The sequence below is a fragment of the Candidatus Jidaibacter acanthamoeba genome, from assembly GCF_000815465.1.
Lineage (GTDB): Bacteria > Pseudomonadota > Alphaproteobacteria > Rickettsiales > Midichloriaceae > Jidaibacter > Jidaibacter acanthamoebae.
Genome location: NZ_JSWE01000124.1, coordinates 173,014 through 260,737 on the forward strand (window position 1 = coordinate 173,014; position 87,724 = coordinate 260,737).

The 87,724-nt window shown below is 33.6% G+C and carries 85 protein-coding genes, 2 tRNA genes, 1 other RNA gene and 1 pseudogene (1 of these 89 cut by a window edge); 37 read left to right on the forward strand and 52 right to left on the reverse strand.

From position 1 onward, the window contains the following. A protein-coding gene (gene nuoG, locus NF27_RS06365) for an NADH-quinone oxidoreductase subunit NuoG (RefSeq protein ID WP_039457163.1) crosses the window boundary here: on the forward strand, window positions 1–270 show its 3' end. The gene continues 1,782 nt to the left of window position 1, outside the view; 270 of the gene's 2,052 nt are visible here — the last part of the coding sequence; its start codon lies off the left edge, out of view; its stop codon occupies window positions 268–270. A 139-nt stretch (window positions 271–409) separates the two neighbouring features. Further along, window positions 410–1,006, forward strand: a complete 597-nt coding sequence (gene wrbA / locus NF27_RS06370) for an NAD(P)H:quinone oxidoreductase (RefSeq protein WP_039457166.1) — start codon at window positions 410–412, stop codon at window positions 1,004–1,006. Window positions 1,007–1,211: 205 nt separating this feature from the next. On the opposite strand, the gene NF27_RS06375 is transcribed toward wrbA, so the two are convergent. The 5 genes from NF27_RS06375 to NF27_RS06395 form a co-directional block, all read right to left on the reverse strand. Further along, on the reverse strand, window positions 1,212–2,396 hold the full coding sequence (locus NF27_RS06375; RefSeq protein WP_039457169.1) for a multidrug effflux MFS transporter: 1,185 nt from the start codon (window positions 2,394–2,396) through the stop codon (window positions 1,212–1,214). 4 nt (window positions 2,397–2,400) lie between these two features. After that, window positions 2,401–3,738 carry a glutamate--tRNA ligase gene (gltX, locus tag NF27_RS06380; RefSeq protein ID WP_039457173.1) on the reverse strand — a complete coding sequence of 446 codons (1,338 nt, stop codon included), beginning with the start codon at window positions 3,736–3,738 and terminating at the stop codon, window positions 2,401–2,403. Between the two features lie 63 nt (window positions 3,739–3,801). Continuing rightward, complete coding sequence (locus NF27_RS06385) at window positions 3,802–4,083, reverse strand: hypothetical protein (protein WP_039457176.1); 282 nt, start codon at window positions 4,081–4,083, stop codon at window positions 3,802–3,804. Between the two features lie 89 nt (window positions 4,084–4,172). Beyond that, window positions 4,173–5,024 (reverse strand): peptide chain release factor N(5)-glutamine methyltransferase, encoded by an 852-nt coding sequence (prmC, locus tag NF27_RS06390; RefSeq protein ID WP_068982015.1) that lies wholly within the window; start codon window positions 5,022–5,024, stop codon window positions 4,173–4,175. 103 nt (window positions 5,025–5,127) lie between these two features. Beyond that, complete coding sequence (locus tag NF27_RS06395) at window positions 5,128–5,568, reverse strand: 5-formyltetrahydrofolate cyclo-ligase (protein WP_053332641.1); 441 nt, start codon at window positions 5,566–5,568, stop codon at window positions 5,128–5,130. Between the two features lie 80 nt (window positions 5,569–5,648). Between NF27_RS06395 and NF27_RS06400 the strand changes: the two genes are divergently transcribed. Next, entirely contained in the window at window positions 5,649–6,380 is a 732-nt protein-coding gene (locus tag NF27_RS06400) for a response regulator transcription factor (protein ID WP_039457179.1), read from the forward strand. A gap of 6 nt (window positions 6,381–6,386) precedes the next feature. Here the strand turns inward: NF27_RS06400 and NF27_RS06405 are convergent, their stop codons facing one another. From NF27_RS06405 to NF27_RS06420, 4 genes are all read right to left on the reverse strand, one after another. Further along, window positions 6,387–6,851, reverse strand: a complete 465-nt coding sequence (locus NF27_RS06405; RefSeq protein ID WP_039457181.1) for a helix-turn-helix domain-containing protein — start codon at window positions 6,849–6,851, stop codon at window positions 6,387–6,389. Between the two features lie 88 nt (window positions 6,852–6,939). Beyond that, window positions 6,940–8,496: an apolipoprotein N-acyltransferase gene (gene lnt, locus NF27_RS06410; RefSeq protein WP_039457184.1), complete on the reverse strand. Its 1,557-nt coding sequence runs from the start codon at window positions 8,494–8,496 to the stop codon at window positions 6,940–6,942. Then, window positions 8,474–9,613 carry a divergent polysaccharide deacetylase family protein gene (locus NF27_RS06415; protein ID WP_204367872.1) on the reverse strand — a complete coding sequence of 380 codons (1,140 nt, stop codon included), beginning with the start codon at window positions 9,611–9,613 and terminating at the stop codon, window positions 8,474–8,476. The genes lnt and NF27_RS06415 overlap by 23 nt, the downstream gene beginning before the upstream one ends. Window positions 9,614–9,867: 254 nt before the next feature. Next, window positions 9,868–9,942, reverse strand: a tRNA-Thr gene (locus NF27_RS06420). Between the two features lie 156 nt (window positions 9,943–10,098). On the opposite strand from NF27_RS06420, the gene NF27_RS06425 reads away from it, so the two are divergent. After that, the gene (locus tag NF27_RS06425; RefSeq protein WP_039457188.1) at window positions 10,099–11,217 is read left to right on the forward strand and encodes a DUF2336 domain-containing protein; all 1,119 of its coding nucleotides are present in this window, start codon (window positions 10,099–10,101) and stop codon (window positions 11,215–11,217) included. Window positions 11,218–11,249: 32 nt separating this feature from the next. Here NF27_RS06425 and NF27_RS11235 read toward each other — a convergent pair whose 3' ends face one another. Continuing rightward, window positions 11,250–11,567, reverse strand: coding sequence for an accessory factor UbiK family protein (locus NF27_RS11235; protein ID WP_053332642.1), 318 nt, complete (start codon window positions 11,565–11,567; stop codon window positions 11,250–11,252). Window positions 11,568–11,634: 67 nt separating this feature from the next. On the opposite strand from NF27_RS11235, the gene lgt reads away from it, so the two are divergent. Continuing rightward, window positions 11,635–12,417: a prolipoprotein diacylglyceryl transferase gene (gene lgt / locus NF27_RS06435; RefSeq protein WP_039457380.1), complete on the forward strand. Its 783-nt coding sequence runs from the start codon at window positions 11,635–11,637 to the stop codon at window positions 12,415–12,417. A 55-nt stretch (window positions 12,418–12,472) separates the two neighbouring features. Here lgt and NF27_RS06440 read toward each other — a convergent pair whose 3' ends face one another. The 5 genes from NF27_RS06440 to NF27_RS06460 form a co-directional block, all read right to left on the reverse strand. Continuing rightward, window positions 12,473–13,003: a hypothetical protein gene (locus NF27_RS06440; protein WP_039457190.1), complete on the reverse strand. Its 531-nt coding sequence runs from the start codon at window positions 13,001–13,003 to the stop codon at window positions 12,473–12,475. 82 nt (window positions 13,004–13,085) lie between these two features. Then, window positions 13,086–13,706 carry an RDD family protein gene (locus NF27_RS11240; RefSeq protein ID WP_053332643.1) on the reverse strand — a complete coding sequence of 207 codons (621 nt, stop codon included), beginning with the start codon at window positions 13,704–13,706 and terminating at the stop codon, window positions 13,086–13,088. A 5-nt stretch (window positions 13,707–13,711) separates the two neighbouring features. Continuing rightward, a complete protein-coding gene (serS, locus tag NF27_RS06450) occupies window positions 13,712–14,983 on the reverse strand; it encodes a serine--tRNA ligase (RefSeq protein ID WP_039457193.1) in 1,272 nt (423 codons plus the stop codon). A gap of 9 nt (window positions 14,984–14,992) precedes the next feature. After that, the gene (tatC, locus tag NF27_RS06455) at window positions 14,993–15,760 is read right to left on the reverse strand and encodes a twin-arginine translocase subunit TatC (RefSeq protein WP_053332644.1); all 768 of its coding nucleotides are present in this window, start codon (window positions 15,758–15,760) and stop codon (window positions 14,993–14,995) included. Further along, complete coding sequence (locus NF27_RS06460) at window positions 15,753–16,085, reverse strand: hypothetical protein (protein ID WP_039457195.1); 333 nt, start codon at window positions 16,083–16,085, stop codon at window positions 15,753–15,755. Before NF27_RS06460 ends, tatC begins: the two co-directional genes overlap by 8 nt. A 67-nt stretch (window positions 16,086–16,152) precedes the next feature. On the opposite strand from NF27_RS06460, the gene NF27_RS06465 reads away from it, so the two are divergent. From NF27_RS06465 to ssrS, 3 genes are all read left to right on the forward strand, one after another. Continuing rightward, window positions 16,153–16,527, forward strand: a complete 375-nt coding sequence (locus tag NF27_RS06465; protein WP_039457198.1) for a hypothetical protein — start codon at window positions 16,153–16,155, stop codon at window positions 16,525–16,527. Beyond that, window positions 16,518–16,826, forward strand: coding sequence for a cell division protein ZapA (zapA, locus tag NF27_RS06470; protein WP_039457201.1), 309 nt, complete (start codon window positions 16,518–16,520; stop codon window positions 16,824–16,826). The genes NF27_RS06465 and zapA overlap by 10 nt, the downstream gene beginning before the upstream one ends. Before the next feature lie 24 nt (window positions 16,827–16,850). Continuing rightward, a non-coding RNA gene (ssrS, locus tag NF27_RS11610) (6S RNA) lies at window positions 16,851–17,018 on the forward strand. A 46-nt stretch (window positions 17,019–17,064) separates the two neighbouring features. On the opposite strand, the gene NF27_RS06475 is transcribed toward ssrS, so the two are convergent. From NF27_RS06475 to NF27_RS06490, 4 genes are all read right to left on the reverse strand, one after another. Further along, on the reverse strand, window positions 17,065–18,225 hold the full coding sequence (locus NF27_RS06475; protein ID WP_039457204.1) for a hypothetical protein: 1,161 nt from the start codon (window positions 18,223–18,225) through the stop codon (window positions 17,065–17,067). A 226-nt stretch (window positions 18,226–18,451) separates the two neighbouring features. Continuing rightward, window positions 18,452–18,688 (reverse strand): NUDIX domain-containing protein, encoded by a 237-nt coding sequence (locus NF27_RS11845; RefSeq protein WP_053332645.1) that lies wholly within the window; start codon window positions 18,686–18,688, stop codon window positions 18,452–18,454. Between the two features lie 235 nt (window positions 18,689–18,923). Further along, the gene (locus tag NF27_RS06485) at window positions 18,924–20,624 is read right to left on the reverse strand and encodes a hypothetical protein (protein WP_039457206.1); all 1,701 of its coding nucleotides are present in this window, start codon (window positions 20,622–20,624) and stop codon (window positions 18,924–18,926) included. Window positions 20,625–20,740: 116 nt separating this feature from the next. Further along, window positions 20,741–21,040 (reverse strand): hypothetical protein, encoded by a 300-nt coding sequence (locus tag NF27_RS06490; protein ID WP_039457208.1) that lies wholly within the window; start codon window positions 21,038–21,040, stop codon window positions 20,741–20,743. Between the two features lie 89 nt (window positions 21,041–21,129). Between NF27_RS06490 and uvrC the strand changes: the two genes are divergently transcribed. Together uvrC and pgsA are read left to right on the forward strand one after the other, a co-directional pair. Next, window positions 21,130–22,974 (forward strand): excinuclease ABC subunit UvrC, encoded by a 1,845-nt coding sequence (uvrC, locus tag NF27_RS06495; RefSeq protein ID WP_039457209.1) that lies wholly within the window; start codon window positions 21,130–21,132, stop codon window positions 22,972–22,974. Between the two features lie 44 nt (window positions 22,975–23,018). Then, the gene (pgsA, locus tag NF27_RS06500) at window positions 23,019–23,558 is read left to right on the forward strand and encodes a CDP-diacylglycerol--glycerol-3-phosphate 3-phosphatidyltransferase (protein ID WP_039457210.1); all 540 of its coding nucleotides are present in this window, start codon (window positions 23,019–23,021) and stop codon (window positions 23,556–23,558) included. A 14-nt stretch (window positions 23,559–23,572) separates the two neighbouring features. Here pgsA and NF27_RS06505 read toward each other — a convergent pair whose 3' ends face one another. The 3 genes from NF27_RS06505 to NF27_RS06515 all read right to left on the reverse strand — a co-directional run bounded on the left by NF27_RS06505 (window position 23,573) and on the right by NF27_RS06515 (window position 30,035). Beyond that, entirely contained in the window at window positions 23,573–26,731 is a 3,159-nt protein-coding gene (locus NF27_RS06505) for a pentapeptide repeat-containing protein (RefSeq protein ID WP_039457212.1), read from the reverse strand. A 153-nt stretch (window positions 26,732–26,884) separates the two neighbouring features. Continuing rightward, on the reverse strand, window positions 26,885–28,315 hold the full coding sequence (locus tag NF27_RS06510) for an HlyD family type I secretion periplasmic adaptor subunit (protein ID WP_053332646.1): 1,431 nt from the start codon (window positions 28,313–28,315) through the stop codon (window positions 26,885–26,887). Further along, window positions 28,308–30,035, reverse strand: coding sequence for a type I secretion system permease/ATPase (locus NF27_RS06515; protein ID WP_053332647.1), 1,728 nt, complete (start codon window positions 30,033–30,035; stop codon window positions 28,308–28,310). The genes NF27_RS06510 and NF27_RS06515 overlap by 8 nt, the downstream gene beginning before the upstream one ends. A 192-nt stretch (window positions 30,036–30,227) precedes the next feature. On the opposite strand from NF27_RS06515, the gene NF27_RS11250 reads away from it, so the two are divergent. From NF27_RS11250 to NF27_RS06540, 5 genes are all read left to right on the forward strand, one after another. Continuing rightward, on the forward strand, window positions 30,228–30,875 hold the full coding sequence (locus tag NF27_RS11250) for an outer membrane protein (protein ID WP_053332648.1): 648 nt from the start codon (window positions 30,228–30,230) through the stop codon (window positions 30,873–30,875). Between the two features lie 230 nt (window positions 30,876–31,105). Further along, window positions 31,106–33,820 (forward strand): hypothetical protein, encoded by a 2,715-nt coding sequence (locus NF27_RS06525; RefSeq protein WP_039457214.1) that lies wholly within the window; start codon window positions 31,106–31,108, stop codon window positions 33,818–33,820. Between the two features lie 23 nt (window positions 33,821–33,843). Further along, entirely contained in the window at window positions 33,844–34,218 is a 375-nt protein-coding gene (locus NF27_RS06530) for a hypothetical protein (RefSeq protein WP_039457215.1), read from the forward strand. 138 nt (window positions 34,219–34,356) lie between these two features. Beyond that, window positions 34,357–34,998, forward strand: a complete 642-nt coding sequence (locus tag NF27_RS06535; RefSeq protein WP_039457217.1) for an outer membrane protein — start codon at window positions 34,357–34,359, stop codon at window positions 34,996–34,998. 154 nt (window positions 34,999–35,152) lie between these two features. Continuing rightward, the gene (locus NF27_RS06540) at window positions 35,153–35,761 is read left to right on the forward strand and encodes an outer membrane protein (RefSeq protein ID WP_039457218.1); all 609 of its coding nucleotides are present in this window, start codon (window positions 35,153–35,155) and stop codon (window positions 35,759–35,761) included. Between the two features lie 621 nt (window positions 35,762–36,382). On the opposite strand, the gene NF27_RS06545 is transcribed toward NF27_RS06540, so the two are convergent. Next, on the reverse strand, window positions 36,383–36,691 hold the full coding sequence (locus tag NF27_RS06545; RefSeq protein WP_039457219.1) for an ETC complex I subunit: 309 nt from the start codon (window positions 36,689–36,691) through the stop codon (window positions 36,383–36,385). A gap of 65 nt (window positions 36,692–36,756) precedes the next feature. Between NF27_RS06545 and NF27_RS06550 the strand changes: the two genes are divergently transcribed. Further along, complete coding sequence (locus tag NF27_RS06550; protein ID WP_039457221.1) at window positions 36,757–37,017, forward strand: exodeoxyribonuclease VII small subunit; 261 nt, start codon at window positions 36,757–36,759, stop codon at window positions 37,015–37,017. Window positions 37,018–37,019: 2 nt separating this feature from the next. Here the strand turns inward: NF27_RS06550 and NF27_RS06555 are convergent, their stop codons facing one another. Beyond that, window positions 37,020–39,224, reverse strand: coding sequence for a capsular polysaccharide export protein, LipB/KpsS family (locus NF27_RS06555; RefSeq protein WP_039457222.1), 2,205 nt, complete (start codon window positions 39,222–39,224; stop codon window positions 37,020–37,022). Window positions 39,225–39,432: 208 nt separating this feature from the next. Here NF27_RS06555 and NF27_RS06560 point away from each other — a divergent pair, with 208 nt between their 5' ends. Then, a complete protein-coding gene (locus tag NF27_RS06560; protein WP_039457223.1) occupies window positions 39,433–40,050 on the forward strand; it encodes a hypothetical protein in 618 nt (205 codons plus the stop codon). A 12-nt stretch (window positions 40,051–40,062) separates the two neighbouring features. Here the strand turns inward: NF27_RS06560 and NF27_RS06565 are convergent, their stop codons facing one another. Together NF27_RS06565 and NF27_RS06570 are read right to left on the reverse strand one after the other, a co-directional pair. After that, window positions 40,063–40,470, reverse strand: a complete 408-nt coding sequence (locus tag NF27_RS06565) for an HIT domain-containing protein (RefSeq protein ID WP_039457224.1) — start codon at window positions 40,468–40,470, stop codon at window positions 40,063–40,065. Beyond that, window positions 40,467–41,438, reverse strand: coding sequence for a mitochondrial fission ELM1 family protein (locus NF27_RS06570; RefSeq protein ID WP_039457225.1), 972 nt, complete (start codon window positions 41,436–41,438; stop codon window positions 40,467–40,469). Before NF27_RS06570 ends, NF27_RS06565 begins: the two co-directional genes overlap by 4 nt. Before the next feature lie 127 nt (window positions 41,439–41,565). Here NF27_RS06570 and rpmB point away from each other — a divergent pair, with 127 nt between their 5' ends. The 6 genes from rpmB to NF27_RS06600 all read left to right on the forward strand — a co-directional run bounded on the left by rpmB (window position 41,566) and on the right by NF27_RS06600 (window position 45,054). After that, window positions 41,566–41,865: a 50S ribosomal protein L28 gene (gene rpmB, locus NF27_RS06575; RefSeq protein WP_038538282.1), complete on the forward strand. Its 300-nt coding sequence runs from the start codon at window positions 41,566–41,568 to the stop codon at window positions 41,863–41,865. Window positions 41,866–42,249: 384 nt separating this feature from the next. Further along, window positions 42,250–43,002 (forward strand): hypothetical protein, encoded by a 753-nt coding sequence (locus NF27_RS06580; protein ID WP_039457226.1) that lies wholly within the window; start codon window positions 42,250–42,252, stop codon window positions 43,000–43,002. 131 nt (window positions 43,003–43,133) lie between these two features. Beyond that, a complete protein-coding gene (locus NF27_RS06585; protein WP_039457227.1) occupies window positions 43,134–43,937 on the forward strand; it encodes a lipase family protein in 804 nt (267 codons plus the stop codon). Window positions 43,938–44,252: 315 nt separating this feature from the next. Continuing rightward, window positions 44,253–44,420 carry a hypothetical protein gene (locus NF27_RS12480; protein ID WP_161791822.1) on the forward strand — a complete coding sequence of 56 codons (168 nt, stop codon included), beginning with the start codon at window positions 44,253–44,255 and terminating at the stop codon, window positions 44,418–44,420. Between the two features lie 201 nt (window positions 44,421–44,621). Continuing rightward, window positions 44,622–44,804: a hypothetical protein gene (locus tag NF27_RS12485; protein WP_039457229.1), complete on the forward strand. Its 183-nt coding sequence runs from the start codon at window positions 44,622–44,624 to the stop codon at window positions 44,802–44,804. Window positions 44,805–44,838: 34 nt separating this feature from the next. Continuing rightward, a complete protein-coding gene (locus NF27_RS06600; protein WP_039457231.1) occupies window positions 44,839–45,054 on the forward strand; it encodes a hypothetical protein in 216 nt (71 codons plus the stop codon). 312 nt (window positions 45,055–45,366) lie between these two features. Here NF27_RS06600 and NF27_RS06605 read toward each other — a convergent pair whose 3' ends face one another. The 8 genes from NF27_RS06605 to truA form a co-directional block, all read right to left on the reverse strand. Then, entirely contained in the window at window positions 45,367–45,741 is a 375-nt protein-coding gene (locus tag NF27_RS06605) for a response regulator transcription factor (protein WP_053332649.1), read from the reverse strand. After that, a complete protein-coding gene (locus tag NF27_RS06610) occupies window positions 45,738–47,195 on the reverse strand; it encodes a sensor histidine kinase (RefSeq protein WP_204367873.1) in 1,458 nt (485 codons plus the stop codon). The genes NF27_RS06605 and NF27_RS06610 overlap by 4 nt, the downstream gene beginning before the upstream one ends. A 165-nt stretch (window positions 47,196–47,360) precedes the next feature. After that, on the reverse strand, window positions 47,361–48,425 hold the full coding sequence (locus NF27_RS06615; RefSeq protein ID WP_039457234.1) for a glycosyltransferase family 61 protein: 1,065 nt from the start codon (window positions 48,423–48,425) through the stop codon (window positions 47,361–47,363). Between the two features lie 87 nt (window positions 48,426–48,512). Next, window positions 48,513–49,883 carry a glutamate--tRNA ligase gene (gene gltX, locus NF27_RS06620; protein ID WP_039457235.1) on the reverse strand — a complete coding sequence of 457 codons (1,371 nt, stop codon included), beginning with the start codon at window positions 49,881–49,883 and terminating at the stop codon, window positions 48,513–48,515. 55 nt (window positions 49,884–49,938) lie between these two features. After that, a complete protein-coding gene (locus tag NF27_RS06625) occupies window positions 49,939–51,138 on the reverse strand; it encodes a type II secretion system F family protein (protein WP_039457237.1) in 1,200 nt (399 codons plus the stop codon). Between the two features lies 1 nt (window position 51,139). Continuing rightward, the gene (locus NF27_RS06630; protein WP_204367874.1) at window positions 51,140–53,029 is read right to left on the reverse strand and encodes a GspE/PulE family protein; all 1,890 of its coding nucleotides are present in this window, start codon (window positions 53,027–53,029) and stop codon (window positions 51,140–51,142) included. Between the two features lie 117 nt (window positions 53,030–53,146). After that, complete coding sequence (locus tag NF27_RS06635) at window positions 53,147–53,464, reverse strand: hypothetical protein (RefSeq protein WP_039457239.1); 318 nt, start codon at window positions 53,462–53,464, stop codon at window positions 53,147–53,149. 77 nt (window positions 53,465–53,541) lie between these two features. Continuing rightward, complete coding sequence (gene truA, locus NF27_RS06640) at window positions 53,542–54,279, reverse strand: tRNA pseudouridine(38-40) synthase TruA (RefSeq protein WP_039457242.1); 738 nt, start codon at window positions 54,277–54,279, stop codon at window positions 53,542–53,544. 134 nt (window positions 54,280–54,413) lie between these two features. Here truA and recJ point away from each other — a divergent pair, with 134 nt between their 5' ends. The 3 genes from recJ to NF27_RS06655 all read left to right on the forward strand — a co-directional run bounded on the left by recJ (window position 54,414) and on the right by NF27_RS06655 (window position 59,959). Next, a complete protein-coding gene (gene recJ / locus NF27_RS06645) occupies window positions 54,414–56,216 on the forward strand; it encodes a single-stranded-DNA-specific exonuclease RecJ (protein WP_053332650.1) in 1,803 nt (600 codons plus the stop codon). Next, window positions 56,209–57,210, forward strand: a complete 1,002-nt coding sequence (locus NF27_RS06650; protein WP_039457245.1) for an NAD(P)H-dependent glycerol-3-phosphate dehydrogenase — start codon at window positions 56,209–56,211, stop codon at window positions 57,208–57,210. The genes recJ and NF27_RS06650 overlap by 8 nt, the downstream gene beginning before the upstream one ends. A 307-nt stretch (window positions 57,211–57,517) precedes the next feature. After that, entirely contained in the window at window positions 57,518–59,959 is a 2,442-nt protein-coding gene (locus tag NF27_RS06655) for an ankyrin repeat domain-containing protein (RefSeq protein WP_039457248.1), read from the forward strand. A gap of 19 nt (window positions 59,960–59,978) precedes the next feature. Here NF27_RS06655 and hemA read toward each other — a convergent pair whose 3' ends face one another. Continuing rightward, window positions 59,979–61,187, reverse strand: coding sequence for a 5-aminolevulinate synthase (gene hemA, locus NF27_RS06660; protein ID WP_039457251.1), 1,209 nt, complete (start codon window positions 61,185–61,187; stop codon window positions 59,979–59,981). A 74-nt stretch (window positions 61,188–61,261) separates the two neighbouring features. Beyond that, window positions 61,262–61,549 (reverse strand): hypothetical protein, encoded by a 288-nt coding sequence (locus NF27_RS06665; protein ID WP_152606861.1) that lies wholly within the window; start codon window positions 61,547–61,549, stop codon window positions 61,262–61,264. Window positions 61,550–61,714: 165 nt separating this feature from the next. On the opposite strand from NF27_RS06665, the gene hisS reads away from it, so the two are divergent. Both hisS and NF27_RS06675 read left to right on the forward strand, forming a co-directional pair. Continuing rightward, complete coding sequence (hisS, locus tag NF27_RS06670) at window positions 61,715–62,965, forward strand: histidine--tRNA ligase (RefSeq protein WP_039457256.1); 1,251 nt, start codon at window positions 61,715–61,717, stop codon at window positions 62,963–62,965. Window positions 62,966–62,975: 10 nt separating this feature from the next. Further along, window positions 62,976–63,794, forward strand: a complete 819-nt coding sequence (locus NF27_RS06675) for a division plane positioning ATPase MipZ (protein WP_039457259.1) — start codon at window positions 62,976–62,978, stop codon at window positions 63,792–63,794. Between the two features lie 469 nt (window positions 63,795–64,263). Here the strand turns inward: NF27_RS06675 and NF27_RS06680 are convergent, their stop codons facing one another. The 5 genes from NF27_RS06680 to NF27_RS06700 all read right to left on the reverse strand — a co-directional run bounded on the left by NF27_RS06680 (window position 64,264) and on the right by NF27_RS06700 (window position 69,137). After that, window positions 64,264–65,145 (reverse strand): ankyrin repeat domain-containing protein, encoded by an 882-nt coding sequence (locus NF27_RS06680; RefSeq protein ID WP_039457262.1) that lies wholly within the window; start codon window positions 65,143–65,145, stop codon window positions 64,264–64,266. Window positions 65,146–65,271: 126 nt separating this feature from the next. Then, window positions 65,272–65,796 carry a LexA family protein gene (locus NF27_RS06685; RefSeq protein ID WP_039457264.1) on the reverse strand — a complete coding sequence of 175 codons (525 nt, stop codon included), beginning with the start codon at window positions 65,794–65,796 and terminating at the stop codon, window positions 65,272–65,274. A 215-nt stretch (window positions 65,797–66,011) separates the two neighbouring features. Beyond that, on the reverse strand, window positions 66,012–66,983 hold the full coding sequence (locus NF27_RS06690) for an ankyrin repeat domain-containing protein (protein WP_039457268.1): 972 nt from the start codon (window positions 66,981–66,983) through the stop codon (window positions 66,012–66,014). Window positions 66,984–67,344: 361 nt separating this feature from the next. Continuing rightward, window positions 67,345–68,607 carry a Y-family DNA polymerase gene (locus NF27_RS06695; RefSeq protein ID WP_039457271.1) on the reverse strand — a complete coding sequence of 421 codons (1,263 nt, stop codon included), beginning with the start codon at window positions 68,605–68,607 and terminating at the stop codon, window positions 67,345–67,347. 5 nt (window positions 68,608–68,612) lie between these two features. After that, on the reverse strand, window positions 68,613–69,137 hold the full coding sequence (locus tag NF27_RS06700; protein ID WP_084212843.1) for a LexA family protein: 525 nt from the start codon (window positions 69,135–69,137) through the stop codon (window positions 68,613–68,615). Between the two features lie 170 nt (window positions 69,138–69,307). Between NF27_RS06700 and NF27_RS06705 the strand changes: the two genes are divergently transcribed. Further along, window positions 69,308–71,209: an ankyrin repeat domain-containing protein gene (locus NF27_RS06705; RefSeq protein ID WP_039457273.1), complete on the forward strand. Its 1,902-nt coding sequence runs from the start codon at window positions 69,308–69,310 to the stop codon at window positions 71,207–71,209. A 103-nt stretch (window positions 71,210–71,312) separates the two neighbouring features. Continuing rightward, window positions 71,313–71,852, forward strand: coding sequence for a coiled-coil domain-containing protein (locus tag NF27_RS06710; protein WP_039457277.1), 540 nt, complete (start codon window positions 71,313–71,315; stop codon window positions 71,850–71,852). 289 nt (window positions 71,853–72,141) lie between these two features. On the opposite strand, the gene ftsA is transcribed toward NF27_RS06710, so the two are convergent. The 5 genes from ftsA to trxA are packed head-to-tail and all read right to left on the reverse strand — an operon-like array spanning window position 72,142 to window position 76,319. After that, window positions 72,142–73,383 (reverse strand): cell division protein FtsA, encoded by a 1,242-nt coding sequence (ftsA, locus tag NF27_RS06715; protein WP_039457280.1) that lies wholly within the window; start codon window positions 73,381–73,383, stop codon window positions 72,142–72,144. 15 nt (window positions 73,384–73,398) lie between these two features. Next, window positions 73,399–74,184 carry a cell division protein FtsQ/DivIB gene (locus tag NF27_RS06720; RefSeq protein WP_039457282.1) on the reverse strand — a complete coding sequence of 262 codons (786 nt, stop codon included), beginning with the start codon at window positions 74,182–74,184 and terminating at the stop codon, window positions 73,399–73,401. A gap of 3 nt (window positions 74,185–74,187) precedes the next feature. Beyond that, on the reverse strand, window positions 74,188–75,123 hold the full coding sequence (locus tag NF27_RS06725; RefSeq protein WP_039457284.1) for a D-alanine--D-alanine ligase: 936 nt from the start codon (window positions 75,121–75,123) through the stop codon (window positions 74,188–74,190). After that, complete coding sequence (locus NF27_RS06730) at window positions 75,120–75,995, reverse strand: type I glutamate--ammonia ligase (protein WP_039457285.1); 876 nt, start codon at window positions 75,993–75,995, stop codon at window positions 75,120–75,122. Before NF27_RS06730 ends, NF27_RS06725 begins: the two co-directional genes overlap by 4 nt. A 3-nt stretch (window positions 75,996–75,998) precedes the next feature. After that, the gene (trxA, locus tag NF27_RS06735) at window positions 75,999–76,319 is read right to left on the reverse strand and encodes a thioredoxin (protein ID WP_038538346.1); all 321 of its coding nucleotides are present in this window, start codon (window positions 76,317–76,319) and stop codon (window positions 75,999–76,001) included. A gap of 131 nt (window positions 76,320–76,450) precedes the next feature. Here trxA and infA point away from each other — a divergent pair, with 131 nt between their 5' ends. Next, window positions 76,451–76,696 (forward strand): translation initiation factor IF-1, encoded by a 246-nt coding sequence (gene infA, locus NF27_RS06740; RefSeq protein WP_038538349.1) that lies wholly within the window; start codon window positions 76,451–76,453, stop codon window positions 76,694–76,696. Continuing rightward, a complete protein-coding gene (locus NF27_RS06745; RefSeq protein WP_039457288.1) occupies window positions 76,696–77,277 on the forward strand; it encodes a Maf family protein in 582 nt (193 codons plus the stop codon). Before infA ends, NF27_RS06745 begins: the two co-directional genes overlap by 1 nt. A gap of 229 nt (window positions 77,278–77,506) precedes the next feature. Here the strand turns inward: NF27_RS06745 and NF27_RS06750 are convergent, their stop codons facing one another. Then, window positions 77,507–77,782, reverse strand: coding sequence for a hypothetical protein (locus tag NF27_RS06750; RefSeq protein WP_152606862.1), 276 nt, complete (start codon window positions 77,780–77,782; stop codon window positions 77,507–77,509). A 291-nt stretch (window positions 77,783–78,073) separates the two neighbouring features. Here NF27_RS06750 and sucC point away from each other — a divergent pair, with 291 nt between their 5' ends. The 4 genes from sucC to NF27_RS06770 all read left to right on the forward strand — a co-directional run bounded on the left by sucC (window position 78,074) and on the right by NF27_RS06770 (window position 81,007). Next, on the forward strand, window positions 78,074–79,255 hold the full coding sequence (gene sucC, locus NF27_RS06755; RefSeq protein WP_039457293.1) for an ADP-forming succinate--CoA ligase subunit beta: 1,182 nt from the start codon (window positions 78,074–78,076) through the stop codon (window positions 79,253–79,255). A 15-nt stretch (window positions 79,256–79,270) separates the two neighbouring features. Then, window positions 79,271–80,149 carry a succinate--CoA ligase subunit alpha gene (sucD, locus tag NF27_RS06760; RefSeq protein ID WP_038538362.1) on the forward strand — a complete coding sequence of 293 codons (879 nt, stop codon included), beginning with the start codon at window positions 79,271–79,273 and terminating at the stop codon, window positions 80,147–80,149. Window positions 80,150–80,295: 146 nt separating this feature from the next. Beyond that, window positions 80,296–80,877, forward strand: coding sequence for a 16S rRNA (guanine(966)-N(2))-methyltransferase RsmD (gene rsmD / locus NF27_RS06765; RefSeq protein WP_053332651.1), 582 nt, complete (start codon window positions 80,296–80,298; stop codon window positions 80,875–80,877). Between the two features lie 54 nt (window positions 80,878–80,931). Beyond that, window positions 80,932–81,007 (forward strand) — tRNA-Lys (locus NF27_RS06770). A gap of 250 nt (window positions 81,008–81,257) precedes the next feature. Here NF27_RS06770 and NF27_RS06775 read toward each other — a convergent pair. Then, window positions 81,258–81,704: a helix-turn-helix domain-containing protein gene (locus tag NF27_RS06775; protein ID WP_039457300.1), complete on the reverse strand. Its 447-nt coding sequence runs from the start codon at window positions 81,702–81,704 to the stop codon at window positions 81,258–81,260. A gap of 368 nt (window positions 81,705–82,072) precedes the next feature. Between NF27_RS06775 and NF27_RS06780 the strand changes: the two genes are divergently transcribed. Beyond that, window positions 82,073–82,333, forward strand: coding sequence for a hypothetical protein (locus NF27_RS06780; protein WP_039457302.1), 261 nt, complete (start codon window positions 82,073–82,075; stop codon window positions 82,331–82,333). A 332-nt stretch (window positions 82,334–82,665) separates the two neighbouring features. Here the strand turns inward: NF27_RS06780 and NF27_RS06785 are convergent, their stop codons facing one another. From NF27_RS06785 to NF27_RS13030, 4 genes and pseudogenes are all read right to left on the reverse strand, one after another. Continuing rightward, a complete protein-coding gene (locus NF27_RS06785) occupies window positions 82,666–83,871 on the reverse strand; it encodes a hypothetical protein (RefSeq protein ID WP_039457305.1) in 1,206 nt (401 codons plus the stop codon). A gap of 787 nt (window positions 83,872–84,658) precedes the next feature. Continuing rightward, complete coding sequence (locus NF27_RS06790; RefSeq protein ID WP_039457307.1) at window positions 84,659–85,324, reverse strand: leucine-rich repeat domain-containing protein; 666 nt, start codon at window positions 85,322–85,324, stop codon at window positions 84,659–84,661. Between the two features lie 112 nt (window positions 85,325–85,436). Further along, entirely contained in the window at window positions 85,437–87,305 is a 1,869-nt protein-coding gene (locus NF27_RS06795) for a hypothetical protein (protein WP_039457309.1), read from the reverse strand. Between the two features lie 283 nt (window positions 87,306–87,588). Beyond that, window positions 87,589–87,724: pseudogene (locus NF27_RS13030) on the reverse strand (IS5-like element ISParac1 family transposase); the annotation flags it as partial.

Consider the following 87,724-nt stretch of genomic DNA (forward strand, 5'->3'; position numbering starts at 1 on the left):
AGAAGTTTAAGACTTGATCTTGATTACTCTAATGTTAAGCAGGTCAGAAATAAGATGTCGGAAGTTGCAAAAATATTTGAACAGATGAACAGAATTAAAGTATCTAATGAGTTTCCTGAAAAGGGCGGGAAGTTTAAAGATTTCTTATCTGATAACTTTACAAATCCTTTTGAAAATTATTACATGACCGACCCGATTTCGAGAAACTCCAGGACTATGGCATTATGTACTAAGGAAATCACAGGATCTGCTGATCAAAAAGTTGCTTAAGGTTTTTTAGTTACAACTCTTTTATAGCTTTAATGTTTTTAATGAAGAAGTAAATATTGCAATAACTACATAAGCTTGTCATTATTATTAATATATGTTTTATTAAATCAGATAAGTCTAAACAATATAAGGAAATATAATGAGTAAAATTCTAGTTTTATATTACAGCATGTACGGGCATGTGAAAACTTTAGCGGAATCTGTTTGCGAAGGAGCAAGATCAGTCCCGGGTACTGAAGTTGTATTAAAAAGAGTTCCTGAACTTATGGCTGAGGAGCATTTTAAGCAAGCAGGCGGAAGGGAAGATAATACTCCGATTGCCGACCCCAATGAATTAACCGTTTATGATGCAATAATCTTCGGCTCACCTACCAGATTCGGCAATATGACTTCTCAAATGCGTAATTTTCTTGATCGTACGGGCGGAATTTGGGCGAAAGGAGGCCTGGTAGGAAAATTAGGCAGTGTATTTACTTCAACAGGCACCGGTGGTGGTAATGAGACCACTATTACTTCCTTTCACAGCACGTTATTGCACCACGGTATGATAATTGTAGGATTACCCTACAGCTGCCCTGACCTTGTAGACATGGAACATAAAATCGGCGGCAGCCCTTACGGTGCTTCTACTCTTGCAGGCCCTGACGGTTCTCGCACTCCACACCAAAAGGAACTTAATATGGCTAAGTTTCAAGGTAAACATGTAGCAGAAATTACGGCAAAGTTAGTTAAGTAGTATTAAGTTGAATATCCTACATACCTGGAGCATAGTTGAACTATAAAAAATTAAACTAAGTTTGCGTATAAATGACTATGCCATTTATACGCAAACTCATTTTAATTCTTAACGTATTGACTCTACTTTAAATACATATGCGATTTAATTGATTCACCATAAATAGTTTTAAATTATTTCCCTTATATTTAATACTTTAATCACTTTATTTATCTAAATCAAAAAGCTTAGTTTTTATAAGCAGCATTATACTAGTCAGAGAAACGGTTAAGCTAAAAACCATGATAAAAGCAGTGCTCTTAAAGCTGCCCTGATGAAAATATCCTGCAACTTCTAAGCCTATCGCCGTAAAAATAAGCCTTGATGAAAGAATTACAGCTGCAATTTTTCCTTTATTCTTTTCCATTATTTCAAGTGCCTCATAATATAATATATTAATCGGCAAAACTACACCCATAGAAAGAAGCACAAGAGCACCTGTTATAGCAATCGGGTTCTTACTCTCGATGATCCCTAAAAATAAGATAAATATTGCACTAAGCGCGCAGAGAAATATACCGGTTAAAAACATCCGTTTTCTGCTGATTATTTTTAAAGCATAGCTACTTGATATGCTAACCGTAGAAAAAGCTACCGCCATAGCTCCTTGATAGAAACCAAATTTTTCTAAGCTCATTTTAAAATCCGTCATATAAAGTATCGGAGATATACCTATAAAAATCCAATAAGGACAGGAAAGAAAACAAAATGAAACGGTAAAAGCAATCACCTTTCCGGAACGTAAAACCGGCAAATAGGAAACAAATAATTCAAGGTTCCTGCTTTTTAATTCTCTATCATGCTGCTCCTTAATAAATAAACAAAGCATTATAAGGCATATTATTCCGAAAATTAATAGAACAATAAAGTTGCCTTTCCAACTATAATACAAATTAACATAGCTGCCAAGAATAGGCGCAAAGGCCATAGCTAAGGTCACAACTCCGTTTAAAATTGAAATAACATTTAGTTGATCTTTTCTTCCATATATATCGGAAACTAAGACATAAGTCAGAATTGCTGGAGCAGCTATCCCTGCTCCTTGTAGAAACCTACCCAATATAATAATATAAAATTGTTCGGCTATAACACATAATATGCTGCCTAAAATAAAAACAACCAACCCCCAAATCATCACCACTTTTCTGCCGTAACGATCTCCGAGAGAACCTACCGCCAGTGAACTAATACAATATGCAATAAGATTAGCACTTAGGGTCAGCTCAACCATAAACGGAGTAAGCTGAAACTGTTTGCTGATTTGAGGAAAACTCGGCACGAACAGATCAACTTCCGCCCCTGCTAAAATACACAAAAGTATGATAGTTATAAAGCCGGAAGAAACTTTCATAAATTTAAGCCTTCTCCCCACCAAGCCTAGCTATAATCTTATCTCTACCGATTAAAGGTAATATGTATTTCAGCTCAGGGCCATGCTCCATTCCGGTGATTGCTTTTCTAAGCGGCATAAATAAATTCTTACCACTTTTTCCGGTTTTTTCTTTAATTTTAGAAATCCATTCATCCCAAGTATTTATAGTAACTTCCTCTTCAGGCAAAAGCTCAGCTGCTGATGCGACAAAATCTTTATCTTCAATAGTAGGCATTATATTTTCTCTACAAATTTTACTCCATAGCTCAACTTCTTTTATAGTATTTATATTGGGCTTTACTGCTTCCCAGAAACTTTCATCAACTTCGCCGATATTTAGTCCATTTAGCCTTTCCTTAACTTCGGAATATTTTAAGTTATGAACTAGTTTGGTATTTAATCTCTCCAGTTCTGAAATATCATAGTTTACCGGGGATTTACTAAACTTTTTAATTGAAAAGTCTTTAATTAATTCTTCTAATGAGCTTTTAATCTCAATCGGATCAGAAGTTCCGATTTTAGCTAAAAAACTATTAATAGCCATAGGTTCAATACCGCTTTCCCTCAAAGATCTGATATCAAATCCGCCTATTCTTTTAGAAATTTCACCTGATTTTGAATTAAGCAATGAAAGATGGGCAAAATTCGGCGGGGTAGCTCCCAGAGCTTTAAATATTTGGATATGTATTGCACTATTGGTAACATGGTCTTCACCTCTTATGATATCAGTAATACCGAATTCGATATCATCCCAAACGGTCGCAATAGTATAAGTCATGGAACCGTCAGCTCTAATTAGCACCGGATCACTTATATTAGTGGCTTTAAAATGCAAATTCCCTCTTACACCGTCATCCCAAATAATATCTTCCTTATCAATTAAAAACCTCCAATGCGGCTTAATCCCCTGCTCTTCAAGCTCCCTTTTCTTTTCATCGGAAAGCTTTAAAGAAGCTCTGTCATAGATAGGAGGAAGATTACGGTTAAGCATAATCTTTTTTTTCATCTCAAGCTCTTCTTTAGTCTCATAGCATGGGTAAAGCCTGCCTTCTTTTATCAGCCTTTCTTTAACCGCTTCATATTTCTCTACCCTATTTGATTGAAACTCTATCCTATCCCAATCTAAACCGAGCCATTTTAAATCATCTTTTATAGCATCCGTATACTCATCTTTCGAACGCTCAATATCAGTATCATCTATTCTTAAAATAAACTTTCCACCCATGCTTCGGGCAAAAAGCCATGATACAATTGCGGTTCTTACATTACCGACATGTAAATATCCGGTTGGGCTTGGGGCAAATCTTGTTATAACACTCATATAATCAACTTATTGTTTAGTTCTAAAACATGCTCGCTAGTATTTTCTTTATACCGATTCAAATCAAGTAGTTTTTTCGCTTTTTAGTAGATTGTTATCTATTAAAACATTATTTTCACCATCTCTACTGTGATATATTTTTATAATATCGCTTAAAGAAGCTTTACTTAAAGCCTCTTCAACCGATGCGGCTTCTACAACTTCAGTTTTATTATCTTTGTTAAATAAAATATATTTATTTTTATCATCACTTAAATTAAACATCTTTTCGGTTAAAGTATTATCAAAACCTTCCGGTTTGACTTCAGTATTTTCCCATAATTTTTCAAAACCTTTATTTTCCATACTTAACACCTTTTTGTTCTATTAATTTCAGTATATAAGTAAAATTTACTTCCGGGAATATTTCAGTTGTTGTATAAGGTTATTAAAATTTAAGAAATAACCAGGCATCTTTCAATATTGGCTAAATCTTTAGCAATATTTTCAACCTTGTAACCTTGTGATTCAAAAATTTTCTTTACACCTAAAGCTTGATCTATTCCTATTTCAAAGAAAGCCCTACCGCTTTGCTTAAGATAATCTCTCATCTTATCGGCGATTATTTTATAGCATGTATAACCGTCTGCAAAATCAGTTAGCGCAATTTGCGGTTCAAAATCCTTTACCTCATTAGCAAGTTCCTTCAATTCATTTATAGAAATATAAGGAGGATTGCATACAATAATATCATATGTGCGTTTAGGCACCTCGCTAAACCAGTCGCTCTTTATAAAAGCAATCCTATTATCCACTATATTTTTTACTGCATTTTGCTTAGCAATTTTAAGAGCAGCAGGAGATATATCAACCGCAGTTATTTTTGCATTTGAAAATATAGCTGCAAGAGTAACGCTTAAGCACCCGCTTCCCGTGCCAAGATCTAAAATATTAAGCTCAGCTTCTTTATCGGAAAAATATTTAATCACTTGTTCAATAATGGTTTCCGTATCATTCCTTGGAGTCAGTACCGAAGAATCAACTATAAATTCATAATCCCAAAATTCTTTTTTACCTAGTATTTGAGATATTGGTTCATTTTGTATTCTTCTTTCTATTAAGTTGAAAAATTCTTTTTCTATATTTTCATCAACTTCACTATCCGACAGTGCAAGTAACCTTTCCCTGCTATTTTGGCATACCAGCTTAGCTAATAACAACTCTGCCTCTAAGGCAAATACCTCAATCCCATGATCACGCAAAATCACTTTACCTCTTTTTAATATCTCAAAAATTTTATACTTCACTTTTTAATTATCTCTTTTTCGGTTACTATATAATGAAGCTTTTGATCATGGTCTTCAAGAGGAATGTTTTTCACTTCTTGGAAAGAATACCCTATTCCTACCCTTATAGCATTAGGAATTTTATAAATGTTCTATCATAATAACCACCTCCGTATCCAATTCTGTTCATATTTCTGTCAAATCCGAGTAACGGCGTTATTATTATATCCGGTATAAGTTCCTCACCCGCTGCTTTCGGCTCAAATATTCCATAATCATTTTTTTCAAGCAAGTCATCCTTCATCCATTTAATAAACTTTAAGTAGCTGTTTTTTTGCGTTATTCTCGGTAACACTACTTTATAACCCGTACTCATAGCTTTAAATAATATCGGCAATATATTAACTTCATCCGATTTCGGGTGGAAGCCGGCAATTGTTTTTATATTAAAACTTTCTATTAAGCTAAAAAGATTATTTTCAAAACGAATAAAATCATATTCTATACATTCAAGCTTTATCTTCTTCTTCAGTTGTTTAAGCTCTATTCTTAATTTATTTTTCATTCACTTCTAATTAAACTTTTATATTAATATATATATGATAGTATGAAATATAGATAATTTTTTAATTATATCGCCAAACAATGAGAGTGCTTTTAATTGAGGACGACCACGACACTGCCAAAATAATAGAACTTGCTTTAGCGGCAGAGGGCATTGTGTGCGATATTACCGACCTGGGTGACGACGGAAAAGACGCAAGTAAGTATAATGAATATGATTTAGTCATCTTAGATCTTATGTTACCTGATATGAGTGGTTATGATGTACTTAAAAGTATACGCGATTATAATTTAAATGTACCGGTTTTAATTTTATCAGGATTAGGTGATTCGGAAGAAAAAGTTAAAGGATTGGTTTGCGGTGCTGATGATTACCTTACCAAGCCATTTGATAAACGCGAACTTATTGCTCGCTTAAAAGCTATCATAAGAAGGTCTAAGGGGCATGCGAAATCGGTTATAAAAATAGATAATTTAGTAATTAATTTAAATACTCATACTACAATGATTGATAACAAACCTGTTCATTTAACCAGTAAAGAACAGAGTGTTTTAGAGCTAATGGCTTTAAAAAAAGGCGCAGTAATTTCGAAAGAAAACTTTTTAAGCCATCTATATAACGGCATGGATGAACCGGAACTAAAGATCATAGATGTATTCGTGTGTAAAATGCGTAAAAAATTATATGATATATCGGGCGGTATAAATTATATAGAAACTATCTGGGGACGAGGATATGCATTGAAAGATCCTGATGAAATACCGGAAAGTCAAAGAATAATCGGAGACGGGCGCCTATTTAATGTAGTGTAATTATAACTAGTAATTAATATCTTCATTTTCCGAAAGTAACTTAGCTAGGTTTAATACGTGCTCTCTTGCTTGTTTAGAAGAAATATTTTTAAAATATTTTACCATCTCTTTTATTTCATTACCTAGGGACTCATTAATATTTTCTGCTACTTCATATTGATTGCTTGCAGAATCTAAGGTCATATATTCATTTTTATCAGACTTAAAGATATAAACTTCTTCCGTAGCACCGTTGACTAATGCTTTTAGGCCATCAAAAAAATATTCAATGTTTGTTTTTAAAATCCCTGCAAATTCATAAAGCTTACTACAACTAATTCTATTATAGCCCTTTTCATATTTCTGAATCTGCTGGAACGTTAACTGCACTGCCTCGCCTAGCTTCTCTTGACTCATACCAAGCTCTTGCCTTCTCTTTCTAAGCCTCTGACCAACATGCAAGTCAACCTGGTGTCTATTTTTACTACCCATATATCAATAATATATTACGTAATTACTATCATAAAATTAAAATTATTTATTTCTTGCTAAAAAGTATTATAGTTTCAGTATTAAGATTTTATTTAAATCTCCTTTTTGCGCAAATAAGCAAAAAAGTGAGGATTGCTATCCAAATTGCACTAATGTGATAATATAGTAAGTAAAAAGATGATTGCAATGTTTTTTTTGGAACATTTGTGTTAAGGAAACCTTCATTATTTATTTCAAGCTCGGCTAAAACCCTGCCAAACTGATCAATTACTCCTGTAATACCATGCTTAGCAACTCTTATTAAAGGAGTATTATACTCTATTGCTCTCATTCTGGCCATGGTATAATGTTGGTATGGACCTATGCTATTACCGAACCATGCATCATTAGTAATGTTAAGCATTAATCCGAAATCCTGGCCTTGATAAGCATAGGGAATGTGCGTAAAAATTGATTCATAACATATTAAATTTAAAATCGCGGGTAGGTTTTCGGATATTCTAGTGGTTTTAAACTGTTTTCCGGAATTAAAATCTCCTATACCGTAAGCTACCTTTTCAACAAAGTCAGGAAAATATTTTCTAAGCGGTATATATTCCCCGAATGGAACTAATAATATTTTTTTGTAAACTGATATAACTTTTCCTTGCTTATTTAATGTAACGATAGAATTATAAAGATTCCACTTCCCACTCTCTTTATCAGGTTCCAACCAATCCGCCCCGGTAATTAAAAATCCGTTCTTTGAAATAATTTCCGCAAGCAAAGTTTTAAATGTAGAGCCTTCATGTAAAATATATGGGAAAGAAGCTTCCGGCCAAATGGTAATAGTGTTCTCTTTTAAATCTTTTAAAGAAAGTTTTATCAGCTTTAAAAAATCTCTACTCTGCTTTTCAGGGTCACCCATATGATGTTCAGTTAAATTCGGCTGTACAAGCCTAAGGGTATAATCTTCAATATATTCTACTTTAGCATCCTTTAAACGCATGTACCCGAAGCTAGATATAGCTAAATAGCACATAAATACTGCTAAAATATATTTTATATTTCTTGAATAAACACACGTTCCAAGTGCGCATACGACGAAACTTAGCCCATAAACACCAACCACGGATGCAAACTGTGAAACATTTTCAAGCGAAAGCACAGTATAGCCTAATAAGTTCCAAGGAAAGGGAAAGATTAGAAAGCTTCTTAAAAACTCAAAAATTACCCATAGTGCTGAAAACCCTAAAACATATGCTATCCTATGGTAATTAAAATATTGTGCCGCTATAACCAACAACCCGATAAATAATGCTATAACCAGTGGGATTAAGATTAGCACAAACGGAATCATCCACCAAAAACCGGAGAAATCAGTGAGCAAAGAATACATTATCCAATATAAGCTGCTAAGAAAATGACCATATCCGAATATCACTCCGGCTATAAACTTTTGTTTTAAACCTTTTTTAGAATCCAGATAAAGTAATAAAGAAGTTAAGGAAATAGGGATAATAAAAAACAGGTCAAACGGATGATAAGCAAGAGTAAGCAGCGCTCCTAAAGATAGGAGAAAAACTATTTGTTTAAAAGTAAACTTATTTACAAATTTATAGTTTAAAATTAGAAGAACACATTCACTTACCTTCTTCTTTACCACTTTTCTTCTCCTTATTAGCAGGTGAATCTAAGACATTATTTTCACCTTCTTTAACGTACGTTACTGTATTTGATGTATCAAAATATTTTTCAAATTCTTCTTTAGTATATATTTTATTATTTATATCTTGAGGCGCTGATAATTGAACTTCTTCGTTTTCACTAATTTTATTATCCGATTCCGGGACATTATTCTTGCTTTTTTCTTTGGTTGCCTGCTTACGAAGTTCAAACAATTGAGAAACGGGAACCAGCATCACTTCACTATTATTTAGCTCCCCTATCCATTCATTTATAACTTTAACCGACATAGGATACGCATGAAATTTTCCTAATGCAAATCCTCTGACTTTTGCCATATTTTCTAAACGTAATAGATTACTTTTTACAGCTTCTGCGTCAAGTTCATCATCAATTGTAATATTAATATCAATATAATTTAAATTCAAAGCTTCAGAAAGATCATCTAAACTTTCATTATTAACTTCCCCTCCATATATGTAAGCCAGTTTTTTTTGTTTTAAAAATTCAAGAACCGATAAAATATCATCTTTAGAATCAGTAAAAATTTCTCTCGTACCGGAAATCACCCCTTTAATCTTATCAGATTTAGAAGTAATAAGTTTTAACCTTAATAAATTTTCTTCCACGCTTAAATTATTCATTAAAGCTAAAGAGCCTGCATCATTAGCCGGATACTCTGCAGGATGCATAGGAAGATTAATATAAACTTCATGTCCGGCTGAAACGCCTTTATTTATCCAATTAATAACATCCTGGCTATAAGGCGAAAACCCAAGTGCAATTAGAGCATGCATTTCAATGGCACTTGCAGTCTCTGACCTGGATAGGCCTAAGCCGTCTACCAGAAGAGCAACTTTAGGGCGGATGGCAGCTAAGTCTCCGTTAGTTTCAGGATTATTAAGCAAAGTAGAGTTTATCGGCTGCTTAGTCGCTTTTTGAATTGTGTCCGGTATAATATTGTTATTCGGTTTTTCTGCCTTTACTTCTTCTTTACTATCTTTAGGTGTTTCAGGCGTTAAGGATCTTTGATCCTCTGATTTAATAACCTCCGGCTTCCCTAAAACCGGTGAATTGTTATTTAAACTGGTTAACACCAATTTACCTTGCTCAAATTGATGATTAAGAAATATTTTCTGATTAAAATATATAATAAGAAAGATAGATACTAACGAAGTAATTAATATTACATATAAAGTAATAAGAATTTTTATTCCGTTTAAGTATTGCAAAATTTTAGTTAACATACTTCTATGCTAGTTAGAGAATATTTATTTGGAAATAGTAAATCGCATTAAAAATTTAAGCAAGCAAAAAGGGTGACAATTTATTTTAGGCATAAGCAATTTAGTGGTGCCGAATGTCTGATTTGAACAGACGACCTACCGCTTACAAGGCGGTTGCTCTACCCCTGAGCTAATTCGGCGTAATTTAACGAAATTTTATTTATCATAGTTATATGCTTTTGACCAGCAGTATTTTTGTTTGATAAATTAATTACAGTTATTATTTATTACAAACATATATACTAACTAATGTAAGTTATATAATATTTTAGTGCAATAACTTTAATATACAAAGCATGAAACAAGATTTTTCAGTTAGATATTCTGCTCCCGGTTTCTGTAATAATCCGGAGAGTATCAACTCCCTTAATGCGGAGCAAAAATATAGCTTTGCACTACAAGTTTGCTACTTTATTGAAAACGGATACCTTTACGAGGAAGAAGACCAATTAAAAAATTATTTAAAACAACTTACAATTCATCCCGATTTAGAAATAAGAGTATTAATAGCAAATCGGCTAAAAAATTCCAAACATCTTCCGCATGAAATAGCATTAAAGTTAGCTTTTGATATCAATAAAGTTGCTGCCCCTATTATTGCAGATTCCCCGCAGTTGAATGATTATGATTTAATAACGCTGCTTAATACCTCTAAAGAGATAAGTAAACTTATAGCACTAACAAAAAGGAATAATTTAAGTGAAGAAGTATGCTTTAAAGTCGTTTCCCTAAAAAATTTATCGCTGATTATCAGCATTATACAGAATCCCGGTAGCCAAATCAGCTTTGAACTTTATCGCAACTTACTAAATACCTACTATGATGATCAATCCTTCTTAAGCGCACTTTTAATGCGAAAAAACTTAGATAATAGGTTGTTACAAAAACTTGTTATAGAACTAAAACCGGAAGCAAGGAATATTATCACCAAACATTTCAATCTTTATATTAATAATATTACTAAGATATTTTGTCCGACCGATATTAATTCATTTGAAGATAAACCCACACATAACGAAGAAACAGAGCTAAGAAGAAGAATTGACCAACTTTACTCTCAAAACAGTTTAAATAATGCGATCATTATACACTATCTATGTAAAGGTGACCTATATTCATTCTTATATTCAATAGCTAAACTTTCCGATATACCCTTTAGTCAAATTAGGTTTATAGCCATTAACCGCTTAACAACCAAAGAGTTTGAAAACCTTTATTATTCTTCGGGGTTACCGGTTAATTTTATGGAAGCTATACAAACTATACTAACGGCAATTATTAATGCTTCAAAAGAAGGAGCACGAGTCACTAAAAGCGACTTTCCGTTATTGATAAGCAAATATTTAAAAGAGAATAAAGAAAAATATAAAGTTGAAGGGATAGGTTATTTGCTTAAGCTCATCTTTCTTAAATAGCAATATAATAAAACCGGAAATCTAAATTCGGCTTAAGAGTCGGCAACCTTTTTAGCACTACTGCTTTTAGGCTTTTGTTTAACAACTTTACTCTTTTCCTGTTTTTTAGGTGATTTGGTTTCTTCAATATTCATATATTTTTTGAGTTGCTGAAGCTCCTTATCAGTTTGAAGAGCTATTTTTTTTACCACTTCTAACTCATCCTTAGTAACAAAATCCATTTTTTTAACAAAAGATTCTACATACTGTCTCATATAATCGGAAAGCTCCCTTCTCATGGTGGCTGCCGAGGCAAATGCTGAGCTAGCTAATTTGCTGAAATCTTCGAAAAATTTATTGTCTTTTTTCATAAAACCCCTTAAAAGATAATAACTTACCAATATTATTTTATTTTACTATTATAAATCAATGCTCGCAATCATTTTTCCACAAATTAACCCTGTAGCTTTTTCAATCGGCTTTTTTGATATTAGGTGGTATTCACTTGCCTATATAGCAGGTATTTTTATCGGCTACTACCTATTTATTCATCTTGCCGGAAAATCCGGATATGAAATTTCTAAAAAAGCTCTTGATGATATTATAGTTTATTTTATAGCAGGTATAATGATCGGTGGTAGATTAGGATTTGTATTATTCTATGATTTAGATCGATATCTCACGGAACCGTTTGCAATATTTAAAACTTGGGAAGGCGGCATGTCATTTCATGGAGCACTTATCGGTTTAATTATGGCGATTTACCTTTTATGCCGGAAACATAAGCTTCAGTTACTGCGCCTATTTGATTTATTATGCTGCGTAGTTTCTCCCGGTATTTTTCTGGGAAGAATTGCAAATTTTATTAACGGTGAGCTTTACGGAAGAGTAACCGATGTAGAGTGGGGAATAATATTTCCGCATGCCGGATATTTACCGAGGCACCCGTCACAATTATATGAAGCACTCGGTGAAGGTTTAATATTATTTGCGGTAATGCAGCTGCTATTTCATTTTACCAACCTAAGAAATAAAAAAGGTGCCTTAACCGGTATTTTCCTGATTGGGTATTCTACAATTAGGATGCTCATAGAAAATTTCCGTGAGCCTGATTTCCAGGTAGGATATGTTTTCAATAGCTTAACTTTAGGTCAGCTTTTATGCATGCCGATGCTGATGCTCGGAATATTTTTATTATTCAGAAGAACCCTTATTAAGTAAATATAATGTAAGCAATAATAAATTCTTACTAATTGCCTATTCAATATAAAAAAAATTAGCAAGCTTTGCTGCTATTATAACATTTTTTAAGTTTTTCAACTGAGTAAGTAGCCTGCTTAATGCTTGGAACCACAACTTCATTACAACAATCAAGGATAGTCTGAGAATTAACTAAGCTCATTTGCCTAACAATATTAGTAAATGATTCAAGAGCATTCATATTAACTTTAAATAGATCTTCAAAGTTTTTAGAATCTATAGCATCATTACTGTATCTTTCACATGCCGACCACATATCACCCATAATTAAATTCCAATTGGTGACGTAATTATTAACTATTTGCGCTGAAAATTCACTATTTTGAGTGGCATGGTCAATTCCTTTTATGCATACATTAACCAATTGCTCCGAGTGGTTGCTAATATCTTTAATTATTAACTTTTCTACCTTATTAATCGCTGCTTTATTTATAGTCTCAATCGACTCCTTTATTGTGCTTGCATTTTTATCTGCCTGCTCAGCTATTTTTGCGGTATGAGCAGCATTATCACTATGAGTTTTTCCTTTCTTATTAGGCTTAGCCATTACTTATCCGTGAAAATCTTTATATCATTTTTAATGATAAGTGAAATTTTTAAACAAGTAAAGACAGTAAAAACTTTCCATATTAAGTTTTTGATTTCCAAGGCTTAACAACAACTATTGTATTAGCTAATTTATCATGCGGCCCTTGCTTCTTCTTAGTAAGTGGCATAAATATAAAGCCGATAAAGAAAATATATCCTATAAACCGCAAAATATACTGTTTAAGCGTCGGCGTGTCACCGGTAGTCGCATCAATTATTTGACACCTGGTTATCATTTTACCGGGTGTTGCGCCTTTCCATCTCCAAAATGAAATTATAAATACGGCAAAAAGAGAAATGGATAGTATTTGCAGTATAATAAAGCCTCTTATTAGCTCATTATTCATCAAATAAGAAGCTAAAGCTTTAAAAAACTCGAGTGCTGAAGATATTCCGACTATATTAATACTATAATTTTCAAAACCTTCGTATACTTGGTATGAAGTTTGCCTATTATAAAGAAAATAAGCAGCTAAATTTAAGATAGGGGTAAAAAATATAAATATTATAAAGATATCAACAACCGTAGCTATTAATCTTCTATTCATCGTTGCAAGCCTGAATTGCCGACCGTTTATAAATATTGTATATTGCTCATCTTTTAATTTATTATGTGCACCCAACATAACAACCGGGTTTAGATTGTGTAAAAAATTCTTCATAAGATTTACCTCCCAATAATCTTGGTTCCGTTCATATATTTTTGTAATGCGTGGGGTATATTAATACTTCCATCACTATTTTGGTAATTTTCAAGAATTGCAACTATGGTTCTGCCTACTGCAAGACCTGAGCCGTTTAAGGTATGAACAAAATAGTTTTTTCTACTATCCAGTTCCTTATACCTTGCTTTCATTCTTCTTGCTTGGAAATCTCCGCAGGTTGAACAGCTTGAAATCTCTCTATATTTATTTTGCCCCGGTAGCCACACCTCAAAATCATATGTCTTTTGTGAAGAAAACCCGGTATCTCCTCCGCAAAGCAGCATTATTCGATACGGTAATTCCAATCTCTTTAAAATTTCCTCGGCACAAGTCGTCATTCTCTCATGCTCAGCTTTAGAATCTCTCGGCCTTACAATACTCACCAGCTCAACTTTAGAAAACTGATGCACTCTAATCATCCCTCTGGTATCTTTACCTGCACTTCCTGCTTCAGATCTGAATGACGGAGTATATGCAGTATATCTTAAAGGAAGTTCCTCTTCCTCTAAAATCATTTCTCTGACTAAATTAGTCAATGATACTTCAGCAGTAGGGATTAACCTTAATCCTTCCCTGGTTAAGAAAGAATCCTGATCGAACTTCGGTAGCTGCCCTACCCCGAACATTGCCTCATCTTTCACTAGTAGGGGTGGGGAAACTTCAGTATAACCGAATTCGGATGTATGAATATCAAGCATGAAGTTAGCTAATGCTCTTTCCATTTGGGCTAAATCTTTTTTTAATACGACGAATCTGGAGCCGGACATTTTAGCTGCTGCCTCAAAATCCATCTGGTTTAAGCCTTCCCCAAGCTCATAATGGTGTTTTGGCGTAAAATCAAATTGTTTGATCTCGCCCCACTTTCTGACTTCTTGATTATCATCTTCATCTTTCCCTTCCGGCACATCATCTAATAATGTGTTCGGTAGGTTTATCATCATCTCTTCCAGCTTGCTTTCCAGCTCTTTTATGCTCTCCTCAAGTTGTGGTACCTGTACTTTTAGTTCGTCTGCTTGCTTAAGCAAGCAGCTCACATCACCTCTCTCTGCCTTACCTTTACCTATTTCCTTGGCAAGCTCATTTCTTTTAGTTTGCTTCTCCTGCAAATGCGTTTGCTCTTTCCTTAGCTTTTCATCAAGTGTAATTATATCATTTGAAATATTACTTATACCGCGCTTGAGTAAAGCTTTATCAAACAGCTCAGGGTTTTCTCTAATAAACTTTATATCGTGCATACTTTCTGCTTATACCTTTTCGATTACTTTACATATTACTATAGAAATTTCGTAAAGCAAAAGTAGTGGTATTGCAAGTAAAACTTGGCTGATTACATCAGGAGGAGTCAGAATAGCCGCAACTATAAATATAGCAACTACGGCATATTTTCTCTTATCTGCAAGCCAACTGCCTTTTAAAACTTTAGCTTTTGCCAGAAGTAAGGCTATTACCGGCAACTGAAATGCTATACCAAAGCCAATAATCATCTCTAATGTTAAATCAAGATAATCACTAATCTTCGCTTCTAACATAACTGGCAAATATTCTGTAGAATTAAGATTTTCAAAACTGAGGAAAAACTTCCAAGCCATCGGTATTACAAAATAATATACTGTTGCTGCGCCTAAAAAAAACAGTACGGGGATAAATAGAAGTATAGGAATTAATGTCCATTTTTCTTTCCTGTAAAGCCCGGGCGCGACAAAAAAATAAAGCTGAAATGCAATGAAGGGAAAAGAAAAAATAAACCCGGAATAACATGCAACTTTAAAATAAGTAAAAAATGCTTCGGTTAGATTAGTAAAAATTAGGCGCCTGCCTGCTTTAGGGGAATATATCTCAAGTAACGGCTTAGTTAAAAAACCATAAATTTGTTCCGAAAAATAATAACTGATAAGAGCAAAAAATATAAAAGTAATAACACAAAGAAAAAGCCTGGTTTTAAGCTCAACAAAATGGTAGTTGAAATTATTTTTTTCAAACTCTCTTTCCGACTGCTCAGAATTTTTAATCATCGGCATTGCGCTTTAAATCAGGCATAATCTTAGACAGGTCATAAGTTTTTTGAACATTTCCGTCTAAGTCTAAAATATAATTTACAATATCACTTTCTTCTTCAGCTTCCGACTCGCCTTCTTCCTTAAAAGCTTCATTAAAATAGTTTAGGTAATTTCTATAATATTGTTGAATTTGAGAAGATAGTTTTCTCCATGATTTTACCAGCGTTTTGAGTTCTTTCGGCTTTAATGCCAACAAAGCAACTACTGAAACAACAACCAATTCTCCGAAAGAAAAGCCGAGCATAACTTTTTTTTTATTACTTAAACTACTGTTTAGCATAATATAGACTTGAATTAAAGCGATTCCTGCAATATTTTTATATTAATAATACAAAAAATTTATAAGCATGTCCAATCTAGAGCAAGTAAAAGAAAGGCTGAAAAGCGCATTAAATAAAGTTAATAATAAGCTTATCGAGGCGCAGAAAGCCATTCAAAATCAACATCAATTAGAAACTGAAAATAATGAATTAAAAGCAAACTTGGCTCTTATGCAAAAAGAGATTTCAGAACTCAAACATAAAATAAGGAGCATGGGGATCGAGCAGGAGCAAAAATCTTTGAGTAAACAAGCTGAAATATCTCCTCTGGAAATTAAGACTCCTAGTACCAGGATAAGAAAATCTATTGACGGAAATAAGGTAGATGAAAGCGAAGAGATTAACTCCAAGGTTTCGCTCAATGAATTAAAAGGTTTAGTAGGGAATAAGAAATGGGAATAGTTAATTTAAAATTTCGTAATCATAATATTCAATTTGAATGTGATAATGAGGAAAGAGTAACAACTTTATCTGAAAGACTAAAGGAAAAAATTGAAAGTTTTTCAAATATTAAAGGAGCGACCGATACAAAGTTGATGTTTTTGGTGGCTTTAATGCTTGAAGATGAAGTTGATAATTTGAGCAAAGAACTGGAGCAAACCAAGGTTCAACTTGATGAGGAGTCTGAAAGTAATAACGATATTCTTTGCGACACATTAAATTATGTGGCGGAATACTTAGAAAATATTGCAGAGAGATAATAAAAGTAGTAGAATATGTTTAAGGATAGGCTGAGTGGTTCGTCGATGGGGCTAATTTCCTCCGGGGCCGATAAGTAGCTACATTGGGAGCCGTCCCTGACATTTAACCCGGCGCGGTGATGTTAAATGGCGCCCACCTTAATATAAAGGGCCTGTAGCGGGAAGCTTACCAACGGCCAAGTCAGTTTATCCTTTTACTATAATAATTATGGCTTCCTATAACCTAGAATTTACTCTTTTATTTTCCATTGATTTTACCTTCCGTTAACTCAGCTTTCTTATTTAAGTTTTTAGTAAAATTCCCAATTGATTCCCGTAATCCTTCTTTAGTTACTCCTTGTTCTTTACTCAAATCTTCTGTGAATATAGGGAGTATTATTTTTTTAATCTCTTCAACTGCTTTTTGTAATTGTAAATCTTTTATCTCCATACCTACTAAGTTCTGAAACTTATAAGCATTTTGTTTCACACCAAAAAATTTTTTTAACATGTTAGAGTTATTATCTACAGTATCTTTCTCTATTTGAGTCTGTACTGAATGTATTTTAGTAAGTAATTCCGGTGGGATATTCTCAATAATTTTCTCTACTTGTAAGGCTTGCCGCTCTTCAACTGAATTCAACATTTTAGATACTTTGTGGAGGAAAAAAGATATTTTACTGTTACTATTGCTCATTAGCAACTGGTAGAAAGAGCTATCTTTGTTTATTATCGCTGTAACTCCAGTCTCCTCTACCACACTATGATATTGCTGCTTCAAAGCTTCTATACCTTTATCTATTTCTTTTGTAAGCATATCTTTTTTTAAATCCCGATTACTTAATGCATTTTCATCCTTATAAGCTTGCTTCAGGTCAAGTAATTCACAGCTATCCTTAGATATTTTAGCTAAAATATTTTGAAATTCTTGCCTCATTACTTTCCTTTTTTCCGCTTGCTCCTCAAATAATAAATGGGAAGCAATTTTACTATATAATACATTATGCAAAGCCTCTGTTAAAGCATCAATTTTTTCCGGTTCTATTGAGGTTCCAGGTAATGATTCTTGTAATAATTTTTGTAGTGCTTCCGGTGTAACAAATTCCTCAATATCACTTCTACTCATACTAAGCCCTATAGGTAGGCTTATGTTATAATCAATACTTATATTGGAAGGAATTTGCATTTCTTTAAATTTATTTCTTAATACATTCTCTGTATCTTTATATTCTATATTTATTTTATGTGCTTTCGCCGCTTCAGCCCCTAAATTATCAGCAAAATAATCTATTTGGAAATAGAAGCCGAATGCTTGGTTTAGATCATTAAATTGCTTGATAAGAGCTCGACATTTAATTCCTCTTTCTCGATATCTATCACGTATCTCTCTAGTCTGAGCATCATATTCTTCCCTTTTCATAAAAGTTCATTAATATATTATATATTAATAATCAGTTTATTAAAAAAAGCTTAATATTTGGTTAATCAACTTATTACTTATTATTAAAATCATAATTTAGGTTTTATATAATATGGTAAGAGCTTTATATTTTTACCCCTCTATCAAAGTGAGCTTTACAAAAGATTAGGCCATATGTATTTTACACAAGGCAGCAGCTGCGGATGCAACCTATTGCGAGGCAATTTTAACAGTTCTTCTCTCTATCTACAAAAAAACCGCTTTCAATTTCATCTTTATTAAGCGACATCTTTTTCTGCAAATTTATTTGATATAAAAATATTCTTCTAGGATGTCCGTCATCAAATATGAATTCAGCTATTATTTCTGGCTCAGATTCTAAACCCAATTCTTCCTTCAATTCTCTTTTTGCTGCATCAAGAAGCACTTCTCCGGCGTCAACGTGCCCGCCCCGCCGAAGCACAATAATATCCGGGCAGATATTTTACATTATCCGCCCGCTTTTAAATAAAAACTTTGTCCCCGTCTTTTGCTAAAATATGTACTATTCGATGCGGCAATAAGCCCTTATATACTTACGGGTAGCTCGGTATAAAACTTTACCTAAATGGCTAATTACATCTATTTGCATAACTCAGTATTTTTTTTTATTAACAGGTGTTAAGCTTTTACGGTTAACACCTAATATATTACTAAATCTAAGCAATTAATTCTTCATACCCGTTGGGCATAAAAAATGTATTATTACTAAAGTTTTCACAATAAATATGATACTCAGATAACTCTGCTTCTGCTTTAGGAGTGACATACTTATTATGAAATTCCACTAACCCGCTAAATGAGTCAATTAAATCTTGTTCGATCCCGGCAGCTTTTAATTCAGTATATCTAACAATAAGCTCTGTATGCTTCTCAAAATCATTATCCTGACTAAATTCAGAATATTGGACAGGCTCCCGATTAATATAATCAGCAATCCTTTCAAGAAAATGTATTTGAGTTGAACTTAAACCTAACTCATTTATCATATGCGGTAAAAAGGTTTCCATTGCCCATTTCTCCATTTCCTTTGTAGTTATTTCTTCTCTAAAAAAATTATTACTATAGATACATTGACCTTTTGGAGCAGAATATTCGAAATAAATATCCAATAAACTCTTTACTAAACTATCAGGCAAGACTTCATCTAAAGGAGCATTGTGTTCAAAGTTATAATTAAATAAGGAATTAATTAAGAACAAATCAATTATAGAATTTTGTTTGAAATATTCTGAATAATTTTCAGATAGCACGTAATCTTCCATAAATTGTGTATCGACCTTTAGAATTTCAGCCGCTTTATATATAGGCTTTTTCGCTTGATTTTCATAATCTTTTATACGTTTGTAAAATTCAAACAAAGGAATATACTCAGTAATATTTTCTAATATATAAAATACGTCTTTACTTTTTTCTTGAAAAACTTTTTCTTTATATTGATAAATATTCTCTAATTGAGCACGGTCAAAAGGCAGGGCATCATTTTTAAATAAATGATCATAATAATAGTGCCCTATCTCATGTATTATTACAGAATCAATAGGAAATATAGGATTATCCAAAAACTTTGTATCAATTTTTATAATATTTTGAGCTGAAGAATAGAAAGGAGTTGCCCCATTTTCAAAAATAAATTTAATTGAATCTCCCTTTGCAATTTGCATAGCTAAATATGATAGCATTTCTTTTGATATCGGATCTAAGTTAAATAAATTATTATAAATTTCTTTAAGTTTGGTTTGAGAGACCTCTTCACTATATGTTCTTGATAAAATAAGATCAATTGTATCAGCACAATATTCATTGCCGGATAATTTTAATAACGGTGCTTTACCGTCAAAATGATAATGAGCAAGATCTAAAGTTTCATACCCTTTAAAATTAGAAGCATCTATTTCTTTGAGTTTACAAATCTCCTCGAATTCTTCTTTATTAACTATATAAGAAAGTATTTGCAAATCCTGTATATTTAAAGCTGGCTTAGCTTTAATAAGTAATTTCAGTATATCAGATTTATCTTGTTTAATTTTCTCATAACTAAATTTAAAAGACTCCTCATGTTCTATACCGAAGCTAAGCACTTTTTCTAAATGCCAATCATGAATATCTTTTTTAGCAGCATCAAAATTGCAAATTATCTCTATAGCCTTTACATCTAACGCCTCTATTGCGCTATATATAAATAAATTAAAATCATTACTATTCTTAAGAATATATTCGAGCCCTTGATAATCTTTCTGTCTAATAGCTTCTTCTGCTAACTCATTTTTTACATTTTCTGAAAAATTTTTAAAAATTTGTGCAGGATATTGAGTAAGGTATTCTATATTACTTATAGGTTTTATATTTACAGATAACATAGCATCTCCGCTAATTTAATATATCAAATGAATATATTATTTTAAAATCATATATCAATCATTTTTGTATTAAATAAATGTAAATTACCTAATAATAGGTTATTTAGTGTATTCAACTATCTTTTACCCATAACGTTCGGCAGTTTCTGCCCACCGCCAATCGGAGTTACGGGCGGGGCAAGTTGGCTGAATAATTGGTTAGGGGTGATGCTTTGCACAAACCCTTGCATAGCGGAACATACCTTATAAATTAATAAACCAAAGAAAGGTGAAATCTGGTTTGCCTTTTGCCATAAATCATCTTCAAATTTAAAAAGCCCAAACTCAGTATTATTACTTGCACCCGTACTTCCGCCGGTTCCCATTCCTCTTAAGGTGTTTGCAGTAAAATTCTGCATTGCAACATCATCTGACATTAGAAAAAACCCAAATTAACTTTGCTATTCATACTTTAATTATATATTTATTGTACTACATTATATATGTAACTACAATCTGATCAGTCATGTTTATCGAGCAATCAATTAAAAAAGGTATCGGTATAGTCTCGGAAGCAGCAAGAGCTATGCCTGCGGCACCGGGTATATATAAGATGATTAATATTGAGAGCGAGATTGTATATGTCGGTAAAGCCAAAAATTTACCCAAGCGGGTTATATCTTATACTAAAGTTGAAAACTTGCCAACCCGCCTTAAACGTATGATTGCCTCACTAAGCAGGATTGAATACTTAACCACCAACACCGAAGCCGAAGCATTACTTTTGGAAGCTAACCTTATAAAATCATTAAAACCAAAGTTTAATATTGCTTTAAAAGATGATAAATCTTTCCCCTATATAGTTATAGAAGATAAACATGACTATCCTAGAATTGCTAAATTCCGAGGGACAAAGAAAGAAAATTATACTTATTTCGGACCTTTCGCCCAAGCCAGGAACGTAAATGAAACCATAGTCGAACTGCAAAAACTATTCGGAATCAGGCCATGTACTGATAGTTACTTTGCGTCACGAAAAAGGCCTTGCCTACAGTATCAGATTAAGCGCTGTACAGGTCCTTGCGCTAATAAGATATCCAAAGAAGATTATCAAAAGATAGTAAAGCAGACCAAAGACTTTTTAGCCGGTAAAAATTCAGAGATTCAAACTAAGCTGATCAGTGAAATGGAAATAGCCAGCGAAAAGCTTGATTATGAGAAGGCAGCAGAGCTAAGAGATAGAATAAGGCTACTAAGCCAAACTCAAGCTAAAAATAAATTTAAAACCGATAGCATTTCCGATGCGGATTTAATCGCGCTCCACAGAGATGATACGGGCTGTGCCGTTCAGGTTATGTTTATCAGAAACGGCACTAACTATGGAGATAAAGTGTATTTTCCGATTCATACTGAGGAGCTAAGCGATGGAGAAATCATTGAGCTTTTTATAGGTCAGATATACCAAAAGACTCCTCCCGCAAAAAATATTTTAACAACTACCGAGCTTTCCTCAAGGGAAGCATTGGAACAAGCATTAAAATCCTTATGGGATATAAAAACTAAAATAATTATTGCAAAAAAAGAAGAGCACAAGCACCTAATGGAGATTGTATTACTTAATGCCAAAGAGGCATTAAGTAGAATTAATAAACAAAAAGCAAAACAATTATCTACTCTTGAAAATGTGGCTAAGTTATTTGAGTTACCGAAAACACCGAAACGCATTGAAGTCTATGACAACAGCCACATTCAAGGAACTAATGCTATCGGTTGCATGATTGTAGCAGGCACCGAAGGATTTATGAAAAATCAATATAGAAGATTCTTGATTAAAAGTTTAAACGGAATAGGTGAAGGTGATGATTACCAGATGCTGAGAGAAGTTTTAGAACGAAGATTTAAAAGACTTATGCCTGATAATTATCCTGATTTAATACTAATCGATGGAGGCAAAGGTCATTTGAGCGTTGCAAAAGAGATGTTTGAGAAATTTAATATTAGTGATATAGAATTAGTCTGCATTTCAAAAGGAGCTGATCGAAATGCAGGTAGAGAGTTTTTCCATACACTCGATAAAAAACCTTTTCAGTTGGATAGGAATGATCCTACGCTACATTACTTACAACTGATAAGAGATGAAGTGCATAGATTTGCAATTGAATCCCATCGCAAGCGCCGAATTAAAGATAGTACTAAATCCGGGGTCGATGAAATTCCACAGATCGGCGCAAAACGTAAGAAGCTGCTATTAAGCCACTTTGGTTCTTTAGAAAGATTAAAGGAAGCGAATTTTGAAGATATTACTCGAATAGGAGGTATAAGCAAAAAGATTGCAAAGATAATTTACAACTATTTACACAACGAGCAATAGTTAGTAAACTAGCCTCATAATTAACCAGTCCCCTGCTAGGTTTTATGTTAAAAGAACTACCTAACTTTCTGACCGTTCTGAGAATTCTATTGATTCCCGTGTTGGTATTATCTTTTTATCTGGAAGGTAAGCTTTCTCATTATATAGCAGCTTCTATTTTTATATTTGCAAGTATTACTGATTTCTTTGACGGTTACTTAGCCAGAGTGTTAAAAGCTCAATCTAATTTCGGAAAAATGCTCGACCCTATAGCCGATAAGTTATTAGTTGCCTCAACTCTTATGATGCTGGTTCATTTCGGCCATGCACCTGTAATTCCTACCATCGCTATTTTATGCAGAGAAATATTGGTTTCCGGCTTGAGGGAATATCTTGCCGAATTTAAAGTCAGTATTCCCGTTTCGAAATTAGGTAAAGTTAAAACCGCAGTTCAGATGGCGGCAATCATAATATTGCTGTTAGGTAATAAAGTCTTACCAATACCTTATTTAGACCGTATCGGCGAAATAGCACTATGGGTGGCAGCAGTTTTAACTTTAATTACCGGGTATGCATATTGGAAGGAGAGATTTAAATATATTTAAACCGTTTCCTATTATCACAAGCTTAGGCTTATATTTTTATTATTACTTTCACTATATCTGTCTTGATGAGATTTTGTAATCTCTATACCTAATCCTTTATTTAGTTGATCTTTTACAGCATTTTCTAATTGTTCATTAAAAGCTTCTTCAGGTAAATATATACCGCCGCTAACCAGACCTGCCCCTGTATATTTGCTGGCATCATAAAATATCTTACTTAATCCCGTAGCATTTCCCTTACCCCAACTATTAAATATAACTTCTCCAACAATTTTTTCCGACTTACTACTAAGCTTCAGCTCTCCTTCCTTAGTTTCTATCAGATTTTCAACATTTATAGATTGTCCTGATAATTCTTTTATAACTTCTTTCATCATTAATCTTATGTTATAGCCGTCTACTCCTCGGTTTTCCCCCTCTCCGAAAAGGTTTTGCGTAATTTTATCCGCTATCATATCAGACACTATGATCAACTCTATAACTTTCGGGTTATCAAGATTTCGGTATATCTCGCTTGCAAGCAAGTTTATGTTTTCCTTGTAGTCCGCCACATGATATATATAGTCGGGATCAAGTTCAAAATTAACATCAATCTCTTCATGCTCGAATTTTTGAATCAAGTATTCCCCTAAGCTCTTATTATGAGGCAGCATATTTTTCTTTAAGCCTTCCATCAGGTTTGCTTTTATTACGTCCGATATTGACTTTTCATCCGGTAATTCCGCCTCACTTAAGTCTACATCAGCTAATGAAATACCTCTCAAATCAATACCTGAAAAATCACCGATTAATTTTGCTCCACCTAGATTCAAATCTCCACCGAGCTTTAAAGATTCTACCATCGTCTTTAGGGTAGCTGCATCAATTACCGCGCCTTTAAAGCTGACATTTTCCAGAGTTGTGCCTTTAAAGGAAGTGTTAGTAAATTTACTATCGTTAAAGCTGGTATTAACTATTACCGATTTATCAAATGAGGTGTTAATAAAGTCTCTACCTGATAAGTCTCTGCCGTCAATGAGTATATCATCATATTTAACCTGCTGCTCCGGCTTTTTATCTTCTCCGGTCTGCTCAATTTTATTTTCCATAGCTTGGTCAAATTTTTTTTGTTTTTTAACACCTTCAATAGTATTTTCAATATCGGCCGCAATTTTATCTGCTACTTGGATTGCACCTTCAGCTATATTTACAACTAACTCACCGGCTTTTCTTCCTTTAATTACTTGTGGTATTCTTTCACTTCTTTCAAGTCGTTCAGTGACTAGATCGATAATATTATCTCTATTAACCTCAAACTGAGCTTTTAATTCTTCTCTTATACTCAGGTCATTTTTAATTATCTCACGTAGCACTCTTAAAGCTTTAATACTTTTTCCCTCTCCATAGGCATCAATTATTTCAACCAATTTATCTGAATGATTTAATAAATGCGGAACTAATTCATATAAGCTACCTTTTAATCCATAATCATTGAGTACTTCAACTTTGGGTAATACTTGATCTAATACGCCAACTATTATCTCACTTTTCTCTGCAAAATACTTCCTTACGTTTTCATCATTCTTTGTAATCTCCAGCAAATTCTTGGCAATTGATAAGTATTTTTGCTGATCAGTTATTTTATCGTCTTGATAAATATCTATTATCCCGATCAACTTACCTGAATGATTTAATAAATGTGGAACTAATTCATATAAGTTGCCTTTTAATCCATATTCATTGAGTACTTCAACTTTAGGTAATACTTGATCTAATACGCCAACTATTATCTCACTTTTCTCTGCAAAATACTTCCTTACGTTTTCATCATTCTTTGTAATCTCCAGCAAATTCTTGGCAATTGATAAGTATTTTTGCTGATCAGTTATTTTATCGTCTTGATAAATATCTATTATCCCGATCAACTTACCTGAATGATTTAATAAATGTGGAACTAATTCATATAAGCTACCTTTTAACCCATATTCTTTAAGCTCTTCGGCATTTTGGAATACCTTATCTAAAACTTTTGCAATAAGCTCACTATTTTTAGTCAGATAATCTTTGATTTCCTTATTTTCATTTACTAGGGATGCAAGATTTGCTGACATATCAACAAATCTTCCTTCCACAAAATCATTAAAAACATTTTGTAGAACTTCCGGTTTATCAACAAGGCTTGGAAGTATTTCAACAAATGGAAAAATATTAGCAGCCAAGATACCAAATTGCTCTGCTTTTTTACTTATACTTTCCGACTCAAGCTTTAGTCCTTGTTCAACTTCTTTTTTATCCTGCTCTAATATCCCGACAATTAAATTTGTAAATAACCCATCTTGAGCTTGTTTTTTGATTAATTCTTTTAAAGACGTTTCCTTATGATCCACCATGCCGACCATATTAGGATCATTTAATAACTCTAGAACTTTTTTGGATAAAACTATATAATTATTGTTATTTATAGCATATACTATGGTTTGAGCTTCCTGCGGTTTAGTTAAAACTATATTTAAAATATCGAGAATCCGGCTCTCAAACTTATAGTTTTTAGTTGTGCTCTTCAAAATTTCATTTTCTTCAATAAGTTTTTTAGCAAATCTTGGAACTAAAGTAGGATTTTTACTTATAAAATTTTTAAGTTCAGGATTAGTGGTTGCTAAGTCCAACACTTTCTCAACCCAAACGAATAAGTTACCTTCTACTAAATTTTTTGTAATACTTTGTATCTTATTAGATTTACTAATGCTTATTTCTCTTAGTAAAGGAGTTAATTCTCTTATTTCACTTGAAGTAATGTAATTATTTTGCTCTAAATATTTACCGATATGAGGAATAAACCTTTTATTGCTAAGATCTTTGGTAAAATTAGTAAAACTTTCCTTTTCAATTAATCCGCTTAGAAAATCCGGATCCTGGGCTATCTCAGATGATAGCGCGAGTTTAATTAGATTAAAAGCATGTATCGGGTGAAGTATAGCAAAAGAAAGACTTTTAAAAATTAATCCGAAACTGATTGCCGGTGCTTTCTTTGCTTTTTCCTCAGGAAGAAAAGCTTTTATCGCACTTTCGAGTAATCCGTCATTCTTACCCTCTAAAAAATAATCAATAGCACTATAAATACCGCTCCATGCTTTTCTTTTCTCTTCTAATTCAATATTTATTTCATTCAACGGCTCTAAATTAGCATCTCTCATTTTAAAACATTCCTTTATCTCTCTTATAAATAAAGTTTAGCAATAATAAGTTAATGAAAGGTTAAGGGCTAAAACAGTAAGCAAAAAAAGTAATGAAAAAAGTGAGAAAAATCACTTCTACCCGCTTTTCTAAAAAATTATTTATATAAGCTTCTATTTTTCCTTAAATGCTTTATGGAAACTATCAAGGATCGGGCTTAACAAATATTGAAGGAAAGTCCTTTCACCCTTGATAATAAAAGTCTCGGCAGGCATACCAGGCTGCAGCTTTATATCATAATTAATACTTTCAATCGCTTCAGGCTTTATTTCAATTTTAGCAACATAGTAGAAGGGCGGTTGTTTGCTTCTATCTTCTACCGTATCAGCGGAAACATAGATCACTTCCCCGTCTATTCTTGGCACCAACCTGGTTTTATATGCGCTAAGCTGAACTTTAGCTTTTAATCCTTCGCGGATACTTTCAATATCTTTAGGATCTACCTGTGCCTCAACAATCAGCTTATCATCCTGAGGGATAATTTCTAAAATCGGAGCTCCTTGCCCTACAACCCCGCCGACAGTATGAAATTTAAGCCCGGTAACAATCCCTGCATTGGGAGCTTTGATTACAGTTCGCTCTAATATATCCTTATCCGCCTCGTATTGTTCTTTTAAATCCAATATTTTGGAATAAGTTTCTTTAAGCTCGTCATCCACTTCCTTTTGGTTTTCGTTTTCTAAGCTTATAATATGCAACTGGTTTTCTGAAATTGCTTCGTGAGCATTAGCAATATCAGCCTTGATTTGACCTACCCTACCCTCTAATTCCTGCACTCTTCTTCTTTGCTCCAATAGCTCAGTTTTTTTGGCATAACCTTTGTTAAATAAGGTTTCCAAGTTTTTATACTGCTCTTGAAGTATTTTATGCTGTGATTCATAAGATTTAAGCATAGCTTCGGATCCTTTTATCTGCTCCCTTTGCTCTACGATCTTCTGGTTATAAATATCTTTTTTACCGTGATATGCTTTCCGCTTGGATTCAAATAATGATTGCTGGTTTTTTATAATCTTTTCCACTTCGGGAACTTCCCTATCAAATATCGGGTCGCTAAAATCAATTTTTTCTTCATCAAATTTTTCTGCGAGCAACCTCTGTTCAATAGCTTTAGTGGCACGTAGCCTGCTTAAGCTGATTTGTAACCTCGCTTTATCGGAAGTATCATTTAAAATTACAAGCGGCTGGTTTTCCTTAACTACTTCTCCGTCTTTTACCAAAATGGCTTGAATAATTCCACCTTCCTTATGCTGAATGGTTTTACGATTACCGCTTAAAACAATATGGCCGGGTGCAATAACTGCGCTATCAAGAGGTGCAAGGCTCCCCCAAACTATAAAAAAGCCGAAAGCAACTCCGATTACCATAAAAGTAAATTTTATAGGCTTATATATTTGTTTTTTCAGATCAAGAGAATGCTGCATGATATACTTAGCTTCCTCAGGAGTTGCCCCTTTCATGAAGCTGTTAATCTCTTCATAAAGTTTTTTAGCTGCCGGGACAAAACCTTTAAAGCTAATTAATTTTGATATAATATTTTTACGCATTGCCGTGCCCCGGTACATTTTTCAGTTGATTCATTTGGCTTGCCTGATTCATTTGATCCATCACCTCCTTCTTACTTCCGAATGTAGCAATCACCCCATCTTTAAGGATCATGATCTTATCCGCCACATTAAGTATAGAAGTTCTGTGTGAAATAATTATGCAAGTAATATTTCGATCTTTTGCCACATCAATTGCAGTTGCAAGTGCAGCTTCACCTACACTGTCAAGGTTTGAATTCGGTTCATCAAGAAGCAGGATTTTAGGATTACCGTAAAAAGCTCTTGCTAATGCAATCCTTTGACGTTGCCCGCCTGAAAGCATAGAACCGTCAAACCCGATCTCGGTATCATACCCTTTCGGTAGCCTTAAGATCATTTCATGCACTCCGGTGATTTGCGCAGCCATCACCACTTCTTCAGGATCAGCATTCGGATCCATTCTTGCAATATTCTCTTTAATGGTTCCGGCAAAAAGCTCTACATCCTGCGGAAGGTATCCGATATATTTACCCAGCTCCTCACGCTTCCAATCTTTTAGGCTTGCATCATCCACTCTCACCGTACCGATTGATGGATTCAACGCTCCTGCAAGCAATTTCGCTAGCGTAGTTTTACCTGAAGCACTCGGTCCTATTATAGCTAAGGTCTCCCCGGCTTTTAAAGAAAAAGTTATCCCTTTTACGATATGTCTTTGCACATTAGGTGGGTTATAAAATAAATTTTCAACATCAATCCTGCCCTCCGGCTCCGGTAAAGACATTTTTTCCTCATGCTTCTCAACCAGTTCATAAGCGGCATTTAATCTATCATATGCTTTTCTGCAATTAACAAAACCTTTCCAGGAATTAATCGCTCCTTCAAATGGAGCAAGCGCTCTTCCTACAAGTGAAGAACTCGCAATAATCGCACCCGAAGACATTTCGTGCTTAATTACAAGATAAGCCCCGAAGCCCGTTACCAGAATTTGTATAACAAGCCTGATGAACTTGGTCATCTCAGTCAGGACGGAATATCTTTTGGTAAACAGAGAATGCGTAGTTTGTATTTTTCCGTTTAGTTTCTGCCAGCTTTGAATAATATTCGGCAACAACCCCATCACTTCAATAACTTCAGCATTTCTGGTTGCTTGATCGACTTGCCTTCTGCTTTTTATATTTTCATCATTCATTGAATCAAGCAAAGGTTTAGTCAACTTATCCGATAATATAGCGAACCCGACTAATAATGCGCCCCCGATAACCGATAAGAAGCCCATCCACGGATGGATTATAAAGAGTACTATAATAAATATTATTGCCCACGGGGTATCTAACACGGTAAGTAGTCCTGGGCTGGTTAAGAAATTTTTAATGGTTTGCAGATCGGTTAATTGTTGGCTCCCTATGTTTACTTTCGATTCAAGTGACATTTTCACACTACCCGTGAACACCTTCTCGGAAAGTTGCCTTTCTATCCAATTACCCATTTGAGTCATGGCGAACGATCTTCCCGCCTGAAGCATAGCAAGCAACAAAAGCGCAAGCATAATAACTAGAGTCAGCATAACCAGCGTATCCACGTTACCGCTTGAAATCACCCTATCTAACACCTGCATCGAATAAATCGGAGTTGAAAGCATAAGTAAATTTATTATGCACCCGAAGAGCAATGCATACTTAAACATTATCTTACACGCAAAAAGCGTCTCTTTTATCGGGGTGATATTCTCTTTTCTTTTCATAAAACCTGAACTTTTTTAGTATAATATACAATCAACCATTCTTTAACTCTAGCAGGAAATTATTAACAATTCATTAACAACTTATGTATCCTTATGTATTCTTAGCATTATTTTAAAAATAATATTATTATTTGCATTTAATTTATTTTATATTATAATTTGCTTTGTGAATTTTAACAATATTGAGGATTTATGAAAAAGATTCTAGGAATTGCTGCATTAGCTATTATGGCTAGTTCAACAGCATCTGCAGCAGACTACTACGCTTCTATCGGCGGTTTATACGGTAAGGGCGGCGTGAAGTCATCAAGTAAAGATTTTGGAGAATATAACTCTAGTAATTCTAAACCAAAAGGTTTTGATGTAGCAGTTGGCTCGCAAATCACTCCTGAAACTAGAGCTGAACTTGCTATTGGTTACCTTGTAAGTGATAAAAAAAGTAAAGCTTTTGAAAGCACTTCTTATAGAGGTGAAATTTTTGGTAAAGCACAAACAATATCTGTAATGTTAAATGGTTATTATGATTTTGCAAATTCTAGCGCATTTACTCCATATGTAATGGCTGGTGTGGGGTATGCTCATAATAAATTTAAAACTGGATTTGTTGGAAAAGATTTAAAAAATGGTGGGAAAGTTATCAATACACCTTACAATAAATCTAAAGGTAGTTTTGCTTATCAAGTTGGCTTAGGTATAGATGCTAAAGTAGCTGATAATGTCAAACTTGGTATTGGTTACAGATTTAAAGATACTGGACTTAATTCAGTTAAAAAAGATGGAAACAAAATCAAAGTTAAGCACTCTCACTTAGCATTAGCTCATGTTAGATTTGAGTTTTAATTAATTTAAAGCTTAAGTAGAATATACTACTAAAAAAGCTTACTTCCATAACGGCGGTAGGCTTTTTTTTATTGCTTATCTGTAAGCAACTAATAAAGCTATATTGCTGATAAATTTAAATTTAATTAATAATAAGCACTATATTATCTCAATTCTTAACAAAACATTCCTTGTTATTTAATAAAATATAATTATTTTCATTTTTATTAAAATTAAAATGTGGAGATAATATGCTTAAACTAACCGAAAACCAGAAAAAGTTGGTAAATGAATTTAATAAGGAATTAAAATCCCACCTCGGGTGTCCTTTTGTCCCCTCTCCTCTTCCTCCCTACTACCATTTTCACAAAACCCTTTTTTATAATAAATTAAAAAGTGATTTAATTTTAAAAGGATTAACTCAAGACTTTTATAATAATAATAATCAAAATTTTATAGACTTTTCCACCCCTGAAGAGGAACATAACATAGCTTTAAAGCTTGCTTTATACAAAGCCCCGAAGGATTTTAACCGGTTTAGCGATCAAGATATAAAAGATTATTTCTTATTATATAAGGACACATTTAAAGATACTAACCTAATTGAGAAAACAATAAGGTCAGGTGTGGATAATCTAATACCTGATGGAGGAAGAAAATTCTTTATTCAAGCTGCGAAAGATGTTGCTGATCAACAGGGCTTTTTTCAAGGAGATAAAATCGATATTGATCTTCTTAAAAAAATTAACTTTGCTAATCGGGATCCAAACTTATACTCCGAAATTTTTAGTTCATTAGATTATAATATGTTAACCCCGGATGCTTGGGAATACACTAAACTGACTGCAGACATATTAAACTTTAAAGAAAGTGACAAGATAAAACAAAGAATAGATGAACAGATTAGAGGTGCTAAAGAAGCTGAAGAAAAACGAAATAAACACCATGAAGAATTAAAAGAAAATTTTGCCAAGCAAGGGCTCGATATAGATAAAATTTTAAGAAATTCCGCTGAACAAAATGCAAGAACTAAGGATATTAATGATAACCTAGATAAAGCATATGCTAATGCAGAAGAATTGAAACTTAGGGAAGAAGAGATTTTATTTTATGCTGAATTAAATAATAAAATCCAAGCGGAAATGTTGCAAAAAATGGCTGCACAAGCCAAGCAGGAGGAAATTAAATCTTATTTTAATGCGGCAAATGATGTAGGGAATTTATTAATTCAGCTTGGTCAGGTGACAGGCTCAAAAGATTTACAGAAATTCGGAGCTTTAACCGTGGCTTCAACTCAAGCCTTCTATGCAGCCTGCCAAATCACCGGGTCTTTCGGCGTGACCGCAGTAAGCGGTATCGCGATGATTAATCCGACAACAGCAATGATTTCAGGCGCTCTTGCGATTATAAGTATATTCTCCTCCAGTGATGAAGAGAATAATGCCATGGCTGAAATGTTTGATCAGTTGTTTAGCGCGCTTAATACAATCCATAAAGAAATGCATGAGCAGTTCGATTTAGTGCATAGGGAGTTATTCCAAGTATTCGAAGCAGTGCATGAGTCAATTAAACGCAACGAATATAACTTTATTAAAGTTTCTGATAAATTAGAAGCAATTGCAAGATTCCAGGAGTTTAGCCACAAAGAGATTGTTGATGCCGTGCATACTAACCTGTTAAGTGAGATAAGCAAAGCAATCTATATGATCAAAAACAATAAAATGTCAGAGAAGTTGGATGATAAGTTGAAACACCTGGAAAATTTGGATTTCGCTAATAACCACTTGGCGTTTGATAATGTGCTGAATAATCCCGATAAAAACCCGGAGTATTTATTTATTGATAAATCAATTGAGCAGCAGCTGGAAGCAAGGCCACTCGAGCAAAACGTCGGGTTTTTGGTGGGTTACGCCAATAAAACATTAGGTGTTAAAGATTTGCCTATGCCTAAAGCAATGCCAAACCCGGCTTTGTTCTATTCAATCAGCAGCGTGCTGCCGCGTTTTTTACTGGATATAGTTAACCAAGATACTGAGAAAGTAGCCTTATTACTTAAAACTCTAGAGCCGACCATTGCAACTAATGATAAAGTGATCAATGCAATTAAAGCAATGAAGCAGCAAAACATAGTGGGTGAAATGCTTAAAGTTTATAATGCCGAGCTCAATAGTTTCGGTGCTTATATAGCAAATGAAAATGAAGCATATAGCAAAGCACTCGGCTTGCCGAAGGCACTAAATCACACTTTACCGAGTGTCGCGCAAGCTTATAAGGATAATAAAATTGAGACTAATTCTCAGGTTTTAGATACTAAATATAGAGACGGCATACTTATTGAACAAAAAACTAGCTCAATATATGTAAATCCACATAGAGTATGTGTTGATGGCACATATATCATGGCTGAGAAATTTGGTTTAGGTAATAACAATATTGAATATTCGATAAAGTTTATGACATTTTTTTTAAGTTTTAAAAAGCTTATAGAAAACGAACTTAGCCTCTATAATTCTGCCAAAAAAACCTACACTGATAAAGCCACTAAAGCAGAAATCCCGCTAACCTGCCCTGCCGACCCAAGAGTAGTAAACGCTGTTGCAATCAAGTTACAAAGCTTACGAGGTGATTTTATTGATCGGCTCACTGCCGAAGCTGAGTTTAAAGAGCATATTTTGAAGCTTAAAACTTATGAAAAAATGGCTTTTTATTATTCTGCTTTAACCGGAGAGGCGATGGGTGTTGGTTATGCGCAGGCTTTTGAAAACTATTTAAGTAGTGCAAAAGTGATCCCGGCAAATGAAGTGTTAGTAATTAGCCCGGTTGAATACTTTACTCAAAAAGGCTTTTGGTTTGGGGATAACTCAACCATCACTTTAGCACTGAACAAATGGCAGGCAAGCAATAGCACTTATCTGGATTTCGCGATAGTATCCAACAATCACTTAACTACACCTCCGTTCTTTTAAACCAAGTTAAAGCATATAACGAAATGCCGAAAACTAATACTGCATCTAACTCTGTAGCAAAAGGAAGCAGCAAGGTATTAAAACACCTTAAAAATTATTTTGAAACAATTGTTGATGCAAAAGATGAATTGGTAATCGACTTTCCTAAAAGTAAACATAAGGAGTTTGGTAAGTTTATTAAATACTTTGATGCGGCTAAGGTTCAGGTTGATGAACTTAAAGCAGCTCCTGCTGTAAACCAGCTGGAAGATTTATATTGCAACATCTTCTGCACGGATAAAGTGCTGAAATTCAACGTTAAGTGGTATCGTAATGCGGCCTCCTCGGATGAAACCTTGTTAAACATCAGCAATGAGCTCAAAGACTTTACTGAAAAAGCAGTTATTTGCGATTGCTAGTATAATAAATAATATGGAACGCGCTTTATCTCTTATTATAGGGCACGCACTCATATAAAATATAAAAATAAATTTGCATTCAAAATACAGTTGAGTATAACTAACTATTAAATAACTAATATATAAATAAGAGCAATAATGAAAAAAATTTTCTTTTTGGGCTTAAGCTTGAGTCTTTTTGCCGCGCAAGCAAATGCTGATGATTTTTACCTCTCACTAAGCGGTGTAGTAGGGAAGAATAGAGATAAAATTACTAATTCTAAAAAAAGTGGTAGAATTTCAATTACCTCGGAAGGCGGGGAACTAGGGGTAGGTACCTATCTTACTCCTGATTTTAGGGGCGAACTTAGTCTCGGGTATTTAGTTGGTAAAAAGAATTATACCGACAAAGAGTATGGAATAGTTGAACATTTAAAATTAAAGCATGAATCATATTCCATATTACTAAACAGCTATTATGATTTTAACAATCATACAATGGCTGTACCCTATATAATGGCAGGATTAGGTTATGTAAATAATAAAATAAATGCTAAATATTCGGAATATATTTTTGCTAATACTTTAATAGATCAAGATAAAAATTCAGGTTCTAAAAAAAGTTTTGCTTGGCAGTTGGGTGCGGGAATTGATATGAAAGCAGCAAATGATATAAAAATCGGATTAGGCTATAGGTTTAGGGATACAGGAAGTTCTTCATTTAAACTTAAGGAAAATGCTATAACTGTAAAGCGTGAACCTTATCACTTACTTCTAGCCAACGTTAAAATGGATTTCTAATATTTAACTTTATCATACATAAAGTCGGTTTATCAATTTAAAGTAAGCCGACTTTTTTCTAAAAATACCTCACGACCACTCAAACAAAAAATTGCAATAATATTTCACTTTATGTATAACCTATTATGCAACATATATATTTTAGGATAATATAATGAAGAAAACTATATTAGCAGCAGTGGCATTCAGTGCAATTGCAGCAACTGCGAGCGCAGATGACTTTTATGGCTCAATTAATTTAGGCATGGGTAAAGGTAAGCCCAAAATCGAGGGCACTACAGGCAAGATGAAAAGCTCATCTCCCATAGCCGGTGATATCGCATTCGGAACTTATTTAAATCCTAATATCAGATCTGAATTAGCATTTTCTTTACATAGCCATAAATCTAAAAATAAAGATATTGGTTTACAAGTTAAGGAATCAAGCATGGGTGGGATGTTAAATTTCTATTATGATCTGTACCCTACCGATAAATTCACACCTTATTTTGTAGCCGGAATGGGTTACGGTAAAAATAAGTTTAAAATCACCGGGACAAACGTAGTAGAAAGAACTAAGCCTAAATCGAAAGGCAGCTTCGGCTATCAGGCAGGTCTTGGGGTTGATTTCAATTTTGATGTTACCAAGGTAGGCTTAGGATATAGATATCGTTCATTCGGAATGAGTAAATCGGGTGCTGATTATTCGCTCAACGGTACTAATTTAAAAGTTGAACCGAAAGCAGGCCATATGCTGGTTTTAGGTGCAAGATACGATTTTTAATTATCGGCTACTATAACAATATATTATGAATATATAAGTGCGTGCCAGGAGGGCAGAGCACCCCAAAAGGGTGCGAAGGCACGCATTTATGGATTCTTCGAATCCAAATATACTATAAACAATATTATTAACTAAAATTGAATATCTTACGCGTTTATTTAAATACAATAATTAAGTTTAATATTCTATGATAAATTAATTTATAAATCACACAATAGCATTTATTTAACCCGGGTGCTTTATAACAAACTAAAGATACATAAAAATTATTTAATAATTTTTATGAGCGCTGCCCCTCTAAAGGGGGGCGGAGGGGCGCGCTACTATTATTTGAGTAACTTCAGAAAAGAAGTCATTAAGTTAATTAAAGTCTATCAAAATAAAGGTGTAATATATTCAACTTAATTGACTATATATAGCCGAAAACTAAAAAATCAGAAAATAAGAATAGTAAGAGGCACGCCACCCTCGCCGCCATTTATGGCGCATACCTTATAAATACAAAATTATTTATACGCAAATTTAGTTTAATTTTTATAGTTTAGCTATGCTCCCTGCGTGTAAGAATTTAATTTAATTTAATTTAATTTAATTTAATTTAATTTAATTTAATTTAATTTACTAAACATTCTCTCTTAAAGGATGGTATTTGTAGTTATCAACATAAGGCCTCGGCTTTCTCTTCTTCGGCTCGTTAGGCTCTTCCAGTTTAAACTCAATGTTATGTTTACTCGCATAAGCGATCGCTTCATCTTTTGTATTAAAATGTAAACTAACTTCATTAGCCATCATATCTTCGGCACCCGTCCAACCCATGATCGGGTCAATAAAGCGTGAGTTTTGCGGTATATATTCCAATATCCACTCCTTAGTTCTCTGCACCCCTGATTGCATTGCAGTTCGACACGGCTTATAAATTCTTGCAGTCATAACATTATTTCACTATTTTAACTTTTATTAATAACTAACATATCTAAAATAAGGTTTCAAATAATATGGCTGAAATTAAGAAAAAATCTGTAGAGAAACTTTCTTTCGAGGAAGCATTAACTGAGCTTGAATCAATTGTAAAAAACCTTGAAACGGGAAGCGTTGAGCTTGATAATGCAATTGAACTTTACCAAAGAGGGCTTGAGCTAAAGCAGCATTGTAGCACCAGGCTCGATCAGGCTAAATTAAAAGTCGATAAAGTTATTCATGAAAAAGGCGAGGCTAAGGAAATAGAACCTTCTAATTTAAATGCTTTTTATGAATAAAGTTATTTAAATAAATACCTCAATCTCCTTAAAAATATAAACCTGGAGTCCTCAAAGAAATTATGCGGATTATTGATTAATTTCCGAAGCCTTCTGACTATAACAAATCTTCTTTTCGTATTATTTCTTATAATAGGTCTTCCTATAAGCCCGGTTCCTTGCCTTAATTTATAATCCGTACTAAATCGGTAGCGGTCAAATAAAACCGACTTATTATTTATCTTTACGGCACGAACAGGGTTATACATGTATTTTGTTTTGCCAATATTATTTATTTGATAATAATCAATCTCACTGGTAATAGTCATTTTCGATTCTAAAGACCAATCAATCACTTTGGTTGTAAAATTACCGAACGAATAAAAGTCATTAATTAAGTAACTTAAAAATCTGAATACTTTTTCCTTATCAGGCATAAATAAATTATTTAAATTTAAAATTATCTCTTGCTGATTTTTTACCCTCCTGTTAAATGCATCATGGGCATAAAAAGCTTCTCCCGTATATAACACCGGCTTCTCCCAAAGCATGGAAAGCACCCCTACCCCTGAGTTTATGAGAAGGATGCAATCCGCAATATTAAGCAGATCTTTTATGTTATAATCATCTGCCTCAATTCCCCCTGCAACCTCATAACCTTCTTTAGTTAAAGGATGCTTTTTATAAACCAACACCCAATTCTTCGGCAAGCTCTTTGCAACGCTTCTAACTAACTCCACGAATTCATCATAAGTTTTGATAATCCCGCAGAAGAACTTGATTACCGTATCGGAAGGGGTTTGAAATGGAACAAATAAAACTTTCTTACCCGGGTTAATCTTAAGTTGTCGCAGCAATTTATTTGCCGCTATTCTTTCGGGCTGATCCTCCAAAGCTGCATCATTACTTTTTTCTTCACTTATATAATTTAATACTACTTTCCTCTTTTCTTCACCTATTTCAAAATCCCAATTTTGCGAATGATAACTTTTACTATCGGCATTAAACCCATTCCTATCAAAAAACATTGAGTTAGGAAGCGCCCCCCTCTCAATCACAAAGTATTCTATTTCTCTTTCACGTAAAAAATTATAAATTTTTAGCCTGATCTCATTAGAATAAGGATTCTGTAATATTACTCGATTAATATTATTATCTTTTAAATATTCTTCTAAGTAGCTAATATCATCAAACTTCTCTTCCTCCTCATAAAATATTTTTCCGTATCTAGGTAACACTTCGCGATTATATATTGCAGGATGAGTTAGAGTAAAAATCAAACTATTACCTTGCGAAAGATCAGGTAGCGGTTCAGGCTCTTCTTTTCGTTCTATATAGCTCTTTAGCAACTTATTAAACAATACTCTATTTTTTTGCTTCCGCTTCATATAAGAAGATGAATTATTTACCTCATGCCAAATATGAAAAAGTGAAATTCCTTTGGCAAAGCTTATATCTCCATATAATCTTATTAAGCTCTTAAACCCGTTATACTCAACTACATCCCGGCAATTTTTATAATCTTGCAGAAAATTTTGCGGCAGTGGAAAATGTTTAGCTCTGTGCGCAAGCCTACAGGTAAATTCCAGATCCTCAAAACCCCAACCGGAAAATTCTTCATTATTGCCTCCCCTTGCCAGATAATATTCCCGGTTAAAAACTTGCACTGAAGTGCCGGTGGAAAACTTTTCAACTACTTCTTCGTTATTTACTAAAAAGTATTGTAAAAATTGCTTTCTTCTTGTGGTGCGTTCCGCATTAAAAAATAACTCGCTACCGTGCTTGGTAAGATAAACCACCCCGAAGCCGATAAAATCCCTTACATTATTTTCTAAATCATTGAGCTTAATTTCTTCTAAAACATCTTGGTAAAACCCATCATATACCGCAAGATCTATATCCATAAACATTATAAAAGGTGATAAACTGTACATTGCGCCGTAGTTTCTTGCTCTTGCCGCTGAAAACAACAGGTTATCGCTATCTAAGCGCATATAGGATATACCTAATTCCTTACAAAGGTTTGCGGCTTGTTCACTAATATCAAGTTCAGTGCAATCATCTACCAGTAGGAAATCAATATTATTCGGTAAATTTCTATCTAACTTACAGAAAGATATTCTTTCCAGTATATCTTCTCTTTGATTAGTGTATTTAAAAGGAATAATCACGGTTAAACCCGCATCATTCCTCAAATCTAAAGGCTTAATTCCAACTATGTCTTCCATTACTAAATATAAATTTATCAGTCTATATTGCGCCCGAGTATACTACAAATTTCGCTACATGCATTAATGTTTATATATTTCTTTTCTTATTAAATAACAGGCTATTGCAGGATAACTTAATTTAACTTCTTAATATTTCATGTATTGAAGGTTGATTGCTTTTCACTTTTCTGATAAAAGCTTTATATAATTAAGAAAATTAGAAAAAATGATAAAAAACTTTTTCTTTGTGGTATTTAGCCAAGTAATTAATATTCTATTAATATTTAATTGTAATGCTAATACATTTAATCAACCGGAAAAAAATGCGAATATTCAATTTATTAAGTCACGTGCTATTTTACCTAATCACACCTCTCATGGCCCTTCGGTTATTAACAGCGCTTATATCGAAAACACCGCTCAAATTTTCGGACATTTTACCGCAGAAGATGCTTTCTTTAATAAATTGATAGTTTACGGATTTCTTAATATCTCAAATTCGCAAATTAAAGATGCCTATATATATGGCTCAGCCAAAATTAGCAACTCCAACTTTATTAATAAGCTTACCGTGTTTGGAACCATGATTGCAAAACATTCTACATTTAACAATGTTAGCACTAATGCCAAAAAAATATTTATTGAAGATTCTAAAATTGAAAAACTTGAAGTTATTGTAAATGAAGACCCCTCTATCCCACAAATTCTTTACTTAGATAAAAAAGTAAATATAGGAAGCATAGAATTTAAATCAGGGAAAGGTATAATTATATCATCATCCAGGGATATTAATGTTGATAAGATCAAAATAATGGGAGCAGTAGTTAAAGAGAATTATTTATAAATTCGCCACTCTTTAAGCAAAGTACTGCTTAATTGAATTAATGATCAGCTCGATCTCTGCATTTGTATATTCTTTTTTCGGTAGGTTATTTCCCCATACCGGATTAGGGTATAACGGGTCATCTTTATAGCGCAAAATAATATGGATATGTAACTGCTCAACTATATTACCAATAGCAGCAATATTGAGCTTATAAGGAAAATAGCTTTGCTTTAAAAACTCCGATATATCACAAATCTCTTTAAAGAGTAAAATTCTATTCTCTTCATTTACATCAATAATCTCTCTTAATCCTTCTACTCTCGGCACTAAAACAAACCATTTGAAGTTAGCATCTTTTATAAGAAGCAATCTTGAAAGAGAAAAATCATGAATAAATATAGTATCTTCATTTAGCTTAGGGTGAAGCTCAAAATTCATAAATGCAGCCTTTGTTTTATATTCTCAATCAGCATTTGAGTATAATTATGTTTTAAAGGAGTGAAAGGTTCAAATTTATTACTTATAGGAGCAGCTAACCCTACTTTAAATAAATGCTTTACAAAAGCCATATGCTTACTGCTTAACATACTTCTCGGAGCATAAATGAATACCGGCTTACCGAGAGAACATGCTTCACTGCACATAGAAATTGAATCACCAGTTACTAATATTGCTTTAGCATTACTGAGAAATGCCTTATAAGGATTATTTGCATATTTTTCGGGCTCATATAAAAAATAACTTGCTTCGGTCTTCTCTAAAGCCTGCTTAAGCTTTCCAACTAATGCAATAGGAGTTCTTCTGCTTGAGGTGATAAGTAAACTTCCCGAATAATTTTTGGCAATATTCGTAACATTATTAATAAAATCAGTAATATGTTTTTCTTTAAATTTACATTTTTTTGAATTCCCGCCGATTAGTACCGCCAGATACGGTTGCTTATATTTAGCTAAAACAGGCTGCCATTTTAAGCTTTCCTGCTCAAGCTCATAGCGCGAAAAGCATGAAATAGCGAGCGGAGTAAAAATCACATTATCAGGATAAGAAATAAATTGCTTTCTATCATGCTCAGGAAGTATTACTAAATCAAAAAGCTTATAATTCTTCTCAGCTCCTAAAATTTGAATGATTTTAGTGCTTCTATTTCTATCTTTTAAAGCCAGCGCAACACTTGCAGCTCTTCGCCCTGCACTTATTATTATATCCGGTTCATCTTGAATTAAATGCTCAATAGAATTTTTATTTAATAATTCAAACCCGCTTTTAAAAAAAAATGGTATAGCAGCAAGCTTGTTATACTCTAAGCGCTTTTCTTCATAATCAAATCCCAATAATTTAGCTAAGGCGATTGCCTGATTCGAGTTGCCTGCTCTATCATCCGTCAGCACAAAAACTTTTAGCGACATATTTCACTACATCTTACAGTACACATCTCACTACACATCTCACTACACATTCTGCTTGCAGTTTACAAAAAAATTTGCTACAAACCAACTAAATAAATTTGATATTTTACAAGTAAGGTTAATTAATATGTCTAGAAGATGCGAGTTAAATTTAGAAAAAGCAGTAATGAGCGGTAACAATGTTTCTCACTCAAACAGAAAGACCAGAAGAAGATTTCTACCCAATATTCAGACTTTTTCTTTACTAAGCGACGCACTCGGTACTTTTATTCGCTTTGATGCTGCTCCAAGCACTATCAGATCTGTTGAACATAATAACGGTGTTGATAATTATTTGCTCAAAGCCAGCCCTTCTAACTTAGGTAAAAAAGCAAAAGCACTTAGAAAAAAAATAATTGAAGTTTTAAAAGCTAAGCAAGCCGGCTAAATTTAAAATATTATACCATACGAAAGAGAAGCAGCCCTTAAACCAAGGAGCTGCTTTTTTTTGCTTATTACCCTTTTTTTATATCCATTTTATAAATGCAATTTATTTTTATAACATTTTACTAATAAAATTAGTTTAGTTCAATGCGCTGTATTGCTACTAAATATAGCCGATTTCTTATATATTAATTAGCTTCTTGAGTTGATAATTCTACTATACAATTAATTGCCTAACAAACTAAATGTATAGCGAATATAGAGATGTAATATAAATTTAAAATAAATATAGTTAATAAAGAAACCAATAAATGTTAAAATATTTAACATTAAATAAAAATTAATAAAAAAATGAAAGATTTAACATTAAATAAAAATTAATAAAAAAATGAAAGATATATTAAATACTACCCTTACCACCAAAGGAAATGATGAATCCTTATTAAGAGATAGTGTAAGGAAAGGAGATTTGGAAGCAGATAAGGTTGTGTTTTGTAATCCATTAAAAAGCCAAGTTGCTAGCTGGGCTAAAGAAATAAAAGAAAAGGGAATCATATTTGGGGTTACAAGAAATATTCTAACAGTATTACAGGAAGAATTGAAAAATAAGTTTTTGATAAGTGAGGAAAACAAGTTTATATTTCCTACCGAAGAAGCTATGAAAAAACTTGCTGATCAATATGCAAAGTGCGAATTATCTTTTATTAAAGATGTTATAAATGATAAGAGCGATGAACAAGACGGATTTGATGAAGAACTTGATGAAGAAAACATGCTTGAAGAAGAAAATAAAGAAGATACAAAAGATAAAGTAAAAACGGAAGTTGAAGAAAATTTTAGTGGAGAAATATTTAAATCTATAAAATATTTTGCAAATGAAATTCAACATAATATAACTTTACTATTAAATAAAGAACAGGTGAGTAATGCAAGAACGCTTTTAGCAGAGGCAATAACACAAACTAGCTTTAATAAAGTAATTAATAGCTATATAAATCGCGAAGAAGTTACTGCAAAATATAACACAGGTGCAACTTTTATTTTTAAAGCGGCGAAGCTTGCAGTACGCAGTTCATTAAGCGAAAGGTTTGTTGAAAGGGTAAACCCTCAATCTAATCAACCCTCACAGGTAAGTAAGTAAAGCAGGTTAATGATTTAAAATTTTAAATATTTTTTATTTAATAATGTATATTCATTTTTTTTCTACTAATTTGACCAATATTTAAATTAATGCTATTATTATATTAATAACAACAAATCAAGTGGGGATTAATGAATAATTATCAGTTAGCACAATTTAGTGCAGCAGCTTATACAAAAAATTCTTCTAAATATGAGAACGGTGAATGGAAGAAGCTACTAACTTCAGATGAAGTTAGCGCCAGTAAATCCGGGTTTTACGGTACAGCCTATATTAATGAAACAAGCAAAGAAGTAGTTATTGCCAACAGTGGCACCAACTTTAATGTCTTCGGTTTAGGATGGTTATCAAAATTTGATTTCTCGGTTCCGATTGACTTCGTAAAGGACTTATACTCTGATACACAGTTATTTTTCGGATATGTTCCAAACCAATTTACTTATGGTGCAGATAAATTTACTGATGCAGTAATTAAGCAACTCGGCAATGAGGCACATGACTATACATTCACAACTACCGGTCACTCGCTTGGTGCTGTTTTATCAAATTTAGAAAATGCTAAACTTACATCATTAGGATATCAGGTTTCATCAGTGAATATTGATAGCCCGGGTTCTAAGCCTATATTAGAGAACTATATACAAGATAACAACTTAAAGCTTGGATGTGATAACTTGGATATCACCACCTTTAATGCACCTAAGCACCTTGCAAACTCGGTTCATGACGAGGTTGGTAATGTTTATGAATTTACAATGCCGTATACTAATTCCTCTATCTTCGGCAGTATAATGGAAACAATATACAACCACCAGTTTAGAAATATTATTACCAAAGCTTTTGATAAAGATTCAGGTGATTTTATTGAATATGAAATGGTGAATGATGAACTTGTTTATTTTGTTGAGAATAATGCGGGCTTTGAAGTTGCATAATTTTTTTACCTAAAAATTAAACGTTAGTTAAACGTCACCCTGCTCAAAACCCGGAGCGGGGTGCATTACTTTTAAACCTAATACACATATAGTAAATCAACCTAGACACCTCTTTGCCCTAATCTTCTTAGCTGCTGTATTTTAATTATGTATATTTGTATATTAATTTAAACTTTTGTTAAACTAATATACAAAACCTTTTAACAAAATTTTAATATTAACAGCGTTTTATAAAAAAATTAGATATCTATGCTGTGCTTCATAGATAAAGAATTAATGATGTGCTAATGTAAAACAAAAATAATGCATTTAATAATGAAAAATAATAGTACAAAATTTCCAACCGGTAAAAACCAAATTTATAAGCAAAGCGCCCTATTTGATCACTTAATCAGGTTATGCCAAGGTTACCTGAAAAACAAAAAAAGTGAAAAAGATATAGACCAATTTCTGCGATCCGGAAATGATATCAACGATAAATAATTTAAAAGAAGCTACTAATAGAATTAATTATGCTTTAGATGTAACTATAATACACGATCAATATCAGGAATAGAGCAGCCGAAAGATGCGAGCAGTAGAAATAAAAGGAAAGAAATAAAGCTTGATAATGAAGCAAATTCATGTGAGCAACCAAAACAAAAAAAACACAGGGTTTATTTTGAAACTGCACCAAATGAAGGTATGCATCCCAAAGAGCGCTTAGAACAAGAATTTAAGAGAGAGGAAGACGTGAATATATTCTTATCAGCTAAGTTTGCTTCTTATAAAAACACAGCTATAGATATCCTAAGCTTAACAGAAAGGGAATTGAACACAATTAAAATTCTACTCAAATTACCTACAATTAGAGGTTGGCTCAAATAATATCTCTGTCAAGATCCCGACAAGCGGAAAAAGCATGGCAAATTATGATTTATCCTCCGTTCATCAATTACCTGCAGTTGCAACCGCTGATAAAGAGAAACCCGCAGCAGCTCAAATCAATCAAGTTAAAGATGATTCTATAAAAAATCAGCATAAAGGGTCCACTGGTGAGAAAAAACCTATCAGGAGGCATGCTGAAGCTTTACAAAGGGAGCAGCAACCGCCACTACGTTACTTTCCGAGAGGCTAATTTTATATATAAATCATCAACACTGGTAATATTAATCAGATAATATCAATAATAAGTTAAGTTTAATATACCGTATTTCCTACAACTGAAAATCCAGATAATAAGAACAGTAGAAGCACACGCCTAGCCGCCATTTATGGCGCGTGCTCATTATAAATGGCATAGTCATTTATACGCAAACTTAGTTTAATTTTTTATAGTTCAACTATGCTCCCTATTTGTAGGATATTCAACGTAATTTACTATATATTACTGAACAGATAGCATCACAGCTCACAGAGGAGGTTTATTCAGCTAAGGTTTTAGAGCCACTCACCCCATTAAGCTCTTTACTTTCGAAGTTAGGATATCAAAATCTATAGGCTTTACTAAGTAATCTGCCACGTTTAATGCCATACCTTTCACAATATCCTGCTTCTGTCCCATTGCACTTAAATAGATCACCGGTATGCTAGCCGCTTGAGAATCAAGCATCTTAATTCTTCTAACAAACTCATATCCGGAAACTTGAGGCAAGTTTATATCGCATATAACAATCTTAGGCAAGCCTTCATGCGGTGATTGCATATAAGTTAAAGCTTCAGCACCGTCACTGAAAGCTTTAACTTTATATCCTTCCGCTTCTAATATTTCAGTTAAATTTCTTCTAAAAACTTCTTCATCTTCAATACAAATTATATCTATCATAGATCCCCCTTGAGTTTATCCTTCTGACTAAAAAAAGAAAGTATAACCTTGGTTCCCTTACCAAGCTCACTTTCTATATTAATACTTCCACCGTTAAATTCCATCAATTTGTGTGCTAAATATAACCCTATACCGGTACCTGAGATAGTTTTAGCATTATGTGCTCTATAAAACTTACTGAATATCTTGCCCTGGTTCTCTTTAGGAATACCGATACCCTGATCTTCTACTATCAAGACTGAATTATTATTTGCGACAAATAACTTTAGTATAACTTTACTATTAGGCTTAGAAAATTTTATTGCATTGGATATTATATTAGAAAGAACCAAATATATGCTTACTTTATCAAAATATATATTATGTAAATGCTCATCGCAGATAAATTCTAAAAGTACTTCTTCTCTAAAATTTTTAAAATTAACTACCAGTTCTTCTAAAGTACTTTTAAGGTTGATCTCAACTGGAAAATAGCTGCTATTTTCTTTAGCTATGCTACTTTCGATCATTGAAAGCCTCATAGTGTTTTCTATGAGCGTAGAAAATTTTAATATATAGTTATTAATATTTCTAATTTGCTCATCAATTTTATCTAATCTTAATCCCTCTTTCATGTTAAGTTCCTGATCATGAAACATCGGCGCAACCTTAGTGAAGCCTTTAGTTGAGCAAAGCACTTCAAAACGTTGGGTTAGCTGATTTAAAAAGGAATACATATGATTTATATTAATCTGTAATAATTTTATAGAAGAGGCAATTACAGTTAAAGGCGTTCTAAACTCATGAGAAATAATACCGATAAATTCATTTTGCAGTTCGCTATTTCTTATTTCCTGTTCTAATTTTTCGGCAAGATCTACTGCTTGTTTTTCACTCTTTTCTTTTTCTTCTATTAATTTATCAACTTCAACCCTTGTCTTTACATCTATAATCAAACCGGTTAAGTGAGTGCAATAATATAGAACCTGAATAATAAAATCATCTATCTTTTCATCTGCTTTTTCTTTACCGGATACTTTAAATACAACTATTAAACTAAAAGTCTTATCACTATTTACTACCGGCATAGTAATAATATTTATTAACTTATCACTCAAAATAAAGTTTTTTGATAATATAGAATTAGCTTTTTGATGAGCAGTAACTTCATTAATAAATTCAGCAGTTAAATATTCTTTACAAAGATTTCTATTATTTATATCTACAAAATATTCTCCCATAGTAAGATCAATTTCATTTTGTAAAATTTTATATATACCCATCCCCTCAATTTTTAATAAATTTGCTAAGGTATTACACATAATGTTTGATGATGTATGGATGTTCTCTTCTTGCCTAATCACCTCAATCAAGCTTTTTACCGTAGTTTCAAGGGCTAGAAATTCCTGTAGGTCTTGATTTGAGGTATGCAATATATTCAGCTTTTTCCTAAGCCGTAAAATATAAAATGCCATAAATAGGCTAAGAAAAACTAAGATAATTATATAATACAGCATGCTCCCCCTAACACAAAGCAAAATGCGAGTACCCCTTTAATTTAATTTTCCACTAATTTTATAATTTTTACTACTAAAAATATCATTTTAATACATATAGCTTATATGTAAAAAAACATATTATTAGAGAACTTCTTTTACTTTCTCAATATCAACAAATATATCATCTTCCTCAACTTGATGGGGAGTAAGGCCGTTTGTAGTTGTATCAACATCCTCATAACTTAACTCCATTTGCCCTGCAAGCATCTTATAAGGCCCCCTATGTCCATCAAACGGGTTAATCTCTACTATCTTCGTGCCCGGTTTACAAAAAACTAAGTTACTAAGGCCGGAACCGTGTGCAGCAACAATTTCTTTAGCATGATGAAATATTACCGCCTGCTCTCTTACATGCAAATCTTCAAGAAATACTTTTTTATAGCCTTTAGGTTCTAATATTTTAAAGAGCTCATCTTCATTAATAATTCTTCTTGAAAAGGCCTTACTTCTTGATACAAAAACTTTCTCGGGGAATTGCTTATTTTTATCATTTATCAGGAACTTTTCATTTAGGAAACTTATAACCCATTTCGGAAATAATTTACCTATCGCCGGTTTAACCGCTATCGAAGGAACAAGCAATTTTTCAGCTTGTATAAATTGATTTTCTTTGCCTATATATATTTTATCTTCATCTATCCCTAAGAGCCTTATTGATTCTTTTTGATAACGATATTTAATATTATAAATATAAATTTTATCAAACGGAATTTTAGATTCCTGCAAAAGCTTAATTCTAGGCAAAACATGAAACACCCAATGATAATAGTTCTCTTCACCGTTAGACGCGATCACGGCTAAAGTGCTGCCAACCTTCTTCGGCTCAGGGAAACCTTTCTTTTTCAGTAACGGATTATCTTTTATTGCACCACCGTATTTTAAAACGGCCACATCTTCAAGTATCTCACTTCCCTCGGTTATTACCCGCCCATCTTCAAATACATAACCATTATTAAGAATTACTATAAATTCCTTTGGATCCGAGGTATTAAAATCGATATACATTACATTTTTAGGATATTTCTCTTTATACTCTTCCAGGGTAGTAGTTTTTAGAGGTAAACTAAGCTTTCTCTTATCTTGAAAAAAATAAAAGGATGCAGCCGTAATTAATATAATACTGAGAAAGATAGCAAAACGCTGCATCAAGCAAACCTATTTTAAATAAATAACAATAATTTATATCAATTGCTCAGATATACTAAATAAGTTTTTCTGTCAACGGTTATACAATTAAACAATTTCTGAAATCCTGGTTAAAACTTCATCTTTTCCTAAAATTTCAGCAACCTCATAAATACCGGGAGCAGCAAAAGTCCCGATCACCCCTGCCCTCAACAACTGCATTATAAGAGTCGGCTTGGCTCCCTCAGTTGCTGCAAATTCACTGCATTTTTTTTCCAGTTCTTCTTTTGTCCATGGTGAGATATCTTTAAGTAGAGGTAATAATTTTGATATGACCTGCCTACCCTCCTCATTTAAGACTTTACTTGATCTTTCATCCAGAGACTTCGACTTACTTATATAAATTTTAGCTCCTTCTTTAAGCTCATTCAAAGTTTTAGCACGGACTTTTAATCCCGGCATGCCGATTAAAATTCGCTTTGCATATATATCATCCAAAGAAATACCAAGCGCAGGTGCAATTAATTTTAATAGCTCATTATCATCGGAATTTGCTATATAATGAGCATTAATTGAATCTAACTTATCAAAATCAAACCTTGAGGGGGATTTACCTAAACCGTCTATATCAAATAACTCGATTGCTTTTTGCTCGGAAAATATTTCATCATCACCGTGGCTCCAACCTAGGCGCAGTAAATAATTTTTTAAAGCCTCAGGTAAATATCCCATTTCTCTATAAGCTTGCACCCCTAATGCTCCATGGCGCTTAGAAAGCTTAGCACCATCAGAACCGTTGATAAGCGGAATATGAGCATATTTCGGCACCGGCCAGCCCATTGCTTCTATAATCTGCTTTTGTCTGAAAGTATTAGTGAAGTGGTCATCTCCTCTAATTACATGATTTACCTGCATGTCAAAATCATCTACGACTACGGCAAGCATATAGGTAGGGCTACCGTCAGATCTAAGCAAAACCATATCATCAAGCTCAGCGTTTTGCACAAACACCTTTCCTCTCACAAAATCCTCAACAACCGTTTCTCCGACTTTACTTGCTTTTAATCTGATTACGGGCTTAACTCCTGCGGGCGCTTCACTTTTATCCTTATCCCGCCAGGGGCTTTGAAATTTTTGGTTAGGGTTTTTCTCTCTAAATTCCGCAATCTCTTCAGGCGAGGAATAACAATAATAAGCTTTTCCCATATTTAAAAGCTTGTAAGCAACTTGCTTATGCCTTTCTTCATTTTTTGATTGAAATACTAATTCCCGATCCCAACCCAGTCCCAACCACTTCATGCCATCGATGATTGCATCAATTGCCTCATCAGTTGACCTTTCCTTATCGGTATCTTCAATCCTCAGTAAAAATTCTCCGCCCTTATGCTTAGCATATAACCAGTTAAATAAAGCCGTTCTTGCACCTCCGATATGCAAAAACCCTGTAGGAGACGGAGCAAATCGAGTTATAACTTTCATAAATACTATCTATATTTTTTAAGAAATATAACATAGTAATTAGTAAAATGAAAGGCTACTTAATGCCCCCGAAGCTTGCATAAACGGGACCGAATACCGAAATTGTGATCCAACCGAGTATTGCACCCATAACTAGGGTAAGTGCCGGCTGTAAAAATGATACGATACCATTTACGGCATCATTTACTTCCTGATCATAAAAGTGATTAACATTTTGCAATGAACCGTCTAAGTTACCGCTGTTTTCACCAACCTTAAACATTCTTATTACCAGAGAGGGAAATTGCCCGGTAGCTTTTAGAGCATTAGTAATTTTTTGGCCTTCCGATACACCTGTTTTAGCAGCTTCTATACTTTCCTTAAGCACATGATTTTGTACTACGCTGCCCGCAATAGCCAAGCATTCCAAGATACCCATCCCGCTTTTATATGTTAATGCAAAGAAGTGACAGAACCTGGAAATTTCAAGTTTCCTGATTACAAGACCGACGTACGGCAATTTTAATATTATCGCATCCACCTGATAAGCAATAGCAAGGGAAGCCCAACATAAAAATTTTATCAATCCGTAAAATATTACAGGCCCGCAAAGCACTACATACCAGTAATTTACTACAAACTCGGAAGTTGCAATTAATGCTTTAGTATAAAAAGGTAATGGAATATTTTGAGCTAACAAAAATACTGTTAATTTAGGTATAACATATACCATCATTATCATGATTACTCCCATAAGAAGAAAGAATAAAAAAATTGGGTACATGGTAGCTTTTTTAATTTTGGTTTTAATATCCAAAATCCATTTTAAGTGGTGCTCTAAGTGCCCGAATATTTCTGCAAAACTTCCGGTTTTTTCTCCGGCTGCTACTAGTGAAATAAAAACATTGTCAAATATTTTAGAATGCTCCGCCAGCGCAACTGATAATAATTTCCCGCTTTTTAACGAATCATGTACATCCATCATTACATTTTTAATAGTTTGCGAATCGGAATCCTCCTTTAAATCCCCGATTGAATCTAATATAGGTACGCCTGCTTTTTCCAATTGATGGAGGTGAACGCAAATAAGTATTAAATCCTGCAAAGATGCTTTATTAAAAAAGCTGACACCTGACGATTTTAATTCTTCAGCGCTTATTAAGTCAAAAGAAGATTGCTTTAACTTTGCTTCAAGTTCCTGCTCATTTCTGGCACTGATCTTACCTTTAACTACTTTGCCTTCTTCATTTAATGCTTTATAAGAATATAGCGCCATTTTATTTCATCCTCTCCGTCATATCGACAGTGCCGATTAACTCCTCAATATCGATAGTTCCCTCTAATACTTTATTAATTCCATCCTGTGCCATAGCGATAAAACCGTTTTCCTTAGCATAGCTTAAAATTTGTTTACGGGATGCTTCCCTGGAAATCATATCGTCAATTTCCTCATCTACTGCAAGGATCTCCATAATTGCTACCCTACCTTTATACCCTGAATCATAGCATTTAGGGCAACCTTTATGCTTATAAAGCTTAGGCGAAGTTTCAGCACTAATTCCTAAAATTTTACACTCAAGCTCATCCGGACTATATTCTTCTTTGCATTCAATACAAAGTTTTCTTGCAAGCCTTTGGGCAACCATGCAAATAATTGTTCCGGCGAGTAACGAACCTTTAATCCCTAAATCCATTAATCTTGGAATAGCACCCACCGAATCATTGGTATGAAGAGTAGTAAAAACCTGGTGCCCGGTCATTGCCGCTCTTATCGTCATTGAGGCGGTATCTTTATCTCTCACCTCTCCGACGAAAATTATATCGGGATCCTGACGCATCATTGACCTGATACCATCGGCAAAATTCATTCCCGTTCCCTCTCTAACCCCGCTTTGCCTTATCAAGGAAAGCTGATATTCAACCGGATCTTCCAGAGTCATTATATTTACATTAATCGAATTTATAAATGAGAGTATAGAATAAAGGGTGGTACTTTTACCGCTGCCTGTAGGCCCGGTTACAATTATAATGCCTTCAGGGCGTTTCAAGAGGCGGAATAAAAGTTCTATATTATACTCCGAAAGCCCTAAATCTTTTAAAGAAACTAAAGCCTTAGCTTTATCCAATATCCTTGCGACAATGTTTTCACCATGAACCGTCGGCTGGGTTGAAACCCTAAAATCAACGGTTCTTCCCATTACGACATAAGAAATTCTTCCATCCTGAGGGCTTCTGGTTTCAGCTATATTCATGGAAGAAAGGATTTTTATCCTTACCGCAATTGCCGACCAATATTCTTTATGAAAGGTAAGGATCTGCATTAGCTGACCGTCAATTCTATACCTCAACCTTACAAAATTATTTTCAGGTTCCAGGTGAATATCCGAGGCTCCTCTTCTTATTGCGTCGAATAAAATTGCATCTACAAGTCTTACGGTAGGGTTCAAATACCCTTGGTCATCAGCTGATAAATTACGCCCCTTTTCAAGCTCAGCTTCAATTTCTTTTAAAATCCCCTCAACCTTCATTTCATATTCGTAGTATTGCTCAATTACATCGTTGATTTGCGATTCATTGGCATACTGAGCAACCACTTGGATATGTTTGTCAAAAAACCTTTTTATCTGATCGAAAGCTACAATATTATAGACATCGGTAGTCACTACGTGCAGTTTATCTCCATCCAGAGAGATCGGGAGAATCTTATATTGACTAGCTATTGTTTTTGGGATTTTTCTGATTAAATCTACATCAAGCGCAGTCGCTTTCAAATCTAAAGTTTCTATACCCGATGATTCGGCAAAAGCTTCGGCTAAAGCTGTTTCTGTTATGAACCCTAAATCAATAAGGGTTTTACCTAAATCCTGTTTATCTTTAGCTTCTTTCTGCTGCTTTAAAGCAACCTGCAACTGATCTTTAGAAATTAATCCTTTACTTAAAAGCGCTTCTTCCAAAGAAATAGTTACTTCTTTGGGATTAGAACCGGATGAATCGGAATAATTTAAGCTAGATATAAGTTCTTCACTTTCTGCAATGTTTGCCCCATGCTCTTTGAGTATGCGCATTGCTTTTTCATTGATCTCTTCAATTGCAGCATAAGTATTCTTTTTCTTCTGCTCAGGTGAGAACCCTTCGTCATCCGGACGATTATCATATCCCATACTCATCTTATATTACCCCCCGAGAAACCCCTTCTCTACTTTTAAGTATAATATAAATTTAGCTCTTAAGTAAACAATAACTTCATATATTATGTAGGCTACAATTAAATCAAGCAAAGTTTTTTAAAAATTATTAAATAGATTGTTTCTGATCTCGGTTACCAGAGAAGTAAGCAACTGGTTGCCGCTTAAGTTAAAACTTGAAGCATTTTGATAAGGGGAAGAATTTTTATTAGTGTTAAAAAAATTATTTACATTACGTTGATGTGATCTTTCCGAGGTACTAAGAACCATTCTTTTAAATTCCTGCTGTAATAATTTTGATTTTTTTTCCATACTCTTTTCAACATATTTTGTAATGTCCTTTTCTAATTTATGCATCGCGGCATTTATGTAGCTTTGTGTTTCTAACCAATGTTTATTTTTATTATTACTTTTCATATTTATCCTTTTTCTTCGGATAATATCTGCTTACTAGATTATACGGAAGTCCTCTCCTAAAAATTTATGTACTAATTTCAGTATATTACATTTTTAAAATATAAGCCGTAAGGAGGCGCAGTTGAGCCGGCTGCAGTTCTATTCCTAGCTGCAATAATTTCCTTCATCTTTTCAACATTCCATTCTCCCTTCCCTATTTTTACCAGCGTCCCGACAATTATCCTCACTTGATTATGTAAAAATGACGGTGCGGCAATGTTAATTAATACTTCATTGCAGTTTTCTAAAATTTTAATTTCATCTATAGACTTAATCGAAGTATCAGATTGACAATATACGGATCTAAAACTCGAGAGATCATGCTTACCGATCAAGAAATCGGCCGCTTCCTGCATATCGCGTATATTTAATTTTTTAATTACATGCCACGCTTTATTATTATCCAACGTTAAAGGAGAGCTTCTGTTAACTATCTTATAAATGTAGCTTCTTTGCTTTGCATCAAATCTGGCGTGAAAATCAGAAGCTACTTGCTCAGCTTTGATAATCGATACTAAATTAGGTTGCAGAAAATGATTCAGTGCATCTCTAATTTTATGCGGAGGGAATTCTTTTACCAAATCGAAGTGTGCAACTTGTGCATATGCATGAACTCCGGCATCGGTTCTTCCTGCGCCGTAAACGGTAACATTCTCCATAGATAACTTATAAATACTTTCTTCTATAAGCCCTTGAACTGAGATACCCGTCCTTTGGCGTTGCCAACCGACCAGGCCGGTTCCATCATACTCTATTGTAATCCTATACCGTTTCAATTTCACTACCGAATAAAATTTACTAAAACTACTTCATTAATTGTTCAATGTCTTCGCTTAAGATTATTTAGCAAAATTATTTACTTATATGAATAGAGAATATAGAATAATTATAAATTAAACGAGTACTTAAAATGTTAGCTGAGTCAAACAATGCCGAGGGCATTAAGTTTGGCAGGTCGATTAGAGGATTAGATTGGAAGTTTGAAGAAGGTTGCGAAAGGACAATTAGAACTTTATGCCAGAAACTTAATATTAATGAGGTTTTGGCTAGAATACTTTATAATAGAGATGTAAAAACTGCTGAAGAAGCGGAAAACTTTTTAGACCCTAAACTTAAAAACTTAATCCACAATCCATTTGCCTTAAAAGATATGGATAAAGCATCTAAGCGAATAATCGATGCTATTAATAATAAAGAAAAAATTTGTGTTTTCGGCGACTATGATGTGGATGGTGCTACTTCAAGTGCGTTACTAAAAAGATTCTTTAGAGATTTAAATATTGAAATCGGTGTCTATATACCGAACCGCCTCAAGGAAGGATATGGCCCCAATAAGCTGGCTTTCGACAAGCTTAAAGAAGAAGGTTATAGCTTAGTAATCACGGTAGATTGCGGAATAGTTTCCTTTGAGCCGCTTAAACATGCAAAAGATATCGGGCTTGAAGTAATTATAGTTGACCACCATTTAGGGATAGAACAACTGCCCGAAGCCATAGCCGTAATAAACCCTAACCGATTTGACGAAGATTTTCCTTATAAATATATGGCTGCCGTCGGAGTGGCATTTATGGTAACGGTTGCTCTAAGAGCTAAACTGAGAGAAGAGGATTGGTTTGTAAAAAACAATATAAAAGAGCCTGATTTGCTCAAACTTTTAGATCTTGTTGCTCTTGGCACCGTTTGTGATGTTATGATATTAAAAGGAGTTAATAGAGCATTTGTTACCCAGGGTCTTAAGATTATCGCAAAGCGCGGCAATGTAGGAATTGCTACTTTAGCTAACCTGGTTAAACTTGATTCCGAGCCGAAAGCACACCATTTAGGTTACGTTTTCGGCCCCCGTATCAATGCGGGAGGCAGAGTCGGTGAGGGTATACTGGGAACCTACCTTCTTTCTACCGAATGTCCTAAAGAAGCATATAATATTGCAATGCAGCTGGAAAAATATAATGAAGAAAGACGCTCTATCGAGATAAAAGCTTTAGAAGAAGCTATTGAACAGATTGAAAAAAACCGGCTTTATAATAATTCAATTATGCTGGTGCAAAGCAAGGATTGGCATATCGGAATTCTCGGCATTCTCGCAAGTAAATTAAAAGAAAAATATTCCAGACCAGCCGGAGTTATGGTAATAAAAGAAGATACCGCTAAAGGCTCGGCACGTTCGATCACAGGCCTTGATTTAGGCAGGGCACTGGCAAGCGCTAAAACTGAAGGTTTACTCCTTGAAGGCGGAGGTCATGCTATGGCCGGCGGGTTTACCGTTGAAATTTCTAAAATGCAGCCGTTTTGTGATTATCTGATTAATAAATTAGATATAGGTGCAGAGCCTTTCATTAAAGCAAAGGAATTACATATTGATCATGTTCTTTCCGTTGCTTCCGTGAACCATAAATTAATTGAAGATATCAACATAGCCGCGCCTTACGGTAGCGGCAACCCCGCGCCTAAATTCGCTCTTCATGACGTCATCATAACCCGTGCTCTCATAGTTGGCGGCTATCATGTTATGGTTATTGTTACCGATAAAAAAGTCGACAGGGGTAATAAAGTGCAGAAATGTATTTTATTTAAAGGCTCGGAAACGGATTTAGGACAATTTTTGCTGAATAGTATCGGCAAAAAAATTAACATTGCCGGTACTATTCAAGCGAGTAGTTTCGATAAAAATAAAATTGATTTTATTATAGAAGATGCATCCGTAAATGAATAAGTGCTTTAAAAATATTTTAGTTATCGGCGATGGGGCATGGGGCTCGGCACTAGCAATTACTGCGGCAGATAATATAGAAAAAGTAATTATATACAGCCGGGATTTAAAGGTAGTTGATTCAATTAACAAGAATAATATTAACCCAAAAAGCTTCCCTTCTATAAAGTTACCCACTAACATATCAGCAACCGATGAGCCTGCTTCTTTTAAAAAAGCGAAGTTAATTTTAATTGCTATTCCCGCGCAGGTTTTAAGAAAATTTTTATCGGATTTCAAGGAATATATTTCAAATAATGTTCCTATAGTCATCTGTGCTAAGGGCATAGAAAACAACACATTAAATTTAATGAGCGAAGTATGTAGGCAAATCATACCTCAGAACACTATTGCTATTCTTTCAGGGCCTAACTTTGCCAGTGAAATTGCCGTAAAAAAACTCTCGGCATCTCTTATTGCATGTGCACAGGAAGAAATGGGGGTTACCATTGCTCGTGCGCTCAGCAACCCTGCGTTCAGATGTTATTACTCAAATGATATTATAGGCGTACAAATTGCCGGAGCTGCAAAAAACGTGATTGCTATTGCGGCAGGTATTCTTGAAGGCTTAAATTTAGGAGAGAATGCCAAAGCAGCTTTAGTTACTCGCGGATTAAATGAAATAACCCGTTTATCAATTGCGCTCAATGGCAATTTGGAAACCTCGTTAGGTTTAGCGGGTATGGGGGATTTAATTTTAACCTGCGGCAGCAGAACCTCACGTAATATGAGTTTAGGGTTTATGCTTGCAAGCGGTAAACCGATCGGAGAAATCTTAAATGAAAACGGGACTTATGAAGGGTACCCTACCTCACACTCAATTAATGCATTATGCGAAAAATTAAACTTGGATTTACCTATATTTAAGGCGATATATAAGATTCTTTACCAAGGAAGCAATATAGAAAAAGAAATTGATCTACTGGTTAACCGCCCGCTTAAAGCCGAGAAGTTTTAAATAATCCTGCTTTAACTTTAGGCTTATTTTTCACCGCACTATAATAATAACTTATTTTATTAAGTTAATTAGTTAATCAAGTAATCAATATAAATTATATTTTTAAAATATAATATTTCATCTCTTATGACAGATATGCCGATTTTATTCCCTTCTTTAAACATTAATTGCAAAATAAACTTCTTAATATATAATATATTCAGAAAATTTATAATAAATGCCATGTATAGTATTTAAATTAATAAAAATTTATGAAATATTTATTAATTTTTATTAAAACTTTTTAATAAATATGAAGGAAGTACCTATGAAAGAATTAAGAGAAAAGTATGATAGTTTACGTTTTAATGACGCGGAATACTATAATAGTAAGAATAGACTTATATATACTCTTGAAAGTATAGAAATTATAGAAACCATAATCTTAAAAAACGAAAAGATTAACTCTATGGAAGAGGTGGCGTTTATATTATTAAATTTACAGTTTATCGGCTCAGCACAGGAACAGCTTGCTCGCAACTTTACTGAAAAGCATGTCAAACTTGCAAGCCTGAGTTTTGCACATGCAGAAGGGAAAACAAATAAAAATTGGTTTGGGCATGACAGATTAGCTATAGCTCATGCAACAAATATACAAGAGCTAATATCATATTGGTGCTCAGATAATCAATCAACCTTAGACTATATATTTAAACTAAAAGATACAATTAGAGAAACATTATGCGAAGGCCGTATTTTAGAAGAACCAAGCATATTAACGCTAAATAACAATGTAGAAATTAAGTTTGAAGCCGGGATGCTACCTTTAATATCCCAATCATATCAAGCACCGAATATTAGGAAAGCTTCTGATAAAGCATTATTTAATATTCGAGAAACATATAATTTAATTCGCCCCTTCATAGAACCTAATGATTTAAACCATGATACCTTTATTAAATCACCGCTGAGACAAGCTTTAATTTTACTTGCCGTACAGGTTATCTGGGAAAATCTTAAAGATTATATGCAAAAGAAAAGAATACATAATACTCCTGAGAACTGGCAGCTTTTAAGGGAACATAGAAATAGAATAGCACATGGTTTACTCTTTAGAAACTTAGTAAGGAATACAACTTTATTATGGGAAGATGTAATAAATTTACCCCATATCATTGATATAGAAATGATAGAACATACCTTAAAAGATAAATATAAGGATACTAAAAAACACGAAGATCTGAAAACAATAATTATAAAAACCGATTTAGCTACTAAAGAAAGAGGTAAAAATAAAGAAAAAGAGAAGGAAGTAGAAAGGGCGGTTGTAAAAACAAATCATATAAAGAAAGGGAAAGAAAAAGGAGATAGTCCCTATGGTGTTAACTTATTGTCTATACAATCGCCTGAAGAGATTAGAAGAGGCATAATAAGAGAAATATTCCTTAATCTTACGTCTAAGGATTATGAAGCTTTTACTGATAATATAAAAAGGATTAATATAAATGAACCCTTAATATTTGAGTTAAATGAAGAGGTAAGATATGAAGAACTTATAAGCGGTAGATCATCACGTATTCAAAAAAGATTGGAGCAAAGTAATAAAAAAATAAATTTTATTAGGGATCATCCGGAGCTGTACGCTAAAGAAAATTTAGATATAGATCAGCTTTTAAATTCAGAATCAAAGCTTGCTTATTTAAAAGAAATACTTTTAGAAGAAGCATTCGAACAATTTGGGTTAAATCAAGTTTATGCAGAGTATACTTTTGAGGTTTCTAAAGGATTTGTTTTTGATTTTAACCCCACGTTTAATTCAAAATGTAAAGTCCCTAAAAATTATGCTTTGCATATTTTGTCGTGGTGCCTTTTAAATGGGGACTTAAAAGCTGCTGGAATTTTGCTGGATCATGGGGCAAATATTAATATAACTGTTCTTGATGACTTTACATTTCCGCATTCCTTATTACATGATTATATTAATAGAGAACAAATTGAAGTAATAAAATTTTTATTAAAAAATGGTATAGACCCAAATATTGTTGATAACTTAGGTAATACTCCTTTATCTTTTGCTATCGATACAAATTATAGAGAAGCAATGAACCTGCTGATTAAATTTGGCGCTGATATTGAGTTTACTCCCCGACTTGACATAAAAAAGCTTATATCCACTCCTGGAAGTAAAGATTTTTTACATATAATGGAATCACCCTTTTGTAGAAGTTTAAAAGGAGAACTTGCGATAACGGTTGACCTAATTAAAGCGGTCATCTCTCAAGATGGTTTAGAGAAAATGAAACGAGTTTTATCTGCTAAATCATTAATACTCACCCCGGGGCGTAGAATTTCTACGGATAGCGTTGGGTTCGCATTACATTATAATATTAAAGCATCAAAATTAATTACTACACTTGCAGAAATTTGCATCTATTCTGTAAGTGAATATAGAGCTTTATATGAAGCTATATTGCTTAATAATTCCGAAGGTATTGCGCAATTCTTTGTTGATAAAAATTCTCAAATGATTTGTAATATTTTTAAATATAAAATCCCTATTTTTTTAAGTCATAGAGCAGAATCAGAAGTTAACCCTTTAGGAAAAGAAGGATTAAGCATCTTACAGTTTTCTCAAGCAATGGATTACCCGCAAATAACTGAACAACTTAAACAAATATTTAGCGAGGCGCTTAACGGCATTAAAGCCTTAACTTTTACCGAGCGCCTAGATAATGAAAAAGGAAAACCTGATTCATATAGAGGAGTATAGCAAAGTATATTACATGAAGTTATGCGGCTACAGGCAGTTCAAACTGCTTGAATACAGCGGATAATGCGCTCACCAATTCATCCATCATCTGCTCGGTATGGAACGGGGTTGGGGTAATTCTCAACCTTTCTTTTCCTTTCGGTACGGTCGGGAAATTAATGTGCTGAACATATAATCCATAATCTTCAAGTAACCTGGTTGATATCATTTTTGATAAAATCGGGTCTCCGATATGGACAGGGATTATATGAGTTTCATTTTGATAATATTGTATTTTAACCTTATCAAGCTTCTCTTTTAACTTACTTACTACTTCCTGATGCTTTTTACGTTCAAAATCGGATGTTTTTAAATGTCTGATACTTTGAGTGGCAGCAGCAGCAACCGCAGGCGGAAGCGCAGTGGTAAAAATAAATCCGGGCGCGTAGCTTCTTATTGCATCAATAATTACTTTTTTTCCTGCAATATACCCGCCGATTACCCCATAAGCTTTTGCCATGGTGCCTTGAATAATATCCACCCTATCCATTACCCCTTGCATTTGGGCAATCCCTGCTCCCCTCTCCCCATATAATCCGACTGAGTGGACTTCATCAATATAAGTGAGGGCATTATACTTTGCTGCAAGATCACAAATCTCTTTAACGGGAGCAATATCCCCGAGCATCGAATAAACCGATTCGAATAAAATCAGCTTCGGTCGCCAAATTTGGGTTTCTTTTAAGCTTTTTTCCAGATCTTCAAGATCATTATGTTTAAATACTTTCTTCTCAGCTCTACCATCTTTAACTCCGTGTATCATGGAAGCATGATTAGCTTCATCCGAAAACATAACTACATCGGGTAAAATTTTAGTAAGTGTTGAAAGCGTTGCCTGATTTGCCACATAGCCGGAAGTAAAAACTAAAGCCATTTCCTTTTCATGCAACTCGGACAGTTCTCTTTCAAGCTCAACTATAGGCATACTGTTTCCAGAGATGTTCCTGGTGCCTCCGGCACCCACACCCATAACTTTTGCTGTTTCCACCATTGCTTCAACAACTTTAGGGTGACGACTCATACCTAAATAGTCATTACTACACCATACAGTTATCATTCTATTCAGCCGTGGACAAAACGCTTTAGGCGACGAGTTTTCCGAATATTTTAACTCGGTAAATACTCTGTATCTCCCTTCGTCTTTCACCTTATCTAAGGCTTGCTGAAAAATTTCTAAATACTGCGGCATAATATCATAAAATAAAAAAGGCAGAAAAACACTAACACATTTTCCCGCCTTATGAAATCAAAAAATAATTTTTATTACTCTTTTGTTACAGAAACCTTTACAGCTTTCTTTTGAGAGATTTTAAATGCCACAAAAGCCAAAGTTGCAGCATAACCAAAACATGGGTCTAAAAGTTGAATACCGTGATGGTGTTCAAATGCACCCGCTAAAATCCCGATAGATGATAATACCAGCATTGCTGTGTTTATTTTAGCATTTTCTAAATTTTTACCCAGTAGTGATGCTAATTTTGGTGCAACTGCAAGCGCAAGAATTGCTGCAAGCGGTGCTACATGAAGAAAATTAATTATTGTTTCGAACATATTATGGTCTCCTTGATTAAGTATGTGTATATTTAATATAAATCTGTCTAATGCGCAATTATATATTATTAAAATATATTGACTCATTTATAATTTCAACCTTTGCTTTGATAAATTTTACAGTTAGTGCTATCATACCAGGCACAAAAATGATTTTATTTGTATATGACTTTATTACAACCCATACGCGGCACACATGATATAATGGGTGCAGATGTTAAATTACACAATCATATAACCGAAACTGCTTATAAAATAGCTCAGAACTACGGTTATGAAGAAATACAAACTCCTATATTCGAGAGAAGTGAAGTTTTTCATAGAACTTTAGGTGATACTTCCGATATTGTAAGTAAAGAAACATATACTTTTATCGATAGAGATAAAACCGGTATAACTTTAAGGCCGGAATTTACCGCAGGCATTGCAAGAAGTGTAATTTCTAACGGGTTAACTCAAAACTTACCTCAAAAACTCTTTTCTTCGGGAGCATTATTTCGTCATGAGCGTCCGCAAAAATGTCGTTACCGTCAGTTTCACCAGATTAATTTTGAGTATATAGGTGCTAAAACCGCTTATTCCGACATAGAAACCATAGCACTTGCCAATGAGGTTTTAAGTAAGCTTGGTTTTAACGAGGAAATTACTCTTGAAATCAACACTCTTGGCGATCTTGCAAGCAGAGCGGAATATAAAAAAGCTTTAGTTGCATATTTCAGCAAATATAAAGACAGACTTTCTTTTGACAGCTTGCAGAGATTAGAGAAAAACCCGCTTCGCATATTAGATACTAAAGACGAAGAAGATAAAAAAATCGTTGCAGATGCTCCGCTCCTTTTAGATTATCTTAATGATGAATCTAAGGAGTATTACTACAAGCTGCTGGATGGTATTAAAAAACTAGGTATAAATTATAAAGAAAACCCTAAGATAGTCAGGGGAATGGATTATTATACTCATACCGTATTTGAATTCACTACTACCGAACTCGGCAGTCAAGGTACTGTTCTTGCCGGCGGCAGATATGACGGATTGGTTGAAATCATGGGAGGGCCTTCAATTCCTGCAATAGGCTTTGCAGCAGGGATTGAACGCTTAGCTGAACTTATAAAACTTAAAGGCTTTAATTCGCCTATCGATAAAAATTTTTACTTTATTGCAATCGGTGAGGTTGCCGAGCAAAATGCATATGTGTTATTAAATAATTTGAGAAAAGCCGGGTTTAGAATATTTGCAGAGTATAGCGGCAATATTTCAAAAAGATTTAAGAAAGCTAACTCTCTAAATGCCGTAGCTACTCTTATCTTCGGTGATGAAGAATGTATAAAGAATGTAATAAAAGTTAAAAATATGATTTCAGGAGTTGAAGAAACAATTCCTTTGGATAAACTAAATCAATATCTAGGAAAATTTTAGGAGAAACAGGGTGAGTGCTCACATAATAGTATTAGGAAATGAAAAAGGCGGCAGCGGTAAAACTACTTCAGCAATGCATTTAATCATCAGCTTATTAAAACTTGGGTTTCGAGTCGGATCAATTGATATTGATTCCAGACAGCAATCTTTAACTCGCTATATAGAGAACAGAGCGCTTAGTAAAACTAAGAACAATCTTAATTTAGAAGTCCCTGAGCATATAGTAATTGCTAAAAGCAAAAACCCTAACATAATTGAAGGGAATAAAGAGGAAGAGGAAAAGTTTTTAAGCGCACTTAATAAATTAAAAGAAAACAATGATTTTATTGTTATTGATACTCCCGGAAGTGATGCGCCCTTAAGTCGTATTGCTCACTCGTATGCCGATACCTTAGTCACCCCGATAAATGAAAGCTTTATTGATGTAGACTTATTGGGTAAAATCAGTGCAGATAATTTGGAGGTAATAACACCCGGGATTTATAGCGCAATGTTTTGGGAACAAAAATTAAGAAAAGCTGCTAGAAATCGTGGAGAAATAAGGTGGGTGGTAGTTAAAAACCGAGTATCCTCTCTTGATACGTTAAATCGGAGAAATATTGAAGCTTCCCTAGTTAAGCTTGCGAAAAAACTCGGTTTTATTGTAGCTCCGGGGTTCAGTGATAGAGTAATCTTTAAAGAACTTTTCTTACACGGCCTTACCTTACATGATGCGGGAACAACTAATTTAGTTAGAATAAACACCTCTATGATAGCAGCAAGGCAGGAACTTAGAGAATTTATTCAAGCATTAAAAATAAAGGAAATTGCTGAAAAAATTGCCGCTTAAAGATATAAATTTTTTAATTGATCAAATTAAGTAGAGTTACTTTTAAAGCAACTCTACTGCCGGTTTTATATTATTATTTATGATAAGCAATTAACTGTGAAGCAGATTATTCACCATAAGAGCATACAAAGGTATAGTAAAATAAGTTGAATATCTAACGCGTTTATATAAATACAATAAGTTAAGTTTAATATGACTATATAGCCTGCAACTGAAAATCAGATAATAAAAATAGTAAGAGGCACGCGCCTCGCGGCCATTTATAGTGCGTGCGCTTTATAAATGACATAGTCATTTATACGCAAACCTAGTTTGATTTTTTATAGTTTAACTATGCTCCATGTATGTAGAATATTCAACTTAATGTACTATATACGGTTTTAGTTTTTTAATTCATAAATATCAAAATATTTACTCTCAATTTATCTAAATAGAATAATAATACAAAAGGAGTTTTTTGGAAAATCTCTCAAATTCCTCTGGATACTGATTTATCACTTTTTTCTTCATTTTCTTTACGTTTCTTTCCTGCTTGTTTATTTATGATATCGCTGATAAATTTAGGTTTTTCTCCTTTATCTATTTTCTCTTCAGTTTTTAAACTTAATATCTGCTCATGAGGCCTTTTTTTTCTGGAGATTTTTTCTGATTGCTTCTCAGGAGCTACTTTTTCTTTTTTGGAAACAGTTTTATTTTCAATATTGAATTTCTCAATACTATCCGAAATCATACTTAATTCTTCTGTTGATTTTGAAAATGTTTTATTTTTTAATGCTTCTATTTCACTTTTTAATAATTCATTTTCTACTCCGGTTTGTTCTTTTTCATTATTAGCTTTTGTTAAAGCTTCCTCTAACATTTTACTTTTCTCAAAATAATAATTTTTTGTAATATCTCCTTTATATTCTTTAGGTATTTCTGACCCATACTTTTCATCTATACATTTAACAAATTCATCATAATGCCTTTTTATCGCATACATCAGCGGTGTTTCATGCTCTAAATTAGGAAAATGCGGATCAAGCTTACATGTATTTACTAAGAACTCAAACGTGGAGATTTTATTTCCTAAAACGGCAAAATGAACCGCGCTTTCACCGAATTTATTTGCTGTAAATTTATCAAAACCATGGTTTACAAGAACATCAATTATATCATTTTGCCCCAAATAAGCAGCTAAATGCAATGCCTTTCGACCTCTATTATCAATGGTATTCTGAAGCAAAGGCAATACCTTCTGCTTGGAAGCCTTAGATAATATTTTCTCCAGCTCTTCTTTATCACCTTTTTCTATATAAGAAAAAAACTTATCTTTAGTTCTATTATCCAAAATTTTATTTTTATCCAGCATGCTTTGTACCCAAATTGATATTTACATTAATTTAAATACAATAAAATATTTAAAAAATAAATAAGAACACTAAATAAATTTTAGCTTTTTTATAAATCGGCAATAGTATTAGTTACCTAAATAATATTAATAAGAATGTATTACGTTTGTAACCACGCCCCAAATCACTATACTTTCTTTATCAGTGATATCTATCGGCTGAAATTCGGAATTCTCAGGAAGAAGCAAGATTTTTTCCTTATCTTTATAAAGTCGTTTTACCGTCAGCTCACCTTCAATTGCCGCGATCACTATTTTACCGTGCTGCGGTTCCAAACTTCTATCGACTACTAAAAGGTCATCAGGGTGTATTCCGGCATTAATCATTGAAAGACCGGTAGCACGTACCAGATATGTTGAATCAGGGCTCTTCACAAGGTATTCATTTAGGTCAAGCATATTTTCAATATTATCATCCGCAGGTGAAGGGAATCCGGCCGCTACCTTAGAGCTATAGAGGGGTAATCTACAAGGCGGGCGGTCAAGTATGGTTAACACTTCCTCAATCCGGGTAACCGGCACTCTTATCGGTTTAGTCGGCTCGCCGTATTTACTCCCTGCCCCGCGCGGCCTACCTGATCCTTCTCTTTTTCCGCCCCATATAACATTCATATACTAACCTCAATATTCTACGATTTATTTCCAAACAAATAGTTTTTATAATATAGATTATCGTACATTATTCAAGTTAGTTTTACATTAATTATTTTTAAAACAATATAAAGTTTATTTGCCGTAATTAACCTGAGCTTCTTACAATTAAACGGTATACTCAAAACTATAAACCATATACAAAGTATACCGGTTTAAAATTATTTACATTTTATTTATAAACCGTAAGCTGCGAAAGCATCATCAAATTTTGTTTTTTGGCGTTTTGCTTCAGCACTTTTGATTTTTTTGACCCAACCGGTTACTATTTCTTGCGATGGAGGACAATAAAGTTCTTTTAAGCTTTTATTACCTCTGGTTTTTTCAATTCTTTCTACTAAATCTTGGGGAATATTACCTTCTTTTTTATGGTAATAAAAATTTTCTTTAAAGACCGAACGATTAGGGTTACCTCTTAACCCCTCATTAAAAAGTTGAAGCAAACTATCAGTTAAGGATGGTATATGGCGAGCAGCCTTGTTGAGCAATTCTTTGGTACTTTTACATTCTATTGAAGATGTCACTGCTTCAATTTGAGGATCGTTAGTAAATAAATTTACATCCGGCCTGATTAAATATCCTATCCAATCTATGCCTTTAAGTGCTGCGCGTTCTAATAGACTTGTACCGTATTGATCTTTTATATTAATATCTGCATCTTTATCCAGCAAGCATTGAATAAGCTCTCCGTCTTGAGGACTAGCTTTACTTATTCCTACCTGCATTAAGGCAGTATTGCCTTTATTATCCTGTAAATTTACATCAGCACCTTTATCAAGCAAGCATTTTACAATTTCCAAATGCGCCCCCCTTACTGCGTACATTAATGGCGTCATACCCCTATTATTCTTTTTATTTATATCAGCACCGTTATCCACTAAGCACTCTATAATTTTTAAGGCTTTTTGCTTCGCAAAATGTATCAATGCTGTTTTATTCTCAACATTCTTTACTTCTAATCTTACAACCTCTAAAATCCCTTCCTCGACAGCATACATTAATGCTGTATTACCCTCGCTATCAGTCGCATTTATATCTTGACCTCGGGTTATAAGCTCTTTTACTTTTTCGCTATTTTGGTTTGCAGCATCTATAAACAGCCTAATACTAAGCTGCGTAATATTGTTGTTATTATAATAATTTCTCATTTTTCATTATGTATAATTAAAAAAGCATTATAACACTCCATTTAGCAGTATATAACTGCATTTTATTTAAAACTTCGTTAAGGTTATCTACAATTTGTATTACAAAATTTATGCTTGGAAGGTAACAATTTAAGGTTAAACGTAAGAAATATCGAATGATGTCTATAAATAATATTATGAATATTTCAATTTAAATATACTCTTTTTAAAGAAAATTAAATTTTTGTTAAGGCTTTGAACAATAAAGAAAATCTATTAATTTTCATAAAGCAAATTGACTTTCTCATCATTGAAATTTTCTTAATAGAATATTACTTAGTAACAAAATTAAAATTACTTATATGTAGGTTTTCAGGTTGAGTTAATAAACGTTTATTAGCTCATCCCACCTGGTCGTATACCTTGGAGATAATAAATCAGCCTTTACCTTCCATTCTTTCTTAACGCCTTCAGCTGCATGCTGCACTAAGCGCTTACCGAATTTTTTATTTAGTTCATCAACCGCTTCCATAAGAGCAGCCGATCTTAACCCCCTCTCTACGTTATATTCCTCCGTTATATCCCGCTGAAGGTAATTTTCCCTTACTATATCTAGTAAAACTACTCCTGCTTTTTTATACTGGAATCCGCGCTTATATATTGCTTCCAGGCCTTTTATTGCCGCACTAATAAGCGCACCCGTATCTGAAGTCGGATAGGTAAGTTCAATTAGTTTACCCTTGTTATGTTGTGTAGTATCTCTAAAACGATCAGTCCTGATATAAATATATATCCCATATGCTTTAGAGTTTTGCCTTCTTAGCTTTCTTGCAGCATTTGCCGTATATGAAGCAATTGCTTCCCTTAACTCACTTAGCTCGCTTACACTCCTGCCAAATGTGCGGGTAGAAGATATTGATTTCTTGGTCTCAATCTCTTCAAGCTCTAAACAGGATAGCCCTTTTAGTTCATATATTATTCGCTCAATCACCACCGAGAAATGCTTCCTAATAAAAGTAGCACTTGCTAGTTTCAAATCATAAGCAGTTCTGATCCCGAATTTAAGTTCTAATTTCATACCCCATTGATTACCGATACCCCAAACCTTATTAATATTTAAAGCTTGCAAAGTTAAATTAATATCTTCTTCATGCAATAATCCAAATACTCCGTTCTCAGATTTTTTAGCTACTTCTCCGGCTGCTTTTGCCAAAGTCTTAGTATAACTGAGACCAATTGAAACCGGTATCCCTGTCCAAAGCATTACCTTGCCTCGAAGCATTACACAAAATGCAAGAGGGTCAGCTATGCCGGTTAGATCAATGAAGGCTTCATCTATTGAGTATATCTCAATACTCGGTACAAATGCTTCGAGTGTAGCCATAACTCTTCTTGAGATATCCCCGTAAAGTTCAAAATTAGAAGAGTGAGCAATTATTTTATGTCTTTTACATAAAGCTTGAAATTTAAAATAAGGGGCACCCATCGGTATGCCGAGCAATTTTGCTTCATTTGAACGGGAGATAACGCAACCATCATTATTAGATAAAACTACGACAGGTTTATCTATATAAGATGGACTGAACAATCTTTCACACGAAACATAAAAATTGTTACAGTCCACTAATGCAATAAACCTCTTCATTGTATTTAAAATCTATGGATAACCGCAGTTACAACTCCCCATACCGATATGTTCGGCTTATTTGTAATATCAATGGCGTTGTAATCATCGTTTTCCGGAAGTAACAATATGCTGCCGTTATCGTTATAATATCTTCTCACTATCAACCCTCCTCCGAATGTCGCCACCACAATCTTACCGTTTTCCGGCTCAACGCTTCTATCGACAATTAATAAATCACCCGGATATATACCGACATTCATCATTAGCACCCCAACTGCACGCATGAAATACGTAGAAGGAGGATTTTTAACCAAGCAATCAGTAAGATTGATTAAGTCCTCTACAAACTCATCGGCAAAAGCAGGCGAACCCGCTGCAACCTTAGAGCTGAAGAAGGGCAAGGTCATAGAATTATATCCTGAAAAGAAGAATTTCTTTTCCATCATATTGATAGGATCTATGTATTCCTCCACATCTTCCTTGCAATTAATATCCGCATTAATAAGTAGCTTTAATTCAGTTTTTAATGTATTTAAATTATTATGCATATCATTCCTCGGTATGTTTCCAATTTATGTTTTTTATTATATATGATATCCGTACACTAATCAAGAAGAGATGTGTTAAATATCGAAGACTGCTTAAATTATAAGTTTGAAAATCGTTTAAAGCGGATATATAACCCTTTAAATAAAAAATAACTTATTATTAAAAAACTATGAGACATCAAGAAATAACGTTAATTCAACTAGCGTCCTTAGGAAAAACGTATGAAATTGAGACCTTAATAAGAGAAGAAAAAGATATTAATATAAAAGCTCGAGGGTTTATTAATGGTCAACCTTATACGGCGCTAATCGCTGCCGCTGAAGCAGGCCATGCGAATGTGGTAGAAATATTATTAAACAAACATCAAAAACCCGGCATTGTAAACAGGATGCTCAGCTGGCTTGCAGGGACATCCCAGGATGAATATATTATTGCTTTAGGTAAAGCGGCACGCAATGGCCATTTAGGAGTAGTAAAGTTACTGCTGAAGCAAGGTTTAGATTTAAATAAACAAGCTAAAGATGGTGAAACACTATTGATAACCGCAGCTAAAAGCGGTCATGACGAAATAGTTAAAGAACTTTTAAGTAAAGGCGCAGATTTCAATCTAGAAGACAAAAGTAAAGGCACCGCCTTAATATACGCCGCCGAACACGGACATAGAGAAACATTGGAAATACTTTTAGAGAAAAAATTAGCAAAAAGCTTTTTTACAAGAATATTTGAACCCTTATTAAAATGGTTTATAAAACCGAATGATAATAATACCGAATACAGCAAAGCTTTTCTAAAGGCAATAGAAAATGACCATAAAGAAACAGCGGAAATGTTGCTGAGTAAAGGTTTGAATATAGATATTCAAGGGGAGTTAGGTTATAAAACACTAATAGCCGCAGCAAAAACCGGTAGCGTAGAGCTGGTAAGTATTGCTTTAAATAACGGCATAGATCCCGATAAGCAAGATAAGTTTGGTTACACTGCATTAATGTACGCTGCAGAAAACGGTCATATAGAAGTGGTAGCAAAACTATTAAACAAGAAGGCTAATATAAATGCTTACCGCAATGATAATAGAACAGCATTAATGCTTGCAGTGAAAAAAGAGTATAAGGAAATAGTAAAATTATTATTAGATAATGATGCTAATCCAAATACAAGGGATGTATTTAGTTTTAAAACTTCATTAATAATTGCAGCCGAGAATGGAAATTTAGAGATAGCAGCATTACTTATAAAAGCAGGAGCTGATATTAATATTACAGATAATCACGGCAGAACAGCTAAAGAACTGACGGGAAATATTGATATAAAAAAATTACTTGAAAAGTTTGATGCTTATAAGAAAGAGCAGAAAGAAAAGATGCCATCGTTATTAAATATAACAACTCAATATATTTCTAACCGTCTAATGAAAAATCAGGATTTTAAAAAATCTTATGAAACTTACAAAGAGAAATCCAAGCTTAACTTAGAAGCAATTGAATTGATTAATGATTGTATACCTAATAGAGCTTTAAACACCGTTACACCTTATGATCCTACTAAATCCATGGTAAATAACTGGGTTGCTCAGATAGATGGCGAAAAAAAATTATTTGAATACTCTTTCGCTGGAAAAACAAAAGAAATTAAGTATTTACTAAGGAGTGTAGAGAAAATTAATGTCAATGTTCAAAGTAACTGGCCGATCAACTCAAGTTATACACCATTAATGCTGGCAGCCATCAGGACTTCAAAGCTTTGTTATGCCGCTATGTTAATGCTTGTAATGACAGGTCACCTGACATTACATGAGTCAGAAAACACAAACCCTATTAAAACAGTAGCAACTCTATTAAAAGCAGGGGCGGATCCGGATATAATGAATAATAAAGGCCAAACGGCCAAAGACCTCACTCAATCAGAAAATGTTAAGCAACTGCTTGAAAAGGTTTCAGAATACAGAAAAATCAAGCAGGAAAAAGCAGCAGCTCAAGGAGTACCGTTTTCAATAAACAAGAAAAAAATAAGCAGCTGGGCCAAACAAATAGAGCAGGAAAACACCGCTTCACAAGACATGCAGCTTAACTGATAGAACTCTTCTTTAGCTTCATTAATCAATTTATTTTATGTTATCTACTTGAATGCTGTCTATATTTAAATTAAACTAAATTTAAATAGTTAAGTATTTGGAAATGAAAGCATTTAATTCTTATGACGCTGTGAAGAAGTTAACTGATAGAGGGGTTCCTGAGGATCAAGCAAGTGAGATTATTAATGCCATTATGGTTAGCAAAGAACATAGTTCGACTAATGATACAGCTAACAATCAGGGCACAAAAGTAGAACAGGAGCTCGCTTTAATCAGAAAAGATATTGAAATACTTAGAAGTGAAATAGCTACTAAATCCGAACTCAGTGAAATAAAAACCGAATTGGTGGAGATTAATTCGGAACTCAAACAGGATATCGCAAATACAAGGGTAGAGATAAAGCAGGAAATAAATGATTCAGTAAATGAACTTAAGCAGGAAATCGCAAGCACCAAAGCTGAGATAAAACAGGGAATTATTGATTCTACAAATCAACTTAAGCAGGATATCAGCAGCGCAAAACAAGAAGCTTTTGAAGCAAAGTTAGAGATCAAAGAAATTAAAAGAGATTTTCTGAAATGGATTATACCTTTTTTTATTGCATTTGCAGTGGTTATTATCGTTAAGAATTTTCCTATTTAGGCATGTCTATTCCCCTCTCGCTTAATCCTAAATTTTTATAGTAAATTAAGCTATAAATCTGACAACAAATACTCTTAGCCTATTGGTTGTACAAAAAATGATATACATAAAAATTATTTAATAACTTTTATGAGCGCTATCCCTTTAAAGGGAGAGAGGGGTGAGCTACTATTAATTTAATTAATTTTCGATAATAAATCATTAGGGTTGCCTGAAGTTTTATTCAAATAAATGTGTAAGATATTCAATTCAATTCAATTCAATTTAATTTATCTGACATAGAATGCATTTAAGCAAAATTTTGTTTTAGCCAACGAAATAAATTTTTAAATAGCCCGTCATTATTTGAACTTCTTAAACCGAACGGGTCCATGGAATTCTCCGTTTCGGTTAAGTGTACCAACATCCCAACCGGAGTCGCAAATGAAACTCCGCTTGAATTTTCTCCCAATCCTTCAAGTTTTATCGGGTAGCCTACCCTAACGGTTTTAGAAAATATATGCCCGACCAACTCTTTCATACCGGAAAGTTGGCAAGCCCCCCCTGTGATAACTATCTTATTTCCACCCTGCCTACTCACTCCGCTTTCATCTAGCTTGTGCTGTATAATCTCTAAAATCTCTTCAACTCTGGCACGGATTATTTCAATCAGCATAGTTTTAGGTACAACATTCATCTCACTATCATCATCATCAGTTAAAGGAACCTCTACAATTTCCCGCTCATCAGAGGGAGTTACAATAACTCCGCCATAAAGGTTTTTTACCCGCTCTGCATTAGTAAAATCAGTGCAAAGCCCTCTTGCAATATCATTAGTAACATTAATTCCACCAAGCGGAACCCCATCGGTAAAAATTAAATTACCTCTGCTAAAAACTGAAACCGAGGTACAACTACCTCCGAATTCAATTAAAGTTACCCCTAAATCCATTTCATCAGCGGTTAGGCATGATATCCCGCTTGCATAAGCCGAAGAAATATAACCCTCCACTTCCAGTTGGCATCTTGCCGCACAATTAGCAATATTTAACAATGTACTTGCTTGCCCGGAAATAATATGGAAATCACAGGAAATTTTATTACCGTACATACCAAGGGGGCTTTCAATCCCCCTATTCCCGTCAAGCATATAATCATACGGAAATGAATGAATGATCTCTATTTCCTGGTCGTTATATTTATCGATCACTTGGAAAAGCAACTTATTTAATATCTTCTCATTTATTTCATGCCCGGTCACCACCATTTCAGATGGCACTCTATGTGAAATTAAATTATTGGAAGTCATCCCGATATAAATCTTCTGTATGCTTTCGCCGGCGAGTTTTTCAGCCGCTTCTACCGCGTAAATGATTGATTTTTCGGTTGCTTTAATATCAGTTATAATTCCGGCTCTAATGCCGTGGGATGCATGATGCCCGACGCCGAGTATTTCAATTCTCCCTTGGGTACCCATTCGAGCTATAAAACAAACTACCTTAGAGCTTCCGAGATCTAATACAGCCACAATGTTACTTCTTTGTTTAGGCATAATTTATGCTTCCCGTTATCCGTCTTTTGATTTGTATTCAATATAAATTTTATCAGGGATGAGCCTTAAATCAATAACACTCAAATCATTATTTTTATATTTAACTATATTTGCAAGAATTTCCAATGATTTCTCTACATTAACTTCCGGCAACTTCACTTGTAAATCTCCTTGTAAGTAAAGATCCCACCTTCTATTACCAATTTTAATAATTGATAATACCTGGTTTGATAATTTGTTATGAAACAGCATATCTTGAATAGCATGATAATCTTTATTAGCATCTTCTCCTACTATCAGCAAATAGCCGGTTTTAAGGCTATTTTCCGATACTTTTTCTATAACAAACCCGCTATGGTCAACCAAATAAAACTTTCCTTTATGCCACCAAATCGCACTCGGCACTCTTTCTTTAATTGAAATTTTTATTTTTGACGGAAATATCCTACTTAAGCTTGCTCCTTCAATCCAAGGATTGGTTTTAAGCTTTTCTCTAAGAGAGATTAAGTCTATATCAAATATATTTTTAACTTCATCTAATTCGGCAGTTTTTAGAACTTGATTATAACTTAGTTTATTTACTCCTAATATTTCAACCTCATCCAAAGTAAAAGCTTTCTGTTTTAAAAACTTATTCGGCAAGCTTGAGATATTTTCAAAAGCACCATGAGGAAAAATGTAATAACTGACTATGCTTAAAAAAACTAAAGTAAAAATTTTCAGCTTAAAAGTTCTTAGTCTTTGTGCTTTTGCTTTAAGCAAAGTTTGTCGTGATTTAATTTTATAAGTTTGCTGCTTCATTTTTTAATTAATTTCATACTTAGCATCACTTATTAACTGCTCCACTAAATCTTTCATAGTTAGGCCAACTCTTAATATCAGATCCGGTACCATTGAATACTTGGTAAGCCCAGGGTGCGTGTTAATCTCAAGGAAGTATAGTCCTTCGCTACCTTGGTTTTCATTATATCTGAAATCGCATCTGCTTACTGTTCTGCACCCCAGTGCTTCATGTACGACTTCAGCATATTTTAGCGCTTTTTTATAAACATCTTCGGGAATTTCCGCCGGAAATATATGATCGGTAACCCCATCGGTATATTTTGCTTCATAATCTAAAAACTTGACTTTCGGTCTCAGTTCAAGCACACCTAAAGCTCTGCCGTTAAAATATGCTACACTTAGCTCTTTACCGGGAATAAATTCCTCAATTAAAAGCTGATTACCATACTTCCAATCTTTATAATCAAACTGGAAATTATCACCTTCTTTTATGATATGCACACCCAAACTTGAACCTTGCTGCACAGGTTTAATTACATACGGTTTTGGAAATAAACCCTCTTTAGCTTTAGATGCTTCGACTACTTCTTCTAAGGTAACAACTTTTCCGGGCGCAACCTTAACACCCCTGCTTGCCACTATTTCTCTGGTCATCCTTTTATTAATCCCAATCGCAGAAGCCATAATTCCTGAATGCGTATAAGGGATTTTCATAGTTTCCAATACCCCTACTATAGCGCCGTCTTCTCCATAAGTTCCATGTAACGCATTAAACACAACATCAGGCTTGACCTCAGCAAGCTTTATTGCAAAATCTTCTTTCGGATCTATAATACTCACCTTATATCCTAGCTCATTTAGAATCTTAACGACTTCTTCGCCTGACATTATAGAAACGTCATGCTCGGCTGATAGTCCGCCCATTAATACTGCTACATGCTTAAACTTATTACTCATATATTTTTTTCTTCCCTCTCATAGTATTGGAATTCTTCCAAATAATTTTTGAGCACTCCTTGCTCATGAAAAATATTTTCTGCTTCTTTTAAATCCTTAGGCAGTAATTGTAAAGCATACTGTTCATCAAATGCATTTCCATAGATTCTTTCATAATATAGATTCTCATTTTTCAAACCATGCAATGCCCCGATTAATATAAAAGCAATCACTTTTTCAAGCGATGCATTTGCCGAAGGCACCCTAAGTTCGATTCTTCTAAACTCAGGTTTACTATCAGGAACCCTAATTGCGGTTGTTCGGTTATTTCCTCCCCAACTAATATTAATTGGAGCCATAAATTTTGCACTAAATCTACTAAAATCTTTCTCACCCCCAAAAAAATATATTCCTTCCCTTATAATATCAAGTATTCCGTATATGCATTTCTTTAATTCGTAACTCTGATTGGTATCAGCTAATGAAAAAATTTTTTTCTCTTCTTTATTAAGAAAATTTAGATGTACATGCAGTGAAGAACCATAATCCTTCGGGAACGGCTTCGGGTCAAAATTAACCAAGAAACCGCATGCTTTGGAATAATTTCCTAAAATGGCTTTCAGCTCCTCCAGGTAAGTTGTCAGCATGGGTAGATCAGAGGTATAGTTTGAATGCACCTCAAATTGCCCCCTTCCCTTCTCTTCTTCAAGTATTATGTTTTGTTCAGCCAAAAGCTGCCTAAGCAGAGAAGCTTGAGGATGATCAATTTGATTACCCTTTAAATCAGTAAGATAAAACTCAAGTTCAAAACCGATTTGAGGAGTAAGGTTGAGAGTAGAAAAAAGCTCATCCTGCAAATTAAGAATGAGCTTTTTTAAATTTCCGGTAACCACAACTTATTTTATTTCTGAATTTATCCAATCACTTAATGTACTCTTAGGCATAGATCCAACTTTTGTCGCAATATGCTTGCCGTCTTGGAACAGCATTAACGTTGGTATGCCGCGAACGCCCATTTTAGTCGGGGTATCCGGGTTTTCATCAATATTCATTTTTAATACTTTAACTTGGTTTTCAAATTCGGAAGCAATTTCATCAACAATCGGGCTCAGCTGCCTGCATGGACCACACCATTCTGCCCAAAAATCAACTAATGCATATCCTTTATGTTCTTTTACTTCTTTTTCAAAAGTTGTATCGGTTACTGAATTTGACATTATTAAGTCCCTATTAATACATTTAAACTGATTAGATGCTATTTTAAATAGGTTATATTGTCAATACGCGCTTGAAAGTATACGAAATAGTGATATAAGTTTACAAATTAATATATATATTTTAGAGATTCATGGCTAAAGAAGAATTACTTGAATTTAAAGGAAAAGTAGTAGAGCTTTTACCAAACGCGACTTTTAGAGTGCTTCTTGAAAACGGGCATGAGATTATTGCTTATACTTCCGGAAAAATGAGAAAAAACAGAATCAGAGTTTTAGCCGGTGATGATGTTACCGTGGAAATGACTCCTTACGATCTTTCTAAAGGAAGAGTGAAACATAGACATAAAGACGGCATACCTGCTCCTGTTGAGGAATAATGCCTAAACTTATCCTTGCCTCAACCTCACCGAGAAGATTATCTTTACTTAAGCAAATCGGATACACACCCGACCTCATCTTTGCCCCTGAGATAGATGAAACTCCTCTCAAAAAAGAGCTGCCTTCAGCTTTAGTAAAAAGATTATCTTATGAGAAGGCTAAGAAAGCGCAAAGAGAGTATCAGGATGATATAATACTTGCAGCTGATACCGTGGTTGCAAGAGGAAGAAGAGTTATCGGAAAACCTGAAGGAACAGAGGAAGCGCGCGTTTTTCTTAATTTTCTCTCAGGTCATAGGCATAGAGCCTATACGGGAGTTTCAGCAATATACAAAGAAAAAATAATTACTAAAGTTTCACATTCCACAGTTAAATTTAAAAGAATTTCTGCCGAAGAGTTGGATTTATATATAGCTTCTCAGCAGTGGGAAGATAAATCAGGCGCCTATTCTATTCAGGGTATGGCTAATATGTTTATAGAATATATTATCGGCTCTGATACGAATGTAATCGGGCTAAACTTAAATATAACTTACAAAATCTTAAATTCTTTAGGGTTGAAACCGACGGTCGGAAGCTAAAGCATCTAAATATTTATGCTTAACTGCTTAGTTGCAAAAGCACTTAGCTGTAATTCTATACAGAAGATAACTTACATATAAATTAAGCTTGGCAATAAAATACAGCTATTTTAGAAGCACACCTTTATGCATATAATTAATATGTGCTTATATTTTAATTACATATCTTATATTAATAACTTAAGATAAAAAAATTACTTAAGAGTTAAATCTTTATTACAATTCAACTTTAAGCTATGATATTTGTATAAACTGCTGAGCATATTGTCGCAATAGATTCTTTTACCCGCCCTTTCCTTCTTCTTAAATCGAATATAAGAAATTGATTAATAACCTTACCTTTCATAAGCTCACTAATCTCCTCTTCAAGCAGCTCTTGTTCAAAGCGCAATCTCTCTAATTCTTTAAAATATTTTATTTCTTCAATCATAAAAAGCTCTAAAAGCCAGTTAATATCACCATTGTAGCAGGAATAACTAAACCCTATACCCCATATATTTAACAAAATCTTAATAAAAAGTTAACAAAAAAATTTAAATTTATAAAACTGCACATTCCTGCAGCCTCTCGATTAAGTAAAAATTCTTTCAACCCATTTTGACATTATATCAAAAATAAATAATTATTACACTTAATTTTTGTTATTTTTTAATATAAATTAACTTTGTAGGTCATATTTATTTATTAGGCATTAAATAACTTAGAAAAAATTATGAATTATAAAAACTTGTAAATATTGTGATTTATTACTATTCTATGATGTGTAGTGTTTATTGGTAATTGGAGATAAAATTAAATGAATATTCATGAGTATCAGGCAAAACAAGTGCTTGCAAAATATGGGGTATCGGTACCGACGGGAGAAGCAGCATTTAGCGTTGAAGAAGCAGTTGCTGCGGCTAATAAGTTAATTCCGGCTGATACTAAAGACAAAGATTCTATTTGGGTAGTGAAAGCTCAAATTCATGCAGGCGGCAGAGGTAAAGCTGGTGGTGTTAAGGTTGTTAGAACCATTGAAGATGTAGAAGCGGAAGCAAAAAGAATGCTTGGCATGACCCTAATCACAAAGCAAACCGGTCCTGAAGGAAAAATGGTGAGAAGGCTTTATATTGAGAAAGGCTCTCATATTAAGAAAGAATATTACTTATCTTTAGTTCTTGATAGAATGACAGGCGGCTTGGTGTTTATAGCATCCACCGAAGGCGGAGTGGAAATTGAAGAAGTAGCTGAAGCCCATCCTGAAAAAATAGTAAAAGTTGCAGTTGACCCTGCATATGGAATTCAGGATTTTCACCTAAGAAAGATTGCTTTTGGGCTCGGCTTCGAAGGTGATAAAGTTAAGGCTCTTTCTAAGCTTGCTCGAAGCTTATATAATGCGTTCATCGCAACAGATGCTAATCAAATTGAAATCAACCCGCTTATTGAAACTACGGACGGTAGCATATTAGCACTTGATGCAAAAATTAACTTTGATGCGAATGCTCTTTACAAGCACCCTGAGATCGCCGAACTTCGCGATGAGCATGAAGAAGATCCGCTTGAGGTTGAAGCTCATAAAGATGATCTTAACTATATTAAGATGGAAGGGAACATCGGTTGCATGGTAAACGGTGCCGGGCTTGCGATGGCTACTATGGATATCATTAAGCTTTACGGCGGCTCACCTGCAAACTTTTTAGATGTTGGCGGCGGAGCAACTAAAGAAAAAGTTACTAAAGCTTTTAAATTAATTCTTTCGGATAAAAACGTAAAAGGCATTTTAGTTAATATCTTCGGTGGAATTATGAGATGCGACATTATTGCGGAAGGAGTAATTCATGCTGCTAAAGAAGTCGGCGTGCAGGTGCCTGTAGTGGTAAGGCTTGCAGGAACAAATGCTGATAAAGGCAAAGAAATGCTCTCCTCTTCAGGGCTTGCTTTAATTCCGGCAAATGATTTAGCTGACGCAGCTCAGAAAATTGTAAGTGCAATCAAATAATTTAAAGGTTAATAAATGTCTATTCTGGTAAATTCTAATACTAAAGTAATATGCCAAGGTTTCACCGGAGCACAAGGCACTTTCCATTCCGAGCAAGCAGTTGCATACGGCACGAAAATGGTTGGTGGTGTTACTCCCGGCAAAGGCGGCACAACACACTTAAATCTTCCGGTATTTAATACCGTAGATGAAGCGGTTAAAAAAACACAAGCTAATGCGTCAGTAATTTATGTCCCGCCTGCATTTGCAGCGGATGCTATTTTAGAAGCAATAGATGCTCAAGTTGAGCTTATAGTTTGTATCACCGAAGGTATCCCAGTCTTGGATATGGTAAGAGTTAAACGCGCATTGGTCGGCTCAAAGTCAAGGCTTATCGGCCCCAATTGCCCGGGCGTTATCACCCCGGATCAATGTAAGATCGGTATTATGCCGGGTTACATTCATAAACCCGGTAAAATCGGTATTGTATCAAGATCAGGTACTTTAACTTATGAAGCGGTTGCACAGACTACTGCTGTAAACTTAGGGCAATCCACCTGTGTCGGAATTGGTGGTGATCCCGTAAACGGTACTAACTTCGTAGATGTACTGGAACTTTTTGTAAAGGATGAAGAAACCGAAGCAATTATTATGATCGGTGAAATCGGCGGTACTGCTGAAGTCGATGGTGCAAACTTTATTAAAGAGTCAAAAACCAAGAAACCCGTAGTCGGGTTCATTGCGGGAATAACTGCACCTCCTGGTAAAAGAATGGGGCACGCAGGTGCAATAGTTTCAGGCGGACAAGATACGGCTGAAAGCAAGATCGAAGCAATGAAAAGTGCTGGTATATTTGTTTCCGAGTCTCCTGCAAGCTTAGGAACTACAATGCTGGATGCATTAAAATCCAAATAAGCTTTATAACTAATCACATTTTAAAAGCACTATTAGTTCCGAAAAAACTAATAGTGCTTTTTTATCAGAAAAATTATGTAAGCAAATCTGGAGATAGTAAAAATGATATGTTAGAAATTATTAAAATTAAATCGTGAGTATATATAATGCGTATTATCACCGGAAAACATAAAAACCGAAAAATACTTACCGCCTTAAAAGGTAACAATGCTAAAAACTTTAGGCCAAGCACCGAAAAAACTCGAGAGGCTATTTTTAATATTATTAATAGCGCAACCTTTGAAATTGAAAATTTTATGAAAAGTGCAAATGTACTTGATTTATTTTGCGGCTCAGGTGCATTAGGCCTAGAAGCATTATCGAGAGGTGCTAAATTTGTAACTTTTATTGACAAGGAACCATCTCATATTGCGATCTCTAAGCAAAACGTAGAAAATTTTAATGAGCTTACAAACTCTGAATTCATAGTCTGCGATGCTACAAAGCTTAAAAGCAATTATAAGAAATATAATTTAATTTTATTAGACCCCCCTTACAATATACCAAATATTATCACCTCTTCTCTTAAAGCTTTAGAAGAAGGCAATTGGATTGATAACCAGAACTTTATAATTATTGAGCACGCCAAAAGAGACAAGTTTGTTTTAAGCCCGGAATATGAAATTCTCTCTTCAAAAGTATATGGCTCTTCAGCACTCACAATTTGCAGATTTTTAGGCCATAAGTAAAAAAATGCTTGTTTTATGTGATAACTATGATATATAAATGACCCATGACAGGATGATCCCGTAGCTCAGTTGGTAGAGCAATTGACTTTTAATCAATTGGTCACGCGTTCGAGTCGCGTCGGGATCACCACTTAAAATAAGGGTTCGCCTTATTAGCTTCAGATTAAAAATTCTTCCCGTGCTACTCTAGTGCTACTTATTGCTCTTAATTTTTAAGCTTAGATGATTTAAAGTTTAGTTTTTTGTTAGCAGTCAAAGGAAAGAACGAGCAAATTTTTAGCTTAATATTATAACTTGCATTCAGGTTACCCATTTTTATAGTGCTATTTTAGTAACGAGATTCAGACTATAATATTTCATTTCTAATTTATAAGCCCGGATTAATTATTTTTCTGGGTTACCATAAAGTTATTTAGTGCATATTCTATCATCCCTTGGCAGAAAGCTTTGGCAATTTCGTTTGATGCTTCCTTATTTTCCAACAGGAATTTATATAATATAGCTGTTAGAGTATTAACATCATCTTTTGAAGGAACTATATTTGCATCTTCGATTATTTGAAATACTATTTCTGAAGCTTTCTTCAATATTTGAGTATTTAGTTCTGAATTATTTAATATAGATGTCGGGCTTTTTTTATTGATGTATTCAAATAAATCTATACCTAGGGCAGTAGAGATTTTTTCAACGGTTTCTTTTTTTTTTATATTCTTGTAAATTATATTATCTATTGCTTTTCGAGATATTCCAATATTTTTAGCAAGATCAGCGGTAGTTAAATTTTTAAAGAATAAAATTTTACGTATGATTACCCCAATTTCACTCATTCTAATATTTTAAAATCCACATTATTAATTATAGCTTGTAAACTAGCAGCTGTATTAGGTAATGTCTATATTTCTAAGACGGGTAATGAAAAGATACCCTTTACTTTATGCACAATTTTTGTACAAATATTTCTACTTTTACTTGCATAATAGTTTATGAAGCTATATAATAACAAAAAAGAGCAGCTAGCGCTAACTAACTACTCTTTTTTATGTGAGGTCTGATAGAGACCCCTAAAACAACCAAGTTTAGTCTATCAAACCTCCGTTAAAATACAAGTAAATTAACCGATAACTATACCTAATAGTTATTAATACTTAATGGAGCGTTTATAAAAGATTCAGCACAAGCACAAATCTATGGCACAATGGCAAGAGATCTGGAAATTCATCATGATTTAAGCAGAAAAGCATATGGCATTGCTACCATAACCGTAAATAAAGCTATAGGATATGATCCTACCACGGGAGAAGAGATATTTGAGCCCAGATGGTTTAAAATTCATATTACCGATGAAAGCTTAACTAACTTTTATAAACCTTTACTACTTAAAGATAGAAAAGCTATCTTTGTCGGGGAGCTGGACATTATACAGGCCGGCATGGATGTCAAGTCATTATTAAAGTAGATAACCGCTTAGGAATAGCTCTTATGCCTAAGGCATTCAATGATTAAAAAAGCATTTTAATTTTTAGCATTTAAATGAAACATAATTGATAAGAAGTAGAACATTGCTGATAAAGCAATGTTCTACTTCTTATTTATGGAGTTATGCATATGTTAAGTACATAACTATTTTTAGGATATTATAATCAATCTTCTTGTACAAGAAGAATAAAAACTTTACAAAAAGAAGATTAGTAAAATATTCATATCCCGCTATAAAACCCAGTAAATAAAAAATTTAAAAAAAATATTTTATTAAATTATTATAGAAATAAGAAACTACTAACTCATTTTTTATTTTTTTCTTGAATTAGGTGCACTTCTTTTTCCTTCGGCAGAAGAGCAGTGATCATTATGCTCACGTGTTGATGTGTAATGGTTAGAGCTCATCTTATTACTTAAATCTTTTAATTCATTAGTAACCTTATTACTTAATTTTATAGATATATTTTTATTTATTTTCCAGCTATCTGTAAGTGTTGTTGTAAATTGCTTGGCAACAAGCTCCCGCTCACCACAACTTCCTATTAGAGGAAAAGCGGCAAAAGCAATATGTAAATGTCTTGAAGCTACTAATATTAAATCATCAAGGTCATTTGTTCTTGCTATTGCTCTACGTGATAATTTCCTAGTAGCTTCTGCGTGCTCAAGTAATGCACCACTACCTTTAATTTTCGGATAATGAAATAATTGCCATAAATTATCTGCAACCAAACCAACGCCATGTTGAGTTAAGCTGTGATTAGGTGAATACTCCTCCAAATCCTTTTCTATTTTACTTAAATTATTTAATGCATTTTGAACCCTTGTACCTTCGTTTCCCTCAGGAGCATAACCAGGAATCCGTAAAAATGTAGTTTTAGGTATATGGTTATAAAAAGTTAAAATCACTTCTGCTATATCGCTAAGCGTTGTGCAAATCAAATAGTAATTTCTTTGTAGTTTTCTATCTTTATCTTCTTCAAACCTATTTAATCTAAGACTATATGACTCTATTTGCTTGACTAATTGATTAGATAACTCAGTTTGTATATTTTTTAATTTAGAATTTTTAGGATTTTTTTGAACGATTCCTTCTAGTTCTGCAAGCTGTGCTTCCATAGAATTCAAATTATTTCCTTCGCTTTTGAGATCTTGTTCCATCTTCCTAATCTCTGTTAGTTTAAAACGTTGACTGTTATATGACTGAAGAAAGGGTGTTACTTGTGAATAGAGCTCGTTCCTATCGTTTCCATCGAGAATAGAAATAGCGCTAAGAAAGTCATAGAGTCTAGATCTTTGTGGTCTAGGATCAACAGTCATAGCATCGTTGTCATTAATAATGATCCCTTCTACAGCTCTTTTTATGCCACGCTCTATTAATCCATATGCTGTAACATGGTCTCCTTGCGCAGAACCTAGAACTGACGTCCCTCTACCTTTAAGAGCAAGTTTAAATTCTCTATCTTTATGGTCTATTCTAAATTTTGCAACAATCTGCTTGCTTGGTTCATTTCTCATCTTCCAACCAGTTTTTCAGTATATATACTTAGATTTCGAATATATTGTTAGTAAATTTTTAAGCAAAACATAATATATAAAAGGTATTATATAAATATTAAAGTTTTACTTAACTTAAAGTAATTATTGATGTAAATCAAATAAATTACTTTCCTTCTTATTACAATTAATTTTTAGACTATAAAGAATGGAGAATACAAACCAATTTTATTTTTTTGATTAACATTAAAACTAAACATATTCAGGCTGTTTAGAAATTGAATCAATATAGTATAATTACTTGATGGCTTATATATTTTTGTAAATATTTAAATATTCACCACCCTTACCAATTGTATATTAAACAACATAGCTCATGCTTTAGTAACTTGTTGCTGAATATAAGGGATATTAGTATTCTTTGCCCCCCAAGTATTGGAGGAAGCAAGTAATATCTCAGGGTTATATATTCTCTTTGGTTAAGGTTAATTTTTCCATCCAGAAGAACCGTTATACCTAACTCTTTACATTTATGGTTTATCTTATCCCATAAGTACTTATTTGCATTATTCCAATTATTTATAACCAACTTAGGTAGTAAAATATATTCGTATTTATTATAAGAAAACTGTCATAAAATCGTGTAAAGCTGTTATATCTGTGATAGGTAGAGGTATATAGTTTAAAACCAGGATTGAAAGTTATAACATGTATCACTTTTTATATCAGCATTAACTTTACTTTCAATTTGTAGCGACTGATAACGATAGTCACAAGATTTAGACAAATTAGTTAATATAAAGAATTTTTAGTAACCAACAATACAAGCTTCTTTATTATTTTTAGTTCTAATATTGTACTCAATACTTTGTGTGGTATATCGCAAATGACTGTCTGTGTATATTTTTTCTATACTTGAAGAACCATTGAGCACTCTAAGAGAACTAGGTGTCAGATCTTCTAAATCAGTAAGATTTACTTCGCGAAGCTTTGGTAATTCGGTTAGTACTGTTAAATCATCAACCTTGGTATCGCTAATTGATAATATTTTCAAATTTCTTAAGTTCTTAAGTTCGGAAATATCACTTATTGAGTTGCTTGTAAGATATAGCTCCTCTAATGAACTAAGCTGTCCTATACCTTTAATACTTTTTAAGCCTATTTCCGTTAAATCTAATATTTTTAATCGGCTATTTTTCAAAAATGCAATGCTAGGAATTTGATTTTGCCTTAGATAAAGTTCAGATAAATTTTCTAGTTTATTCAAAGTTTTGAGATCAGTTTTACTTGATAAATTATTACCACTAAGGTTAAGAATCTCTATTTGTGGAAAATTTTGGATAAATTTAATTTGTGTAAGCTCATTATCACTTAGATCCAACTCTATTATACTTGGATCATTTAAGGGCAAATATTTTAAGATGCTTTTATCACTTATATTTTTATTACTAAAATCTAAAACTACGCTTTTCATATACCATCTCCTTATTTTATACTAAAATTAACTTAAACTGTCTAAATATTAACAAACTTTCCACGCCTTTTCAATTTTAATTACTTAGTACAATTATTAATAATATATAAATTTATTCTCTCACTATGTAATCCAGGTTACACCTTACTGCATGCTCTTCCCTTAACGGAGAAAATATTTTTTGAATTAAATTTATTACTACATTCTCAACTTTAAATGTACCTTCCTTATATAAATCCCGTAGTTTTCTTAACCGTTCAATATAAAGCTCCATTGGTTCATTAACTATTTTCTCATAAATTTGTTGAATACTATAATTAACTGGTTTGATCTCGGTATATTGCCCCCTCCTGTTTAGGCTATATTCTTTTTTAGGCATTATTACCGTTTGTTGATATTTGTGAGAAAACTCCTTTTCAGTCTCAGCTTTTATCCTATGTGATTCTTTTTGGCGAAATTCATCTCCCGTGACTAAGCCGGAAGCTGTAAACGTCGGAAGATAAAAACCTAAACAAGATGCTATTGTTGAAGCATTATTAGCCATCCCTTTATGGTCAAGTTTCATAGCATATTTACACTTCATTCCTATATTTCTTAATTCTTGCTCGGATTTATTAAAATGGATTTCGATATTATTTACTTTTCCAGGGTACTTCATAGATAAAACATTAAAGATATTTTGGCAAAATCCATTAATTTTATCATAATCATTATTGAAGTATTGATGTGAGGTAAATAGCTTTGCAGGGTCAGTTTTTCTACTATTAAGATTAACTTCATCTGCTGTATACTCTTTTATTATTCCGTTAAGTTCTTTGTTAAACATTCTTTCATATCCCTTTTTCTCTTCATCATTATCACCACTTATAAATATTTCTTTTAGTATTTTTTTATAAAGTAAAAATGAATCCATCAATTTACCAGCAATGATAACCTTATTAGGTTTATGATTCTCAGCAAACAATTTACTTAATCCTATTGATTCAAGTATCCCTTTTTCTCCTCTAATTAAACCGAAACATAATATATTGTTAGGGCGCTTAACTAATATATCTATGATTTCTTCCTCTCTTGAATCTACAGACGATGTTCTTGCGCCTAAAATAAGCTCTTCACTTATGGGGTCAACAGTATAAATGCCTGATATGAAAACGCCCTTTCTTTTTTGTTGATCTAGATTTAATTTCCAATTTTTAATATCTCTTAAGCTTGTATATCCCTCTTCTAACTTTTCCACTTCATCAAGAGGAATTAATCTATGTGGTCTCAGATGCCCAATTCTCTTAAGATCATCAATAGTTTTCTCATAATTAGTTATGTCATGTGTATTTAAAAAATGAATTTTATCCGCTAAAAATAATTGCTGTCTTAACATTTCCACGGCTTTAGGAAAATGTTCTAGCGATCTTTTAAAGAATTTATATTCTAGGCAGTTAACTACTATTTTGACATTTAAACTTTTAAGTTCTTTTATAAAGTCTTGTGTAAATAAGGAGCCACTTCCTCTTTGGATTGGTTGTTCACTAGTTATGTCTATCTCATCTAATCTACTTCCTATATAGAATATTTTATCTTTATCATTATAGTCGTTTTTAAGGATTTCAAGTAGTCTTTCTTGAAGTTTTTTAGTAGATAATATAGCATGGTCACCTATAGAGATTATTTGCTTTTTATCTATTAAAGCTAGTTTATCTTCAGGGATAAAATTTTTATTTTCTATTACTCTTATAGTATTTATACCTATTTCATTAAACTTTGCTACAAGCTTATCCATTAAGTCTCCATCTCCTTCTCGAAAGCCGTCCAGCTCAGAATTAGAAACAAAAATTATGGTATTTTGAAACTTTAATTTTTCTTCATTATTAAGTGTATAAAAAGAATCATGTTCTATTGTATTAAATAAGCTTTCTTCCTCAATTTCAACCTCAGCCTCAGCCTCAGCTTCAGCTTCAGCATCTACTTCTTTTTCCTTTTCTTTCATTTTTATCTGTATATTTATTAAATTACAACGTTTATATAACAAGTATTTACCATTTTCTATATTTATTTTTAATTAAAACTAGAAGTCTAATCTTAATGGTCATTATTTGTATTTAATATTATATTGATAATAGAAATTAAACTTATTATCTAAAATTATTTCCTCAATTCATAGATTTTCAATATAGGCTTACCTATTGCCCGCCATAACCAGAGGTATATTAAACAACTTGATCATGTTGCTCAAATCAAAGTTGAAGTATATTTTCCCTATACCCTGTTATTTAAGTGAGTTTAACCGATTGAGGCATACCCAGGTTAGTCATTTTGTTAAGCATATGGCAACCAAGTAATGTTTCTGTATCTTGATTGTCCCATTTTCTAGATCTTAGTTTCGCACCTATAATGCTTTTATATCGG

Bases quoted from the DNA above. Each gene is read 5' to 3' on its own strand.
- hisS (WP_039457256.1), top strand. From the start codon at position 61,715: ATGACTTTATTACAACCCATACGCGGCACACATGATATAATGGGTGCA.
- NF27_RS06745 (WP_039457288.1), top strand. From the start codon at position 76,696: ATGCCTAAACTTATCCTTGCCTCAACCTCACCGAGAAGATTATCTTTA.
- NF27_RS11235 (WP_053332642.1), bottom strand. From the start codon at position 11,567: ATGAAAAAAGACAATAAATTTTTCGAAGATTTCAGCAAATTAGCTAGC.
- NF27_RS06630 (WP_204367874.1), bottom strand. From the start codon at position 53,029: ATGAGTATGGGATATGATAATCGTCCGGATGACGAAGGGTTCTCACCT.
- NF27_RS06525 (WP_039457214.1), top strand. From the start codon at position 31,106: ATGCTTAAACTAACCGAAAACCAGAAAAAGTTGGTAAATGAATTTAAT.
- NF27_RS06635 (WP_039457239.1), bottom strand. From the start codon at position 53,464: ATGAAAAGTAATAATAAAAATAAACATTGGTTAGAAACACAAAGCTAC.
- NF27_RS12480 (WP_161791822.1), top strand. From the start codon at position 44,253: ATGAAAAATAATAGTACAAAATTTCCAACCGGTAAAAACCAAATTTAT.
- NF27_RS06505 (WP_039457212.1), bottom strand. From the start codon at position 26,731: ATGAGAGATGCTAATTTAGAGCCGTTGAATGAAATAAATATTGAATTA.
- NF27_RS06560 (WP_039457223.1), top strand. From the start codon at position 39,433: ATGATAAAAAACTTTTTCTTTGTGGTATTTAGCCAAGTAATTAATATT.
- NF27_RS06515 (WP_053332647.1), bottom strand. From the start codon at position 30,035: ATGAAAAGAAAAGAGAATATCACCCCGATAAAAGAGACGCTTTTTGCG.
- NF27_RS06685 (WP_039457264.1), bottom strand. From the start codon at position 65,796: ATGAATGTTATATGGGGCGGAAAAAGAGAAGGATCAGGTAGGCCGCGC.
- NF27_RS06535 (WP_039457217.1), top strand. From the start codon at position 34,357: ATGAAAAAAATTTTCTTTTTGGGCTTAAGCTTGAGTCTTTTTGCCGCG.
- NF27_RS06605 (WP_053332649.1), bottom strand. From the start codon at position 45,741: ATGATAGATATAATTTGTATTGAAGATGAAGAAGTTTTTAGAAGAAAT.
- NF27_RS11250 (WP_053332648.1), top strand. From the start codon at position 30,228: ATGAAAAAGATTCTAGGAATTGCTGCATTAGCTATTATGGCTAGTTCA.
- zapA (WP_039457201.1), top strand. From the start codon at position 16,518: ATGGGAATAGTTAATTTAAAATTTCGTAATCATAATATTCAATTTGAA.
- NF27_RS06650 (WP_039457245.1), top strand. From the start codon at position 56,209: ATGAATAAGTGCTTTAAAAATATTTTAGTTATCGGCGATGGGGCATGG.
- sucD (WP_038538362.1), top strand. From the start codon at position 79,271: ATGTCTATTCTGGTAAATTCTAATACTAAAGTAATATGCCAAGGTTTC.
- trxA (WP_038538346.1), bottom strand. From the start codon at position 76,319: ATGTCAAATTCAGTAACCGATACAACTTTTGAAAAAGAAGTAAAAGAA.
- NF27_RS06460 (WP_039457195.1), bottom strand. From the start codon at position 16,085: ATGCTAAACAGTAGTTTAAGTAATAAAAAAAAAGTTATGCTCGGCTTT.
- NF27_RS06710 (WP_039457277.1), top strand. From the start codon at position 71,313: ATGAAAGCATTTAATTCTTATGACGCTGTGAAGAAGTTAACTGATAGA.
- NF27_RS06725 (WP_039457284.1), bottom strand. From the start codon at position 75,123: ATGAGTAATAAGTTTAAGCATGTAGCAGTATTAATGGGCGGACTATCA.
- NF27_RS06555 (WP_039457222.1), bottom strand. From the start codon at position 39,224: ATGGAAGACATAGTTGGAATTAAGCCTTTAGATTTGAGGAATGATGCG.
- serS (WP_039457193.1), bottom strand. From the start codon at position 14,983: ATGCACGATATAAAGTTTATTAGAGAAAACCCTGAGCTGTTTGATAAA.
- pgsA (WP_039457210.1), top strand. From the start codon at position 23,019: ATGTTAAAAGAACTACCTAACTTTCTGACCGTTCTGAGAATTCTATTG.
- NF27_RS11240 (WP_053332643.1), bottom strand. From the start codon at position 13,706: ATGAAGAATTTTTTACACAATCTAAACCCGGTTGTTATGTTGGGTGCA.
- rsmD (WP_053332651.1), top strand. From the start codon at position 80,296: ATGCGTATTATCACCGGAAAACATAAAAACCGAAAAATACTTACCGCC.
- NF27_RS06465 (WP_039457198.1), top strand. From the start codon at position 16,153: ATGTCCAATCTAGAGCAAGTAAAAGAAAGGCTGAAAAGCGCATTAAAT.
- gltX (WP_039457173.1), bottom strand. From the start codon at position 3,738: ATGAGTGTTATAACAAGATTTGCCCCAAGCCCAACCGGATATTTACAT.
- NF27_RS06600 (WP_039457231.1), top strand. From the start codon at position 44,839: ATGGCAAATTATGATTTATCCTCCGTTCATCAATTACCTGCAGTTGCA.
- tatC (WP_053332644.1), bottom strand. From the start codon at position 15,760: ATGATTAAAAATTCTGAGCAGTCGGAAAGAGAGTTTGAAAAAAATAAT.
- NF27_RS06795 (WP_039457309.1), bottom strand. From the start codon at position 87,305: ATGAAAGAAAAGGAAAAAGAAGTAGATGCTGAAGCTGAAGCTGAGGCT.
- NF27_RS12485 (WP_039457229.1), top strand. From the start codon at position 44,622: ATGCATCCCAAAGAGCGCTTAGAACAAGAATTTAAGAGAGAGGAAGAC.
- NF27_RS06510 (WP_053332646.1), bottom strand. From the start codon at position 28,315: ATGCGTAAAAATATTATATCAAAATTAATTAGCTTTAAAGGTTTTGTC.
- gltX (WP_039457235.1), bottom strand. From the start codon at position 49,883: ATGAAAGTTATAACTCGATTTGCTCCGTCTCCTACAGGGTTTTTGCAT.
- NF27_RS06545 (WP_039457219.1), bottom strand. From the start codon at position 36,691: ATGACTGCAAGAATTTATAAGCCGTGTCGAACTGCAATGCAATCAGGG.
- NF27_RS06530 (WP_039457215.1), top strand. From the start codon at position 33,844: ATGCCGAAAACTAATACTGCATCTAACTCTGTAGCAAAAGGAAGCAGC.
- infA (WP_038538349.1), top strand. From the start codon at position 76,451: ATGGCTAAAGAAGAATTACTTGAATTTAAAGGAAAAGTAGTAGAGCTT.
- NF27_RS06400 (WP_039457179.1), top strand. From the start codon at position 5,649: ATGAGAGTGCTTTTAATTGAGGACGACCACGACACTGCCAAAATAATA.
- NF27_RS06485 (WP_039457206.1), bottom strand. From the start codon at position 20,624: ATGTTATCTGTAAATATAAAACCTATAAGTAATATAGAATACCTTACT.
- NF27_RS06615 (WP_039457234.1), bottom strand. From the start codon at position 48,425: ATGCAGCGTTTTGCTATCTTTCTCAGTATTATATTAATTACGGCTGCA.
- NF27_RS06680 (WP_039457262.1), bottom strand. From the start codon at position 65,145: ATGCTGGATAAAAATAAAATTTTGGATAATAGAACTAAAGATAAGTTT.
- NF27_RS06585 (WP_039457227.1), top strand. From the start codon at position 43,134: ATGAATAATTATCAGTTAGCACAATTTAGTGCAGCAGCTTATACAAAA.
- NF27_RS06565 (WP_039457224.1), bottom strand. From the start codon at position 40,470: ATGAATTTTGAGCTTCACCCTAAGCTAAATGAAGATACTATATTTATT.
- NF27_RS06790 (WP_039457307.1), bottom strand. From the start codon at position 85,324: ATGAAAAGCGTAGTTTTAGATTTTAGTAATAAAAATATAAGTGATAAA.
- NF27_RS06720 (WP_039457282.1), bottom strand. From the start codon at position 74,184: ATGAAGCAGCAAACTTATAAAATTAAATCACGACAAACTTTGCTTAAA.
- NF27_RS06775 (WP_039457300.1), bottom strand. From the start codon at position 81,704: ATGAGTGAAATTGGGGTAATCATACGTAAAATTTTATTCTTTAAAAAT.
- NF27_RS06475 (WP_039457204.1), bottom strand. From the start codon at position 18,225: ATGAAAAGGGAAGAATATGATGCTCAGACTAGAGAGATACGTGATAGA.
- NF27_RS06780 (WP_039457302.1), top strand. From the start codon at position 82,073: ATGGCAAGAGATCTGGAAATTCATCATGATTTAAGCAGAAAAGCATAT.
- NF27_RS06385 (WP_039457176.1), bottom strand. From the start codon at position 4,083: ATGGAAAATAAAGGTTTTGAAAAATTATGGGAAAATACTGAAGTCAAA.
- rpmB (WP_038538282.1), top strand. From the start codon at position 41,566: ATGTCTAGAAGATGCGAGTTAAATTTAGAAAAAGCAGTAATGAGCGGT.
- NF27_RS06785 (WP_039457305.1), bottom strand. From the start codon at position 83,871: ATGAGAAATGAACCAAGCAAGCAGATTGTTGCAAAATTTAGAATAGAC.
- NF27_RS06490 (WP_039457208.1), bottom strand. From the start codon at position 21,040: ATGTCAGATGATGTTGCAATGCAGAATTTTACTGCAAACACCTTAAGA.
- NF27_RS06625 (WP_039457237.1), bottom strand. From the start codon at position 51,138: ATGGCGCTATATTCTTATAAAGCATTAAATGAAGAAGGCAAAGTAGTT.
- sucC (WP_039457293.1), top strand. From the start codon at position 78,074: ATGAATATTCATGAGTATCAGGCAAAACAAGTGCTTGCAAAATATGGG.
- NF27_RS06375 (WP_039457169.1), bottom strand. From the start codon at position 2,396: ATGAAAGTTTCTTCCGGCTTTATAACTATCATACTTTTGTGTATTTTA.
- recJ (WP_053332650.1), top strand. From the start codon at position 54,414: ATGTTAGCTGAGTCAAACAATGCCGAGGGCATTAAGTTTGGCAGGTCG.
- ftsA (WP_039457280.1), bottom strand. From the start codon at position 73,383: ATGCCTAAACAAAGAAGTAACATTGTGGCTGTATTAGATCTCGGAAGC.
- NF27_RS06440 (WP_039457190.1), bottom strand. From the start codon at position 13,003: ATGGCTAAGCCTAATAAGAAAGGAAAAACTCATAGTGATAATGCTGCT.
- NF27_RS06580 (WP_039457226.1), top strand. From the start codon at position 42,250: ATGAAAGATATATTAAATACTACCCTTACCACCAAAGGAAATGATGAA.
- wrbA (WP_039457166.1), top strand. From the start codon at position 410: ATGAGTAAAATTCTAGTTTTATATTACAGCATGTACGGGCATGTGAAA.
- NF27_RS06690 (WP_039457268.1), bottom strand. From the start codon at position 66,983: ATGAGAAATTATTATAATAACAACAATATTACGCAGCTTAGTATTAGG.
- NF27_RS06705 (WP_039457273.1), top strand. From the start codon at position 69,308: ATGAGACATCAAGAAATAACGTTAATTCAACTAGCGTCCTTAGGAAAA.
- NF27_RS06540 (WP_039457218.1), top strand. From the start codon at position 35,153: ATGAAGAAAACTATATTAGCAGCAGTGGCATTCAGTGCAATTGCAGCA.
- hemA (WP_039457251.1), bottom strand. From the start codon at position 61,187: ATGCCGCAGTATTTAGAAATTTTTCAGCAAGCCTTAGATAAGGTGAAA.
- NF27_RS06665 (WP_152606861.1), bottom strand. From the start codon at position 61,549: ATGTTCGAAACAATAATTAATTTTCTTCATGTAGCACCGCTTGCAGCA.
- NF27_RS06425 (WP_039457188.1), top strand. From the start codon at position 10,099: ATGAAACAAGATTTTTCAGTTAGATATTCTGCTCCCGGTTTCTGTAAT.
- NF27_RS06550 (WP_039457221.1), top strand. From the start codon at position 36,757: ATGGCTGAAATTAAGAAAAAATCTGTAGAGAAACTTTCTTTCGAGGAA.
- NF27_RS06405 (WP_039457181.1), bottom strand. From the start codon at position 6,851: ATGGGTAGTAAAAATAGACACCAGGTTGACTTGCATGTTGGTCAGAGG.
- uvrC (WP_039457209.1), top strand. From the start codon at position 21,130: ATGTTTATCGAGCAATCAATTAAAAAAGGTATCGGTATAGTCTCGGAA.
- NF27_RS06610 (WP_204367873.1), bottom strand. From the start codon at position 47,195: ATGGCATTTTATATTTTACGGCTTAGGAAAAAGCTGAATATATTGCAT.
- NF27_RS06395 (WP_053332641.1), bottom strand. From the start codon at position 5,568: ATGAAAAATAAATTAAGAATAGAGCTTAAACAACTGAAGAAGAAGATA.
- NF27_RS06570 (WP_039457225.1), bottom strand. From the start codon at position 41,438: ATGTCGCTAAAAGTTTTTGTGCTGACGGATGATAGAGCAGGCAACTCG.
- NF27_RS06700 (WP_084212843.1), bottom strand. From the start codon at position 69,137: ATGCATAATAATTTAAATACATTAAAAACTGAATTAAAGCTACTTATT.
- NF27_RS06695 (WP_039457271.1), bottom strand. From the start codon at position 68,607: ATGAAGAGGTTTATTGCATTAGTGGACTGTAACAATTTTTATGTTTCG.
- NF27_RS06655 (WP_039457248.1), top strand. From the start codon at position 57,518: ATGAAAGAATTAAGAGAAAAGTATGATAGTTTACGTTTTAATGACGCG.